The organism is Paenibacillus sp. FSL R7-0313, from assembly GCF_037969885.1.
GTDB lineage: Bacteria > Bacillota > Bacilli > Paenibacillales > Paenibacillaceae > Paenibacillus.
Genome location: NZ_CP150219.1, coordinates 3746677 through 3862019, shown reverse-complemented (window position 1 = coordinate 3862019; position 115343 = coordinate 3746677). Strand labels below are relative to the sequence as shown.

General features: G+C 46.4%; 113 protein-coding genes and 2 other annotated features (2 of these 115 only partly in view). Of the genes, 12 read left to right on the top strand and 101 right to left on the bottom strand.

Annotation, left to right across the window (positions count from 1 at the left end; translation table 11 throughout):
• The 12 genes from NSQ38_RS17040 to leuC all read right to left on the bottom strand — a co-directional run.
• Positions 1–754 carry the 5' end (the start) of an AraC family transcriptional regulator gene (locus NSQ38_RS17040; protein WP_339790576.1) on the bottom strand. 833 nt of this gene lie to the left of the window's left edge, so the window shows 754 of its 1587 coding nt (coding positions 1–754); its start codon is at positions 752–754; its stop codon lies off the left edge, out of view.
• A gap of 260 nt (positions 755–1014) precedes the next feature.
• Positions 1015–2865 carry an ABC transporter ATP-binding protein gene (locus tag NSQ38_RS17035; protein ID WP_091017941.1) on the bottom strand — a complete coding sequence of 617 codons (1851 nt, stop codon included), beginning with the start codon at positions 2863–2865 and terminating at the stop codon, positions 1015–1017.
• Entirely contained in the window at positions 2862–4634 is a 1773-nt protein-coding gene (locus tag NSQ38_RS17030) for an ABC transporter ATP-binding protein (RefSeq protein ID WP_253438429.1), read from the bottom strand. The genes NSQ38_RS17035 and NSQ38_RS17030 overlap by 4 nt, the downstream gene beginning before the upstream one ends.
• 324 nt (positions 4635–4958) lie before the next feature.
• A complete protein-coding gene (locus tag NSQ38_RS17025; protein WP_339783044.1) occupies positions 4959–8645 on the bottom strand; it encodes a dynamin family protein in 3687 nt (1228 codons plus the stop codon).
• A gap of 308 nt (positions 8646–8953) precedes the next feature.
• On the bottom strand, positions 8954–9226 hold the full coding sequence (locus tag NSQ38_RS17020; RefSeq protein WP_017687779.1) for a hypothetical protein: 273 nt from the start codon (positions 9224–9226) through the stop codon (positions 8954–8956).
• A gap of 23 nt (positions 9227–9249) precedes the next feature.
• Entirely contained in the window at positions 9250–9945 is a 696-nt protein-coding gene (gene nth, locus NSQ38_RS17015) for an endonuclease III (protein ID WP_036607558.1), read from the bottom strand.
• Between the two features lie 163 nt (positions 9946–10108).
• On the bottom strand, positions 10109–12847 hold the full coding sequence (locus NSQ38_RS17010) for an S-layer homology domain-containing protein (RefSeq protein WP_339783042.1): 2739 nt from the start codon (positions 12845–12847) through the stop codon (positions 10109–10111).
• 72 nt (positions 12848–12919) lie between these two features.
• Positions 12920–13597 carry a GerMN domain-containing protein gene (locus NSQ38_RS17005; protein ID WP_339783040.1) on the bottom strand — a complete coding sequence of 226 codons (678 nt, stop codon included), beginning with the start codon at positions 13595–13597 and terminating at the stop codon, positions 12920–12922.
• A gap of 35 nt (positions 13598–13632) precedes the next feature.
• Positions 13633–15042: an N-acetylmuramoyl-L-alanine amidase family protein gene (locus tag NSQ38_RS17000; RefSeq protein WP_339783038.1), complete on the bottom strand. Its 1410-nt coding sequence runs from the start codon at positions 15040–15042 to the stop codon at positions 13633–13635.
• 258 nt (positions 15043–15300) lie between these two features.
• Entirely contained in the window at positions 15301–16707 is a 1407-nt protein-coding gene (locus NSQ38_RS16995) for an N-acetylmuramoyl-L-alanine amidase family protein (RefSeq protein ID WP_339783036.1), read from the bottom strand.
• A 598-nt stretch (positions 16708–17305) separates the two neighbouring features.
• Positions 17306–17908: a 3-isopropylmalate dehydratase small subunit gene (leuD, locus tag NSQ38_RS16990; protein WP_091028995.1), complete on the bottom strand. Its 603-nt coding sequence runs from the start codon at positions 17906–17908 to the stop codon at positions 17306–17308.
• Positions 17909–17939: 31 nt separating this feature from the next.
• Positions 17940–19361, bottom strand: a complete 1422-nt coding sequence (gene leuC / locus NSQ38_RS16985) for a 3-isopropylmalate dehydratase large subunit (protein ID WP_249912599.1) — start codon at positions 19359–19361, stop codon at positions 17940–17942.
• Between the two features lie 376 nt (positions 19362–19737).
• Here leuC and NSQ38_RS16980 point away from each other — a divergent pair, with 376 nt between their 5' ends.
• Positions 19738–20658: a LysR family transcriptional regulator gene (locus NSQ38_RS16980; protein ID WP_249912260.1), complete on the top strand. Its 921-nt coding sequence runs from the start codon at positions 19738–19740 to the stop codon at positions 20656–20658.
• 510 nt (positions 20659–21168) lie between these two features.
• Here NSQ38_RS16980 and NSQ38_RS16975 read toward each other — a convergent pair.
• The 3 genes from NSQ38_RS16975 to NSQ38_RS16965 all read right to left on the bottom strand — a co-directional run bounded on the left by NSQ38_RS16975 (position 21169) and on the right by NSQ38_RS16965 (position 24905).
• Positions 21169–21990, bottom strand: a complete 822-nt coding sequence (locus tag NSQ38_RS16975) for a carbon-nitrogen family hydrolase (RefSeq protein WP_249912258.1) — start codon at positions 21988–21990, stop codon at positions 21169–21171.
• 73 nt (positions 21991–22063) lie between these two features.
• The gene (locus NSQ38_RS16970) at positions 22064–23686 is read right to left on the bottom strand and encodes an AraC family transcriptional regulator (RefSeq protein WP_339783034.1); all 1623 of its coding nucleotides are present in this window, start codon (positions 23684–23686) and stop codon (positions 22064–22066) included.
• Between the two features lie 202 nt (positions 23687–23888).
• The gene (locus tag NSQ38_RS16965) at positions 23889–24905 is read right to left on the bottom strand and encodes an ABC transporter substrate-binding protein (RefSeq protein ID WP_339783032.1); all 1017 of its coding nucleotides are present in this window, start codon (positions 24903–24905) and stop codon (positions 23889–23891) included.
• Positions 24906–25167: 262 nt separating this feature from the next.
• Here NSQ38_RS16965 and NSQ38_RS16960 point away from each other — a divergent pair, with 262 nt between their 5' ends.
• The 7 genes from NSQ38_RS16960 to NSQ38_RS16930 all read left to right on the top strand — a co-directional run bounded on the left by NSQ38_RS16960 (position 25168) and on the right by NSQ38_RS16930 (position 32778).
• Positions 25168–26376 (top strand): pyridoxal phosphate-dependent aminotransferase, encoded by a 1209-nt coding sequence (locus NSQ38_RS16960; protein ID WP_339783030.1) that lies wholly within the window; start codon positions 25168–25170, stop codon positions 26374–26376.
• 64 nt (positions 26377–26440) lie between these two features.
• Positions 26441–26655: a binding site (T-box leader), on the top strand.
• An 82-nt stretch (positions 26656–26737) separates the two neighbouring features.
• On the top strand, positions 26738–27841 hold the full coding sequence (gene proB / locus NSQ38_RS16955; protein ID WP_339783028.1) for a glutamate 5-kinase: 1104 nt from the start codon (positions 26738–26740) through the stop codon (positions 27839–27841).
• Positions 27842–28082: 241 nt separating this feature from the next.
• The gene (locus tag NSQ38_RS16950) at positions 28083–29330 is read left to right on the top strand and encodes a glutamate-5-semialdehyde dehydrogenase (RefSeq protein WP_339783025.1); all 1248 of its coding nucleotides are present in this window, start codon (positions 28083–28085) and stop codon (positions 29328–29330) included.
• Positions 29331–29366: 36 nt separating this feature from the next.
• Entirely contained in the window at positions 29367–30227 is an 861-nt protein-coding gene (proC, locus tag NSQ38_RS16945; RefSeq protein ID WP_339783023.1) for a pyrroline-5-carboxylate reductase, read from the top strand.
• Positions 30224–31447 (top strand): 2,3-diketo-5-methylthiopentyl-1-phosphate enolase, encoded by a 1224-nt coding sequence (locus tag NSQ38_RS16940; protein ID WP_339783020.1) that lies wholly within the window; start codon positions 30224–30226, stop codon positions 31445–31447. Before proC ends, NSQ38_RS16940 begins: the two co-directional genes overlap by 4 nt.
• Positions 31444–32121: a 2-hydroxy-3-keto-5-methylthiopentenyl-1-phosphate phosphatase gene (locus tag NSQ38_RS16935; protein ID WP_339783018.1), complete on the top strand. Its 678-nt coding sequence runs from the start codon at positions 31444–31446 to the stop codon at positions 32119–32121. Before NSQ38_RS16940 ends, NSQ38_RS16935 begins: the two co-directional genes overlap by 4 nt.
• A 3-nt stretch (positions 32122–32124) precedes the next feature.
• Positions 32125–32778 (top strand): methylthioribulose 1-phosphate dehydratase, encoded by a 654-nt coding sequence (locus tag NSQ38_RS16930; protein ID WP_264927388.1) that lies wholly within the window; start codon positions 32125–32127, stop codon positions 32776–32778.
• A 164-nt stretch (positions 32779–32942) separates the two neighbouring features.
• On the opposite strand, the gene NSQ38_RS16925 is transcribed toward NSQ38_RS16930, so the two are convergent.
• The 25 genes from NSQ38_RS16925 to NSQ38_RS16805 all read right to left on the bottom strand — a co-directional run bounded on the left by NSQ38_RS16925 (position 32943) and on the right by NSQ38_RS16805 (position 57606).
• On the bottom strand, positions 32943–34241 hold the full coding sequence (locus tag NSQ38_RS16925) for a multi-tm2 domain protein (RefSeq protein WP_339783016.1): 1299 nt from the start codon (positions 34239–34241) through the stop codon (positions 32943–32945).
• A gap of 28 nt (positions 34242–34269) precedes the next feature.
• Positions 34270–34722 (bottom strand): hypothetical protein, encoded by a 453-nt coding sequence (locus tag NSQ38_RS16920; protein ID WP_339783012.1) that lies wholly within the window; start codon positions 34720–34722, stop codon positions 34270–34272.
• The gene (locus NSQ38_RS16915) at positions 34715–35215 is read right to left on the bottom strand and encodes a sigma-70 family RNA polymerase sigma factor (RefSeq protein ID WP_152416945.1); all 501 of its coding nucleotides are present in this window, start codon (positions 35213–35215) and stop codon (positions 34715–34717) included. The genes NSQ38_RS16920 and NSQ38_RS16915 overlap by 8 nt, the downstream gene beginning before the upstream one ends.
• Before the next feature lie 247 nt (positions 35216–35462).
• Positions 35463–36167, bottom strand: coding sequence for a DnaD domain-containing protein (locus NSQ38_RS16910; RefSeq protein WP_339783010.1), 705 nt, complete (start codon positions 36165–36167; stop codon positions 35463–35465).
• Positions 36168–36187: 20 nt separating this feature from the next.
• On the bottom strand, positions 36188–37483 hold the full coding sequence (gene asnS, locus NSQ38_RS16905; RefSeq protein ID WP_017687752.1) for an asparagine--tRNA ligase: 1296 nt from the start codon (positions 37481–37483) through the stop codon (positions 36188–36190).
• 101 nt (positions 37484–37584) lie between these two features.
• Positions 37585–38790 (bottom strand): acetate kinase, encoded by a 1206-nt coding sequence (locus tag NSQ38_RS16900; RefSeq protein ID WP_036671987.1) that lies wholly within the window; start codon positions 38788–38790, stop codon positions 37585–37587.
• On the bottom strand, positions 38787–39659 hold the full coding sequence (locus NSQ38_RS16895) for a 3-hydroxyacyl-CoA dehydrogenase NAD-binding domain-containing protein (protein WP_017687750.1): 873 nt from the start codon (positions 39657–39659) through the stop codon (positions 38787–38789). The genes NSQ38_RS16900 and NSQ38_RS16895 overlap by 4 nt, the downstream gene beginning before the upstream one ends.
• A gap of 133 nt (positions 39660–39792) precedes the next feature.
• Complete coding sequence (locus tag NSQ38_RS16890) at positions 39793–41295, bottom strand: AAA family ATPase (protein WP_338587555.1); 1503 nt, start codon at positions 41293–41295, stop codon at positions 39793–39795.
• Positions 41288–41815 carry a hypothetical protein gene (locus NSQ38_RS16885; protein ID WP_017687748.1) on the bottom strand — a complete coding sequence of 176 codons (528 nt, stop codon included), beginning with the start codon at positions 41813–41815 and terminating at the stop codon, positions 41288–41290. The genes NSQ38_RS16890 and NSQ38_RS16885 overlap by 8 nt, the downstream gene beginning before the upstream one ends.
• A gap of 300 nt (positions 41816–42115) precedes the next feature.
• On the bottom strand, positions 42116–42646 hold the full coding sequence (locus NSQ38_RS16880) for a DUF5590 domain-containing protein (RefSeq protein WP_338587556.1): 531 nt from the start codon (positions 42644–42646) through the stop codon (positions 42116–42118).
• A 39-nt stretch (positions 42647–42685) separates the two neighbouring features.
• Positions 42686–43993: an amidohydrolase gene (locus NSQ38_RS16875; protein ID WP_339783008.1), complete on the bottom strand. Its 1308-nt coding sequence runs from the start codon at positions 43991–43993 to the stop codon at positions 42686–42688.
• Positions 43980–44633 carry a redox-sensing transcriptional repressor Rex gene (locus NSQ38_RS16870; protein WP_062835163.1) on the bottom strand — a complete coding sequence of 218 codons (654 nt, stop codon included), beginning with the start codon at positions 44631–44633 and terminating at the stop codon, positions 43980–43982. Before NSQ38_RS16870 ends, NSQ38_RS16875 begins: the two co-directional genes overlap by 14 nt.
• A 218-nt stretch (positions 44634–44851) precedes the next feature.
• Positions 44852–47713, bottom strand: coding sequence for an ATP-dependent DNA helicase DinG (dinG, locus tag NSQ38_RS16865; protein WP_339783005.1), 2862 nt, complete (start codon positions 47711–47713; stop codon positions 44852–44854).
• Positions 47714–47854: 141 nt separating this feature from the next.
• Positions 47855–48478: a tetratricopeptide repeat protein gene (locus NSQ38_RS16860; RefSeq protein ID WP_339783002.1), complete on the bottom strand. Its 624-nt coding sequence runs from the start codon at positions 48476–48478 to the stop codon at positions 47855–47857.
• Between the two features lie 116 nt (positions 48479–48594).
• Positions 48595–48978 carry an aspartate 1-decarboxylase gene (gene panD / locus NSQ38_RS16855; protein ID WP_017687742.1) on the bottom strand — a complete coding sequence of 128 codons (384 nt, stop codon included), beginning with the start codon at positions 48976–48978 and terminating at the stop codon, positions 48595–48597.
• Entirely contained in the window at positions 48971–49867 is an 897-nt protein-coding gene (gene panC / locus NSQ38_RS16850) for a pantoate--beta-alanine ligase (RefSeq protein WP_338587561.1), read from the bottom strand. Before panC ends, panD begins: the two co-directional genes overlap by 8 nt.
• Positions 49864–50742, bottom strand: coding sequence for a 3-methyl-2-oxobutanoate hydroxymethyltransferase (gene panB, locus NSQ38_RS16845; protein WP_036672039.1), 879 nt, complete (start codon positions 50740–50742; stop codon positions 49864–49866). Before panB ends, panC begins: the two co-directional genes overlap by 4 nt.
• Positions 50743–51085: 343 nt before the next feature.
• The gene (locus NSQ38_RS16840) at positions 51086–52063 is read right to left on the bottom strand and encodes a biotin--[acetyl-CoA-carboxylase] ligase (RefSeq protein WP_339783000.1); all 978 of its coding nucleotides are present in this window, start codon (positions 52061–52063) and stop codon (positions 51086–51088) included.
• Entirely contained in the window at positions 52050–53348 is a 1299-nt protein-coding gene (locus NSQ38_RS16835) for a CCA tRNA nucleotidyltransferase (RefSeq protein WP_339782998.1), read from the bottom strand. Before NSQ38_RS16835 ends, NSQ38_RS16840 begins: the two co-directional genes overlap by 14 nt.
• 63 nt (positions 53349–53411) lie before the next feature.
• Positions 53412–54572 (bottom strand): N-acetyl-alpha-D-glucosaminyl L-malate synthase BshA, encoded by a 1161-nt coding sequence (gene bshA, locus NSQ38_RS16830; protein WP_315936022.1) that lies wholly within the window; start codon positions 54570–54572, stop codon positions 53412–53414.
• Between the two features lie 98 nt (positions 54573–54670).
• Positions 54671–55369 carry a bacillithiol biosynthesis deacetylase BshB1 gene (bshB1, locus tag NSQ38_RS16825; RefSeq protein ID WP_339782995.1) on the bottom strand — a complete coding sequence of 233 codons (699 nt, stop codon included), beginning with the start codon at positions 55367–55369 and terminating at the stop codon, positions 54671–54673.
• A complete protein-coding gene (gene mgsA, locus NSQ38_RS16820; RefSeq protein WP_017687735.1) occupies positions 55366–55806 on the bottom strand; it encodes a methylglyoxal synthase in 441 nt (146 codons plus the stop codon). Before mgsA ends, bshB1 begins: the two co-directional genes overlap by 4 nt.
• An 11-nt stretch (positions 55807–55817) precedes the next feature.
• Positions 55818–56621 (bottom strand): 4-hydroxy-tetrahydrodipicolinate reductase, encoded by an 804-nt coding sequence (gene dapB / locus NSQ38_RS16815; RefSeq protein ID WP_017687734.1) that lies wholly within the window; start codon positions 56619–56621, stop codon positions 55818–55820.
• Positions 56622–56701: 80 nt separating this feature from the next.
• A complete protein-coding gene (locus NSQ38_RS16810; RefSeq protein WP_289389660.1) occupies positions 56702–57226 on the bottom strand; it encodes a tetratricopeptide repeat protein in 525 nt (174 codons plus the stop codon).
• A 50-nt stretch (positions 57227–57276) separates the two neighbouring features.
• On the bottom strand, positions 57277–57606 hold the full coding sequence (locus NSQ38_RS16805) for a nucleotide pyrophosphohydrolase (RefSeq protein WP_017687732.1): 330 nt from the start codon (positions 57604–57606) through the stop codon (positions 57277–57279).
• 172 nt (positions 57607–57778) lie between these two features.
• On the opposite strand from NSQ38_RS16805, the gene NSQ38_RS16800 reads away from it, so the two are divergent.
• Positions 57779–58648: a YitT family protein gene (locus NSQ38_RS16800; protein ID WP_221820340.1), complete on the top strand. Its 870-nt coding sequence runs from the start codon at positions 57779–57781 to the stop codon at positions 58646–58648.
• Between the two features lie 109 nt (positions 58649–58757).
• Here NSQ38_RS16800 and NSQ38_RS16795 read toward each other — a convergent pair whose 3' ends face one another.
• The 34 genes from NSQ38_RS16795 to mtrB all read right to left on the bottom strand — a co-directional run bounded on the left by NSQ38_RS16795 (position 58758) and on the right by mtrB (position 88895).
• A complete protein-coding gene (locus NSQ38_RS16795; protein ID WP_339782993.1) occupies positions 58758–59627 on the bottom strand; it encodes a sporulation protein YpjB in 870 nt (289 codons plus the stop codon).
• Positions 59628–59721: 94 nt separating this feature from the next.
• Complete coding sequence (locus NSQ38_RS16790; protein ID WP_339782991.1) at positions 59722–60417, bottom strand: X2-like carbohydrate binding domain-containing protein; 696 nt, start codon at positions 60415–60417, stop codon at positions 59722–59724.
• Positions 60418–60449: 32 nt separating this feature from the next.
• The gene (locus tag NSQ38_RS16785; protein ID WP_339782989.1) at positions 60450–61466 is read right to left on the bottom strand and encodes a glycoside hydrolase family 5 protein; all 1017 of its coding nucleotides are present in this window, start codon (positions 61464–61466) and stop codon (positions 60450–60452) included.
• A gap of 247 nt (positions 61467–61713) precedes the next feature.
• Positions 61714–62340 (bottom strand): DUF1405 domain-containing protein, encoded by a 627-nt coding sequence (locus tag NSQ38_RS16780; protein WP_339790573.1) that lies wholly within the window; start codon positions 62338–62340, stop codon positions 61714–61716.
• A 111-nt stretch (positions 62341–62451) separates the two neighbouring features.
• Positions 62452–63336, bottom strand: a complete 885-nt coding sequence (locus tag NSQ38_RS16775; RefSeq protein ID WP_091018012.1) for a menaquinol-cytochrome c reductase cytochrome b/c subunit — start codon at positions 63334–63336, stop codon at positions 62452–62454.
• 21 nt (positions 63337–63357) lie between these two features.
• Positions 63358–64029: a cytochrome b6 gene (locus tag NSQ38_RS16770; RefSeq protein ID WP_017687726.1), complete on the bottom strand. Its 672-nt coding sequence runs from the start codon at positions 64027–64029 to the stop codon at positions 63358–63360.
• 15 nt (positions 64030–64044) lie between these two features.
• The gene (locus NSQ38_RS16765; RefSeq protein ID WP_017687725.1) at positions 64045–64587 is read right to left on the bottom strand and encodes a ubiquinol-cytochrome c reductase iron-sulfur subunit; all 543 of its coding nucleotides are present in this window, start codon (positions 64585–64587) and stop codon (positions 64045–64047) included.
• A gap of 192 nt (positions 64588–64779) precedes the next feature.
• Positions 64780–65202 (bottom strand): DUF2487 family protein, encoded by a 423-nt coding sequence (locus tag NSQ38_RS16760; RefSeq protein WP_339782987.1) that lies wholly within the window; start codon positions 65200–65202, stop codon positions 64780–64782.
• 153 nt (positions 65203–65355) lie between these two features.
• Positions 65356–65535, bottom strand: a complete 180-nt coding sequence (locus tag NSQ38_RS16755; RefSeq protein WP_017687723.1) for an IDEAL domain-containing protein — start codon at positions 65533–65535, stop codon at positions 65356–65358.
• 23 nt (positions 65536–65558) lie between these two features.
• Complete coding sequence (locus tag NSQ38_RS16750; RefSeq protein WP_338587578.1) at positions 65559–66065, bottom strand: gamma carbonic anhydrase family protein; 507 nt, start codon at positions 66063–66065, stop codon at positions 65559–65561.
• Positions 66066–66109: 44 nt separating this feature from the next.
• Positions 66110–67228 carry a hypothetical protein gene (locus NSQ38_RS16745; RefSeq protein WP_339782985.1) on the bottom strand — a complete coding sequence of 373 codons (1119 nt, stop codon included), beginning with the start codon at positions 67226–67228 and terminating at the stop codon, positions 66110–66112.
• A gap of 233 nt (positions 67229–67461) precedes the next feature.
• On the bottom strand, positions 67462–68061 hold the full coding sequence (locus tag NSQ38_RS16740; RefSeq protein WP_339782983.1) for a histidine phosphatase family protein: 600 nt from the start codon (positions 68059–68061) through the stop codon (positions 67462–67464).
• A 43-nt stretch (positions 68062–68104) separates the two neighbouring features.
• Positions 68105–68740 (bottom strand): hypothetical protein, encoded by a 636-nt coding sequence (locus NSQ38_RS16735; protein WP_338587582.1) that lies wholly within the window; start codon positions 68738–68740, stop codon positions 68105–68107.
• Positions 68737–69330 (bottom strand): sigma-70 family RNA polymerase sigma factor, encoded by a 594-nt coding sequence (locus tag NSQ38_RS16730; RefSeq protein WP_062835180.1) that lies wholly within the window; start codon positions 69328–69330, stop codon positions 68737–68739. The genes NSQ38_RS16735 and NSQ38_RS16730 overlap by 4 nt, the downstream gene beginning before the upstream one ends.
• Before the next feature lie 726 nt (positions 69331–70056).
• Positions 70057–71151 (bottom strand): prephenate dehydrogenase, encoded by a 1095-nt coding sequence (locus tag NSQ38_RS16725; protein WP_074095636.1) that lies wholly within the window; start codon positions 71149–71151, stop codon positions 70057–70059.
• A 26-nt stretch (positions 71152–71177) separates the two neighbouring features.
• On the bottom strand, positions 71178–72278 hold the full coding sequence (hisC, locus tag NSQ38_RS16720; protein WP_307534835.1) for a histidinol-phosphate transaminase: 1101 nt from the start codon (positions 72276–72278) through the stop codon (positions 71178–71180).
• An 86-nt stretch (positions 72279–72364) separates the two neighbouring features.
• Positions 72365–73171 (bottom strand): tryptophan synthase subunit alpha, encoded by an 807-nt coding sequence (gene trpA / locus NSQ38_RS16715; RefSeq protein ID WP_017687715.1) that lies wholly within the window; start codon positions 73169–73171, stop codon positions 72365–72367.
• Positions 73168–74367 carry a tryptophan synthase subunit beta gene (trpB, locus tag NSQ38_RS16710; protein WP_074095639.1) on the bottom strand — a complete coding sequence of 400 codons (1200 nt, stop codon included), beginning with the start codon at positions 74365–74367 and terminating at the stop codon, positions 73168–73170. The genes trpA and trpB overlap by 4 nt, the downstream gene beginning before the upstream one ends.
• Positions 74364–75065, bottom strand: coding sequence for a phosphoribosylanthranilate isomerase (locus NSQ38_RS16705; protein WP_339790569.1), 702 nt, complete (start codon positions 75063–75065; stop codon positions 74364–74366). Before NSQ38_RS16705 ends, trpB begins: the two co-directional genes overlap by 4 nt.
• A 35-nt stretch (positions 75066–75100) precedes the next feature.
• Positions 75101–75889 (bottom strand): indole-3-glycerol phosphate synthase TrpC, encoded by a 789-nt coding sequence (gene trpC, locus NSQ38_RS16700; RefSeq protein WP_339782982.1) that lies wholly within the window; start codon positions 75887–75889, stop codon positions 75101–75103.
• Complete coding sequence (trpD, locus tag NSQ38_RS16695) at positions 75879–76919, bottom strand: anthranilate phosphoribosyltransferase (RefSeq protein ID WP_253442664.1); 1041 nt, start codon at positions 76917–76919, stop codon at positions 75879–75881. Before trpD ends, trpC begins: the two co-directional genes overlap by 11 nt.
• A gap of 68 nt (positions 76920–76987) precedes the next feature.
• Complete coding sequence (gene trpE, locus NSQ38_RS16690; RefSeq protein WP_338587590.1) at positions 76988–78556, bottom strand: anthranilate synthase component I; 1569 nt, start codon at positions 78554–78556, stop codon at positions 76988–76990.
• A 692-nt stretch (positions 78557–79248) separates the two neighbouring features.
• Complete coding sequence (aroH, locus tag NSQ38_RS16685; protein ID WP_338587591.1) at positions 79249–79626, bottom strand: chorismate mutase; 378 nt, start codon at positions 79624–79626, stop codon at positions 79249–79251.
• A 5-nt stretch (positions 79627–79631) separates the two neighbouring features.
• Positions 79632–80726: a 3-dehydroquinate synthase gene (aroB, locus tag NSQ38_RS16680; RefSeq protein ID WP_036607679.1), complete on the bottom strand. Its 1095-nt coding sequence runs from the start codon at positions 80724–80726 to the stop codon at positions 79632–79634.
• A gap of 1 nt (position 80727) precedes the next feature.
• Entirely contained in the window at positions 80728–81897 is a 1170-nt protein-coding gene (gene aroC, locus NSQ38_RS16675; protein ID WP_017687707.1) for a chorismate synthase, read from the bottom strand.
• Positions 81898–82075: 178 nt separating this feature from the next.
• Positions 82076–82870 (bottom strand): protein-glutamate O-methyltransferase CheR, encoded by a 795-nt coding sequence (locus tag NSQ38_RS16670; RefSeq protein ID WP_339307322.1) that lies wholly within the window; start codon positions 82868–82870, stop codon positions 82076–82078.
• Positions 82871–82895: 25 nt separating this feature from the next.
• Positions 82896–83339, bottom strand: a complete 444-nt coding sequence (gene ndk / locus NSQ38_RS16665; RefSeq protein WP_017687704.1) for a nucleoside-diphosphate kinase — start codon at positions 83337–83339, stop codon at positions 82896–82898.
• 154 nt (positions 83340–83493) lie between these two features.
• Positions 83494–84468 (bottom strand): polyprenyl synthetase family protein, encoded by a 975-nt coding sequence (locus tag NSQ38_RS16660; RefSeq protein ID WP_017687703.1) that lies wholly within the window; start codon positions 84466–84468, stop codon positions 83494–83496.
• Between the two features lie 343 nt (positions 84469–84811).
• A complete protein-coding gene (locus NSQ38_RS16655; RefSeq protein WP_339782981.1) occupies positions 84812–85432 on the bottom strand; it encodes a flavin prenyltransferase UbiX in 621 nt (206 codons plus the stop codon).
• On the bottom strand, positions 85433–86299 hold the full coding sequence (locus NSQ38_RS16650; protein WP_091028934.1) for a UbiA-like polyprenyltransferase: 867 nt from the start codon (positions 86297–86299) through the stop codon (positions 85433–85435). It abuts the gene before it with no gap.
• A complete protein-coding gene (locus NSQ38_RS16645) occupies positions 86292–87020 on the bottom strand; it encodes a demethylmenaquinone methyltransferase (protein WP_036607690.1) in 729 nt (242 codons plus the stop codon). Before NSQ38_RS16645 ends, NSQ38_RS16650 begins: the two co-directional genes overlap by 8 nt.
• A gap of 15 nt (positions 87021–87035) precedes the next feature.
• On the bottom strand, positions 87036–87899 hold the full coding sequence (locus NSQ38_RS16640) for a heptaprenyl diphosphate synthase component 1 (protein WP_338587597.1): 864 nt from the start codon (positions 87897–87899) through the stop codon (positions 87036–87038).
• Between the two features lie 101 nt (positions 87900–88000).
• Entirely contained in the window at positions 88001–88552 is a 552-nt protein-coding gene (locus tag NSQ38_RS16635) for a hypothetical protein (RefSeq protein ID WP_339782980.1), read from the bottom strand.
• A 121-nt stretch (positions 88553–88673) separates the two neighbouring features.
• The gene (mtrB, locus tag NSQ38_RS16630) at positions 88674–88895 is read right to left on the bottom strand and encodes a trp RNA-binding attenuation protein MtrB (protein WP_017687697.1); all 222 of its coding nucleotides are present in this window, start codon (positions 88893–88895) and stop codon (positions 88674–88676) included.
• Between the two features lie 147 nt (positions 88896–89042).
• Between mtrB and NSQ38_RS16625 the strand changes: the two genes are divergently transcribed.
• Entirely contained in the window at positions 89043–89204 is a 162-nt protein-coding gene (locus NSQ38_RS16625) for a hypothetical protein (RefSeq protein WP_338587599.1), read from the top strand.
• A 66-nt stretch (positions 89205–89270) separates the two neighbouring features.
• Here the strand turns inward: NSQ38_RS16625 and NSQ38_RS16620 are convergent, their stop codons facing one another.
• From NSQ38_RS16620 to NSQ38_RS16510, 23 genes are all read right to left on the bottom strand, one after another.
• Positions 89271–89543 carry an HU family DNA-binding protein gene (locus NSQ38_RS16620; RefSeq protein ID WP_024630670.1) on the bottom strand — a complete coding sequence of 91 codons (273 nt, stop codon included), beginning with the start codon at positions 89541–89543 and terminating at the stop codon, positions 89271–89273.
• A gap of 217 nt (positions 89544–89760) precedes the next feature.
• Positions 89761–90747 carry an ABC transporter permease gene (locus tag NSQ38_RS16615; RefSeq protein WP_017687695.1) on the bottom strand — a complete coding sequence of 329 codons (987 nt, stop codon included), beginning with the start codon at positions 90745–90747 and terminating at the stop codon, positions 89761–89763.
• Positions 90744–92261 carry a sugar ABC transporter ATP-binding protein gene (locus NSQ38_RS16610; protein WP_339782978.1) on the bottom strand — a complete coding sequence of 506 codons (1518 nt, stop codon included), beginning with the start codon at positions 92259–92261 and terminating at the stop codon, positions 90744–90746. The genes NSQ38_RS16615 and NSQ38_RS16610 overlap by 4 nt, the downstream gene beginning before the upstream one ends.
• Positions 92262–92374: 113 nt before the next feature.
• The gene (locus tag NSQ38_RS16605) at positions 92375–93472 is read right to left on the bottom strand and encodes a sugar ABC transporter substrate-binding protein (protein WP_036672016.1); all 1098 of its coding nucleotides are present in this window, start codon (positions 93470–93472) and stop codon (positions 92375–92377) included.
• 217 nt (positions 93473–93689) lie between these two features.
• Positions 93690–95168, bottom strand: a complete 1479-nt coding sequence (gene spoIVA, locus NSQ38_RS16600) for a stage IV sporulation protein A (RefSeq protein WP_036607700.1) — start codon at positions 95166–95168, stop codon at positions 93690–93692.
• A gap of 455 nt (positions 95169–95623) precedes the next feature.
• Complete coding sequence (locus NSQ38_RS16595) at positions 95624–96403, bottom strand: hypothetical protein (protein WP_339782977.1); 780 nt, start codon at positions 96401–96403, stop codon at positions 95624–95626.
• Positions 96404–96449: 46 nt separating this feature from the next.
• A complete protein-coding gene (locus NSQ38_RS16590) occupies positions 96450–96800 on the bottom strand; it encodes a 2Fe-2S iron-sulfur cluster-binding protein (RefSeq protein WP_339790567.1) in 351 nt (116 codons plus the stop codon).
• Positions 96801–96817: 17 nt separating this feature from the next.
• A complete protein-coding gene (locus NSQ38_RS16585) occupies positions 96818–97435 on the bottom strand; it encodes a hypothetical protein (RefSeq protein ID WP_338587605.1) in 618 nt (205 codons plus the stop codon).
• Positions 97436–97518: 83 nt separating this feature from the next.
• On the bottom strand, positions 97519–97698 hold the full coding sequence (locus NSQ38_RS16580) for a DUF2768 family protein (protein ID WP_017687688.1): 180 nt from the start codon (positions 97696–97698) through the stop codon (positions 97519–97521).
• A gap of 173 nt (positions 97699–97871) precedes the next feature.
• Positions 97872–98147, bottom strand: coding sequence for a stage VI sporulation protein F (locus tag NSQ38_RS16575; protein ID WP_017687687.1), 276 nt, complete (start codon positions 98145–98147; stop codon positions 97872–97874).
• A gap of 103 nt (positions 98148–98250) precedes the next feature.
• On the bottom strand, positions 98251–99291 hold the full coding sequence (locus tag NSQ38_RS16570; RefSeq protein ID WP_036607707.1) for an NAD(P)H-dependent glycerol-3-phosphate dehydrogenase: 1041 nt from the start codon (positions 99289–99291) through the stop codon (positions 98251–98253).
• A complete protein-coding gene (plsY, locus tag NSQ38_RS16565; protein ID WP_339782976.1) occupies positions 99284–99907 on the bottom strand; it encodes a glycerol-3-phosphate 1-O-acyltransferase PlsY in 624 nt (207 codons plus the stop codon). The genes NSQ38_RS16570 and plsY overlap by 8 nt, the downstream gene beginning before the upstream one ends.
• Before the next feature lie 11 nt (positions 99908–99918).
• Positions 99919–101241, bottom strand: coding sequence for a ribosome biogenesis GTPase Der (der, locus tag NSQ38_RS16560; protein ID WP_076209907.1), 1323 nt, complete (start codon positions 101239–101241; stop codon positions 99919–99921).
• A 185-nt stretch (positions 101242–101426) separates the two neighbouring features.
• Positions 101427–102641, bottom strand: coding sequence for a 30S ribosomal protein S1 (gene rpsA / locus NSQ38_RS16555; protein ID WP_062835205.1), 1215 nt, complete (start codon positions 102639–102641; stop codon positions 101427–101429).
• Between the two features lie 142 nt (positions 102642–102783).
• Positions 102784–103371 (bottom strand): lysophospholipid acyltransferase family protein, encoded by a 588-nt coding sequence (locus NSQ38_RS16550; RefSeq protein ID WP_091018056.1) that lies wholly within the window; start codon positions 103369–103371, stop codon positions 102784–102786.
• Positions 103368–104072 carry a (d)CMP kinase gene (cmk, locus tag NSQ38_RS16545; RefSeq protein ID WP_315936052.1) on the bottom strand — a complete coding sequence of 235 codons (705 nt, stop codon included), beginning with the start codon at positions 104070–104072 and terminating at the stop codon, positions 103368–103370. The genes NSQ38_RS16550 and cmk overlap by 4 nt, the downstream gene beginning before the upstream one ends.
• A 103-nt stretch (positions 104073–104175) precedes the next feature.
• Complete coding sequence (locus NSQ38_RS16540) at positions 104176–104400, bottom strand: hypothetical protein (RefSeq protein ID WP_338587609.1); 225 nt, start codon at positions 104398–104400, stop codon at positions 104176–104178.
• Between the two features lie 63 nt (positions 104401–104463).
• Positions 104464–105117, bottom strand: a complete 654-nt coding sequence (locus NSQ38_RS16535) for a flagellar brake domain-containing protein (protein ID WP_338587610.1) — start codon at positions 105115–105117, stop codon at positions 104464–104466.
• A 148-nt stretch (positions 105118–105265) separates the two neighbouring features.
• Entirely contained in the window at positions 105266–106612 is a 1347-nt protein-coding gene (ypeB, locus tag NSQ38_RS16530) for a germination protein YpeB (protein WP_339782974.1), read from the bottom strand.
• Between the two features lie 120 nt (positions 106613–106732).
• On the bottom strand, positions 106733–106903 hold the full coding sequence (locus tag NSQ38_RS16525) for a hypothetical protein (RefSeq protein ID WP_167350887.1): 171 nt from the start codon (positions 106901–106903) through the stop codon (positions 106733–106735).
• A 114-nt stretch (positions 106904–107017) separates the two neighbouring features.
• Positions 107018–107713: a glutamic-type intramembrane protease PrsW gene (prsW, locus tag NSQ38_RS16520; RefSeq protein ID WP_339782972.1), complete on the bottom strand. Its 696-nt coding sequence runs from the start codon at positions 107711–107713 to the stop codon at positions 107018–107020.
• A 43-nt stretch (positions 107714–107756) separates the two neighbouring features.
• Positions 107757–108371, bottom strand: coding sequence for a genetic competence negative regulator (locus NSQ38_RS16515; protein WP_338587613.1), 615 nt, complete (start codon positions 108369–108371; stop codon positions 107757–107759).
• Positions 108372–108558: 187 nt separating this feature from the next.
• Entirely contained in the window at positions 108559–108912 is a 354-nt protein-coding gene (locus tag NSQ38_RS16510) for a hypothetical protein (protein WP_338587614.1), read from the bottom strand.
• A gap of 94 nt (positions 108913–109006) precedes the next feature.
• Between NSQ38_RS16510 and NSQ38_RS16505 the strand changes: the two genes are divergently transcribed.
• Positions 109007–109903, top strand: coding sequence for a polysaccharide deacetylase family protein (locus tag NSQ38_RS16505; RefSeq protein WP_339782970.1), 897 nt, complete (start codon positions 109007–109009; stop codon positions 109901–109903).
• A 45-nt stretch (positions 109904–109948) separates the two neighbouring features.
• Here the strand turns inward: NSQ38_RS16505 and NSQ38_RS16500 are convergent, their stop codons facing one another.
• From NSQ38_RS16500 to NSQ38_RS16490, 3 genes are all read right to left on the bottom strand, one after another.
• Positions 109949–110695: a metallophosphoesterase gene (locus NSQ38_RS16500; protein WP_339782968.1), complete on the bottom strand. Its 747-nt coding sequence runs from the start codon at positions 110693–110695 to the stop codon at positions 109949–109951.
• A gap of 80 nt (positions 110696–110775) precedes the next feature.
• The gene (locus NSQ38_RS16495; protein ID WP_338587619.1) at positions 110776–111228 is read right to left on the bottom strand and encodes a hypothetical protein; all 453 of its coding nucleotides are present in this window, start codon (positions 111226–111228) and stop codon (positions 110776–110778) included.
• Entirely contained in the window at positions 111225–111818 is a 594-nt protein-coding gene (locus tag NSQ38_RS16490) for a type II CAAX endopeptidase family protein (RefSeq protein WP_338587620.1), read from the bottom strand. Before NSQ38_RS16490 ends, NSQ38_RS16495 begins: the two co-directional genes overlap by 4 nt.
• A 335-nt stretch (positions 111819–112153) precedes the next feature.
• Positions 112154–112384 (top strand) — a binding site (T-box leader).
• A gap of 199 nt (positions 112385–112583) precedes the next feature.
• Between NSQ38_RS16490 and serA the strand changes: the two genes are divergently transcribed.
• Entirely contained in the window at positions 112584–114179 is a 1596-nt protein-coding gene (gene serA / locus NSQ38_RS16485) for a phosphoglycerate dehydrogenase (protein WP_076209897.1), read from the top strand.
• A gap of 194 nt (positions 114180–114373) precedes the next feature.
• On the opposite strand, the gene NSQ38_RS16480 is transcribed toward serA, so the two are convergent.
• Positions 114374–115343 carry the 3' end of a collagen-like repeat preface domain-containing protein gene (locus NSQ38_RS16480; protein ID WP_339782966.1) on the bottom strand. Its footprint extends 3425 nt past the window's final position, so only the last 970 of its 4395 coding nucleotides appear in the window; its start codon lies beyond the right edge, outside the window — the gene reads right to left on this strand; it ends in the stop codon at positions 114374–114376.

Genomic DNA, 115343 nt, shown 5'->3' with positions numbered 1-115343 from the left:
ATTTACGCCGGAAATACGTCTCATCCTGATAACCCACGTACGATGCCACATCCTTGAGTCGATAACTGTGATCATTTCTCATTAAGATCTGGGCTTGTTTAATTCGATATAGCGTTAAATAGTCAACAGGACTGTAACCATACCTTTTCTTGAATAAACGCATGAAATGTCGAGGGCTCATTCGTGCCACATTTGCTAATTCCTCAATGGTTAATCTCTTCGAATAATTCTGCTCCATGTAGCCTTTAACATGTTCAATTGGTGAAGCCAGATCCGTCTTTTCGGCATAGGCCACGTCGTAAAACATGGTATACAACAGTTCCTGAAAACGAATCTGACCATAGTACCTTTGCAAGCCATCCTTCTTCATTGTGTGGTGGTAAATCATCTGACAGATCACGCCAACAGCAACGGGCGAAGTTGAGCTGACCTCTCCATTCACTTCATTACGTAAAAGTTGCTTTATCATATCCAGGGCTGTTCCAGCATCCTGCTCCGGTGCGTACGTGACATCAAAACTCATGTGATACACACCTCGTTCATCCAATGAATGCACATTTGCCTCAACCAGCTGCCCTGGGAAACCTATGTACAGTCCGCCTGCCTTCAATTCGATGAAATTGCCATCTATCTTTAACCAACCTTGGCCACTGGCTACAAATAATAACATGTATGTTTCAATGAAGTGTTTCCTCAGAAGCCACTCCGTCGCAGGATCAGTCGTATAATTCACGTGAATGAGCCTAAAATTCATATGATCCAGGTGATCAAAATGCTTTGAGTCTATTTCGTTGTTGTCCATCTGCATTGATCTCCCTCCAGCCATGAACGATTGTATTGATTTGATTCTTCAAAAATATAACATACCACAATAAGGATTAAAAAAAACACTCCGGCTATCCACCTGTCTTCAATGAATAAGATGCACTCATTATTGAAGGATCAGGCTATAGAACGCCAGAGTGTTATAAGTTTATATGTGTTCAGACGCTTCACAGGCGTCCAAGGAGATTATCACAAAAATCTGTATTGAGCTTCTATTAATCCATTATACACACCTTGTTTTTGGATAAGCTGCTCATGGTTGCCCTCTTCTTTAATTTCACCATGATCCAGGACGATAATGTTATCTGCATTCCGGATGGTGGAGAGACGGTGAGCGACCATAAAGGAGGTTCTTCCCTGCAACAGCACCTTCAGCGCTTCCTGGATTTTAAGCTCCGTCTCGGTATCAATGCTGGCAGTAGCTTCATCCAGAATCAATATACGCGGATCGGCAAGGAGCGCACGGGCAAAGGATAACAATTGCCGTTGTCCCATGGATAATACGTTTCCTCGTTCTTCGACTTCGGTATCATATCCGCCAGGCAGCTTCATGATGAACTCATGTGCATTGACTGCTTTGGCTGCGTCCTCCACCTCTTCATTCGTTGCATCCAGTCGCCCAAATCGAATATTGTCACGAATCGTACCCGAGAAGATGAAGGTATCCTGTAATACAATACTAATCTGGCTGCGCAAACTCTCTACCGTTACATCCCGAACATCCTGTCCGTCAATGGTGAGACGTCCACCGGATATATCATAGAAACGACTGATCAGATTGATGATCGTACTTTTACCTGAACCCGTATGACCAACAAGTGCAATCGATTGTCCCGCAGCCGCCGAGAAGCTGATTCCTTTCAGCGCCTGTCTGCCCTTCTCGTATTCGAACACAACATTTTCGAATGCGATATCCCCTTTAATAGAAGGAAGTGGCTTGGCACCTGGTTTATCCGCAATACTAGGCTTTTCATCCATGAACTCGAAGATGCGCTCCGATGATGCCATCGCAACCAAGAGTTGGTTGTACATCTGTCCGAGACGGTTGATCGGGTCCCAGAAGTTGCCGACATAGTTGGCAAAAGCAACAAGTAATCCCACAGTCAACTGACCTTCCTGAATCAGATAAGCACCAAACCAGAAAAGGATTAATGTACCGAATCCGCCTGTGATCTCAATCAGTGGTCCGAAACCCTGGTTCATCGCTGATGCTCTATCCCATGACTTTTTGCTGGACAGGTTCATGTTGTCAAAATACTTCATATTCTCTTTTTCCTGTGTATAAGCCTGAGTCACTCGAATCCCCTGAATGGATTCATTCAAGTGGGAGTTAATACGAGAGTTCTTCATTCGAACATCCTGCCAGGCACGACGGATCAGCACCCGCAGTTTGGTCGAGATGATAAACATGATTGGCACCGTAATGATTACGGCAAGGCCCAGTTTCCAGTTAATCAACAGCAAGATTACAATGATCCCGAGCAGCTGCACGCAGTCGATCATGACGTTAACTGCACCGTTGGTGAATAGATCCTGAAGGGAGTTAATATCATTCGTCACACGCACCAGAACGGAACCTGCCGGTCTCTTGTCAAAAAAGTTAAAGGACAGCTTCTGGATATGCTTGAACAGATCCGAGCGAAGATCGTAGATAACGCGCTGTCCAATAATGTTCGTCAATTTGATCCGGTACGTATTGGCTGCCCATTGAATGAGATACAACACAAATATGGAGCCTGCGATCAGATAAAGCATCGTCATACTTGGCAGCCCTGTTGCCGGTGCGATGGCCCGGTCAATCGCCAGACTGATCAGAAAAGGTACGGATAATTTCGTAATGGTACCGAGAATCATCATTAGAATAACGAGTGGCAACAGTTGTTTCGCATAAGGTTTCATGTATGCAAATAAACGTCCGAATTCTTTCCAGTTAAACGGTTTTTCAATAATTTCATCATCCTGATACACAAATCGTTCATTCAGTTTCTTCTCGGAGGCCCCTTTGGCCTCGCGCCTGTCTGCTATCGTTTCGGCACTCATGAATTCACCTGCTCCCCAGCCTCCCGCTTACCGCGGGCAATATAATCTGCGTATTGAATTTTATAAACATCCTGGTATGGTCCAGGTACTTCAATAAGTTCGGTATGTTTGCCACGTTGTACCACGCGACCTTCATCCAGCACCAGAATCTCATCTGCATGTCGTAGTGAAGATATCCGATGTGCAATAATAAATGTAGTTCTACCGCGCATTACTTCCTGGAAACCGGATTGAATCTCATGTTCCGTCTCCATATCCACGGCGCTGGTTGCATCATCGAGTACAAGAATTTTTGGATTTTTCAGCAAAGCCCTTGCGATCGCAATCCGCTGTTTCTGTCCACCCGATAATCCCATGCCGCGTTCACCAACCACCGTGTCATATCCGTCCGGGAACTCCATAATGAAGTCATGAGCCTTGGCCAGCTTGGCTGCACGGATAATCTCATCCATAGTGACATTCTTAAGTCCGTAGGAAATATTATTGCGAATGCTGGATGAGAACAGGAATGTTTCCTGGAAAACAGAAGCGATCTGACTCCGCAAACTGCGAATGCCTATATCTTTAATGTTTTTGCCATCCAGCTTGATCGTACCCGAGTTGACGTTATATGCACGCATCAGAAGCTGAATGATGGTCGATTTACCTGACCCTGTTCCCCCGAGGAAACCGATTACAGAACCGGGTGCAGCATCAAAATTAATATCGGTTACCGCTGGCATTTTGTTGCCGTAGGCAAAGGTAACGGATTCAAATGTCACATGACCATTCACTTGGTCTGCTTCCACAATGACCGGATCTTGCGTTTCTTCCACATCCACTGGCGTATTGAGCAGTTCGAGCACCCGTTCACCTGAAGCTTTGGATTGCGTATAGTTGTTGATATGGAACCCCAGATTCCACATTGGACCGATTATGTACCAGATCAAACTGAAAAAGGCAACGAGTTCACCAAGTGTCAGCGTATTCTGTATAACCATTCTTCCACCGATCACCAGCAACAGCACGATGCTCACCGAAGCAAGAATCTCCATGATCGGAAAATAACGACTCCACAATGTTGCGGCATGAATCTGATTCGTCTTGTAACGCTCATTACGTGTGGAGAATTTCTCCACTTCATAAGGCTCACGTGCAAAGGATTTTACCGTACGCACGCCAGTAATATTCTCCTGTACCGCTGTCGTCAGTGAACTGAGCGCCAGCCGCATCTCCTGAAACGCAGGGTGAATTTTGGATTCGAATCTCAGCGCAACGAAGGCAAGTAATGGGATGCATATGAGCGTGAACAGTGTAAGCTGCCAACTCATGGTCATCATCATGATTGCGCCGAATACGACCATCAAAACCATGTTGAGAATCTGGGCGAAACCAAATCCGATAAAGTTACGGATGGCTTCTAAATCTCCCGTGAGGCGGGACATCAGATCACCTGTCTTGGCCGTATCATAATAACGGAAGGATAAAAATTGAAGCTTTTCATAACATGCGTTACGAAGTCTGTACGCCAGGAAGTTACCCAAGCGTCCTCCAAAAAAGCCATGCAAGAACTGCATTCCTGCTTTTAAAATCACTACACCTAACACAGTCAAGGCAATTATGGGAACGTCTTCAAAAGTGCGCGGAACAATAACATCATCAATCAATATCCTCAGCATGTACGGATACACCAACCCAAGTGCGGTCGCTAAGGCGAGGAACAAGATTGATACAAATAAATACGTTCGCTTTTCCCAAAAAAAGATTTGCAGTTGCCTAAGAACATCCATGTTTCTCCTCCTCTTATGTCGTTCAAAAATACTATGAACATTTATGAAGTTTATCACCGTACCCCATTCGCGGCAAAGCGAATAACAGACCATATTCTGCCTGCTTTCAGCTTATTGACGCATTAACGAAGGTAAATACCCACCTTTCAATCAAATGTTTGAATATTCTCTTTATTTCAGGTTGTTCGTACCAAAAAAAGGCTCCCTATATGCCTTTTCGGCAGGGGCCTTTTTGAGGTTAGTTTCGCAACATTTTCAATGTGTTGCTGTATCCATCATTTCTTTTTACAAAGACTTCCAGAGAATACGCGTTATACCGTGATTTTAACGGTATTCAATCTGTTCCAGTTGATTAGACAAGCTTGTCCATTGCTCCGCCGGAATTCCGCTTTCCAGTGTATCTTGAATTCCGCTCACCGCCTCGTCCAGACGTTCTTCCAACTGACGGGATTGGTGTTGCAAGGATTGACATAGCTGGTTGTCATAAAACTGAATCAGTTTGTCTTGCGCAGCAGGAAGAAGTTCAATGATCATCTGTTTGAGGACCGGATCAAGTGCCTCCTGTAAACGCTGACGCCCATCCCCTTCGAAGAACTGTTTCGGATTGCGGAAATAATTCAAATAGCTTTTCCATCCAGACGGTTCTTCCAGACGGACTTCTTCAAGCACAGGTGTGCTCCAGCGTTCGGTCAGTGGCAGTGACACATCCACGCCCCCTGATAACTGTCTCACCTCATCTATACAATCCGTAACTTGCTTCGTCAGCCAAGTCTGACCTGCCTGTTCAAGTCTGAGGGTAGTAGCGAGCAGTTCCTGCTCCAGTTCAATGGCAATCATGCGCAACAGTTCACGTCCACAGGCTGCAAAAGCCGTCTTCAGATTGCCCCGATCCTCCCGAAGTACGGATGGATGGAATGCTTCTGCCATGAATAGGCCAAGGCGGTAGGCAAGTCGCTGCCGCACATGGAAGAGTAGTTCTGCTGTTTCCTGTGACAGTTCTTCCTTCATGGATCGTGCTGCAAGTTGCTGTATGCGCTGGCGTGACTGTCCCTGGATAGTCTCCAGTTCATTCCGCCGCTGCTGCAATGCTTCCTCTCCCTGAGCCGCATCCTCCGCGCGTGTCTTCAGCCGCTGAATGACACGTGCCATCTCTTCTGAAGCTCCGCCTACGGCAAGATCGGCTAATTCTCTGCCTGCAAATTGGTTGAACTCTTCTTCAAAACGGATAAAACCGGATTGCTCAAGCAGCTTCGAATCGCCTGCCATCTTGCCTTCCATCGCCAGTATGCTGGATACCGGGAAGAGTCGTGGTGCCCGAATTCCGTTACTGCGCAGTTGGGTACTCACATGATCGAGAACCTGCTCCAGTTCTTCCTCAGAGGTAGACAGGTCACTGGCGTTCACAACAAAGAACATCTGATCCATGGCAGAACTATCCTTAACACGTCCCAACTGATTCAGGAACTGGCGATCGCCTTGTGAGAAAGCATGGTTGTAATACGTCACAAAAATGAGTGCATCCGCATTCTTCATATAATTGAAGGTTACACCCGTATGACGAGCATTAACGGAATCCGCTCCTGGTGTGTCGACCAGCACAATGCCCTGTTCTGTTACATCGCAACTGTAGTAGAGATCGATACTGTCTACAAAGCAGGACTTCTTCTCGTTTGCGACAAAATTACGGTAACCATCCAGATCCACCAGTACATCCTGACCTAGCTGGTCCGCTGTTTCTTCCCAGCCGGCTGCCGCAGCCTGCAAAAAGCTGTAATGCGGGCGCCCCGCCGGATGCACATCCTGTGGCGTGAGGGATTTCACTCGCTTCTGCCACTCGGTTCCAGGCTCACCCAGTCCAAGTAAACGGAAGGAATAGGCGAGATCTTCCTGGAAGGCTTCCCGGGTCTTCATGCGGACCCGTGCTGTTCCATGCTCCGCGCCCCCGGCAGGAGCCATGATCCGGTTAATCGCCGCTGTTGTTGGATGCGGCGAGACGGGTAGTACAGCTTCGCCCAGCAACGCGTTGGCGAAGGAGGATTTGCCAGCGCTGAACGCTCCGAACAGCGCGAGTGTGAACGTGCCGCCCGCAAGCGAAGCCGCGCGTGCACGCAGATCCCGTACCGCCGACCCCATGGCGGGGTACGGCTCCACCAGCGCAGCAGCGGCTTCGAGCCGTGCCGCTGCTGCGTCCAGGCGTCGGCGGCGTTCAGCGCCAGCCGCCGCCGTTGGCCCTGGCACCGCCGCCGCGACTGCGCGCTGCGCTGGCGGTGCCTCTGACGTCTGTGGCTGCGCAGCCACAGACGTTGACGTGCCCGCATGCGAACCGGGAGCTTCGCCCGGTTCAGGCACCGCGGGCACGTGCGGGCCCTTCACCTCCGGCAACAGCCCGGAGGGGAGGGGGCCCGCATCGGGCAGCAGGCTGCGCAGCCCTGCTGCCTCTGCGGCGGCGCTGCGCTGGAGCGCCGTGTAGCGCGCCGCCGCCGCGGATTGCGCCAGCAGCGCTGCGCGGCTGGCGTCCAGCGCCTGGAGCGCGGCTTCGCCTCGCGCTGCCAGCGCTTCCAGCATGCGGTCGGCCAGCATCATGGCCGACCTGCGATAGCGGGCCTCAATTTCGCCCCGCACATCTTTACTGAACTGAATCACATACTCTGGAGATACCTCTGCACTCGCACTACGTTTCATCTCCAATAGTGCTTCATCTACAGCAGGCAGCTCCGTATTAAGCGCTTGCTCCCACTCCGCTCCCCATAGCTGATGGGATTCACCCAGCTGTCTAAGCATCGTACGAATATGTACCTCCACTTGTCCGGAAGCCTGATCCTGTAACAGTCTTACCAGCTCAGAAACACGGCGTTGTTTCTCCTGCTCGGTTTTACCACCTGAGAATAACAAACCTACCCTGAAACCCGGTTTGCGGCTCTCCAAATAGGCAGCAGCCGACGCACGAATATCCGCAGGAGTAAGATTTGCGTTCGCCAGAAGAGGCTCCAGCTCTGCCCGGAATTTCTCACGCACTCGCGAAGGCCCGGTACGAATGTCTGCTGCTTGTTGATCGAGAAGCTCCAGCTCCCGTTCCAAACGCTCGATTCCTTCCTTGCCACCAATCTCATCCAGCAGAGAATTTTCTTCGTCTTCACGTTTCTCCGCTTCTCGTGTCAGATGTTGCTCCGTTACATGACTGGCCGAACTTGCCAAACTGTGCGTAATTAACGCTTCCTTCTCTTGCATCATATGTCCAATGAGTTCCGGAAGCACGTCCCATTGGTTGTAGCGATGCTCCTTGTCGCGAAGGGAAGTAAACAACAGTCCGTCATATCTGACTTCCCAGGCTGCAAATATAGCTTCGACACCTTCGGTATATTGGTCAAAAGAAAGCTCACGTTCCCGATGCTTGTCGATCTGGTTCACGATCAAAAACAACGGTTTGCCCCAATCCGACAGACTCTTGGCAAATGAAAGGTTTGTCTCGGACTGAACATGATTATAGTCCATGACATAGAACACCACATCCGCCAGATGGAGCGCTGAATGGGTTGCGAGACTATGTCCGCGATCTGTTGAATCCACACCTGGTGTATCCAGCAGGACAGCATCATCTTTCAGCAGCGGAATATCATCCCATACCTCAATTGAGCTGTAAGCTCCACCATTTTTGCAATACGCCTCCAATTCCTCTGGAGAAACTTCAAGTGTTCCTGCTCCATTGTCAGCGCTTACGTTTGGAGTAGTATAAATAAGCGCTCTTGGCTTACCATTACGTATGGATACCACATTTGCACTTGTTGGAACGGGACTGGAAGGCAGCACCCGCTTACCGCATAAACTGTTGATGAGACTCGATTTGCCTGCAGAGAAATGACCACAGAACGCAATCGTCAGATGTTTCATTTCCGCCTTGCTGATTAAATCCGTTATAGCCTGTACAGCCGTATGGTCCCCTGTCTGCTCCATCGCTTCACGCAGCGGAAGCAGAGGTTTGGCCATTTCTTTTGGGTAATCTGTTCTGGACATGACTGGCCTTCCCCCTGGCTCCTCTAATTTGACATCCGTTTCGACGTCTATCTCTTTTACAACATTTATTTTAACATTATCAAGTTTGAATTTGAACGGTTGGAATTGAATATACATAAATGAACGTATAAGTTCTATAATCTAAAAAAAATAAAACCGAACAAGTCGGTTTTATCTGTAATACGTTTTATACTCGGTGTTTAGCAAATGCTTACGCCAAGTGTCTGTTGCATAAATGCGATGCGATCACCTTAACCACAACGATCATCATGACATTAATACAACAGAACCAATAGTGTAATCACTTCTTATGAAACTGCGTTCTCCATGGAAGGCAGCAAGATTTCAAATACTTGTCCATGTTGCAGAATTGTAATGTCTCTGCCTTTGTCTCTCATAACAACTACTTCTGGTTTAACGGACATACGCTCCAGATAATGTTCAGGCACGTCGCCAGAGTGGCTTACTGTGATGCCTTCTACTTCTTTTTCTTCATTTTCAGCCATTTCCTGTTCAACGATTTGTTCAAAGATATCGGAGAAGGCCTCAAAATTGTCAGTGTACACGGAAATGCATTTCATGATTATTCATCCTTTTCTGCTCATTAATTTATTTTTCGTTTTCGGGTGGTGACACGTTCCTTATCTTTCCTGATTTGGGACGTTTTCATACGTTTTTTCCCTTCCCTGCATATGTCCAGCAATGGACAGATATGACACGCAGGGTTCTGTGCCTTACAATGGTAGCGTCCAAAAAATATAAACCGGTGGTGAGTTAAAGTCCACTCGTCCCGGGGTACGCGCTTCATTAGTTTCTTTTCGACTTCAAGTACGGAGTCATCCCAACCTGCAAGCGCCAGCCGCTTGGATACACGTTCCACATGAGTATCTACCGCAATTGCCGGTACTCCAAACGCATTGGAAACAACTACATTCGCGGTTTTCCGCCCGACACCTGGTAGTGTCACAAGCTGATCATGTTCCTGCGGTACATCGCCGCCATACTGCTCTATTAAAATTCGGCACATGTTCTGAATATGCTTGGCCTTGTTCCGGTACAAACCGATTCGCCGAATATCCTGTTCCAACTCTTCGAGAGGAACCGCCAGATAATCTGCTGGGCTTCTGTACTTCTGGAACAAATCTGCAGTTACCTTGTTCACCGTTTCATCGGTGCACTGGGCAGACAAAAGGACAGCTACCGTCAATTCAAATGCATTGCTGTGATTTAATTCGCAATGTGCATCAGGAAACATTGCTTCCATAGTTTCGAGTATATGCCTAACCGTCGCTGCATTCATGAAGAGCTACCTCCCACAAAATGACTCCACGCTGCGGAGCCTTACTTCGAAGCTTCATCCGAGTACTTTGCGGGGACCTCAAAAAGCTTGCAAAAAAAACGTCTTGATGCGGGAAAGATCCCGTATCAAGACGGTCATTCTTTTGATCCTCGAAAAGAAACGATTACTGTTTTTGAATCTCCAGAATAACATTGTTCAGGAGATACAATACAATATTATCATTATCTCTGAGAGATTGCACGCTTAAAGTATTGTCACCCTGGTGAACAAATACACTTGATCCGAGTGCAAAACGATAGTTCGTGTCTGCCGTCGTTTCCCGTTTAACCAAAATCTGGTTACCAACGCCATCATAAGACCAGAATTGTTTGCTCATGACAGTTAATACTCTGAAGCGTGTGGAATTATCCGTATCTTTTGTCATTTCCACACGATCTCCTACCGTAAGACTAGTCAATGAAGTTAATGTGGAGCCAGATTTTACGACTTTAACAGAACCGCTAACAGGCACGGTTTCAGTCTGGCCGTTAAACTGTTTGAGCGTTACAGATGAAGCATCCACTGCTGTAACTTCAGCCAGCGTACGCTTCACGACTTGAACCGCTTTTGGCGTAGCTCCTTCAAACGTTACATTAATCAGGTTACCTGCTGTCAGTTGTGAAGGCGTGATCGTCTGACCACTCTCTCCTGTCAGTACCGCTTGATCCACGTAGAACTGACTTGTCAACAGATCGGATTTTACTCGAATACGACTATTTGCTTCCAAGGCCACCACTTCGAATTGAGCCACAGTGTTCAGTGCAACCTTCTGCACGACATCCTGATTTGCTCCAAGCGTTACGGTAACTTTGTCACCAATCTTCAAATCTCCCAGACTTGCGCCGGATTTGTTATAAATCTCAACTGTAGGAACCGTAGAATAAGGCACTGTAATTGTCTGATTAGCAGACAACAAGCTGATTTTCTTGCCAGAAGTATCAATGTTGCTGATCGTACCTTCATACTTGTAAATCACTTTAACGGACAATGCACGTGTTCCCACATAGGTCAGATCCAATTTGCGACCATCATTTAAGAGTGACTCCAGACCAGCCAGTGTAGGTTTGGTTGTATTATAATCCAGCTTGGTTTTCTCATCCAATGTAAATACAAACGGTTTTTTGTTGTTATCTAACACGGTAAGTAACTTTGTTTTACTGTTGTAAGACACAACCGTTACCCCGTTCATAGGTTCCATTTGACGTCCAATCACCTGAATACGCGTTACCTGGTCGTCAGAGTTCAATGTCAACTCCACCTGATCCCCGTTCGTTGCATCCGTGATGAGATCATTCAGCGTTGCATCCTGAATGCCATTAATAATGACTTCCGGCTTTTCAGTCAGCAGTTTCGCCTCAAGGGAACCCCCTTCACGTTTGAAAGTTAACGTGGATTGGTTACCACCGATCTCAACCAGTGTTCCACGCACAGATTGCTCCACACCTTGAGACAACTCGATCGTTTGCACGATGCTGTCTTTCACGGTATATTTCACGGCACTGCCTGCTTTAAGCTCTGCCAGAGAGAGAATGCGGTCCTGGTAACGAATAATCAGATTGTCATTATACGTATATTGCTCTGTATTGCCCGCTGCATTAACAAGCTTAATTGTTTTGCCAGAGGTAGACACTTCAGCGATTACGCCATTGTCACTCTTGTTAACAATGCCGGATTTCACACGAATAGCGACTGTTTTTTTGTCAGCTGAGAACGTCTCACGCTGAACTTCGATGATACTATCTGCCGTAATATCGGACAGTTTGATTGCATTACCATTCTGATCGATGAATGCAGTTGCCTCATCATAACTGTACGTTTCGTAATTCTCGCCCACAAAGATACCAATTTTATTACCAGACAATGAACGCGCAAACGTACCTTCAACGCTCTCCACCTGCGGTGTAGCATCAACAACTTCCACATAGGAAGCCCCACCTGCCGAACCTACAACCATAACTTTCGTATATAGTTTCACATCTGTGGCGGAAGCACGAGTTTCACTGTCTTTCGTAAAGTAAGGCGTACTGCTGTTCACTGCGAAGTTAACGGCTTTGCCGTCCACAACCAGCGTGATCTGCCCATCTTTCAATCCAGTCACATAACCCGTGGATGTGTTTGGGTACTTTGTATCCGTTAACGATTCACCACGACTGAAGAAGGTAGCCAGTTGAGCACGGGTTACGGATCCGGTTGGATTGAATTTGTTGCCTTCCACACCTTTGGCCAGATCCAGGCTAACAGCCAGATTGACATAACCTTTACCACTTTCGGAAATACTTGCATTATCAGCAAATCCGGTAGATTGATTATTTTGTGCCTTTGCTTCAGCATCCTTGTCCAATGAACGGATTAACAATTTCGTAATCCATTCCCGTGAAGCCGGCTTTTGACCCCAGGAGGTCTTGGATACATCCACTGTTGATTCTTCCGTTTTGTCAATCAGTCCCAGTTGAAGTGCCAGCGCGACATATGGCTTGAAATAATTTCCCACTTCCATGTTTGTCGGTAATGCCGCAGCCGTGTCGGTATTCAACTGGCCTTCTTGATTCATAAAACGGATTGCCATCGTTACAGCTTCTTGCTGTGTTACCGCGTCTCCTGGACGGAACAGGCCGTTGTTACCGAGAAGAATACCTTGATATGCCAGTTTGTACACATGTTTTTCAGCCCAGTATCCGACCTTGATGTCACTGAACAAACCAGTTGGTGCAGCCGTATTTGTTATTGCAGCAGTCTGACCCCGCCCCGTTTCTGTTGATTCTGCTGCCATGGCAGCTCCGCCGGCGCTAAGGGCCATCATGCCTGCAAGCACGGCTGATACTACTTTTTTAGAGTGTGATGGATTGTTATATTTAAAAGTCACCTATGATTCCCCTCTCTCATGTAAAACGACCCATATTCCGTGGATTCACGGTACAACAGCATGCTGTACAGCCTATTCGGATCTTGTCATTGGATGTTCAAGATCCACATGGCCCATCAGACTCTCCGTCTGCTGACCATCCACCAGTAAATCAAGTGATTTTACTTCATCAAACTGGAAGAACGTTTGTTTTAGAGCATCCAGCGCATAAGATTCTCCACCTGCTCCAAGACGCGCCGTATCTGGCATATGAATATCCAGCGTAAGAGCTCCATCCTTGAACTGAACAGACTTCAATTCAATTTCTTTAGACCACAGCGGAACAAGCTTAGCGTCTTTGCTCTGTTGCAGTGATTCAAAGGCAGCTTTATATTTGGCATCATCCGATGCGTATGAAATCTCTGCCGAAGCTTTGTGCAACTCCAGTTCTTCTTCATCCGTATAGAATACAGTGATCGTTTTCTTTTCATTACTTTCGGAAGTTGGCGGCTTCTCCGTAGACGTTTCGCTTGGCGGAGTAGTTGTAGTTGTTTCCTCCGAACTGCCTTCCGTCGATTCTGTAGGTGTTGTGTTCTCTTCAGGTTCAGCAGTTACCGGTTCGGTAATTGTTTCGCCTTCAACCTCGGTCACATTGTTTTCAGTTCCTGCGCCTTGCGTCTGATTCGGAGCAGCTGTTGGCTTGCTTCCACATCCAGCAGCAACTGCCATAACCGTTACCAGCAAGGCTGCAATCCATATTTTCTTGTTCATTCTAACTCCGCCTCCTCAACATAAGGGCTTGTCCCTTATTGAATTCCCAGATACTCCTTGATTCCTGCAACAATGCCTTTGGCAACACTGTTCTGGAAACTCTCAGTGAACAGGGCTGCTTCGTCGCTCTTATTGCTAAGGAATCCACCTTCCAGCAGAACTGCTGGCATTGTCGTTTCACGGGTCACATGGAGACTTGCCGTTTTCACTCCACGATCCTTCAGTCCGGAAGACTGTAAAAGATACTTGTGCATCACTGTAGCAAGTGCTTTGCTGTTGGAGCGTGTATAGAATGTCTCTACACCGTTCGCAGCAGCAGGGCCACTGTTAGCATGAATGGAGATGAAGATATCCGCTTTTATATCTTGTGCAATCTTCACACGTTCTTTCAATGCCAAAAATGTATCATCGCTGCGTGTTAACACAACGTCAATTTTGGATTCTTTTTTCAACAAGGCTTCCACTTTCAGAGCCATTGCCAGATTGAAGTCTTTTTCACGTTTACCAGTTACACCGATTGCCCCAGGATCCTGATCTCCGTGACCTGCATCGATAACGACAACTTTTTTGCCATTATTACCAACTGGAGGTGCAGGTGTACCACTTTGATTGTCGAGGTTAATCATGACCAGTCCGGAATCATTTTGCACACTGTACCCTTTCGAACTGGACAGATCGATTACAAAACGAATTGTAGATGGACTGTTGCTGTATAACGAGTAACGAATCTTCGACACATCCGGATAGCCGCTAACGACGAGTTGTCCATTCTGGTTGCTGTCTAGAGCCTGTCCTTCACTGAATGAATCAGCAAATGCGGTATTCGGCAAGTCTATAACGATTCGATCTGGTCCTGTCATCGTGAAGACGTTCGGCTTCGTACTTCCGCTAGTTGCAATCATGAAGCGGTTGTCGCTGAAGCTGATGCCGTTCACCAGTACAAGACCTTCCTGATCCGATCCTCCGCCATTATTGCCAGAGTTCGGAGGTGTGGTTGTCCCGTTTCCGGAACCTGAATTCTGGGTAACTAATGTTACCGTCTTCGTGGTATTGTTCCAACCCACCTTAAGACCCATTTCCTCACCAATAAATCGGAGAGGTACGAGCGTAGTACCATTTTTCACGAGTGGCGGGGCATCCAGGTTTACGTTACTGCCGTTCACCGTTGCCGTCTTCTGTCCAACAATCATCTGCATGGCAGTGTTGTCTTTGCTAATAGTCACCGTTTGCGTTTGCTGCTTCCACTCCACGCTATATCCAAGATTTTCGGACACAACCCGGATCGGAACCATCACCTTGCTGTTGATAATTTCCGCTTTTGTATCCGATGGCTGTACGATTTCTTTTCCGTCTAGGATAATTTTCGTGTCTGTTGCTGCGTGACTATAGCCCGGGAATACGAGCCCAAAGACAAATAACAGTACCAAAAAACCGAACTTCTTCATCCTTCACCCCTACCATTCTCATATTTTTTTGCCGCATGTTGTCATTTTCCAACTCCGACTGACCGCTTGGGCATTACCAGACACCTATTAGACGCCCCTCGCTCTTAAAAGTTGCGAATTTATTCCAACATAACAGAAAAAAAACGTTGTCAGATCAAGCTTTTTTTACATTTTAATGTCTTATTTTTTCCTTATTTATCAAATATACATCTCTAAACAACGTACTACCCTAACCTTCACATTTGCGCACAATTCAATTTACAGTCCCAAAAATTCAACTATTCCGTCTACAATCGCCTGTGCACATTTGTCCTGGTATTCTTCCGTGAGCATAACTGCTTCATCTATAGGGCTACTTAAAAAACCAAGTTCAAGTAACACAGCAGGCATGGTTGTTTCACGCGTCACATGCAGACTAGCCGTTTTAACCCCACGATCCTTGAGTCCTGTTATCGGCAATACATATTTGTGAAGAGTATCAGCCAATGTCTTGCTTTCTTTACGACTGTAGAGCGTTTCAATGCCGTTTGGTACCTGTGTAGTGAATTTGTTTCCATGAATGGACACAAAAACATCTGCCTGATTCAATTCAGCAATATCCACACGCTGTTTGAGCGAAAGTTCTGTATCATCCTGGCGTGTAATGACTGTTTGAATATTTGGGTATTTTTGAAGGATTGCCTGTACCTTCAGTCCTACAGCCAGATTGAAATCCTTCTCATAAGCTCCTGACAAACTCACTGCACCCGATTGACGACCACCATGTCCCGGATCAATGACCACAATCGTTTTACCATCATTTGTAGGTACTGCCGGTTGGCTTGTCGGTTCTCCACTCGTGGCTGTCAGGTCAACGAGCAAGACATTGTTATCTCCAACAGACCATTTGGCTGTAACCGTCTGATTCAGATCCAGAACGACACGCACGGTAGAAGGCGATTTACTGAACATGGCATACCGGACTTTGGAAACTAATGATGAATCCGTAACGAGAATCTGTCCACTGCCATCCACATTAGATGCTTGTCCCTGAATGAATTCCTGAGAGAATGTCGCCGATGGCAGATCAACAATAATTCGGTCTGGCCCACCAATACTGGATACTTTGGGGCTAATATTACCGTTTGTTGCTACAATCAAGCGATCTCCGCTGAAGCTGATGCCTTGAAGCTCTGTCAGACCATCCGGGCCAGGTGCCTCAACGGGGTCACTGTCGCCTTCCGTTCCAACTACGGGAGGAATACTAAATAGGCTTACTGTCTTGGTTCCATTGTCCCAACCAACACGCAGACCCATGCCTTCCCCGACAAAGCGTAACGGAACAAGCGTCGTTCCCTGTTTGATCAGTGGAGGCGAATCCAGATTCACCACGTTTCCATTCACTGTAGCTGCATCTTTGCCAGCCGTCATTAGAATCGTGCTGTTTCCTTTTTGAACCTGGACTGACTGGGTTGCTTTTTCCCATTTCACCTTATAACCCAGATTCTCGGATACAATTCGAATCGGAACCATAACCGTTTTTCCGATATTTTCAGCAGGTGCACCCGTCTGCTGATTAATGGTTACACCGTCGAGTACAATCGAGGGAGTGGTGTCTGCATGGGCCATGACTGGAAATAAACATAGGAACAGAAGAAAAACAACTGCTGCCGACCATTTTTTCATACCTCATCCACCATTCTTTTTGTCTTTTGAACATCCGACCTGATTCTCTGCACAGCATAACATCAATGAGCCTATGTAACCTTCCATAATCTACTAATCAGTTTATCAGATATTGTCCCTTCATCCGGTTACAACGTTGTCATATTCAGTCGGAAATAAGATAAAAAAGCAGATCACATTTAAGAACATAATCTCTTTTACATGAATGTGTATCGATTTCGTATCAGTGATGTCATAAATTGACGATATTCCATCTATTAATGTAACTTGAAATTATACATATATCGGAATAGGAAGTATTACAAAAAAACGGATCATTAGTTCAACGTACTCTTTAAGATGGAAATGAATACTCACACAAGTGTGCTCAAAGATAGACGCGTTTGGATTATACTCCAATCAAAATTGCTTCCCTAGAACTGAATAATGGCGAAGATTACATGTTGAAATATTCCACCAAGAAGGATCAGGACTTCTATGTATAGCTGACTTATTAAGCTAATTTAGCTTCTGATATTAAAAAAAGCTTCTGTCTCACCGATGGGAACAAGATCCCTTTGGCGAGGCAGAAGCTTTCTGCTATGCGATACTTTAACGATTAACCGAACAGTTTTGCCGCGTGGCGTTGTTCGTAAGCAGCGATTTCATCATCATGTTGAAGAGTCAGACCGATATCGTCCAATCCTTGCAACAAGAATTGGCGACGGTGCTCATCCAGATCAAAATCGATATGCAGTCCGTATGCATCAGTAATCGTTTTGTTTTCCAGATTTACATTCATCTCATAGCCTTCATGTGTCGCTGTACGTTGGAACAAGTCTTCAACTTGCTCTTCTGACAACTTGATTGGCAAGATTCCGTTTTTAAAGCAGTTATTATAGAAAATATCTGCAAAAGATGGAGCGATGACACAACGGAATCCATAGTCCATAATTGCCCATGGCGCATGCTCACGGGAAGATCCACAGCCAAAGTTGGCACGTGAGATAAGGATCGATGCCCCTTCATAACGAGGTTTGTTCATTTCGAAGGAAGCATTGTTGTTCCCCTCTTCATCAAAACGCCATTCATAGAACAAAAATTGTCCAAATCCGGTACGCTCAATCCGTTTCAGAAACTGTTTCGGAATGATTGCGTCTGTATCTACATTGACCCGGTCTACCGGTGCAACGATGCCTTGTAATGTTTTGAATTCTTCCATATTAAACGTTCTCCCTTCTGTCTGTTATAGATTAGATCGCTGCTTCTGTTTTGAAATTCCAGTCCCGTACATCCACAAAGTGACCCTTAACCGCTGCAGCTGCTGCCATTGCCGGAGATACCAGATGCGTACGTCCTCCGCGTCCTTGGCGTCCTTCAAAGTTACGGTTGGACGTCGAAGCACAACGTTGTCCTGGCTTCAATACATCCGGGTTCATCGCCAGACACATACTGCATCCAGCATCCCGCCATTCAAATCCGGCTTCCGTAAAGATTTTATCCAAACCTTCTTGTTCTGCTTGGATTTTAACTCGTCCTGAACCTGGTACAACAATTGCTGTAACCTGACTGGATACCGTGTGACCTTTAGCCACTTTTGCTGCTGCACGCAGATCTTCGATCCGACCATTGGTGCAAGAACCGATAAATACATAATCAATTGGAATCTCGGCGATTGGTGTTCCCGGTGCAAGTCCCATATATTCAAGCGCTTTTTCAGCTGCTTTACGTTCGTTTTCTGTTGGCAATTCAGCCGGAACAGGAACTTTCGAAGAAATATCGGTTCCCATGCCAGGGCTTGTTCCCCAAGTTACTTGCGGAATCAATGTCTCCACATCGATTTCAACCACATGGTCGAACTCGGCACCTTCATCGGTTACAAGCTGTTTCCAACCTTCTACAGCTTCATCGAATTTGGCATCCGCTGGTACGTATTCACGTCCACGCAGATATTCAAATGTTGTTTCATCCGGCGCGATCAATCCTGCTCTTGCTCCACCTTCGATGGACATGTTGCAGACTGTCATACGCTCCTCCATGCTCAACTCACGGATGGATTCGCCTGTGTACTCAATAACATAACCTGTTGCAAAGTCTGTACCGTATTTGGCGATAACTGCGAGGATCATGTCTTTTGCGGTTACACCCGGGTTACGTTTGCCGACAAAACGAACTTCCATCGTTTTAGCTTTTGCTTGTTGCAAACATTGCGTTGCCATAACGTGCTCAACTTCACTTGTTCCGATTCCGAATGCCAGTGCGCCAAACGCACCGTGTGTGGACGTATGACTGTCACCACATACAATAGTTTTACCCGGATGAGTCAGACCCAGTTCAGGTCCCATAACGTGTACAACGCCTTGATCAATGGTGTCCAGATCATACAATTTCACGCCGAAATCACGGCAGTTTTGCGAAAGTGTATCAATTTGTTGTTTGGAGATAGGATCTGTAATGTTGAAACGGTCTTTCGTTGGAACGTTGTGGTCCATTGTTGCAAATGTCAATTCAGGGCGACGAACTTTACGTCCGCTGAGACGAAGACCTTCAAATGCCTGCGGAGAAGTCACTTCGTGCACCAGATGCAGATCGATATACAGAATGCTTGGTTTGCCTTCTTCTTGATGAATTACGTGATTTTCCCAAATTTTCTCAAACATCGTTTTTTTACTCATCATTTTCACCTCATTATAAGTTCGGTCCTTGGAAGAGCCTCTGTTTTCTTTAAAAAGTGAAGCTCTTGAATGACATAAATATATCACCCTGTCCTTCATTGTTCCAAGATATAATATCTATAGATGTAATAGGTTTAACCTATAATGAGAGAAAGACAAATAAACCACTGCTCATCACAGAGGTTTCAATTGATAACAATTATCATTATCATATAAGTCTTATACTACGTTTCCGCTGCTTCGCTGTCAATGCTTTTATACAAAATAAAGAAGCCCTCTCCTGATATTTGAGTTTACCGGTAGTTCCGGCAAAGAGAATGATTTCTTCATCTGTAGTGATATAATGGTGGCATAACGAAAGGAATGACCAATGACAATGGAATTCAGACAACTTCAATATACGTTGCAAATTGCGGCCGAACGCAATTTCTCCCGGGCAGCAGAGAAGCTGCATATTGCCCAGCCGTCATTAAGCCAGCAATTATCCAAATTGGAAAAAGAATTGGGTGTGCTGCTGTTTCAGCGTAATACAAGTACCGTGGAGTTAACCCATGCGGGTGTTACGTTTGTGGAGCAAGCCCAGAAGATCGTAGATGCCGTGGAGCTATTGCGTCAGGAAATGTCCGATATCTCCCAGCTTCGCAAAGGTAAAGTCGTTGTGGGCAGCATGCCGATCACGGGCTCACACTTGCTCCCACATGTGCTTCCTGCGTTCCAACAAGCTTATCCCGAGATTGAGGTTACTTTATTGGAAGACTCCGGGCTTACACTTGAGAAATTGACAGCAAGTGGCAAAGCAGATCTCAGTCTGTTATCTCTTCCTTTACAAGAGCCAAGTCTCGCCTACGTTGCCATTGGAGAGGAAAAAATTGATCTGGCGGTTCCCCCGAATCACCCTTTGGCGCGCAGGGCAGATCCGGAAAATCCGCTTCCGGTGCGAATTGAAGAGCTTCGTGATGAACCCTTTGTTGTATTGAAAAAAGGACAAGGTTTCCGCAAACTTACTTTTGATCTCTGTGAGCAGGCCGGTTTTGACCCCAATGTTGTGTTTGAAAGCACCAATATTGAAACCGTTCAGTCGCTGGTCGCCACTGGTATGGGTATCACTCTGGTTCCACGCTTTATCGCCCGCGCCCCGCGCAGTGAATTCGTGCCTGTGTACGTGCCACTTGCTGAGCCGACACCCAGCAGAACACTTGTTGTGGCTTATCGTCAAGGCAGAGTGCTGTCGAAGGCAGCCGAAGCATTCATCCATACGTTTCAACAAACCGTGGCCGAACTGTCAAAGGGAGACTAAAAAAATTTTTCCTATGGGTATGGGTACATTTCATACTGAACCAAAACAAAGGCTTGACCCATGTGGGCCAAGCCTTTGTTATACTCGTTTCCCGCATCCGCAGGATAAAGTTCTTACATTGCAATCACAGTAACTGGTTACAGTACAATGTTGCTTGTTAAGTTGTTTAGCTACAATGCTAATTTATAATGTTAACGTAGAAACGTACATAAGAAAACTTCATGTTTGGCGGTTTATTTTCGCAAATTACGATCGCTTGTCAGCCTGTTTTGCTGATTCATTACACGGCCTTCGTCCTGAACAGTTGAATCAGGGGGTGATAGCCCTCCTGCTCCATTCTCTAAGAATGCCCTTAAGTGATCTTCCCTTGTGTTATCCTGTTCCAGTCTCCTGAGCGTATCTTTCACATGGTTGTCCATTGATTGATCATCCTCCTTGGTGACGGGATAGTTATCATTACCCGCGTCCTGGAAGAATAAACACTTTTACTGAGGAATTTTATTTCCGTTTTTATTTTCCGCCAAAATAAACGCCAGGTCGACGGTCTTCAAATACGGGAATACGTCCGCGAACCTCATCCACCAGAGATGGACGAATAATTCCGGTCACGATCTCTTCCCCTTCGCCACCTTCAGCCACAATCTCACCCCAAGGATCAATGATGAGGGAATGTCCGAAAAATTCGGTCTCTCCCCCTTTACCTACACGGTTACATGCGATCACATACATCTGGTTCTCAATCGCTCGTGCCGTTAGTAACGTACGCCAGTGGTGCAGACGAGGTTTCGGCCATTCGGCGGGTACAATCAATGCCTTGGCACCATTTAAAGCAAGGGTGCGAGCAAGTTCCGGGAACCGGATATCATAACAGATGGAAGCACCGGCTGTAAGACCATTTTGCAATTCAAAAATTTCAGGTTCTGTACCAGGCTGTAAATATTTCTCTTCGTCCATCAGACGGAACAAATGTAATTTATCGTATCGTGTTACCTGTTTTCCTTCACGATCATAAGCGTACATTGTATTGTATATTTGACCATCCCGTTTCTCGGCAATTGAACCGCCAACGATGGATATTTGATGTTTTTGAGCAAAAGCAGACAGCCATTCCCGAGATTTCTGGCCTTCCGGGTCAGCGAGTTCATGAATTTGAGTCAAAGCGTATCCGGTATTCCACATCTCAGGTAACACAGCCAGCCCCAGATCCGGATATTGTTCTACCGCACGCTCAAGCAACGTCTGCATATGTTTATGATTGGCCTCAGGGTCTCCGAGTTGAATATCGCCCTGAATCAGGGCTACACGCATTTCTCCCTGTTGTTTTTCTGTCATGACAAGCACTCCTCTGAACCGTAATACCTGCTATCATAGCTTGATCCTCCTGAGGACTGCAAGCCTGTTGTTGTTATGAACTTGCACATAACAACTCAGGCAGCAGGGTCAGCAATCGATCACTCGTGAGCGCATCACCCACATTCCAGGTCGACTCCTCCACAGGATACACCCGTCCATTCTGCACAGCCGGAAGGGCCCTCCAACTGGGACTTTTCATCAGCATCTCTGTAGCCTGTCTTGCCACGACTTCCTCAGGCAGCATGACAAATACATGATCTCCTGCATACTGACGTACCGACTCAGCCGAAATTTCCTTATAGGCTCTGCCCGCCGCAAGTGCTTCCTTCACTTTGGTAACTGGCCTGAATCCCATCGGATGATATAACAATGGCGCGAGACCAATATTGCCCATAACAAATAATCGTGCACCCCGATGGTATGTAAATACGGATGCCGTTTCCCCCTCTTCAATCAAAGTATGGATCTTCGCCCACATCTGCTCAGTACGCTCCTCATAGGAGGTTAGCCATTGTTCAGCCTGAGGTTGTCTGCCAAACCAGCTGCCCAATCTGCGCATTCGTTCTTCCAACGTGGCATGTGAATTGTAAGCAAGCGTCGGTGCAATCCGGTAAAGTTGTTCATACTGTTGTTCATTACTGCTATCAAAAATGATCAAATCCGGCTTCATGATAACAGCTGTTTCCACATTAACCGGAGCGACCGCGTCATATGTCCGATCTTCCAACAATTGAATGCCCAGCACCAGCAGATCCCCAGCGGAATCTCCGTAATACATAATTCGCTTCGGGTTTACTGGAATATTCACATCATGACCCAACCAATCTTGTACCAACGTCTGCTGCTGAATCGATCTGTCATATTGACGAGGAGATAATCCGGTCATTTGGCGAAAACGCCTGCTGAAATAATACTCATCTTTAAACCCCACGCGGCTCGCTATATCCCGAAGTGGTTCATCCGATTTGCGAAGCCATTCCTTGGCATGTTTGATGCGTACATGATTCACATAATCGAGTGGCTTGTGACCCGTGAGTTGTCTGAAGAGGGTCGTATATTGTACAGGTCTGATCTCCGCAAGACGTGCCAGTTTCTGTACAGTGATTTCTTCAGCATAATGGTCATCCACATACTGAATCGTACTGTGTAGTCTTGCTTCCATACTCTGCTCCGTCTTTGGAGAAGTGTACCGGGTAATGATCATCTCCATCCATTTTTGGAATTGCGCATTCAAATGACTGTATTCGGCATCTGTTTTATAATTTCGAATGACATACATTTGCTCCAGCAGCCCACTTAACGGAGCATAGGGATAACCATTCAATTGGTTTCTGTGCTCAAATACAGGGCGAGTAAAGAGCTCGGGATCACCCGTCAACACATGAATAACATCAAAAGCCATTACGATATATTTCAATTCCGAGTTATTACGATGTTCAATCTGGTACCCCTCTCCCGGAGAAAGCGGATAGACACATCCCGTAGTAAACGGAAACTGTTCATGTCCAATATATAAACGCCCATCCCCTTCTTCGCAGATCAGGAAGGCATGTTTCTCGCAAGCAACTTCCAGCATCACCTGTTCAGGTGCTTCAATTCGTCGTACCAGATGATCCAGCCGAAACATGAATGCTGAATAGAACAACGCTCCCCCATCGGCATCCAAAGCCTGCATGTCGGTTCACCTCGTTTTTCTAAAATGAGAATAATTATCAATCATTCTGTATGGTCTGATTATAAGTGAGCGATTGTTAATAATCCAGATATGAGTTTATTCAGCAAAAAAGAGCGTTCAACGAAAGGTTGAAGGCTCCTTTTACTTTTATAAAAATGCATTACTCAAAGATGTTAATCCTGCCTTACGAACTCATCACCAATTATTGGATCATCTGTTTTGGCAGTTCTTGTAACAGCCACTCCCTGGAAAGGGCATCACTTGAAGCTTTTGTGATATCAAAGCGATACACTTTTCCTTCTTTTACAGCAGGCAGGTTCTTCCAGATTGAACTATCCAGTAATTCTTTGGTGGATTGTTTTGCATCATCGGTTACAGGATCCAGAATAAATATCCGATCCCCGGCAATTTCAGATAATTTCTCAGTCGAAATCTCTACGAATCCCATGTCTTGATCCAATACTTTCTGAACTTCCGCTGTTGGCTTCAGCCCGTCTTTTCCATATAACAACTGTGGCAATCCTGCACCCGCCATGACAAAAAGACGATTCCCGGGATACATGGTGAACACCGAAGCCGTCTCCCCTTCTTTCAATCCGTTCTCATGGAGTTGCTTCCACATCTCTTCTGTTGCTTTTTGATGATTCGTAATCCAATCCTCCGCTTCTTGCTTTTTGTTCAACAAGTCGCCAAGGATAAGCATACGATCTTCTATTGACCCGAACGAATCAAATGTAACCGTAGGTGCAACTTTTGAGATCTGATCGTATTGTGCCCCATCACTGTTCGAGAAAATGATCAGATCGGGATTCAAGGCTAGAGCTTTTTCCACACTGATCGGAAATCCTACATCCTCTGCCTGAGCAACCTGATCATCGTATACAGTTCCATCCTGACGAAGTATGCCTACAGGAACAACACCAAGCGCGAGCAGATCCCCGGTAACTTCTCCATGATAGATGACTCGTTTCGGATTTACAGGGACCTCTACCTCATGGCCAGTCCAATCTTTGAATACCCGGGTCTCCCCCTCATTTGTCTCTTCCGTTGCGGTCTGTTCCTCATTGGTTGTCTTTCCATCAGCCTGTGTTTCTGTAGCTGCTTTGGAATCATCTGAGCCAGCAGCAGGTGTTGTAGCCTGATTTCCACAAGCCAGTAGCAGAATGGATAACCACGTAATCGTAAATAGTACTGCCGTATTTCGTATGCCCTTTTTCATTGCTATTTCTCCCCCTGTATCATGTGCATTGTGCAATATAATTTAATGATATTGATTATCATTATCGGATATTATCATAAAACAAGGCTTCTCTCAGCTCAATGGACAAAACTATATGGGCACTTTAAGTTTTGTACAATACTCCGCTCTTAGCTCCTATGTACTGTAGATTCAAGTGCATTTCCCTCTATACAGCTCGGGATTGGCGTGATAAATTAATGAGAACTATTTGCCATTTTTAATAACCGGAGTGATGAAGATAATGACCCATTCAGACCATACATCCGCTCGTTCAGCCTTTAAGATACCAACTTCTGATGTGATGACACAGCTGCCAACGCAATTTTTTGCTACCCTTGTTCAAAATGTAAATCGTGAAATCGCAAGTGGACATGACGTGATCAATCTGGGTCAGGGGAACCCGGATACACCTACACCACCCCATATTGTGAAAACACTGCAAGAGTCGGCTGAAAATCCTCTCTACCATAAATACTCCCCTTTTAGAGGGTACTCTTTCCTGAAGGAAGCTGTCGCCAAACGTTATAAGGAAGATTACAACGTTGATCTGGATCCCGAGACTGAAGTAGCCATTCTGTTCGGAGGCAAAACAGGACTGGTTCAGTTACCTCAGATCCTGCTTAACCCCGGTGACACCGTTCTTGTTCCCGATCCAGGCTACCCGGATTACTGGTCTGGTGTTGCACTCGCCAAAGCAAACATGTCATTTATGCCTTTGCTCGAGTCCAATGCATTCCTGCCGGATTACGAAGCCGTTACTGCGGAAGATCGGGAGAAGGCCAAGCTGATGTTCCTGAACTATCCCAACAATCCAACGTCAGCAACGGCTCCACTTTCGTTCTACGAAGATACGGTTGAGTTTGCCATTCAAAATCAAATCGTCGTTGCCAGCGACTTTGCTTACGGTGCGATTGGATTCGACGGACATCGTCCAGTAAGTTTCCTACAAGCCCCTGGTGCCAAAGAAGTGGGCATTGAATTCTATACGTTATCCAAAACGTACAATATGGCTGGATGGCGTGTTGGATTCGCGCTAGGTAACGCAGAGATTGTCTCTAAAATTAATCTGCTTCAGGATCATATCTATGTCAGTCTTTTCGGTGGGATTCAAGCTGCGGCAACGGAAGCACTTACTGGATCTCAGGAATGTGTCACTTCGCTGGTTTCACGTTACGAATCCCGTCGTAATGCATTTTATGACGCTCTTTCCTCGATAGGCTGGCAAGCTTCGAAACCCGCAGGTTCATTCTTCAGCTGGTTGCCTGTACCGGCCGGATATACCTCCGCTTCATTTGCAGACTTGTTACTGCGAGAAGCCAAGGTGGCCGTAGCCCCTGGTATTGGTTTTGGTTCGCATGGTGAAGGCTATGTGCGCGCAGGACTGCTAAGTGATGAAAACCGATTACGCGAAGCTGTGGAGCGGATTGGCAAGCTGAATTTATTCAAGTAATTTACAGGACCATAACCCCTTTGCATATGCCAAGTTTCCATGGTATGTTATAAGAAATATTGAACGAAACGTGATGACGGGACCAGTAAGAGAATATCAGTCGCGCACAGAGAGTAAATTCCACCCTGCTGAAAGAATTTACCGCGGCTCTTCTCTGAAACCTACCCCTGAGCGGCCTGTTACGTACAGGACAGTGCCTTCTGTTACAGGGCATGAAGCCGGATGATCTAATCATCAATAAAGGTGGTACCGCGGAAGTAACAAACTTTCGTCCTTTTTAACTAAAGGGCGGGAGTTTTTTTTGTACCCGCTAAAGCCTGCTCCAGAAGCACTTATTAATCATGTTTAAGGAAGTGAAACCATGACTTCACGTATTGTAGTTAAAATTGGAAGCAGCTCGCTTACAACGGAGGAAGGCGGTCTTGATCGCAGTTCGATCACTTTTTTTGCCGGAGAAATTGCAGCATTGGCTGATCAGGGTCATGAAGTACTTCTGGTCACCTCTGGAGCGGTAGCTGCCGGCTTCCGGGAGATCGGTTACCCTCAGCGCCCCAAACAGTTGCATGAGAAACAAGCTGCAGCGGCTGTTGGGCAGGCGTTACTGATGCAGGCATATCAACAGGCTTTTGCAGCGCACCGCGTTACTACGGCGCAAATTCTGTTAACCCGTACAGACTTTCACAGTCGTAAACGTATGGGTAATGCAGGTATGACCGTGGAGGAACTGCTCAAACAGCGAGTGATTCCGATTTTCAATGAGAATGATACAGTATCGGTGGACGAATTGAAGTTTGGTGATAACGATCTGTTGTCCGCATTGGTTGCAAACCTCGTGAAGGCACAGCATCTGATCATTCTTACGGATACCAATGGACTATACACCGCAGATCCGCGTAAAGATCCTTCTGCCGTACGTTACGACCGTATCCCCGAGATAACGGCGGAGATCTACGCTTTTGCCGGCGGTTCAGGTTCAGCGGTTGGCACAGGCGGCATGCGATCCAAAGTTGATGCAGCCAAGGTTGCTACACGTGGAGGTGTACCCGTTTTTGTGGGAAGTGTGAAAGAACCTGGAGATATGCAACTAGCTGTTGATGGCACGGGTAAAGGCACTTACTTTGAGACACGACTCGCTTCGCTATCCCGTAAAAAGCAGTGGCTCGGCTTCATGTCTACTCCACTGGGTACCGTCGTTGTGGATGATGGCGCTGAAGAGGCCCTTGTCCATGGGGGGCACAGTCTTCTGCCTGTAGGGGTCAAGCGGGTACTGGGAACATTCCATGCGGGAGACGTCGTAGAGGTCATTGGATTGGATGAAACCTTGCTTGGACGCGGTATTGTCAATTATGATGATGACCAGCTTCGACTTATTGCCGGACTTCCCAGTGGCGAAGTGATGAAACAACTCGCTAGCATCCATAGGCTTGAGGTTATTCATAGAGACGAATGGATTACTTTAAAGTAAACAAGAAGTTATATTAAAGTTAAACTAATCATTTACACGTAACGGAGAGGACAGAAAAAACCTGAAAAAGCGGAGCGTTCGCCTTTATCCTCGGATTTTTCCCTTTAGAAAAGGGAATCGAAAAAATCTGGGGATAACAGCGATTGGAAGGTTATTCTGTCATCGTAGTGTCTGTGTGAATAATCTTTAGTTTAACATGTGGTTGGAATACTCAACTTTATATATATGAGGAGGAATTACGATGAGTGAAGTCAGAGAAAAAGCCAGCAAAGCCCAAGCCTCGGTTCCACAGTTGAACCGATTGAATACAGAACAGAAAAATGCGGCCCTGCGTGTCATGGCAGATGCTTTGATTAAGGAGACGGATTCCATCATTACGGCAAACGCCCAAGATCTGGAACGCGGCAGAGAACAAGGCACGCCGGAATCCATGCTGGATCGGCTCGCACTTAATAAGGAGCGCATTGCTGGCATTGCTGAAGGATTACGTCAGATTGCAGATCTGCCTGATCCAGTCGGCGAAGTCCTAGAGACATTCACCCGTCCAAACGGATTACATGTTGAAAAATTAAGAGTGCCGATTGGCCTGATTGGCATCATCTACGAAGCTCGTCCTAATGTAACTGTAGACGCAGCTGGATTATGTCTCAAAACAGGTAATGCGGTGCTTCTGCGCGGCGGCTCCTCTGCCCTGTCCTCCAATCGTAAAATTGTGGAGGTGCTGCATCAGGCACTCACAACGACAGACATGCCTGCTGATGCTTTGCAACTGGTTGAAGATGCAGACCGTGCTTCCGTAGATGAAATGCTCAAGTTGAACGGACTGCTGGACGTCATCATTCCACGTGGAGGGGCTTCCCTCATTCGTAATGTGGTTGCCAATGCAACCGTACCTGTAATTGAAACTGGGGCGGGTATCTGTCATACCTATGTGGATGAATCAGCCGATCCAGTTATGGCTGCCGAAATTGCCATCAATGCCAAGGTACAACGTCCATCCGTATGTAACTCCATGGAAACATTGCTGCTGCATGCAGCATATGCGGAAGAGCATCTGCCTGCTCTTGCCGAGCAATTCCGTGAGGCCAATGTGGTCTTGAAAGGTTGCGACACCGTGCGCCGTCTTGTCCCTTCTGCCCTTGAGGCAACCGAGGAAGACTATGCGACCGAGTACAACGATTATATTTTAAATATCCGTGTTGTCGAGAACCTGGACGAAGCGATGCAGCACATCGCACATTATGGAACCAAACATTCCGAGTGTATCGTAACGCGGGATACAGCCCATGCAGAGCGCTTCATGCATGATGTGGATGCAGCAGCCGTCTATCACAATGCGTCTACACGTTTCACCGACGGATTTGAATTTGGCTATGGAGCCGAAATCGGAATCAGTACCCAGAAACTGCATGCACGTGGACCGATGGGACTGCCAGCACTGACATCAACCAAATATCGTATTACAGGCAATGGGCAGATTCGTCAATAATATCTCAGCACCAGTTATATAGGAGGAACGATAAATATGAGTCAAGAGCAACAGACGTTACTACAACAGAAGATTACTTTCCACGGAGCAGGCGCGATGGCTGAAGCCATCGTGCGCGGACTGATCTCCCGCCTAGTCGTTCGTCCTCAGGATATTACGATGCTGAACCGCAGCAACCAGAAACGTCAGGAGGAGCTTAGCACCCGTTATGCAGTGCATACCGGAACTGCCTCACAATCTCTGGATCATCTTGCCTCCACTCCGGTCATTGTACTCTGTATGAAACCGAAAGATGCTGCCGCAGCGCTACGTGAACTCGGTCCATTGTTATCACCTGATCAATTGATCGTGTCTGTCATTGCCGGATTATCGATCCGCACGATGCAGTCCTTGCTTGGTCGTAAACAACCGATCGCGAGAACCATGCCGAACACATCCAGTACCATTGGACTTGGTGCTACCGGGCTTGCCTTCTCTGCGGAGATTACGGATGAACAGCGCAGTATAGTGATGACTATGTTTGAAGCGGTTGGTATCGTGACCATCGTGCCTGAAGATAAACTCGAAGTGCTCACAGGGATTTCCGGAAGCGGCCCTGCTTATGTATACTATTTAATGGAGGCCATGATTGCCGCAGGTATTCGTGGTGGTTTATCCAGCCAGCAATCTCGTGATCTCACTGTTCAGACGGTGCTGGGCGCGTCACGTATGGTACAACAAACCGGTTTGGAACCGATGAAGCTTCGTAGTGATGTGACATCCCCGGGAGGGGCAACCCAGGCAGCACTGAAAACGCTGGACGAAGGAGATTTCTTTGAAAATGTAATCGCAGCCGTCAACCGCTGTGCAGAGCGCTCACGGGAGATGGGAGCTGCTTTGGAAGGGGATTTAAAATGAATAACATGTGCACAGCCACATATCGTCTGCATGATGATCATGCAGACTTTCGCAAGAAGGCTCAGTCCATCGCGATTGGCATGACCGTTGGTAGCTGGACTGAGTTGCCGCAAGCCCAGCGTGAAGCGATGCAGAAGCATCTGGGTGAAGTAATCAGCGTAGAAGTCCATGAAGCTGAAGGAATGGCTGCAGGTGAGCGTTACGCCGATATTACCATCGGATATCCCGATATTAACTTCAGTCGTGATATCCCTGCCCTGCTCGTGACGGTCTTTGGCAAAATCTCAATGGATGGCCGGATCAAATTGACAAAGCTTGGTTTCTCGGATGGTTTCCTCAGTGCATTCCCGGGACCCAAGTTTGGACTGAATGGTGTTCGTGATCTGCTTGGTGTGCATGATCGTCCACTGTTAATGAGTATCTTCAAGTCAGTTATTGGGCTAAATGCAGATGAACTGCGTGAACAATTTATTCGTCAGGCCCTTGGGGGCGTTGATCTGATCAAGGACGATGAGATTCTGTTCGAGAACAAATTGACACCCATCGAAAAAAGAGTCGAGGTCTGCATGAAAGCTGCCGAACAGGCACGCCAGGAGACTGGCAAGAAACTTATGTATGCAACCAATCTCACAGGGCCTACATCTCGTCTGAAAGAGCAAGCTGAACGTGCCATCGGCGCAGGAGCCAATGCCTTGTTGTTCAACGTATTGTCTTACGGATATGATGTCCTGCATGAACTCAGCAGTGATCCAGATATCAAAGTGCCAATTATGGCTCACCCTGCACTTGCGGGTGCATTGTATCCTTCACCACATTACGGCATCTCGGCTTCGGTTGTACTTGGCCAGTTGATGCGTCTTGCGGGTGCCGATCTGGTGCTCTTCCCTTCTCCTTATGGTTCGGTTACGATGCCGAAGGAAGAAAATATGGCGATCACGGAGCAATTACTGACAGCTGATCTGCCAGTACGAACCAGTATGCCAGTGCCTTCAGCCGGCATCCATCCAGGCCTTGTACCGCTTATTTTGCGCGACTTTGGTACAGATGTCATCGTTAATGCTGGTGGCGGTATTCATGGACATCCTATGGGCACTGAGGCAGGCGGACGTGCATTCCTGCAAGCCATTGAGGCAGCTCAGCGTTCCATTCCACTTGCACAATATGCAACCGAGCATCCGGAACTGAAAAGCGCACTGGATCTGTGGGGTGGCGAACGATGAGAAGTGATAAAAAAACAGTCATTTTCTGTGACTTTGACGGTACGATTACCCTCTCGGACAATATTGTCGCAATCATGAAACATTTCAAGCCTGAGGGCATTGAAGCGATTATGAAAGATACGATTGAGCAGAACATCTCGCTGCGTGAAGGTGTTGGAGCCATGTTTGCTCTGTTGCCCGCATCGCAAAAAGATGAAATTGTGGAATTTGTGCTTGGACAAGCGGGGATCCGTGAAGGATTCAGCGAGTTTCTTGACTACGTTCGCAGCGAAGGGATCGAATTCAATGTGACCAGTGGCGGTATGGACTTTTTTATCGAACCCTTACTCGCGCCATTCGATATCCCTAAGGATCATGTCTATTGCAATGGAGCTGACTTCTCGGGTGAAACCATTAAGATTGAATGGCCGAATCCCTGTCAGCATCCTTGTGAGAATGGCTGCGGCATGTGCAAAACAACCGTGATTCGTACCTTCCCGGAAGAACAATACAATCGAATCCTCATTGGAGACAGTCTGACAGACTTTGAGGGTGCAAAGATTGCCGATCTTGTCTACTCTCGCTCCATTTTGACGGACAAATGTATTGAACTTGGTGTGGACCATGTGCCATTCGCTACCTTTTACGATATCATCGAAGATATGAAACAGAAGCAAACACAAGGAGTGCTGTAAACGATGGGCTTTGAAAAGATTACATTGGAACACAAACGTCAGGTCCTTGAAGAACTGGCTGATATTAAAGCATTGTTCGCAAGTCGTAACTGGTTCCCCGGAACAAGTGGCAATCTGTCGATGCGTGTAGGAGATTTTGACCCGGAGCAATTTTATTTTGCGGTTACCGCCTCAGGCAAAGACAAATCTCTTCGCACACCGGAAGACTTTCTTTTTGTGGACAAACACGGCAAAGCAATTGAAACAACAACGTTGAAACCAAGTGCCGAAACGTTGATTCACTGTGAAATCTATCGTTTGACCGGCTGTGGTGCTGTATTCCACGTGCATACTGTGTTTAACAACCTGATCAGTGAATTCTTTGGAGCAGAGGGTCAGGTGCCGATTCAAGGTATCGAGTTGATCAAGGCTTTCAACATTTGGGAAGAAAATGCGGAGATTCGTGTACCTGTCCTGCCTAACTTTGCAGACATTCCGTCCATTGCTGAATTGGTACCCGATGTACTGGATGCCAAAGTGCCAGGGATCTTGCTTCGGAACCACGGCATATATGCCTGGGGTAAAGATGCTTTTGAAGCGAAACGTCATCTGGAAGCGTTCGAGTTCCTGTTCGAAGTGATGTACCGTCAACTTCTGTTGAAGGGCGCCACGAAATAGCAATCATTTATTCGAAATCAAAGCTGCACAACAAAAAACACGCCAGAGGCTGGTATACATAGCCCTTGGCGTGTTTTTATGTTGTGGGGATAACAGAGATTAGAAGGTTGCTCTGTCATCGTAGTGTCAGTGTAAATAATCTTTAATTCAACTTGGATCGTAGATTACAGTCGATCATCCCGATCCTTGAATAAAAAGAGACTGTCTGCTCCCTCATCATTTCGATGAGCAGCACTTTGGATACCCGTCCCTCGTTGCTTGCCAAACAGCAATTTTAAACCGCCAAAAATGAGCAGCAAGGATACAATGACAGTGTTCAAATAGGAACGAATTTCATATGTCATAAATGCATTAGGGAACAGTTCATTCAGCTGTGGAATAACAAGCCGGATCGTCAAGTAATATAGACCCAGCGCCGCAATCCCGAATCCAATCAGACGCTGATGACGGGCCCAGTCCTTGAAGATCGGCTGATCAATCAATGGCTCGCGTCCATAGCGACTGGAGCACTGTAGTCCGTCAAAGAAGCTGTAGAACCAGATCAGTGGAATCATGAACAGGAACACCGATAAATGAAGCAGGTCCAGAATGTAGATACTGCCGAGAAACAGGAACATGAGTTGCATGCCTCTTTTTTGCAATCCTAGATAGAGATGACCCGCACCTGGAAAAGCGGATAACAGCGTTGCAAGCACTTTGCTACGTCTGCCGGCTACTCTGCCCATCTCCAATTCTTCGAATAATGTCCGATCCTGCAACACCTCACCAGCCTGCTTACGGTGGACATGCTGCACCGCGTCAAACATGCAGTATACCCAAATTACAGGCAATATGAGTAGGAACATTAAAAACACCGATTCATTGGTGATCGAAGCTACAAAAACCATCATGGCAAATGAACCAAAGAACGCCATCAGGAAGGACAACCCACGATGCAACAATCCCAGATGAAGATGTCCCAATCCTGGAACAAATGAGAGTAAAATGGTAAAGAAGCGTTCACCCTCAGTGCCTTTTTGATACATCGGCTGACCATATCCACCCTCGGGCACACCATACACTCCACTATGATGCTGATGTGGCTCCTCCTGATCCATCTGTCCCAGATGCTCTTCCTGGCCAGCATATGCTTTCTGGTAAGCCGCGCCTTGATGGAGACCACCGTAATGTGTCCCATAACCTTGGTAATGAACTTCGTGCAATGAAGGGGCACGGAGTAGAACGATAATCATATCCAGCATGCTGATACACCAGAAGAATATGGCTCCCAGGAACCCAACAACCATCAATTCCTTTTCATCAGTCAACAACGCCAACATGACGAAGCCAATGCCTGTTCCAAAAAAGAGTAATGGATAGACCACAGCTCTGGTAGGCCGCCTCCAATACATAAAACCAAGACCGGGTATCAGGTTTAATAGAAATGCGAGTAGTTTGTTACGATCTGAGTGCACAGTCGTCATCCTTTCTTTTCAGGCAATGCGAAACTATTTATGGTTTAGGCTTGAGGTTATCCAGCCATGAAGTGGCTGCCTCCGTCCATTTCTCGGTAAAAGACCCTCTGTGGTCGCCATCCTGGAACTTGTGATATGGTGCTACCTTGTCAAAAAGTCCAGACGAGAGGAAGATCAATGTCAAACAGGCCGCTACCGCGTAATGGAACACTTTATGATCAAGCCAGCGCCGGTTTCGTCCAGCACGGGATTTGCGTTGTACCTTGGATGATTGAATGCCCTCAATCCGATGCATGACTGAATCCGCAAACCCTGTTGGGTCATGTAGCGGAGGCAGTTCTCCATGGATACCAAGCGCTTCCAGATAGATGTCCATCGCATCCGGATCTTCCATCAGAAGCTGTTCCATTTGGTTCGCTTGAGTTTCACTCATATGACCTTCAATATAATCAGTCCATTGCGCAGCGGTATATTTCTCCTGTTTACTCACGCCATTCATCCTCCTTCCAATGTTTTCGAATCCACTGCCGGGCACGATACAAGCGGGATTCCACGGTCTTCACAGCCACCTGTGCATCACTGGCAATCTGCTCATAATTTTTTTCGCTTAGATAATACGCAGTGATAATATCACGATGCTGAGCAGGCAACTGATTAATTCGTTCGCGAAGTTTATCCTGACGCTCTTCACGAACGAGACGGGTAAGAACGTCTTCATCCCGTCCGGGCATATTGATTATTTTTTCTTCTCCACCCAGATCCTCAGCAGTTCGTCTGCCCAGCTTGCGTTTGGCATCAATCGCTTTGTGAAAGGCAATTCGGGTTAACCACGTTTTGAAACCTTCAGAACGGTAGTCGGGGAGAGATTTATACATCTGTATGAACGCCTCCTGAGCTGCATCCTGTGCTTCCTGATCGTTCCTGAGTACGGAATAGGCCACATGATATACATGCTGGCTATACTTATCAATCAGAGTACGCATCTGGGATGTATCTCCTTGACGGATTTGTTCGATTACGCGCGCTTCATCAATAACTCTCCCCTCCTCTCCAATACAATAGACGACAGCTTGTGCGTTAACCCCTGCGTGATCTATCAAATTTTTGTAAAACAAAATGAAATCATTGCCTGAAAGGTTGATGCTGCTAATCACTCATCCAATCTTTAATCCAAAAAAAACAGGCACAGAATGACTTCTGGCCTGTTTCTTGTCCCTGCCTACGCTGGAATTAACGTCCACCATTACGAAACCGCTGCGTGTACGCCTTCGCGTCTTGAACGGTCTTGACACGATTGCGACTCCACTCAAGCAGTATTCGATCGATATACCGGAAATGTACTTTGCCTGCAAAAACCGCTTCCTTCAGAGCCATTAGAATCAATTCCTCTTGATAACGGTCCTGATCCAACCAGCTGGATATCGTCTCGCACTCCATTGGAGAGAGCGGACGTCCAAATTCTTTTTCAAAGATGGAGAACATATTCCGTTCTTCCTCTTCTTTTTGAACACTGTTCGAATCTTGACGTGCTGTATTGATACTCTGCTGCTCCGCACGGAATGCGGCTACTTCTTCAGCAGTGCACGTTGCAAGCTTGGCATATAATCCATGTAAGTCATATCGCTCGTACTGGATGTCCCGTTCTTCGTCACGGTGCTCGTCAATAGCAATATACCCATCCCTCATCAGACGTTGCAACATTCTGGCAATGCCTTCAGGTGCAAGTCCCATGCGCGCCGCAAGCTCTTCAAGCGTGGGAAACTCGTTGAACTCTGCCTGACGGAACCCTAGCAGTTGAATCAGAAGAAGCACTTCTGCATCTGATAGACCAAGCTGGTGATAAAAACGTAACAAGGCATACGGCAGATGGGCTGTACCCGATGTCATGCCATAAGCTGCTCCATCCAACCAAGCTTTGGATGTGGTGTCTTCCATAGATGCTCCTCGGTTAAGCATTAAGGGTACAGACGATAGAGCATACGTGGGAATGCGATTGTTTCACGTACATGATCCAATCCACAGATCCATGCTACCGTCCGCTCCAATCCCAGACCGAAACCGGAGTGAGGAACCGATCCGTATTTACGCAAATCCAGATACCATTGGTAAGCTTCATCCGAGAGATTGTGCTCCTCAAAACGTTGTTGCATCAATTCCGGATCATCGATACGCTGCGAACCGCCAATAATCTCTCCGTATCCTTCTGGTGCAATCATATCAGCACAGAGAACAACTTCTGGACGATTCGGATCTGGTTTCATGTAGAATGCTTTGATTCCAGCTGGGTAATGCGTGATAAAGACCGGTGTATTGTACTTCTCAGCAATTGCTGTTTCGTGCGGTGCGCCAAAGTCTTCTCCCCAAGGAATATCAAAGCCTTGACCATGCAGGAATTCAATTGCTTCATCATACGTAATACGCGGGAATGGCGCTACGATGCCTTCGAGTTTGGATACGTCACGACCGATAGATTCCAGTTCTGCACGGCAGTTTTTCACCACGGATTGAACGACATGAGCGATAAATTTCTCTTGTACGCGCAGACTTTCCTCGTGATCTACAAATGCCATTTCCGGCTCAATCATCCAGAACTCAATCAAGTGGCGACGTGTTTTGGACTTCTCAGCGCGGAATGTTGGACCGAAGGAATATACCTTGCCCAGCGCCATGGCTGCAGCTTCCATATACAATTGACCACTTTGTGTCAGATAAGCATCTTCATCAAAATATTTGATGTGGAACAGGTTCGTTGTTCCTTCCGCAGACGATGGTGTCAAAATCGGAGGATCAACTTGTGTGAATCCGTTACCATCAAAGAACTGCTGAACAGCGCGAATAATCTCTGCACGAATCACCATAACCGCACGTTGCTTCGTTGAACGAAGCCACAGGTGACGATGGTCCATCAAGAAATCAACACCATGCTCTTTAGGCGTAATTGGATAGTTTTCAGTCAGGTGAATGATCTCAACCCCTGTAACAGTCATCTCGTAACCAGACGCACTGCGAGGTTCTTCACGAATAATACCTGTAACATACAAAGAGCTTTCTTGTGTCAGGCTCTTGGCATTGTTCCAAATCTCTTCACTAACTTCACTTTTCACAACAACCCCTTGGATATATCCGGTTCCATCACGCAGCTGCAAAAACTGAATTTTACCGCTGGAACGTTTGTTGTTAATCCAGGCACCGATTGTTACGGTTTCGCCCACATGCTCGTTCACATTACGAATTACACAATTCGTATTCATGCCCATATCTCCCCTTGGTTCCTGAATTTGAAAATGCAGCGGGCAGGCTTATGCCTGTCCTCTGCACTTCCTTGTCATTCTATATTTACTTTACAGTTAGATTACTGAGAATTCAATACGATTCGGTGTGTATCACGTGCAATTACCAATTCTTCGTTTGTTGGCACAACGAGAACTTCCACTTTGGAATTGGCTGTTGTGATCCGGCGTGGTTCGCCGGAACGAATGGCATTCAGCGCTTCATCCAGTTCAACACCCAGATAAGTGAGCTGCTCACATACTTTTTGGCGAAGTACAACAGAGTTCTCACCTACACCAGCCGTAAAGACGATCACGTCTACACCGTTCATTGCAGCTGCATATGAACCGATGTATTTACGCAGACGGTATTCGTACATTTCAAAAGCAAGCGTGGAGTTGGCATCGCCATTCTCCATACCTTCCGTAATCTCACGCATGTCACTGCTGATTCCGGAGATCGCAAGCAATCCACTGTGTTTGTTCAACATGGAATTCACTTCGCTTACGCTCAGTTCTTCCTTGTTCATTACATAAGGTACGATGGCTGGGTCAAGGTCACCAGAACGCGTTCCCATCATCAGTCCTTCAAGCGGAGTCATACCCATCGAAGTATCCACGGATACGCCACCTTTAACTGCTGTTACACTACCACCGTTACCGACGTGACAAGTGATAATTTTCAAATCTTCCACTGGACGATCCAAGTATTCAGCAGCTGCCTTGCTTACGAAATCATGGGAAGTACCATGTGCGCCGTAGCGACGTACTTTATATTTTTTGTAAAGTACACGCGGAATGGCATACAGGTAAGCTTTTTCAGGCATCGTCTGATGGAATGCTGTATCAAAGACCATTACCTGAGGCACACCTGGCATATTTAATTCAGCCGCACGAATACCCATCATTGCTGCAGGGTTATGAAGTGGAGCCAAGTCGAACAAACGACGAATTTCAGCTTTGGCAGCATCATCTACCAATGCAGATTCTTTAAATGCTTCACCACCGTGAACGACACGGTGTCCAACAGCTTGAATTTCACTTACAGAATCCAGTACACCATTTTCTTTGTGAGTCAAAATATCAATGACTTTACGGATCGCTGTTGTATGCTCCAGAATTTCACTAACTTCTGTAACATCCTCACGGCCTGTCGGTTTATGTGTCAGAATGGAGGAATCCATTCCGATCCGTTCTACCAAACCTTTAGCCAGTACAGATTCGTCAGTCATATTATACAGTTGATATTTGAGCGAGGAACTCCCCGCATTAATTACGAGTACTTTCACAGTCTGTCACCATCCTTGTCGTACTTGAAGAATCCTTCGCCTGTTTTGGCACCCAGGTGTCCTGCACGCACCATTTTCTTCAGGACTGTAGAAGGACGATATTTCAATTCTCCGAATTCACGGAACATTCTTTCGAGTGCAGCTTCAACAGAATCCAATCCAAAACGGTCAGCCATTTCGAGTGGTCCATGCTGGAAGTTGTATCCGATACGCATTGCATCATCGATATCTTCAGCAGATGCAACACCTTCTTGCAATACATGCAACGCTTCGTTAATCAGCAGGCAGATCAGACGGGAAGTTACGAATCCAGGGGATTCATAGATCATGACTCCTTTTTTGTCCGCTACTTCTTCAACAAAACGTCTGGTTTCTTCGAATGTTGTATCCGAAGTTTTCAGTCCACGAATAATCTCTACAAGATCAACCCGGGATACCGGGTGAATAAAGTGCATACCAATAACACGCTCTGGGTATTTGGTCGAGCTTGCAAGCTCGGTCAAACTCAGCGTGGATGTATTACTTGCCAGAATGACATTGCTTGGACAAACTTGGTCCAGTTGGCTGAATACTGCTTTTTTCGCATCCAGATCTTCTGAAATCGTCTCAATGACCATGTCGCAAGTTCCAAGTTCAGCTAAATGAGCTACCTTGGTAATGCGGGAAAGAATTAACTTCTTCTCCGCTTTTGTAATCGCCCATTTCTCCAGTTGTTTATCCAGATTGGTTTCGATCATGTCATATGCATGATCCAGCTTTTGTGTTGTATGCTCCACGAGAAGCACATCAAGTCCTTTGGCTGCGAGCATCTGGGAAATACCTTGCCCCATCGTACCGCCGCCGACAACTCCTATTTTTTTGAAAAACATGGTTCTGCTCCATCCTTTCGGTTCTCTATTTCTCTATTGTACCCTGTTCGCCGAAAATTACAAATTTCGACCCAACATATAATAATATCTTAGCACGAGTGAAATGTAAAAAAAAATAACCAGCATAAATAAATTATGCTGGTAGAAGGGCACTGTCACGAAATTGACAACGAAATTGCTCGCCGGACAAAACTTCCTCACGAATCAGGATGTCGAGTGAATTGTCGAAAATTGTCCGTTGTTCTTCAAGCAACCGCTTTGTCTGTTCCATCAGTTCTTGCAGAATTAATTTATTCTCACGCATGAGTTCCTCGGTTGTGACCATATCCATGTTCACAATCCCAAGTGATGTTAACCCGGAAGCCATCATCGTCTGTACAACATTGGTTGCCTGATCGAAGTCATTGCGTGAACCTGTGGAACGACCACCATAGTACATTTCCTCCGCAGCTGCTCCTCCGAGTGCAATCATGATCTGCTCTTCCAGAAAGCGCTTCGTATAGAGGAACTGTTCCTGTTGAGGGTTATGACGCACATATCCCAGCGCCTGACCACGCGGACTGAGTGCCACCTGGCTTACACTGCCTGGACGAACGAGTTCTGCCATAATGGCATGTCCCAATTCATGAATGGCGACCCTTTTCTTCTCTTCCACACTGGACTCACGGTCTGTCTTCTCACCCATCATGACTTTATCAATAGCCAGAGACAAATGCCGCTGTTCGATATTTAACAGGCCGTCTCGCATGGCGTATATTGCTGCTTCGTTCATCACACTTTCGAGCTGTGCACCGGAGAAACCATACGATTCTTCTGCGGTCTTCTCCAGATTAACTTCCTTCATCAGAGGTTTATTCACCGCATGCAGTTCCAGAATATGCTTTCTGCCCTTCTTATCAGGCAAGTCCACTTGAATGTGGCGGTCAAAACGTCCCGGGCGCGTCAGAGCGCTATCGAGCATCTCTTTGCGGTTTGTTGCAGCGATAACAAGGATTCTCGGCGTATCGGAAGAATAGATTCCATCCATTTCCGTCAAGAGCTGATTGAGGGTCTGATCATATTCACGCTGTTGACCACCCTCACGTTTCCCCCCGATGACATCGATTTCATCGATAAATATAATAGCGTTTTCCTTATTTTCCTTGGTGGCACGAGTTCTCGCGTCCTTGAACAAATCCCGAATTCTGCTGGCACCCACACCAACATACATTTCCACGAACTCACTGCCAGATGCTGCTACAAAAACAGAATCGGTGTAATGGGCAGCAGCCTTGGCCATCAACGTTTTTCCTGTCCCTGGAGGGCCCGTCAGCAAGATCCCTTTTAACGGGCGAATCCCAAACTTCCGAATTTCTTCATGTTTGATGAGAAAGTCAAGTGCTTCACGCAATTCCTGCTTGGCACTGTCCTGTCCGCCAATTTCTTCAAAAGTGAGCTTGGAAGGTCCTTTTTTCTTCCGTTTACGTTCCTGTGCAGCGCCTACTGTAATCCCGCCACGCATTTGCATCATGAACAGCAAAGCTCCGACAAGCACTGCTGCAATCAGAATCGGAACAATATTAACACCAGTAAAAGCAAGAAAAATAATCAATACGGGAAAAAATCCGATGGCAACTTCTTTTGTCCACTTAGGCATTAGGCCACACTCCTATCTGACCGGGCACACGCGGCAGAATAATAAACTTGCTGGCATCTCCGTCTCTGAGACTGACATATACATTGTTGTCATCCATCGCTGTATTAACCTTAATTCCATTGGTCGCCATCTTTGACAACGTTGGTGTAATCTCGGTGTATTGCTTGTTCTCCATCGCCTGAGCTACGGTAAACATCGCATCACCCCACCAACTTTCCAGTGCTTCACTGGAATGATCCACAACGTCCAATTTTAGTGATCGTGTTCCAATCAGGGTCTGTCCTTCTTTGTGAATATATTGTACCAGTCTGCCCAAATCAACATCAGGTTGCAGATCCAGTTTCAATTGTACGTCATTGCGGTTAATAGTTAATTGAACGTCATTAACTCCATCGTACTGGGTAACCATCTTTTCAATCGGATTCTGCACAGCCACCTGACGATATACAAACCAACCTCCAAACAACACAACGGCTGAAATGACGGCAGTTAAAGCAATAGGCAATACTTTTAGTTTCAAGTGAATTACCCCTCCCAGATTTTGGCCCAACCTACTGGCTTATTGGTATATAAGAATATGTGCACATTGACTCCTGCGATAATTTCGACAGGTTTATTTGTTTTGAATGTAACTTTGAGTACATATCTGAGTATATCACATCGTATATACAATTTCGAAGGCGAAAATATGAATAAATTATTAATTTTAACTATTTAAATTATTTAAGTTTACGGGCAACACAAAGAACCGGTTCAGTCGGATATCCGTCTGCCGGTTCTTTTGTTTCATTCATTCTCTAGCTATGTCACTCTATTTGTTCTAGCTGTTCGGGAGTGTGTAGACCAGGTCCACCTGTTCTCCGTTGCTAAAACGATAAAAACGATAGTGGTTATGCGTACCGTCTTTATAATACACTTGCCACACATATATTCCATTCACAACTCCGGGCATGATTCGCTTAATCTCGCCGGCAGGAACTTCAGAACTGAAGCGATTGCGGATCTGCGCTTCGGACATGCCATTCTGCAGCAGCTCACTGTGTACAGCGTTTGCACCCTTAGCCGGTTGATTGTTTGCATCGAATTTAACCCAGACCATAACATCCTGGTTATCCTTGTTTTTGCCGATCAGGGTCCAGTAGATGTTGTCAGAGCCTTCTTTGTCTCCCCAGATGTACTTGCGCAATTCATCATAGGATGTAATGCCCAGTTGCTCCTGTGCTGCCTGTATTGCGAGCGCTTCTTCCTTGCGCTGGTCCTGCGTGACATGGACGTAATAACGCTGAAGTCCAAACAGAATCAGAACCAGTGCAAGCAGCGAAATCCATATCCACTTCTTTTTTTTCTTCAAAAGCCGAACTTCCTTTCCCTATGATGCTCTATCCTGCAATTAACGAGCAAGCAGACCATCAAATGCCAATTGAGACTCACGCAAAATGCGCTCTTCATCCAGCGTCAGACATTCGCCATGTTTCACCACTTGTTTCCCATCCACCCATACGTGCTCAACATCTTTGGCAGAAGCCGAGTAGATCGTATGTGAGATCAGGTCTGTATGTGGATAGAAATGTGCCTGTTCAATGTCCAAGGCGATAAAATCAGCCTTCATGCCGACCTGGAGTGCTCCGGTATTGTTCAAGAAGATTGATTTGGCACCATATGACGTTCCGAGTAGTAACGCTTCGCCTGCTGGCACTGCCGTCGGGTCACCAGATACACCTTTGTGGATCAATGCAGCCAGTCTCATTTCCTCGAACATATCCAGGTTGTTGTTACTTGCTGGTCCGTCAGTTCCGAGTGAAACGGTAACTCCTGCTTTCAGCAACGCAGGTACACGCGCAACACCGGAAGCGAGTTTCAGGTTACTTCCCGGGTTATGGGATACAGCCACATCATGACGGGCCAGAATCTCAATCTCTTCGTCATTCAGATGCACCGCATGTGCAACCAGGGATGGACGGGAGAAAAAGCCCAGTTTCTCCAGATGTGCTACAGGACGCAGTCCATAATCAGCCACGTTCTGCTCGACTTCACGAAGCGTTTCCGACATATGTGTATGAAGAGGAAGGTTTAGGTCGTTCGCGACCTGTACAAGCTTCTCTATGTAGTCAGGAGGGCATGTATATGGTGCGTGTGGCGAGATTACGGTTGTAATGCGACCATCTGCCTGTCCATTCCACTCACGTGCAAACGCTGCCGACTCCTCCAGCTTCCGCAGTTGCTCTTCTTCCGAGCACAGCCCGATTACACCACGTGCCAGTGCTGCTCTAACGCCGGATTGCTCCACAACTTTGGCAACTTGATCCATGTGATCGTACATGTCCAGGAAAGCTGTAGTTCCGCCTTTCAACATTTCAAGCACCGATAGCGAAGTTCCCCAATATACGTCTTCTGAAGTCATTTTCGCTTCCATCGGCCACATTTTTTCCTGCAACCATACTTGCAACGCAAGATCGTCTCCGTGCCCTCTGAGTAACGACATTGCTGCATGACCATGCGTATTGATCAGACCCGGCAGGAAGAACAATCCTTTTCCATCCACTTTGGTACAATTTTCGTCTCCATCCGGCAATGTCTCACCAATATGCACAATCTTGTCATTCTCAACAACCATGTATCCTTGAACAACGTTCCATGTTGTGCCGCCTTCATTAACGGCAAATTTGCCGTTGTGAATTACCCATCTATTTGTTGTCATCTTCCTCGTCGTCCTTTCCAGTCTCCAAGTAATAGGCCAAACTAAGCAGATCCGTTGTAAAGTCAGCATGGTGAATGCGGATATGCGGCGGTGTTTTTAGAATTGTTGGTGCAAAATTAAGGATCGCTTCAATTCCCGATTCAATAAGCTGATCGGCTACATTTTGGGCTTCCGTATCCGGAACCGTAATAATACCGATGCGGATGTTATCCGTTTTAACCGCTTCCGTCAATTCATTCATTGGTTTTACCGTCAAACTGTTGATTTGACTACCAATCTTCGGTCCATATGCATCAAATACAGCAACAATCTTCATGTTGTCTTTCAGATATGCGTTGTAGTTGGACAAGGCCTGTCCGAGGTTACCCGCACCTACCAGAGCTACATTAATTTGCTGATCGATTTTGAGAATGTGACGAATTTTCTCGATCAAATAGGATACATCATACCCGATCCCTTTACGACCAAAATCACCGAAGTAAGCCAGGTCTTTACGAATTTGGGCCGGATTCAGATCCAGCCTTTGTCCAAGCTCTTGAGAAGAAACAGTAGCCACCTCACGCTGGTGCAACTCGCTCAAATAGCGCAAGTATACAGGCAGACGTCGTACCACCGCTTCCGAAATTTTATCCGATTTCATTCTTGCTCCCCCTTACCAAGGCCACGATAAAATAATAGATGAAAAGATGAGCATTCTGTATAAACTCAATGATAGACGTGACATTTTATACAGAATGCTCCTTGTAATTTAGGTTATAAGTTCTTACGTGCAACTGCTTTAATCGGATACGGAAATATCTAATAAAGTTTAACGCCAAACGATAGTGTCATGCAATGATATAACGAACAAAACAACCATTATTCTTGTTCATTAGCAGGTTTTTCCAACCACTCGGTGATTCGTGGAACCATCTGCTCCGTGAGCATATGCTCCATTTTGGGACCTGGTAATGAATATAAAAAGAATTTACCATAGTACGCTTCAATCACACGTGTATCATAAACAATGACAATTCCTCTGTCCTTTGCTGTACGCACCAATCGGCCAAATCCCTGCTTGAAACGAATGACCGCTTGTGGCACGGACAGTTTCATGAACGGATTTTTCTTCTGTTCCTGAAGCAACTCACTCTTGGCTTCCACCAACGGATGATTCGGCGGCTGGAAAGGCAGTCGCACTATAGCGAGACAGGTCAGAGCCTCTCCCGGGATATCTACACCCTCCCAGAAGCTGCTTGTGCCCAGAAGTACTGTTGCTTTGGCATCTTGGAACCTGCGAGTCAATTTGGAACGACTTCCACTATCAACGCCTTGACCAAGCAACGAGATGTCGTTGCCAGACAGCGCCTCTTTCAGTGGATCATAGACCTGTCGCAACATCTTGTATGAAGTAAACAGAACCATCATGCGTCCACGCGTAGCAATTGCCGTCTCTGCGAGTGATTGCACCAGCATATTAACAAAGTGCGCATCACCCACACTGCCCTTCACACTCGGGAAATCACGCGGAATCACCAGAAGTGCCTGATCGCGATAGTTGAAAGGTGATGGCAGCATTGATGTTAACAACCGATTATTCTCGGAAGCTTCCTGCAAGCCAAGCTGCTCAATCATGAACTGGAATGACTTATCTACCGAAAGCGTAGCTGATGTAAGCACAACACTTTTCTTTTTATCAAAAAACAAATCCTTAAGTTGTGCACTGACATCTACAGGTACGGCATACAGCTGGAGAGATTTGCTGCGGAACTGGCCGCTGGCTTCCATCCAGTACACCGTTTTGGCGTCATCCATACGCATGAAGAAACGTAGATTCTCCTTCAATGTGGTCAGATCTTTCAGTAATCCTGTAATGTCCGTGATCAGACTATCCGATTGATAATCATCCTGATCCTCTTTCACTTCAAGCAGCAATTTGTCCCCTTTGCGAACCAAATCGCCCAGAGTCACATAGATCTGGTTCTCCAGATCCTGCAACTCCTGCCATTTTGCAGGTTTCTGAGATGCTTTCAGACGCAGTGAAAATTGCCCCGTCTCGCCCGGTGAAGCATCACTTCGTTCAGGCAACAGACCAAACAAGGCATCGCTCATACGATCCCACAGTTCCTTGACCTCAAGAGCGAGCGGGAACATCTGGTCCACCATGGAGCCCCATTGCACCGAATTTTCATGCCCGGATAACTGCGAACGAAGCATAGGCAGCTGACCATTACGACTGTCTTTAAACAGGCGGGTCAGTGTATGAACCAAAGTGAAATATTTCATATGCATTCCAAGATGTTTACCAGCGACATCCTCCAGATGATGTGCCTCATCGATTACAAGACTCTCATAGGCTGGCAGCAGCTGATGCGCGGCTTTCACATCCGTAAATAATTTGGAGTGATTGGTGATTACGATATCAGACAACCCTGCCTCATGTTTGGCACGATGGTAGAAACATTTACGGAACCATGGACAGGATCTTCCCAGACATGATTCGGATTCGCTCTGTACCGTCTCCCAGAAGTCCCCTCCGCGTCCGCTAAGGTTAAGTTCCTCATCATCTCCGGTTTCAGTCTGCGTAAGCCAGACGATCATCTGAGCGGCTGTGAAATAATCCTCTTTAGGTGTGGCGAATTCACGTTTATTGATTTTGTGTTCAAATTTGCGCAGGCACAGGTAATGTCCACGTCCTTTGAATACAGCAGCCTTAAACGGGAACGGAACCACTTGAGTCAGCATCGGAATGTCCCGCTCTCTCAATTGCTCCTGCAGATTGATCGTATGCGTGCTGACCATAACTTTCTGTTCTTGTTTCACACTTTCGTAAATAGCAGGCAACAGATACCCTAGAGATTTGCCGGTACCCGTTCCAGCTTCGATCAAGAGATGTTTCTCTTCATCCAGGGCTTGCCTTACACTGCTGAACATCTGAGTCTGCGCTTCACGCTCTTCGTAATGATCCAGTGTATCCTTCAGGTTCTCCCGAACCTGGTCCATAAACTGTTCGAAGCTTACACCATCAAGGGGGTTAGCCTCCCGCTCATCGCGTGGTGCACCAATGTCGGTCCAATCACTTACATTAAGAGCAAGCTGACGATAATAGGTATGTCCGTCCAGATCCTGAATCGGCTCTGCTTCCTTCTCACTGCGCATCCCGTCCAAAAACCAGCCCAAGTCACTGTCTTCTGGTGCAAACAGGTCACTGAGGCGCTGAATCGTTATGAGCGGTAATTCCTTTAACTCATCCAGACACTTGAGCAGCACATAGGCTGTCGCCAGTGCATCACTGTCTGCCTGGTGAGGGCGATCATGTTGAAATCCAAATTCGGAAGACACATAACCGAGTTGATAAGAACCCAGTGATGGGAATGTAATCTTCAGAAAATCAATCGTGTCCAGAATACGGCCAGTGAACGGCAAATAACCGCAACGGTCAAGAGCATTCTGCAAAAAGTGAAAATCAAAGGCAACGTTGTGTCCAACAAGCACCACATCATTAAGCAGCGGAACCATCTCCATCATCATCTCTTCGAGTGAAGGAGCGTCCGCTACATCTTCATCGGTAATACCCGTCAACCCCGAAATAAACGGGGGAATCGGCACACCAGGGTTCACATAAGAACTATATATTTGAGTTATGCTGTAGTCATGATCTATGATGGCAAGTCCGGCCTGTATAATCTCACCGTCGGACTGCGTGCCGGTTGTTTCGAAATCCAATACGGCAAATTTCATTGCAATGTACGGTCCCTTCCATTCCAGTCTATGTTACAGCATAGCAAAAAAAAGGGGATTTGAAAATTAACTGACAAAAAAGCGGTGTCCCCGCCGCTATGCCAAAGGAGGGAACACCGTTTTTTGTCGCCGAATTCCCGCTTAATGAAGGGTCGTCAGCTGATTAGCATATTGCAATTTTCCCCTGTTCAACCTGCAAGCTTCCATGTTGTACAGTGGTTCGGTCAATGTCGGGTCATACTGAAGGGCCTGTGCAAAGAGTGAACATGCAGCTTCGGGATTCGCAAGCTTGGCTTGAATACAGCCCAGGGCGTTACATACAAGCCCTTTTAAGCGAGGTGAACCCTTAAGGTACATGATCTGCTGCAAATGTGTCCCGGCTTCCGCCATTTGTTCCAGATTCAGATACGCGAGCGCCAGGTAAAAGCGAGTCAATGCACTCTCCGGATGGTCGGTCACAACCCGGGAGAACTGCGTGATCGCCTGCGGATACATTTGTAGTTTGAAATAGCCCTGACCTCGACTGAAACATTCCAGATGGAGTTCAGGCAGAGCGGTAACAGCTTCCTGTTCCGGTTCAAGGGAAGCAGGCTTATCCATCTCCCGCTCCCTCACCTGGCTCATCTTTTCTTCAAACATCAGCCATTCATCCAGCATTCCGTCACTCATCCGCTTAAGCAAATTCCACTTTTGCAGCAATTCTTGTTTGTTCAGGCCTTCAGCGGAAGGATAGCTCTTGATAATTTCATCTAACATGTCGTTCATTTCTGCGAAAACATGCTGGAACATCGATGCATCCCACCCTTGAAAAAATGGATTAGTGCAGTGACCTGTACTCATTTTTTGCTTCAAGGGCCGATTTCATTCTCCTTACCAGTCGATTACATAATTGTTGCGTGGACTTCCTGTTTCATCGTTTGTACAGGTTTATTCTGTCCATCTACAAATACAACGGTTGGTTTGTGAGTATTTGCCTCTTCTTGCGACATCATGGCATAAGAAATGATAATGACGTTATCTCCAGGCTGCACCAGCCGTGCAGCTGCGCCGTTAAGACATATGACCCCGCTCCCGCGCGGTCCTGGAATCACATAAGTTTCCAGACGTGCACCATTGTTGTTGTTCACAATTTGCACTTTCTCGTTTTCCATCAAGTCGGATGTTTCCATCAAGTCTTCATCTATGGTAATGCTGCCCACATAGTTCAAGTTGGCTTCCGTTACCGTAGCCCGGTGGATTTTGGATTTCATCAGTGTTCTAAACATGGGACAGTACCTCCGATTTTTGCAACCTTATATTGTCAATCAATCTTGTTTTTCCGAATTTCACCGCAAGTGCAATGAGCAGATCATCACGTCCTTGAACTTCCTCCTGATCTGCGAGCGGCTCCAGACTTGGAAAAGCCTGAATCTCGGCGTAGTCGATAACGGCAAGCGGTGAGCTTGCAATCTGCTCGCGCAGAATACGACGGATATCTGCAGCGTTTATAGCTGCACCTGTATCTGCGGCTTCCTGAGCTGCACGCAGTGCCTTCGACAGAACCAATGCCTGTGTACGCTGTTCTGCGCTAAGATAGACATTTCGTGAACTGAGGGCAAGCCCATCCTCTTCGCGAACAATCGGACAGGGTACAATTTCTACAGGCATATTCAAATCATTCACCATCTGTTGAATGACCGCAACCTGCTGAGCGTCTTTCATTCCAAAAAATGCACGCTGTGGCTGTACGATGTTAAACAGTTTGGAGACTACGGTCGTTACCCCGTCAAAATGCCCCGGACGGGAAGCGCCACATAGGCGCTCCGTCAGTTTTGAGACCGATACGGTCGTTTGTGTTGCCTGTGGATACATCTCTTCAACAGAGGGAATAAATACGATATCTACTCCTTGTGAGCGTGCTGTTTCCACATCTCTGGCTTCATCCCGCGGATAGCTGTCAAAATCTTCATTAGGGCCAAATTGAATCGGATTAACAAATATGCTTAATACCACGATATCGCTCTGTTTTCTTGCTGCCTGCATCAAGCTTGCATGACCTTGATGAAGATAACCCATTGTCGGTACCAGACCTACAACGGACGCACTGGACCGAATCGCTTGACGCTTCAAGCTTAGTTCCTGTCTTAACTCTGCGATTGTCCGTAATACTTTCATGAGTTACTCCCCACCTTTTCCTTGCGTTGTCCGCCGTACAGTTGATCCAGAACACCATCCGCAGCATTGAATACATGCTCTTCGGCCGGGAACGAACGATCTTTAACTTCTTTCACGTAAGCTTCGATGCTCGTTCTGATTAATGTACCCACATCTCCATAGGTTTTGACAAACCGTTTGGGTGTATACGGAGAGGCGTATTGAACCACATCGTGGAATACCAGTACCTGACCATCACAGCCTCGTCCTGCTCCAATTCCGATGGTAGGGATGGACAGTTCCTCCGAGATTGCCCGTGCAACTTCTTCCGTAACCAGTTCAAGCACAATGCCAAACGCGCCTGCAGCTTCCAGGGCTTTGGCTTCGTCCATCAGACGTTTCGCGTCCGCTGCATCCTTGCCCTGAATGCGGTAACCACCAATCTGATTAACCGATTGAGGTGTAAGTCCGATATGGCCAAGAACAGGCACGCCTGCTTGCACGACTGCTCTAACGGTGTCTGCTATCTCAACTCCGCCTTCCATTTTAACGGCATGGGCATGCCCCTCTTGCATCAGTCGACGTACACCCTTAAGCGTCTCATCCACGCTGCCATGATAGGTCATAAAAGGCATATCAGCCACAATAAATGTCTTCTCAGCACCGCGCACTACGGAACGTGTGTGGTACACCATATCGTCGATGGTCACCGGAAGCGTCGAGTTATAACCCAGTACTACATTGCCAAGTGAATCACCAACTAGGATCAGATCAATACCTGCTTCCTCTGCTAGGAGAGCTGTCGGATAATCGTAAGCCGTGATCATGGTAAGCGGCACGCCATCCTGCTTATATTTTTTCATTTTCACAATATTCAACGCTTGTTTGTTCGCCATTTTTTTCATGGCTCCTTTCTTCTTTTCAAATAAACGCAACAAAAAAACCTTTTAGTTTTCCACTAAAAAGTCCCGAAAAGTCAAAAAAGAGTCACTTGCGATCGTCCCTTCTGTCTCGGTCCTCTTCGGCTCAGAGCAGAATCCAACAACTCACTTAAACGTATTTCATTCTTGCACTGCGGTCTGCTTATATAAAACACATCAAAGCAGAACAAAGGTTACTGTTACGGGAGTGCAATTCGGTCTGCATTAGCCGATACCGCCTCACGAACACAGTATACCAAAGTTCTGCTCAAACTTCACGTCTTATGTTCATTTTACCAGTGAAAATTCGACAAATTGTTTATGATTTCCAGGAAATCTCACCAGAGATGATTAGTGAATGTTCTCCATCGTGCTTCTCCACGATAAGTGCTCCGGAAGGGTCAAGACCGATTGCCTTTCCTTCAATGACACCATGAGGATTAGTCACTGTAATCTCTCGATTCATCGATACGGACAGGGCCTCCCATAGAGCTGAGATCACGCCGAACCCTTCTTTTTGATACAAAAAATACAATTGTTCAAGCTCCGTCAAAATGGCAGCCGTTAGTTTGGTGCGATCAACGGATTGTCCCGTCTCCATCTTGAGCGAAGTAGCGATTGTGGTCAGATCTTCCGGATAATCCTCGGGATCAAAGTTCACGTCAACACCTATACCTGCAATGCAGTATCTGACTTCATGATCTTCCACCGTAGATTCAAGCAATATGCCACATACCTTACGTCCGTCAATCAACACATCATTTGGCCATTTGATGCCTGCATCAGCTCCTGAACAAGCTCGAACGGCACGACATACAGCCACTCCTGTTAATAAAGTTAGCTGCGGCGTATGCTGAAGTGGTAGATCAGGGCGTAACAGGACACTCATCCAGATTCCTTTACCCGGAGGAGAGAACCACTGTCGACCGAAACGTCCTCTTCCTCCTGTTTGTTCTTCCGCAATGACCACAGCACCTTCTGCCTGCCCTTTCTCAGCTAGCTTGAGAACATCCCCTTGCGTAGACAGGGTCGAAGTCAACAAAACAGCCTTACGGCCAAATAAGGTTGTATCCAGTGCCAATTGGAGGGCAGTAGCGTCAATGCTATCCGGCTTCGTTACCAGACGGTATCCTTTGCGGGATACAGCTTCAAACTCATAACCCATGTCTCGCAACTTGTTCACATGTTTCCACACAGCGGTCCGACTGATGGACAGATTACGACTAATCTCTTCACCCGATACAAATCGTCCTTCTGCATTTAATAACATATGTAACAGATCTTCATGTTTGGTCATCTTGAACCACCCGCTTCACTTCTGCACTTAGTGCTGCATGCTGATTCTCTATCGTTCCAATCGCTGTTTCTCGTAACAAATGTTTCATCAGTTGACCCAGCCAAGGCCCGCCTTTGCGCTGCACCATTTGCAACACTTGTTCCCCTGTGATGTCCAGCTCTTTCAAGTCATGCACAGGAATCGATTGACTCCATTCGGCTGCAAGCTCTTGAACCAAAACAACCTGCATTGCTACCTGTTCGGACTGATTCCGCCATCCTGCTGGCAGTACAGACTGTATTTGAAGCCAATCATCCGCCGCCTGAACACCACAAGCCAGAACAGTAACGATCCAATCGGAACGGAGACTGACCGTATCCTTCTGCTCCTGAACGGAAGTATGAATCAACTGCTCCACCTGAAGGACCCCTGTTATTCGAGAACGATGTTCATTGGAGAATGTCCACTGACGTAATAATACATCTGCTTCATCCTTGCTATAACCGCCAGCAATCAGGATGAGTGACCAGCGGAGCAACACATGCTCACCTGACAGCTGTTCCAGATTGGATAACAACGTCTTGTTGAATCGGGCCGAGCTTACCGGCGCTTTAATATGCGCAAGGGCATCACTTCTGTATAACAGCTCCAACCCTCTTAAAGGATGCGGTCCCGACATCATTTTTACCATTTCGGTGCGTACCCGTTCCATTGCTATATGTTGAAGCAGGTCTTTCTGCCTTACAAGACCTTTCCACGTGTTATGAGCAATTTTGAAATCAAATACGGAAGCAAACCGGACACAGCGGAGCATCCGCAGTGCATCTTCACCAAATCGTTCCATCGCAGAACCCACACATCTGACTCGCTCTTCCTTGATATCTGCCTGTCCACCAAACGGGTCAACGATTGTCCCAGTGACGTCCATAGCAAGAGCGTTCATCGTGAAGTCACGCCGCTGTAAATCTTCCTTGATATCCTGAACAAATTGAACCGCAGCAGGTCTACGGTTATCTTGATATTCGGATTCTGTTCGAAAGGTGGTCACTTCAAAATAATAACCGCCTGAACGAACGGTAACCGTACCGTGTTGCAAACCTGTAGGAATACAATCGTCAAACAGTTCCATGACTTGCTGAGGAGAAGCAGATGTCGTGATATCCATATCGTCTACAACTCGTTCCAGCAATTCGTCACGAACGCAACCACCTACCCAATATGCCTTGTAGCCATGTTTGTTTAATGTTGTGAGTACATTCTCACTTTGAATTGCCATTTCACGATCTACCTGTGTCCATTGAACCACCACATATCACCTCTTCTCTTGCCTGTTGTGGTATGCACAGTATAATTTCGTCAAACCCATTGATTAACCGCAAACCGGCTTCAAGTTCGGAACTTCCCTTCCCAGCACCCGGTAATAAATCTGTTCATATTCATGCCGAATGGCATCATTGCAAAAGTCGTGATGTGCGCGTTGAAGACACGCTTCCCTGAACTCCGCAGCCAAACGATCATCTGTTAACAAACGGATTGTGTTCTCGGCCATGGATTGTGTATCCCCGATCGCGGATAAGAATCCCGTCTTACCGTGTAAGACCAGTTCCGGAATTCCTCCGGCCTGTGAACCGATCGTGGGTACGCCGCAAGCCATTGCTTCGAGCGCCACAAGTCCGAAACTTTCCTTCTCCGATGGAAGCATCAACACGTCAGCCATGGAAATGACTTGAGCAATGTCATCCTGTTTGCCAAGGAAATGAACTTTATCATTCAAGCCGAGATCATTAATCTTCCATTGCATCTTCGGCAAATCAGGCCCTTCACCTACAAATAACAGTTTGGCTGGAACCTGCTCCTGTACTTGACGGAAGACCTCTACCACATCCTGAGTTCTCTTCACCGGTCGGAAGTTGGAAATGTGCATTAATATTTTTTCGTCGGGCGCAGCAAAGTCTCTTCGCAGACTGGCAGCATCCCGCGGATAATATATTCGTTTGTCAATAAAATTATAGGTTAAATCGATTGGACGCTGAATATCCAGCAATTCGACCGTTTCCCGAATCAAATCTTTGGATACTGCAGTGACGGCGTCACTTTCATTAATAGCTAGACGGATCAGATCCTTCAGAGATTCATCCTGAGCCAGAACCGTAATATCCGTTCCATGTAACGTGGTGACCACTTTCAGGCCATCCCCTACCATTTGTTTGGCAAGAAAGGCACATACTGCGTGTGGAACGGCATAGTGAACATGCAGCAGATCGAGCTGCTGTGACTTAGCCACCTGAGCCATCTTTGTTGCCAGTGACAGGTCATACGGAGGGTAACGGAACACATAATAATCATTTACTTCAACTTCATGATAAAAAATATTCTTCTGGAACGTACCCAGTCTGAACGGGATACTGTTGGCAATAAAATGAACCTGATGCCCCTGTTCGGCAAGTAATTTGCCCAGTTCCGTTGCGACAACGCCAGACCCGCCGAGGGACGGATAACAGGTGATGCCGATTTTTAGCTTTTTATCCATCCTGTGGACGCTCCTTTGATCTCCCGCTTAAGCAGGTTGATATAATGCAACGGAATAATGAAACCCTTCGTTTCATTAAACGTAAAATGTGAAATCGTTTATTTGGCACCCGTGCCAAATTGATGAACCACGTAAGGTGTAATTGTAGCAAACCCTTCTGCAAACGGGATGAGACTGCGTTGTCCGAGCAAGGAATCACGGGCTCTTACACGTTCAATATACCCTTGATTCAATGGCGTCGAGACCGCTCCGGCTCCCAGTTCGAATTGGGAACGATAAGAGAGCAATGAGGCTTCTTTTTGCTCATAGTGTTCCGTAATATCGACAATCAAATCCGTAGGCCCGATGTCATTAATAAAGTAAAAATAAAGTTCCTTCACCTGCACGGCAGGCATATCCGGGATGTAGTTGCGAAGCTTGGCGTTAAATACAGCCTCCTGCACAAGCTTACTGCAATTGACATGATCCGGATGACGATCTTCCCAATATGGAGCAAACACCATCCGAGGGGCATGGCGCCGTATCTCAGCCGTTACCGCCTGTACATGTTCAGGCGTAAGATATAAACCACGATCAGGAAGCCCCAGATTCGTTCGACACGAAAGACCGAGGACGCGGGAGGCTTGCTCCGCTTCCTCGGTTCTGCGCTCTACTGTTCCGTTCGAAGACATCTCAGCACGAGTCAGATCACACACGCCTACTTTCAAACCAGCAGCGGTATGTTTGGCAATCGTTCCACCCATCCCAATCTCCGCATCGTCCGCATGTGCTCCAAAGATAAGAATATCCAGGCTCATTCGGAATCACCCGAATTTAATCCAGCCTCCGGCTTGTATTTATGTACCAGCTCTCTCCAGGCAAAATCGCCACGATCCAGAGCCTTAACCAGAATCTCAGCGGTTGCGATATTGGTGGCAAGTGGAATTCCCTGCACATCACAAAGACGCAACAACGCATTAATATCTGGCTCGTGAGGTTGTGCCATCAATGGATCACGCAGGAAAATAATCAGATCCATCTCATTTTGCGCAACCAAAGCTCCAATCTGCTGATCTCCGCCCAATGGGCCTGATTCGAATCGATGAATCTTCAGAGACGTTCCTTCCATAATACGAAGGCCCGTTGTTCCTGTAGAATACAATTGATGGTCCGTAAAAACAGGCTCATATGCCGTCACGAAGTTAACCATCTCTTCTTTTTTACGATCATGGGCGATAAATGCTATTTTCAACATGACAATCTCCTTTAGTCGATAAAGTGGTCAAATCCGTAGATCATTCCTGTATATTCCATAACCTTTTGCACACCAATCTTAACACCAGGCATATAACCTGCGCGCTCGTAGGAGTCATGCCGAATTTTGAGTGACTGTCCATAGTCTCCGAAAACAACTTCCTGCTGCGCGAATACACCAGGCAATCGTACACTGTGAATTCGGAATCCGTTGTAATAACCGCCGCGTGATCCTTCAATGGTTTCTTCCTCATTTGGGTTACCCTGACGAAGTTCTTCCCGATTGGCAGCAATCAGTTCGGCAGTTTTGATCGCTGTTCCGGAAGGAGCATCCAGCTTCTGATCCCCGTGATATTCGATAATCTCCACATTTGGCATATGTTTGGCAGCCTGTGCTGCGAATCGCATCATCAGAATGGCACCGATCGAGAAGTTAGGGGCAATAAGCCCTCCAATTCCTTTGTCCTGGCATTGCTTGTCCAACTGTTCAATCTGCTCCGGCGTAAAGCCGGTAACACCCATGACAGGTCTGACTCCATGACGGATCGCAATCTCGGTATGTGTAAAAGCATATTGAGGCACTGTAAAATCAACCATAACCTGAGGTTTTGTTTCGGCAAAAGCCATTTCGATATCATCAGTCACCAGCACCCCACACTCTGGCAAACCAACAAGGGTTCCTGCATCCGTACCTGCTCCGGAGCGGTTGACAGCCGCTGCAAGCTCCAATTCCGGGTCCTGAAGTACCAATTTCACAACTTCACGGCCCATACGGCCAGCCGCTCCGATCACGGCAACTCTGATTACTTCACTCATATTGACTGCATCTCCTCGCTATGTTGGTTCATATCGTTGAATCCATTTCAACTCAAAAGAAATCTTTGCAAAATGAATTCTTATTGAATGGATTTCATACGTTGCTTGATTTCCTGTAACATCTGATGCAGCTGTCCATTCTGCGGGTCCAGCAAAATTGCCTCACGCAGCGCCTGAATTGCATAGTTAAATTCATTCAAATCACTGTAAGCCAGCGCAAGCATAACATGAGCTTCCACCGAAAGCGGATCAAGTTTGACCGCTTCTTGCAGTAGCGTTGACGCTTCCACATAGCGCTCCTGTGTTGCAATACCCGCCTGCTCCAACAGCAACTTCGCTCTGGAGGTCAATTGTTTTGCTTCCAACGTCTGCAGATGTAAAATATACTCTTCTGTTCCTGGCGACAATTCAACCGCCTTACGCGCATATTCAAGCGCTGGAACGAGATGCTTGCTGCGAGCGTGTGTAATGGAACAGCGATAATATAACTCCGCATGTTTTGGATGAGCGTGAATGGCTGACTCGAACCAACGAATCGCCTGCTCAAAATCATTTTGCAATATACAGCGGTAGGCCTGCTGCATATATTCTTCCGGTTTCATCATTAAGCTGACCCTCCCCGATCGGGTGATGGTACAGCATATGTAATCTACGCCTAATCGGTGTTTTTGGGAGTCCACCGATTGGCATCGCGGGTGTTAAATTTATGCATGACTTTATCGTGCGCCTCAGCCAGATCAATTCCCAGTGAGTTTGCAAAACAAATCGTGATAAATAAAATATCTCCAAGCTCAAGTTCAATGGAATTGGCTGCTTCGGAAGATTTCTTCGGCTTCTCGCCGAATTCATGATTCACTTCTCTGGCGAGCTCTCCAACCTCTTCAGACATCCGGGCCAACATGGCCAGAGGACTGAAATACCCCTCCTTGAACTGGGAGATATACTGATCAACCTCACGCTGCATTTCTGCGATGCTTTTCTCCATGAGAACGGATTCTCCTTTTGAAATGATGTCGTATTTGTTCCTAATAATATCAGTTATTTAGATTCACTTCCACCATCATCAGCGACAAATCATTTTTAAAGAATCAATAAACAGGTATACTAGATGGGAATGATTGCTTCTTCATTCTAATTTATCTACAGCGAGGGATCTTATGAGCACTGCCAAAACCTGGGTTCAAGTTAAACTGGTTCTTCCCATCGTGCTGGGTACAGCCTTATATGCCTTTGGGCTCCTCTATTTTATTATCCCCAACCAGCTTATGGAAGGTGGCCTCACCGGGGTTACGGTGCTGATCAATTACGCTTTTGGCATCTCACCTTCACTTACAACCTTGATTCTGAATGTTCCCCTCTTTCTGATCGGGCTCAAAATTTTGGGCGGCAGACAGATGATCTATACGGGTATCGGAATCGGGGCACTGACTGTTTTTCTGTGGTTGTTTGAGAAGTTGATTCATCTGGGCTGGATTGAACCATTACATACCGAGAATGACTTACTGTTAGCAGCACTATATGCAGGTGTTACCCTCGGAGCCGGCCTTGGTATCGTATTTCGTTGGGGTGGAACGACGGGCGGTTCAGACATTATTGCTCGTATTCTCAACCGCAAGTATGGGTGGAGTATGGGACGAGTATTACTGGGCATCGACTTCGTCATTATCGGGCTCTCTCTCATCTACATCCCCAAAGAAAAAATTCTGTATACGCTTGTAGCTGTATTCATCGCCTCCAAAGTCATCGACTTTATTCAGGAAGGTGCATATTCTGCCCGGGCATTTATGATCATTAGTGACCACGCACCCGAGATTGCGGACCAGATCACACGGGATATGGATCGTGGCGTTACCCTCATTCCAGCCATTGGCGCGTACTCTAAACAGGCCAAACACATGGCCTACTGTGTGATCTCCAGGCAAGAGTTCAGGCGACTGCAGACCATTGTACGTTCCATTGACCCCAGAGCTTTTGTCATCATCAGCGATGTTCACGATGTACATGGCGAAGGTTTCAAAGAAAGCTGATATAACACAGAAACTACAAGAAAACCTCTTTTCCCATGAAGAGCCATTAGCGTGGCTGTTTATGCGGAAAGAGGTCTTTTTTATATACCACGATCAACTTCATATCCGATTAGCGCCGAAAAGGAAAAATCCCCTGCTGCTGCGCACGATATTTACGATATCCGGCGTAACTTAACGTCGCGACAATGACCGAACTAATGAGCAACCCGGCTGCCCTGCGATCAGGACCCTGTACAAACGGTACAAAAGCACTCTCGTCCTTCTCGCGACCAAACAACTGGTTCACCAGTTCCTCCCCATGGCCCACCATGCTCTTTAATTGAGCCAGATCAGGCTGCTTTGCAGCGGTAAGCCCTTTGGTATGAGATAACCAAGCGTCCATCTGAGCAATCTCATACGGTTCACGACGAATCAGTGCAGCAGGACGAATCGTCTCATAATGCTCCTCCAGAACGGTGTAGCGGTTTGCCAGTACAGCCGCAGTTTGGCCTTGATTTGTAGCAGCGGATAAAGCGTCCAGATCGTTTTTCACGATTTTATAATACTGGAGCCATAAAGGCTTGGTTGGATTCGCGAGACTGTCTGCTGCAAGTCTGAGTTTGGCAGAGGACTGCTGAAGAGAAGCATCGTCATTTTTCACCTTCACAACGGCTTGTTTTACTTCAACTACGGTCTCGGACAAGGCGTGAATGCCCTCGACGGTTGTTTGTCCCTCAAAGGAGATATGCTCCAGACTTTTACTGATACGCAGAATGCTGCCTCGCACTTCTTCAATATTGTTCTCGAGCGCCTGACGATACAATATGGCTGCTTCCTCATTAAGCTGTGCAATTGAATTGTTTGTGGACACTTGCTGATCTGAAATCGAATTCAATGCTTCACTTTGTGCGGATACACGATATGCTAAGTTCGTCCAAAGCAGCAGAGCCATGAACGATACCACCAATAAGCCAGTTTTGATCCCAAACGTTCTCTTCATGGACATCCCTCCCACCACCAATGTATGGCGGGGGACAGTTCGTTAGAACAAGCAGAGGACGATTCAGTATCCTACTCGACTTATGACACTTCATTTAGAAAACGATACCTAAACCTGTTACATTATTTCCGCTTTTCTGAATGGAATAGTTCATACTCTGGCCATCGTAAAATTCGATCCTGACCTTCAGTTTTCCATCCGGAACCGAGCTGTCAAACGCATCTTTCAAAAGGGTGAATGTTCCATCCGTATAGTCAGCTGTAAAATCACTGCCAAACTTCATATATGGAAACCAGGAATTGCCGCCTATTCGGTTACCAGATTCATCGAGAAGTGAGGCACGTCTTACGTTGGTCCCGTTATATTGGACCGGAATGACGATTCCTTCGGTTATTGTGCCTGCGGTCATTTCAAACACAGGCATTGAATGTTTGACAATAAGCTGATGCCATTCTGCGCCTTTCGAGAATTCAAAAACCAAATCAGCAATAATGCCGTTTGAAGCCTGATTGAATTTCTCGTTTATAAATTCTTTAGAGATCGTAAGTGTTGAGGTAGCTTCATCCAATGAGTAATATTTTTTATGGACTCCCTTAATGTGCTTAAAGCTGTTTCCATTCAGAGTAAGCGGAATTTGGATATCGTTTGCAGCTTGCTGATTAACATAGATTTCATTTAGACCTGTGGAATAGGAAGAACGCTGTTTCATATTAGCTGCTTGAATGGTAGTTCCATATTCATCATGCCAGTTAAAAGGTGGAACCCTCCAAAACGCACCTGGCCATATCATTGAGCTAACTCCATATTGCGATGCCTTGTAGTTCAGATATTCAAGATATTTCCGTTTTTCACCTGACTGCATTTTCGCCGCGCCATCATCAGGGGATAACAGCCATATTCTCCAATAACAACTCCAATTCCCTTGGAAATTAAGGCATGATTTACTGTGTTAAACATCTGGTCTATATTGCTTCTTGGCGTATCTTGAACTCCATCGTAAAGCTTTTCATCAAAGCCCGTTCTACCCAAGTTGCCGCTGAAGACCCAGTCACTATAAAAATGCACAGTGGCGATCAAGTTTGGATCGTTCAGCCCCGCAATAAAATGATAGGATGCGTTGGCTTTATCCATATCTGCGCTTGTAGAATACGTTGGAATAACAATCATTCTTGTGGCATTATTTCCACCAGAGCTGCGGATAACATCATATGCAGCCTGATTGATCATATCCAATTTATCCTGTTTGGTGATGGTTCCTGTATCATTTTCAAAATAAGGTTCATTCATTGTCTCAAACATGACCTGCTCAGGTTCATTCTTAAAATGATTAGCAAGCTGCCTCCAGAGATCTACATACCTTTTATACTCCTCTGACGCCTTATTTCCATCCCAATTGGAAAGCCATGTCCAGGAATCGTGATGAAGGTTGATCATCACATACAGGTCTGCATCAACGGCCCAATCAACCACTTGCTTATATTTGGCCAACCATTCGGAATGGATCACATAGTGTCCATCTGCACCTAGTGTATACCTTGTATAGGCAGTCATTGGAATCCGAATACTATCAAAGCCTTTTGCTTTGGCTGATAATATTAATTCTTGGGTTACTTGTGGCTGTCCCCAGGAGGTTTCGTCAGACAGGGCGAGATCGTCGGTTCTAAAACTGTCATAGGTGTTGAATACGTTCCAGCCTTTGCCCATTTTCTGTACATATGCCTGAGATGGAGTTTGTGGAGCGGCATTGGCTTGAGAATTCCCATCATCAACTTGATATGAGATGGATAGCGCTATCAAAAATACAATTAATAGTTTTACTATTCTTGTTCTCTTCATCATACATGTCACCTTCCCTCTCCGGATTAACTTACAAAGCTGATCACAACTCGTCACCCCTTTCAATATTGAGTAATTATGGAAAATAATTTCAAAATCCAGTTTCAATTTTATTATAAGATGCAGAATGGAGATATCCTTGATTTTCAAGCCATGAAATAGCACAATATGGACACATTTTGGACACAAAAAAAGCCGCTAAAATAGCGACTCTTCATGAGACGTGTTATTATCTCTCCAAAGTATGAGATCAGGTACGTCTTGCCTGTCTTAAGGCCAGCCACGCGCACAGAATGCTCACCAGTGTCAGTCCAAATGTGAAATTACGCACACCATCTACATGATCATAGAGGGAAGCGGGTAACCAAGGGTAAATATCATATGTATAATCCATCGTATCGTTCAACAGCGTCCAGAGACCTGCAACAACAAGGGCAGCCCAGCGGAAGCCGAAAAAGCGTACATATATAAGAGCTTCAATGGCCATCGCACTATGCGAAGCAATCAACATCCAGTCTTGCCAGTGCTGTGTACCGCCTTGCATCCAGCCAGCGAAAATAATGGATACGGCCCACACGCCATATTTCACAGATGTGACCACGGCAAGCGCCTGAATCACATGTCCGATCCGTTTGATAATGATGGACCGTGGTGGGTACAAGATCCATAACAACGCTAAAGTAAAAAACAAACTCGCTGTTGGACTATCCGGCACAAATACGATCTGCCACACCGGCTGCTCAGCCAGCGTCAATTTCATTTGCTCTCCGTACCAGATGTATCCGTATACCGTTCCTAGCGCATTACACCAAAATAATAGCCACAGGAAATAACGATTGGTCAGAAATTCCCTACTCCAGAAATACGATAAAGCCACATTCCCTGCCCCTTCCTTCATCATGTATTGTGCACGATACAGTGCTGTCCAAAAAACACTTCAAAAAAACCTGACCGCATAAACGATCAGGTTTCATTGGTTATTTTGATTTTACTGTTCTGCTTTCTGTTTCGCAAGCCATTCGGTCAGATGAGTAATCTCTTCATCCGTGACGCCTTGAGCAATCGCTTGATCGTACATCGCAGGCATCTCGTTATAACCTTCTTTGATAATGGTCAGAATCTCTTCCTGGCTGTGCTTGTCACCCACACCCCGAAGTGAAGGTCCACTTGCACCCTTCATATCAGCCGCATGGCAGCCAATACATCCAGCCTTTTTGTACGTTTCCATTGCAGGATCATCCTGTTCCACGATCGCAACTTCCTCTTGCTGTCCAGGTGCATTGGAAACGGGCGGGAGCCCCTGCTCACGCCTCTCCAGCGCTTCTTCTTCACGTTGAATATGTTCAGGCTTCTGTCCACTTGCTTCCAACTCATGCTCGTAGTGCGTCCACGCTACATTCGTCAGGTAAAATACAGAAATGACCGACAAAATCATCAGTGATGAAGCAATTGGGCGTTTATAAAAACGCCGCTCCTTGCCTGTATCCAGGAATGGTGCCAGCAGCAACGCTCCAAAAGCGACTCCGCTGACCCCCAGTACCCCGAGCAAAACGTAATCGCCCGATGCATATGGATACTTCAAGTACTGATACAGAAAAAGGAAGTACCAGTCCGGCATAGGAATTACGGATGCGCTCGGATTGGCCGGATAGCCTAAAGGTGCAGGTTCTGAGATCGTGAGAACCAGAATCCCCACCAATACAACGACACCAACCATCCATTCTTTCAGCAGGAAGTTGGGAATAAAGGCTTCGGATTTGCCGGGATACGCCGTGTAATCAGGAGGGGTAATAAATCCCGCCCCTTTACGGACCCGTGAATCACCGACAAAGATAACCTTTTCCTCATCATCCTTCTTATGTCCGTGAGCCATTGCGATTCCTCCCTTCTCAGTTTATAGTGGTCCCGAAATGCCCTGTCTGCGGATCATGATAAAGTGTCCGACCAGAAGCACCAGAAGCACAGCGGGGAGGAAGAATACATGCAGGGCAAAGAATCGGGTTAGTGTCTGTGCACCGACAATCGTACCGCCTTGCAGGAATTCTTTAATAATCGGTCCCAACCAAGGAACCGTATTGGCAATCTCCAGTGTTACTTTTGTTGCAAAATAGGCTTTGTTATCCCATGGCAACAAGTACCCTGTCAGCCCCAGGCCCAACATGACGAAAAAGATCAGCATGCCGACAACCCAGTTCATTTCACGCGGTGCCTTGTAAGAGCCTGTAAAGAACACACGCATCGTATGTAAGAACATCATTACGATAACCAGACTGGCTCCCCAGTGGTGCATGCCGCGAACAATTTGGCCGAAGGCTACTTTGGTCTGCAGGTACTCCACACTTGCGTAGGCATTGATAATATCAGGTACGTAATACATGGTCAGGAACATGCCTGACAAAATCTGAATAACAGTAATAAAGAACGTCAATCCACCAAAGCAGTACACGAATGCGGAAAAGTGATGAGCCGGATTTACATGCTCTGGAACTTCATGATCCGCAACGTCCCGCCAGATTGGCGTGATGTCAAGACGCTCGTCAATCCAGTCATAGACATTTTTAAACATCTGCGTTCACGCCTCCTAATTCACTCGGGTGTTCGGAACAATGTCGCCCAGATATACCCAACCCTGCTCTTCCTTGACTACGTACTCATCCAGCGGTTTGGGGGCTACGGCAAGATTCTTCCCTTCCTTGTCATAGTGCGCGCCATGGCAGGGGCAATGATACTCGTCAGGGTATTGCTTGTCACTATTCCAGCCTACTGTACATCCCAGATGTTTACAGATAGGTGAGAGTGCATAAATTTTGCCCTGCTCGTCTTTGCGAATCCACGCCACTAACGATGCATTACTCAGATACCAACCATCCTGTTGTTTAAGTTCAAAGGTGAATTCTTGAGGCTCATTCGTAATTTTGCTGATTTCAGCTACTTTGACAGAGGTGCCTTCTCCCTTATGTTGCAAAATCGGGTCCACCGCAAAACGGACCATAGGAAGGATTGCACCGGCGGCCATGTAGGCTGTAGCTCCACCAAGCGTGTACGTCAAAAACTGCCTGCGTGACATCTCCATGCGGCTTGGCAATTTCAATGAAGCTTCGTGGTGGTCATGCTCACTGCTCATACTGTCTCCAACCCCCTTTTTCAGCCAACTCTCTCAAACGTTTTCATTTTCATAAATTCCACGACTTACTAGAACATACATAATCATATAGTAGCCCTAGAACACCGTCAAGAATTTGTCACACATTTTTAAGGTTCAATTGTAAGCGTTATTAAAAAATTGTTGGTAAATTGTCACATTTGTCGTTAAAAACTATTTTTTCCACAACTCTCGTATCTTTTCCCCTATAAATCTCGCAATCCCCTCTTCTCCGACCTCATGAGTTAAGACGGACCGACTCAAAACCAGATCAGCAGCTGGAATGTCCACGCCACCCAAATGACCATCTGATGACATAATAACCACATATTTGAATCCTGAGGATTTAAGCTGTGCAGACAAGGAATTTAATGTCATTGACAATTCCGAATTAGCATAATGAAAGGCTGGATAAGTCATGATTCTCCCTTTGAAAGGAATTTCGACCAGATCCAGAAAATCTCTCAGCCGCTCCAACGCCTCGGTAGCTTCAACTGGCGACTGCTCACCGCTAAGAGCTGTGTATGGAATAAGGCATGTATCCAGATAGAGTTGCAGTTCAGCCCAGCTGTCTTGAGTCATCTCACTGAATTTCAATTCCCTATATCCCCTTTCTATCCATTTTATTCCCATATTATATATGACTATATCTTATAAATCCAGACATTCATTTCGGAATTACACATATCAAAAAAAGGAAACACGCATCTGCGCATTCCCTTTTATCTCAGAAAGGAACTATTTTGCTAATCAGTTTATGGTCCTCAGTTCATCCGTCAGACTCCGGAAAGCTACTTCGTCTCCGGTAGCTAACGCTTTATCGATTTCCAAATAGAGCTTCTCGCTGCGCTGTTTGCGAAGCGCTTCGTCCCACACCATCTCAGCTGCCAGCCCCAACATGACTTCATACGTAACTTTCATTTTATCCAATAGGATGCACCTCCAAAACGGATTTAAGAGCTCCTATATTCTTTTCCTTTGGTAACATAACCCAGTGAAGTTCTGGACATCCGCTCCAGATCGGCATCAGTCAGCTCACGTATCACTTTGGCAGGTGTCCCCAAAGCAAGAGTATAGGGCGGAATTTTACTATTCTCAGTAACAACAGAACCGGCTCCAATCAGCGTATATTCGCCAATATCGGCTCCATTCAGCAGAATGGCTCCCATGCCGATTAATGATCCTGTTCCAATACGACAACCATGAATGATCGCTGTATGTCCTACTGAGACATCATCTTCTACAATCAAAGGTTGATCAGTATTGACATGCCCAACAACGTTATCTTGAATATTACAGCGCTTTCCAATGATAATAGGAGCCAAATCAGCCCGCAGGACTGCATTGAACCAGACGGAAGACTCTTCTCCCATTCTCAAATCACCGATCAGTTTTGCACCTTCAGCCATATATACCGAAGGGTGTAACTGAGGTTGTAGACCTTTGTATGGAATTATCATTATTATCACTCCTTAATTTGGGAGTGATTTTAGCAACTTGTCCTTCACTTGTCAAACATAATAGGCGTAATGTCTCCTGAGATGGAGCGACAGGATGCAGCAAGACGTGTGCCCCAGGCTGTCATTTGTATCGTCCGGCCTTCCTCATGTTCCCCAATACGGACCATGCCAAGATGCAACATCATTTTAACAATTCTGTTATCATAGATGGCCTCAACCGTATCATAATAGAACGGCTGAATGAATGGACCGATCTGACGAAACAGCGATTCGGCGGTTGACCATTCCGAGGCACATTCGCCTGTCCAATACACAATAGAGGACAGATTGGGAATAGCACCTTTATACAATCTTAACCAAAACCTAAATAGCTGTATCATTTCGGCTGTTTTCTCCGCCCCCAGCTTGTCTTCTCCAGCTGGTGATAACTTCAGCATGCCTTGCTCCTCACGAACCAGCCGATGGTGAAATGCATAGTCGTAGAGAAGTGCAAAACGATCCGGGTAATCCTTGAAGGAACGGCCATATCCGAATCTCCATCCACCTTTGCCCACCAATTCCTCACTAATGTGCAGATGCTCCATAATCTGCTGTTGAGAGCGACGGTACATCATGCCTTCAGCGTTAAGGGTAATTTCGTGCTGCTGGACAAACTGCAGGAACAACTTGAGATCATCCGCTAAGAGATGATATTCATCCCGATACATGGGTGGTTCCGTTGTTTTGGTAATGCCTGCTCGCAGATGTGTGGATAACACATCCCTGAATCTTAATTTCAGATCCTGGGGTACCTGATACAAATACCTGGTCTGCTGCGTTGTCCCATTGAACAACCATCCACTCTTATTAAAGCGAACGATGAGATCACGTGGACTCGCGCCAGCCTCACTCTCCTTTTTGTCCATCGATTGACGGGCTATGGCAATGAGTTCTTCCATACCATAATACTGGCGAGGATCAAACAACAAGTTGTTCAAAAAGCGCTGATCTGCTTGATTCAGTTGACGTACCTGCTGCTCAAAAAAGGGTCTGCTGCCCAATGTAGTGAGAATACTCTGGATGAGTTCATGTTTGGAATTGGGCTTGCATTCACATTGGTAATAGTCTGCTATTCGATTAAGCTGGCCAATATCGGCAAAAGTAAGCATATCCGCTAGATTCATGGGTCCATCGCCTCGCCCGTTAACTACTTCGACTGCTGATTCGGAGCCTGAAATAGTTTGGTTTTGTAAACATCGTTGACGGAATTCCCATAATCTAAACCTCTTTTTGGAAATCTTTTATGTTTTAAACCATACTATGCCCCAAGTTGGTCAATCAGAAGAAAAATGAGAGGTTTGAAATCATATAAAGTCTTTATTTCCCCATAAAACGCAAAAAAACAACCCAAGTTAGATTACTCAGGTTGTTTCGCTGTGTCCAAAGACAGATGTCGTGTGCAATTATATAACAGCGGACTCCAGTCATCACGTTCCTTTTCCAGGATCGTCAGTGACAGGTTTCCAATCCGTTCTGTATACCGATCTTTAAACAAGGCTGTTAACAGGTTGGCCAGAAAAGCTCCGTGAGTGACAATGAGCACATTTTGGTCCGGATAGGCAGACCATAGATCTTCCAGAAACGCCAGTGCACGAATCTGGATATCCGCTATCTGCTCCTGTCCCAAGTCCAATGTCTCCCAGGATTTGCCCCAACGGGCAACCCGTTCTTCTGAAGTCAGACCTTCAATCTGACCAAAAGCCCTTTCTTTCAACCGTGCGTCCGGCTCAAGCAAAGGTACATTCAACAGTTTAGAGATAATCTCCCCTGTTTCCTGAGCACGCGATAATCCACTTGTGATGATATAGTCCCATTGGTATTCTTCCGTCATCAGACGTCTTCCCAGGCGCTCTGCCTGTTCACGACCTTCTCCATTCAGAGGAATATCCGTCTGACCCTGTATACGGCCCGCCGCATTCCAGTCTGTAAGACCGTGACGAATAAGCCCGATTCGCACTTACATCCCTCATTTCTCCACACGGCGAACGAAAGGTTATTACCTATGCACTCGCACCTTGTTTGCGTTTATTCGTTGTTCGATGCATACGTCCAAGAGAAAATAACGCCATTCCTATTGCAAGTAAAGAGAGTGCCATCCAATACTGCGGATAAGCAGGTCCCATGCTCACAACAAAAGGTTCCATGATACTTCCTCTGTCCGCTCCAGTCATGTTGTACTGATACATTCCAGAGGACGATGGTCCGCTTCCGGCAACCCCTGTCTCCAGGATACCTGTAGCAACAACCTTGGTTTGCTCAGCTTCTGATACGTCTGGCTTAAACATTGCCATATACAGAAAGCTGCATAAAAAAATAGCCAGGAACGCGGCGATCCACAAAGACATATGCTTACGGATCACAGCAGAGAAACGATTAACCTTTGCCTCTTCCGGCAATAACCATGGAGACTCCGCATAGATCCGGTCCATAACGTTACGGTTCACTCTCTCTGCCTGTTGTTCTGTCACTGGAACCGGGATGCTGTGCAGCAAGATCTGGGCTTCTTCCCAGACCTCAAACTGCTCGGAGCACTCTTCACAACCAGCGAGATGAGCATGAAATGCAATCCGCTGAGGATGATTTTCCGGCAAGTCCCAGACCAGTGCAAACAGTTCCTGGGCTTCATTGCAATTCATCGGTTCTTCATCCCTTCATATGGCTCGTACACCGGTTCGAAGAAATAAGGTTCCAATTGAGTTTTTACGCTTGATCTTGCTCTGAATAATAGCGATTTCACAGAACTGACGCTCTGCCCAAGAATATTCGCAATCTCTTGGTAGTCTAGTTGATCATACTCGCGGAGTATAATCGCAGAACGCTGCTTCTCCGGCAAATTGTTAATCGCATCCCTAACCAGCATCACCCGCTCGCTGCGTAGTACAGCATACTCCGGTGCATTCTCCGAAGGAGCAACGGGGACAATCCCGCTCTCTTCAAGTGGGACATTTCCGCTGCGCTGTTTGCGAAGCTCACTCAGTACCGTATTTCTCGCAATGGTATATAACCAGGTTGAGAATGAGGCATCCACCTCACGGAAAGAGTGCAGACTGCGGAACGCCTTATAGAAAGTCTCAGAACAGAGATCTTCCGCAAGCAGCTCCATATTGGAACTTTTCAACATATGATATACGAAAGCCAGTATTTTACGCTGATAACGACTCATCAGCTCGGAATATAACTCCAGGTTACCTTCCTTGATCTCTCGAATCAACTGGGAATCCGTCATTTGAGTGCGACCCCTCCTCGCCCATCCATGTGCTTCTCCCCGTTCGACTCTATCCATGTATTACCGAACAGGCACAAAAAAGTTGCGGTTCTCACCGCATATAAACAGCGTTCAGCGCCATAACTGGCCTTCCCGCCAAATTCCCCTATGTAATGGCAATTTCCCCAACGTTTCTACATTAACAGTATTTATTGTACAACGGTCTGCATCATCCTGGCAAATCCATTGGTATCCACAGAACCCGACCTGTCATTCATATGCGGTCATTTTCACGTTCATGACTTCATTTTGAGCCTTTTTGGTAACCCTTGCTTATATAGACGGACGACATACCGAAAAGGTTACAAAAATGTGATATTTATTTGATCTAAGGTATCCTAACAGATTAAGGAGGGAGATGTAAATAGAGGATGTAAGTTTAAGTGTAACTATTAACATATCAATGCCTTTCCCATAACTTTTTAAGACAAAAAAAAGACCGCTTACATAAGCGGCCATTGCTCACGTGGAGCAATACAGTTATTGGATAGGAGTGGAGAGAAACCATACTGTACCCTTATTATATGTATACGTTTTCATTTTGTCAACACTTTCAATAAAATTGTTTGAATTAATTATATCTTTCGGTAAATCAGGATAATACATCCTTTTTGTTCGTGACTAAAAATCAAATAACAAATTCAATATAACCTCACAAAAAAGAGGGCTTTCGCCCTCTTTCTCGTCTTATATCCACACTTGATAACCTAAGGAATCCAATAACGTCTTGGCTCGTTCCATATCTTCTTCCTGACGGAAAGACAGACGCATAATGCCCGGCACATCCACCCGGTTCTCGATAATCTCCAAGTTGCTCAAGTTGATGTCATTCGCCCCAAGCTCAGTTGCGATCTTACCGATCATACCCGGTGCATCCTGGACATCAGTATACAGATCAAATAACGGCGAAATCATGCCTTTGCGTCGTTCTGGTAATATACTGCGGAACTCGCGGGCCTGACGGAATGCCTCCTCTATGCCTTCACCGTTCTTATGCTCCAGCATATCCGTAAATGCCGTCATCTGGCTATTCCAGTCCTTAAGCAAGCCCAGCAGTACATCACGGTTGCTAAGCAAGATATCTCTCCACACAATCGCATCACTGGAGGCAATCCGGGTAATATCCCGGAAACCACCTGCAGCCAGCATTTTATACAGTGGATTCGACTCATTATATTCACGCACCTGATTCACCAGCGCAACAGCAATAACATGTGGCAGATGACTAATCGCCCCCACGATGTCATCGTGCAGCAGAGGTTCCACACGCACGATCTGTGCCCGCGTATACGCAAGCAGCTCAGACAGCCTGCTGTAGGCTTCCTCAGGTACATGTTCTGAAGGGGTTAAGACATAGTATGCATTCTCAAACAACACGGCTGAGGCCGCATCTACGCCTGCACGCTCCGACCCTGCCATAGGGTGACCACCAATGAAGTAAGCGTCAGTCAACCGCACATGCTCGGCACAAGCGGCAATGGAAGCTTTAGTGCTTCCTACGTCCGTGATGATACATCCTTTTTTCAATGGCAGCTTGGAGAGCTTTTCGAAATAGGATTCTAGCAAACCTACGGGAACGCACAAAAAAATAAAGTCGGCATCCTCTACCGCTTCTTCCAGAGAGAGCGTAGCATCATCCACTACACCGCTCGCTATGTACTTGTCCTTCAGTTCATCCAAGTGGGCGTAGCCCATCACGGTTACACCTGGCTTGCCTTTGAAGCAGAGCGCAAGTGAACCGCCGATGAGTCCTACACCAATCATTGCAATTTTTAGTTTCATGGGTCCTCACTCTTTCATCGCCAGTATTAAGGGCGTGCTACCGCCTTCTCAGCCAGCGTGTTCTCCAGTGCCGTGACAAATGCACGGTTCTGTTCTGATGTTCCGACGGACACACGAATGTAAGTTGGGTATACGTGGAATCCTGGGCGAACGATAATGCCTTGTTTGAGCAAGGATTGGAACGCAATTGCTGAAGGCATATCCAGATCAACCATAATGAAATTACCCTGTGAAGGGAAATACGACAATCCGAGCCGTGTAAATTCATTTTGCAGGTAATCCCGATCCGTTGCATTCCGCTTCGAGCACTCTTGAACAAAATCCTGATCCAGAAGTGCAGCAGTTGCCGCAACCTGTCCAAAACGGGAGGTGTTAAACGGTTCACGTACACGGTTAATCAAATCAATTATTTCGGGACGTGCAATGCCGTAACCGATCCGGAGCGAAGCCAAACCGTAGATTTTGGAGAATGTCCGCAGTATGACCAAGTTCGGATACCGTTCGATCAATGGTACGCTTTGCGGGTATGCTTCATCGGTTACGAATTCATAATAAGCTTCGTCCAGTATGACCATCACATGAGCAGGCACACGGTCCATAAAGGCTGTAAGTTCCTGCTCGGAGATAATCGTACCTGTCGGATTATTGGGATTACACACCCATACTGCTTTGGTTTTGTCGTTAATTTGCGCGAGCATCGCGCTCAGATCATGCGTGCCATCTTTCAGAGGCACTTCGATGGTCACGGCACCCTCAATATCTGCATTGCTTTTATATACGGAGAATGTCTGATCTGCCATGATGGTCTCGTCGCCCGGCAAGAAGAAAGCTCTTGTGATCAAAGCAATAATCTCATCGGAACCACAACCAAATATTAAGTTGTTCCGTTCAACGCCAAGATGCTTGGCAAGAACTCCCGTCAGCTCAACCGAGCTACCGTCTGGGTATATGCTTATATTAGTCATTTCTCTCGTAATGGCTTCCAGGGCGGCAGGAGAACTGCCGTAAGGGTTTTCGTTGGAGGCCAGCTTGATGACTTGTTCAAGCCCCAGTTCACGTTTCACTTCTTCAATCGGTTTGCCTGGCTGGTACACAGGCAGATTGACAATCTGGGATTTCGGTTTCAACCCGACCGCCTCCTGTTATTGAAATAATGTAAGACACGAATCAGCGTGCACCTTACGTGTCCAAAAGATGTCCTTTCAGGACATCCCTATCCCTTTAATTGTGCCACAAAGTTGCGAATTTGCAACAGTCCCGCTGCACGCGTATCCGGATTTTCAAGCAGAGGAATTGCATCTTCCACCTGACGAACAATGGCACTACCTACAACAACGCCATCGCAGATGCGGGAGAAATGTGCCACCTGCTCATGACTGGAGATACCAAAACCTACCGCTACAGGGAGGTCTGTCAGACTTTTCACCGTCTCAATGAAGCTCTCTACGCCATCAAAGAAAGAAGCTCTCTCTCCGGTTACCCCAAGGGAAGATACACAATAGATAAAACCACTCGCTCCCGTTACAATCCGCTCAATCCGGGCATTAGATGTAGGTGCAACAAGCGGCACCAGATGCACACCAGCACGATTTGCGCGTTCACGCATCTCTTCCGCTTCCTCAATCGGCAGGTCCGGAATGATCATGCCACTAATATCGTGTTTGACCAATTCATCAAAGAATACATCCAGTCCTGTCTGCAATACCGGATTATAATAGGTGAACAGTACAAACGGCAGTTTCACACCTGCCTTACGAGCTTTTGCTGCAGTTTCCATCACAGTACGAATGGTAATCTGGCTTTTCAGCGCACGTTCGGAAGCACGCTGAATGACTGGGCCATCTGCAAGCGGATCGGAATAGGGAACACCCAGTTCCAAAATGTCCGCTCCGGCCTGTTCAAGCTCCTTGATGATATCAATCGTTGTATCCACATCCGGGTCTCCCACGGTTAAAAATGGAATAAGTGCTGTGCGATTCTGTTGCTTCAATTGCTGGAAGGTCTGGTCCATCAGATTCATCCCAAGTCACCTCCCGTGTATTTCATGATCGATTCAACATCCTTGTCTCCACGTCCCGACAGACAAATGACTACAATATCATCTGCTGTAAGTTCAGGCGCCAGTTTGACAACTTGAGCTACCGCATGTGCAGACTCCAGAGCAGGAATGATTCCTTCCGTCCGACACAGGAGTTGCAGGGCATCCAGTGCTTCCTGATCCGTGATCGGTACATATTTTGCCCGTTCAATATCCTTGAGATAGGAATGCTCCGGACCAACACCCGGATAATCAAGTCCGGCCGAGATGGAATGCGCTGGCTGAACCTGTCCATACTCATCCTGCAACAGGTAACTCATAGATCCCTGGAATACACCATGCGTACCTTTGGTCATCGTCGCAGCGTGATACTCGGTTTCGACCCCTTTGCCTGCGGCTTCAACACCAACAAGCTTCACATCCTGATCACCGATAAATGGATAGAACATACCAATCGCATTACTTCCTCCACCAACAGCTGCTACAATTACATCCGGCAGACGTCCTTCGATCTCCTGAATCTGACGACGGGTCTCATCACCAATCACACGTTGGAAATTCCGCACCATCATCGGATATGGATGAGGACCAACCACTGATCCAAGCACATAGAACGTATCCTCCACATTGCTGACCCAGTAGCGAAGCGCTTCATTACCAGCATCCTTCAATGTCCGTGTTCCAGACGTCACAGGAATCACTTCTGCTCCAAGCAGCTTCATCCGAAATACGTTTAACTGCTGACGCTCTGTATCTTCTTCCCCCATAAATACTTTGCATTCCAATCCAAGCAATGCGGCTACGGTAGCCGTTGCAACGCCATGTTGACCTGCACCTGTTTCGGCAATAACTTTCTTTTTGCCCATCCGTTTGGCAAGCAAACCTTGTCCAATGGCGTTATTAATTTTGTGCGCGCCTGTATGATTCAGATCTTCACGTTTCAGATAAATTTTCGGTCCGCCCAATCGGCGTGACAATTGCTCTGCATGATACAATGGCGTTTCACGTCCAGAATACTCGCTTAGCAGATAGTTCAGTTCCTTGTTAAATTCCTCATCTTTAGAGAAGTGGCTATATGCCTCCTCCAACTCTATGAGTGCGTTCATTAGTGTCTCAGGTACAAAGCGGCCTCCGAAGTGACCGAAACGCCCGTGTTGATCCGGCAATTGATGTGTCATGCCTGCTTCACCCTTTCTACGAATGCTGTAATTTTGGCAATATCCTTCACACCTTCAGTCTCCACGCCGCTGGATACATCGACGCCGAAAGGTGCATATGTCTGTATTAGTTGTTGTACATTGTCCGGCTGCAAACCTCCTGCAACGAACAGAGCAATTTCGCGACTTTTCGCCCATTCCGCATAGGCAGGAATTCGCTCCCAGGCAAACGTTTTCCCGGAGCCCCCTCCATATAGAGGATCATGGGTATCAAGCAATATACCATCCACGAATTTATCATAACTATCAAGAGCCCTTATGGCTGCATCATCAGCTTCCGGTCCCGTTTCATCTTTCGGAAAAGAAAAAACTTTGAACACTTTGGCATTCCACCGCTGCTTCACCTGCTGGCAAAATTCCGCAGTCTCCTGTCCATGCAGCTGAATAACATCCAAGTGAGCAATCTCCATAATGTGTTCCAGCTCTTCGATCGTAGGATTCACAAATACACCCGCAAGCTTCGGCCGATCATAGGCAGACCATTCGAACAACACCGTTCTTAATGCAGCAGCCTGCTCGGGTTCGATTCGGCGGCGTGATTTGGCAAAAACAACACCAATGTAATCCACAGGCAAGTTTATCATCGATTTTAGCACTTCAACGTCCTGAAGTCCACATATTTTTACGGCCGTTGGCAGCGGGTTTCTCAGTTCTGACATACTGTCGCCTGTGCCATCTTGTATGGAAGTATTCATCATTTGGGTCCCATTAGATCATATACAGCCGCCTCGACATCATCCTTGCGCATGAGATGCTCACCTACGAGAATACCATGAACACCGGCCTGGATCAGAGGTACGGTTGATTCTGGTCCGTCAATACCACTTTCGCTAATCAAGGTAACGCCACTTGGAATCAATTCCATCAAATCCAGTGTCGTGTTCAGACTGGTTTCGAATGTTTTCAAATTACGATTGTTGATGCCCACAAGAGTTGCCTGTGGAATTTCCAAAACTTGCTCCAGCTCTGTCCGATCATGGACTTCAATCAAGGCATCCAGCCCCAGACTTCTAGCAAATTCCAGATATTGACGAATCTGTTCTGGTGTCAGAATGCTGGCAATTAGCAATACCGCGTCCGCACCCAGTAGTCTTGCCTCGGCAATCTGTCGTTCATCTATAATAAAATCCTTGCGTAACAGCGGAATGTTCACCGCCTGATGAATCGCCTGCAAGTACTCGTTGCTGCCTTGAAAATACGACACATCCGTTAATACGGAGATGCAGTCTGCACCCGCTCGCTCATAAGCAGCAGCAATCTCTACCGGATGAAAATCCGGACGAATTAACCCTTTGGATGGCGAAGCTTTCTTCACTTCAGCAATAAGGCCGAGTTTGCGATTACGTCCGCTAGATAGTGCTTGTTCAAACCCCCGGGTTGCGGGTAGTTTTTCGATTTTTTGAATAGCTTCATCCATGTTAAATGTCTGTGCCAGAACTTCAACTTCTTTATGTTTGGTTGCAACGATTCGATCAAGATACATGACTGTACGCCTCCGTTGTATGAATTAACTGTTCAAGCTTCCCGGCAGCTTTGCCCGAATCTACCGCTTCTGCGGCAAGTGTCACCCCTTCAGCAATGCTATCTGCAAGACCGGATACATAGATGCACGCTCCGGCGTTCAACAGAACGACATCACGGTAGGCACTCTGCTCACCCTGGAAGATCCTCTTAATAATTTCGGCATTCTGTGCCGCATCTCCTCCAAGTACCGCTTCAAGCGGATGCAGAGACAATCCCATGTCACGTGGATCAATATCGTAGGTGTGTACTTCCCCATTGCGAAGTTCAGATACCTGAGTTGGCGCCGAGATGCTGATTTCATCCAGACCATCATGGCTGGCCACGACCAACGCTCTTTTGAGACCAAGACGATTCAGTACTTCAGCAATCATCGGCGTCCGGGAACGATCATACAGACCCAGCAATTGGCGATCTGCTCCCGCAGGATTCGTTAAAGGTCCGAGCATGTTGAAAATAGTCCGAACACCCAGCTCTTTTCTTGGTCCTGCCGCATGTCGCATAGAAGGGTGATATACCTGGGCAAAACAGAAGCAGATTCCGATATCATCCAGACATTGTCTGGCCTGCTCCCCGTTCAGATGGATATTTACACCGAGTGCTTCTAATACATCTGCACTTCCCGCTTTGCCTGAAGCTGAACGGTTGCCATGTTTGGCGACCCGAACCGAGACGGCAGAAGCAATGATTGCGGATGCTGTGGAAATGTTGAATTTGTGAATCCCCGATCCACCTGTTCCACACGTGTCCAGCAAGCCGCTGCCATCCGTTAGAATTCGTCCGCCCTGACCACGCATGGCTTCAGCAAAACCAGTGATCTCATCCACCGTTTCCCCCTTCATCCGCAGCGCCATCAACAAACCTCCGATTTGAGCCGGTGTTGCCTCACCTCTCATAATGGAGTACATCAAATCTCGTGCTTCGGCTTGCTCCAGATGGCTGCCCTCCAAAATCTTCGCCAAACCATTCTTCATGCCATCCTCGCGTGTAATCTCAGCAATCGGAGTTACAGGGTTCTCATTCATTATCGGGTTTATGTTCATCTCCGGTCTCTCCTCTCTCAGTTCTTAGCGGCCGCTGGTGTGACAAAGTAGTCTGCATTCGCCAGTCTCAACGTGCTGTCCTTTTCTTTGGCAGGAAACATGGCTTCTGCTGTTCGAATCGCCTTGAGCAATGCTTTAGCTTTGTTAACCGTTTCCTCATATTCCTTCTCAGGTACAGAATCCCATACGATTCCCGCTCCGGCCTGTACATATGCTTTTCCTTTTTTGAAAATAATCGTACGAATTGTAATACAGGAGTCCATGTTACCCGAGAAACCAAGATATCCGATTGCTCCTGCATAAGCACCCCGTGCCTCTTTCTCCAGTTCTGCGATAATCTCCATTGCTCGCAGTTTCGGTGCACCGGATACGGTACCTGCTGGCAAGCATGAGAGGAACGCATCGAAGAAATCCTTGTCTTCTCTAAGCTCGCCCGTAACGTTGGATACCATGTGCATCACGTGAGAATACCGTTCAATCTCCATGAACATGTCACACTTCACACTGCCGAAGCTGGATACCCGGCCCAGATCGTTACGACCCAGATCAACCAGCATCAGATGCTCCGCGCGTTCTTTCTCATCCTGAAGTAGATCAGCAGCAAGTGCACGATCTTCCGCCTCTGTTGCTCCCCTTGGGCGTGTGCCAGCAATCGGACGTGTCTCCACACGATTCCCGTCCACCTTGACCAGCGCTTCAGGGGAAGTACCCACGATAATCTCATCATCCATTTTGAGATAGTACATATAAGGTGAAGGATTCAGGGTCCGAAGCACACGATACACGTGAAGCGGAGAAACTTCCGTATCAATGTGGAAACGCTGGGACAATACCACTTGAAAAATATCACCTGCGCGAATGTAATCTTTGGCTTGCTCCACATTACCGATAAATTGCTCCTTCGTGAGGTTGGAGCGAATATCCCCCAGTTCCACGTCTCCCGGAATGGAACGCGGATTCAAGTTCTCCCCTGGTCCTTGCTGCTGCAAACGTTCTGCGGCCTGCTCCAGCTTCTCCGAAGTCACTGCATACGCTTGACGTATCTCGTCATCCGTTGCACCGTCCTTGACGTGTACATTACCAACGAGCAGCATCTGCTGCTTCACATGGTCAAACACGATAATCTGGTCACAGAACATAAAACGAATGTCATCCATATTCAGGTCATCCAGCGCGTGAGCTGGAAGTTTCTCATAATAGGAGAGCAGATCATATCCGAAGAAACCAATTGCCCCTCCTGTGAATGGTGGCAGTTCATCATCTTTTGGGCTGCGATACTTACGCAGCAGTGCTTTCAGTTCTTCGATCGGTTTGCCTGGCAATTCACGAGTTTTCCCTGCTTCTTCTACAACAATCCGACCCTTCTTGGCCGAAATCATCAGGAACGGATCTGTACCGATGAACGAGTATCTCGCCCATTGGATCCCCCCCTCTACACTTTCCAACAGGAATGCCCGGTCGTTGTCAGCATAACGGCGGAATATTCGAATCGGAGTCTCCATATCTGCCAGAATCCGTTTGACTACCGGAATCAGATTATACTCATTTGACATTTTCAGTACTTGATTAACGTTTGGCGTTATCATCAGATCACGTCCTTTCAGATTTAGGTAAGTTCAACTAAAGAGGTTTACACTGAGCACTTCGATGACAGAACAACCTTCCGATCACTGTTATCCCCAGATTTTTTTGATTCCCTTTCAAAAGGGAAAATCCGGTGATAAATGTGAACGCTCCGCTTCTTCAGGTTATTTCTGTCCTCTTCGTTTTTGTGTAAAAGTTTAGTTGAACTTATAGGGGTAGAAGAAGCAATTCAATATACGAAAAAAACCTCTACCATCAGGTAGAGGTTTGGTTATAAGCTGTATTCAACAGGGTGATGCTTCATAAATAACAAGTCCCTATACTTCGCTGTCGGATTATTCACAGGTCGCTGAATGGGTGCATCTCACATCATCCAATTCGGGAAAATAAATTCAGTTATAACACTTCAACTACTCATGCCAATATTTTGTGGAATATAGGAGAGTGCATTGATTGTGTTTATACCAAAATATATCAAAACAAAATGTCCTATGACACGTTTGTTTTCCCTGTTCCTGTTACCTATTCCGTAGCACGACGTACCGTGAATCAGTTGACCGGTTTCTGTTGCCCCGGTTACCACCCACTGGACTCTGCTATATACTCCACTAGCTCAGCTGCTCTCAGCTCAATCTCTACTCTACTCAACTGGTTCTCACTATACATCATTATGATCGGTTTGACAACCCACTACTTATGAGCCAGAAGGTGCTGCCAAATCCGGGCGTAATGCCTGTGCTCCGTTCAGATACACATGATTGATTTCATTCTGCGATTTATTCGTATTCACATGAACCATGAAACGAATGCATTGCGCCAAGGCACCTTGAACTGGAACCTCCAGTGCACACATTAGTGGTACCAGTTCCCAGCCATCCAGTTGGCGAATAGCTTTTGCAGGGAAAGCAGCATCCAGATCCCCAGTTAACGTAATCCACACACTGCAGATATCTTCCGGTTGAATCTCATTGCGATCCACGATCTCCTGCAACAATACAGCCGTTTCCTTCAAAATCTGTTCTTCGTTGTTCTGCGTGACTGTTGTAGCCCCGCGAATTCCCCGTGTGACCATTGCTGTTATTCTCCCTTCCTGAGCATTTCAATGACGTCCCGAACTGCCGACACAGGTACGTCCTTCACAATTCTTGCAGCCCCAATCCGATCAGGAATGATGAACACCATATGACCTTCACGGAACTTTTTGTCATGCATCATCGCTTCCATTAATGCATCCGTGTCCAGATGCGCAGGCATCGTTGTCGGAAGGCGAAGTGAACGCAACATGCGGACTGTATCTTCATAGAGACCTGCTGGCGCACCAAGCTTCTCACCAAGCAATGCTGAACCAGCCATACCGATGGAAATCGCTTCTCCGTGTAGGAATTCTCCATAACCGGCAATCGCTTCAATGGCATGACCAATCGTATGTCCCAGGTTCAACAACGCACGTTCTCCATTCTCACGTTCGTCTCTGGATACAATCTCTGCCTTAATACCACACCCACGCTCCAAGCCGTATCCCAGTGCTTCCGGATTAAGCGCAAGCAACTCTTCCGCATGCTCCTCACACCAATGTGCAAAAGCCTCATCACGGATCAGCCCGTGCTTCAACATCTCTGACAAACCTGCCGAAACATCCCGTGGCGGCAAGGATTGAAGTGTGTCCACATCATAGAGTACAAGCTCGGGCTGGTGGAATGCACCGATCATATTTTTGGCCAGCGGATGATTGACAGCCACCTTGCCGCCTACACTGCTGTCATGCGCCAAAATCGTTGTAGGTACTTGAACAAACTTGATTCCACGCATATATGTAGCGGCAACAAAACCAGCCAGATCACCTACGACACCACCACCCAGGGCCAGAATCGCAGAACTCCGATCCAGTTTGCCTTCAATAGCAACGGTCATCATATCCTGGTACACCGAAAGGGATTTCGATGTTTCGCCAGAGGGCACAACCGCCGATACGACTGTATAACCAGCCGTACGCAGCGTTTGTTCCAAACCTGACAAGTATTTGGGAGCCACATTTTCATCTGTAATGATGAGTAACGGACTTTTTTTGGTTAAGCCATATTGCTCAAAATATTGAGGGGCTTGTGCCAATAGGCCGCTACCAATCAGAATCGGATATGAGCGTTCCTCCAACTGTACCGTCAGCTGACGCATATTAGTAATTCTCCAGTTGAGCGTTATAGCTGGCAACATTAGCACGGATCTCTTCCATGGAATCCCCGCCGAATTTCTCCAGGAATGCCTTGGCAATCTCCCACGCTACAACATGCTCCATAACGACACTCGCTGCTGGTACAGCACAAGCGTCCGAGCGCTCAACCTGAGCCGTAAATGCTTCTTTTGTATCAATATCAACACTTTGCAGTGGCTTATACAACGTTGGGATCGGCTTCATCACACCACGTACAACCACTGGCATGCCGTTCGTCATACCACCTTCGAATCCACCCAGACGGTTCGTTGCCCGGTGGTAGCCGCGCTCATCCGTATGCATGATCTCATCATGCACCTGTGATCCGCGAATGACTCCGGCTTCGAATCCGATACCAATCTCCACACCTTTGAATGCATTAATGGACATTACGCCTTGAGCGATTCGTGCATCCAGCTTGCGATCGTATTGGACATAACTACCAAGACCAATAGGTACACCTTCAACGATACATTCCACGATTCCTCCGATGGAATCGCCTTCTTGTTTAATCTGGTCGATGTAGGCTTCCATCTTCTTCTCTGTCTCAGCATCCGTAACACGTACAGAGGAAGCTTCTGTCACAGCGATCAGTTCATCAATCGGAAGGTCCTGATACGGAGCTTCGATCTCTCCAATACGAAGTACACGTCCAGCTACCTTGATTCCGAATTCTGCCAGGAATTGACGTGCAATGGCACCACATGCCACACGGACTGTTGTCTCACGGGCACTGGAGCGCTCCAGTACGTTACGCAAGTCTTTGAGATTATACTTGAGTCCACCGTTCAGGTCAGCGTGTCCAGGACGAGGACGATGAACGCGACGTTTCTCTTCGTCACTGCCTTCGATCGGCTCAATATTCATAATATTCTGCCAATGTTTCCAGTCGTTATTTTGAACAACCAGTGCTACTGGAGCACCTGTTGTATATCCGTGACGGATACCACCAACGAAATTTGCTTGATCCTTCTCGATCTGCATCCGGCGTCCACGGCCATATCCCTTTTGTCGGCGGTGAAGCTGGAAATTCAGTTCTTCAAAATCAATCGTCAAATTACTTGGCAATCCTTCAATAATAGCGGTCAATTGGGGTCCGTGCGTCTCCCCTGCGGTTAAATAGCGTAAACTCATAATACGTTCCCCCTTTAAACTGTTAAACTTCACATTGCTAAAATCCCATAATTTCTTTGCTTATTATAGTATAGCTGACCGGCTTTGACAAGAAAGTCGGCTCTTTCTTGTACTTGGTATACAAATAACCGCCTGAACACATGTACATGTGCTTCAGACGGCTGAACAACCAGTATCGTTATTTTTTCCGATAGAAAAATGTCTCTGCTGTCTCCAGACCATATTGTCCCGGGGAGAAGATCTGCTCCGTACTGCCCACAAACAAAATACCGCCTGGACGCAAACTTGCTGCAAATTTGTGATACAACAGGTTTTTGGCTTCCTCGGTAAAATAGATCATGACATTCCGGCACACAATCAGATCGTACCCATCATCAAAACGGTCCACCAGCAAATTTTGTTTCATGAACTTGATCGAATTTTTGAGTTGCTCATCAATACGGTATACCAAGCCATCCTGCTTGAAGTAACGGTTCGCCGTTTCCTTTGGCACATCCTTAAGTGAGCGTTCCATGTAACGCCCTTCCTTGGCTTTGGCCAATGCACCTTCATCCAGATCACTTGCCGTAATGGAGCTTTCCTTCAAAATGCCCATCGTGTCCAGAATCATGGCGAGTGTGTAAGGTTCTTCACCTGTTGAACAGGCTGCACTCCAGACTTTGACACGACGTTTGGATCCCAGCAGCTCAGGCAGGATCTCGTCCCGCAACACTTCCCAACGATTGGGATTACGCCAGAATTCCGACACGTTAATCGTCATACGGTCAAGGAACTCGTAGAACAATGATTTATCTTTCTGCATAGCATCAAAAAAGTTAGAAAATGTATGAAACCCGTTTTTGTTGCGAAGTGTGGTCAGCCTTCTTTTCATCTGGCCTTCCTTGTATTGAGCAAGATCAATGCCTGTGCTCTCTTTGATTTTACGAATGAATCCGGTGTAATCCGGGTCTAGTAGTTGTTCTTGCTCCAGCATCGTGTATCACCCTTTTGGCTAATAATTACAACCAGGCTGCGATGCTCTTGTCGTATACCACCAGTTCATCTGAAGCAAAGAAATTTGCTGCTTCACGGGAAGCACTTTCCGGTGAATCTGCCCCATGAATCAGATTGTGTGGTGTGTGGCTGGCGAAGTCTCCGCGAATGGTACCCGGAGCTGCTTCCTTCACATTGGTTTTTCCGATGACGATGCGCGCAAGCGCCACAATATCGTCCCCTTCCCACACCATGGCAAATACAGGCCCTGATGTGATAAAACGAACCAAATCATCGAAAAACGGTTTGCCCTCATGTTCAGCATAATGGCGTTTTGCCTGATCCTCAGACATCTGCACCAATTTGCCTGCCACCAACTTAAATCCTTTGTCTTCCAGACGGCTAATAATTCGACCGATCAATCCACGCTGCACACCATCCGGCTTCACCATCAAAAATGTACGATCCATCAGCTCACTCCTCACTCACGGTTCAAAGTTAATCACTATGTAAACGCAATCCCTCTGATTGTAACATACATGTCCAAATCCTCCCAATGAGGAATCTCACAGTTCTGTTCATCTTAGGGTATGAGCAATCCGAGAGTCGAAGGTCATACAAAGTTTAATGCGTACGTTTAACCACAAAATGAGCGATATCACGCAGGTTTTTGGTCGTCTTGATGTTAGGTAGCTGATCGAGAGCATCGAGCGCTTTCTTCATATATCGGTCAGCAAGGGCTTCTGCTTTAGCAATTCCTTGACTTTGGCGAATCATTCCAATTGCATCCGATGCACTTGCCCGTCCTTCTTCATGCTGGACACGGGAAATCTCCTTAAGCAAAGGTTCCCGCAGATCGGATTCTTCCAGAGCATAAAGTACAGGAAGAGTAATATTCCCTTGCTTCATGTCACTGCCAGGTGGCTTGCCAAGTTGTTTCTCGGTACCTACCAGATCAAGTACATCATCTTGAATCTGAAAAGCCATCCCCACATTGTATCCGTACGTATACAGCAGGGAAGATACATGCTCAGGCGCACGTGTAGCCAATGCCCCTAACTGACAGCTAACCGCAATCAGAAGTGCTGTTTTGCGGCGAATCCGCAGTAGATAATTACGAACACTTTGCCCCGTATTGAAAAAGTCCCGAATTTGCTCCATCTCACCAATGGACATCTGTACCATGGCTTTGGCAAGGATACGATGAATAGCTGGATCGGATAATCCGGCAGTCATTTCAAGTGCCTTACCGTAGATATAGTCTCCAGTGTACATGGCAATCCGATTATCCCATTTTGACTTCACCGTAGGTTTACCTCGGCGTGTCTCCGCATTATCAATAACATCATCGTGAACGAGGGATGCCGAATGAATGAGTTCCAGAGGAACCGCAACCAGCTTCAGACGTTCAATGTCGTATGTACCAAATTTCCCACCAAGTAACACAAAAACGGGCCGCAACCGTTTTCCTCCTGCTTTGAGCAAATGAAGTGACGTTTCACTCAGCAGCTTCTGTTCTCCTCGAACACTGCGATACAACTCTTTCTCAATGTAATCCATGTCCTTTTTTAACAACCCGAAAATATCCAATAGTTTCATTCGTTCACCCGTATCAGCGTATTGTCAGTCCATAAATTCATGCTTACCTTCCCCTCCAGCAAGTCGGGCCTGCAGGCATTACGAAAAACCCGGCTTACCGTTCTTGCTTGTGTTTTTCTATAAGGTAATCTAACGTATTTTTCTTCTCCGAATGTCATAGCCGACACCCGAAAATTAAACTCTGCGACTTGTTCTGAAACAATATACAGAAGTTGCCGGAGCATGGGTCAAGACTGTGGTTCATGAAGACTCACCATCAGCACTCACCAATACCCCGGGATTCGGGGGACAAATAAACCGAGCAACACTTTGGCAAAAAACAGCCTTGTATCGAACTCAGTCGTTATCCCCGTTCATCCGGTTCTCCCCATCTTGTAAACAGTTGATGTGGGATGCGCAAGCTATCCAGCACTTTCCCCACCAAAAACAGAATCAACTCATCCATCGTCTGAGGTTTGTAATAAAAAGCAGGCATAGCCGGTATCATTCGTACACCAAGACGAGAAAGCTTCAGCATGTTCTCCAGATGGATTGCATGAAGAGGCGTCTCACGTGGTACGAGGATCAATGTTCTTCCCTCTTTCATCATAACATCAGCTGCGCGAGACATCAGATTATCCGACGATCCCTGCGCGATGGAGGAAAGAGTTCCCATCGAACATGGCATGATAATCATGCCGTCGGCCAGATAAGAACCACTGGCAATGGAGGCCCCTATATCACTCACAGGATGATAGATCAGAGAACCGGCACGGTTGCCGAATTTTTCTTCCAGCACCGCGTCCCGATTCGTCACATCCCAGTCCAATTCTTCTTTCAGTACACGCCACCCTGCATTGGATATGACCAGATGAACGTTATATTCCAAATCAAGCAGCGTTTCAATTAATCGAACGCCATATATGCTGCCACTCGCTCCGGTAATTCCGACAACCAGTCGTTTATTGTCCGGCTGCTGCACCATTTATTTCACCGCCAGATCAATCAGAGTGAACGTAAATACGATTATACTAAGCAAACTGTTCATGGTAAAAAACGCCGTTTGAACACGGCTCATATCATTAGGCGATACGATATAGTGTTGGTAGAACAGAATTCCATACGTCACCAACATACCTGCGCCATACCACCAGCTCAGATCTGTCATCAACAATAACGCAAGAAAACCGATTGCAGTAATCACATGGAAGAACTTAGCGATCTGCAAGGATTTAACTAGGCCAAAACGGGAAGGTATGGAGTGAAGACCTTCTCCTTGATCAAATTCCAGATCCTGACAGGCATAGATAATATCAAAACCCGCTGTCCAGAACACAATCGTAACGTACAGCACAATCGCTGTCCAATCCATCGTTCCTGTTACAGCTACCCAGCCACCAAGTGGTGCCAAACCAATCGTCATCCCAAGAACGACGTGGCATAACCATGTGAATCGTTTGGTGTACGAATACAGTACCAACATAAACACAGCAATAGGCAAAAGCTGCATGGATAATACATTAAGATTGGATGAGGCCCAGAATAACAATATAAATGAGATAATGACAAATATAACAACTTCCCCATTTTTCAACAGTCCTGCCGGGATGGCTCTCATCGCGGTACGCGGGTTTTTGCCATCAATCGCTTGGTCAATAATTCGGTTCAAACCAAAAGCCGCACTACGTGCGCCGACCATCGCAAGCAATACCCACATGATCTGCATCCAGCTTGGGAAGGTATCATTCACTACCATGGAGCCCAGGATGGCCCCCATAAATGCAAAAGGTAAAGCAAAAAGCGTGTGTTCAATCTTGATCATTTCTAAAAAGATGCGAATTTTCCTAAACATGCTGATTCTCCTTGGTTCCAATATGCAGTGCCGCTATACCTCCGGTCAGAGGGTAGGCCTGCACTTGTTGTAATCCAGTTTCTGCAAAAATGTCTGCCAGTTCCTGCCTTCCCGGAAAAATGGCCAGTGAGTCCGGCAGCCATTTGTACTGCTCAAAACTTTTAGCAAACACTTTGGCAAGATTTGGTAAAACCTTCTCAAAATAAAAATAATAAATGCCTTTGAACGGCTGCCATGTTGGCTTGGACAATTCCAGGCACACCACCATACCGCCCGGTTTGACCACACGTTTCATTTCAGACAGCACTTGTCTGAGATCAGGTACATTACGCAGCCCGAATCCGATCGTCACATAATCAAATGAATTGTCTTCAAAAGGAAGTGACATGGCATTTCCCTGTGTCAGGGTAATCTGCTTTTGACGTTGCACCGCATTGATCTTTGTCTGGCCGACCTCCAGCATGTTGCTGCTGAAATCAAGTCCGTGCATGTGCCCCGTTTCACTTGCCTCTGCCATAGCAAGCGTCCAGTCACATGTGCCGCAGCACAAATCAAGACCGGTATCGCCTTTGGACATATTCATCTTTTTCATGGTGAATTTACGCCAAGCCTTATGCCTGCGGAAACTTAGAATATCATTCATGACATCATATTTTCCGGCTATACTCTGAAAAACCGAATGGACATATTCTTCTTTCGGTTTGGTCTCTCCGCTCCCCATTCGTCTGTCTCCCCCTCAATCTTCCCTTACTGCCGCATGTGAAGGCTGCAAATATGCCAAGTAAGGCTCTAGAATTGCATGTATCTCATGCAAGCCCATCCGCCCTTCCTCGTCTTGCAACAACAGTTGAATGCGGTGTGTACACTCGCGAAGCTTGTCCAGCAAAACCTCGCCAACCCTATGCCTCAGCACCATAGCGTTCCATGCACGTGCATCCGGTTCAGACTGACGCAATACACTGCGCTCATCGTCATTACCATGCTCGTATATGTGCCAGTATGCATAGCTGTGAAGATATTGTTTTGCGTCATTCATCCGCTTCAGTTCTTCCACGATCGTTTCGCAGGAGCTGAATTCGGTCAACAGGCTGTTCCATAATGTCTCTTCGTTATGTTGAATCATGCCTGTAAATGAAAGAAACAGCTGCATCCTCAGCTGTACCGTTTCACGCAAGTATTCGTCAGCCGAAACGAGAAGCTTCTTCATCCGTTCATACAGCGTCATCTTGCGTGCGTTCACTCCGGATACAGCACCACTGAGTTTGCCAATCATTTCAATTCTGCCCGCTTGGGCAAGCAATTGATAAAAACGGCTACTTAAATAATCCCCGGCGAGTACATTCAACTGGCGTGAACGCATCTCCTGCTCTCTCCGCTCACCGGAAATGGTATCGATTCGATCATGCGTATCCATGGCCAACTGAACGAGCGAAGTTGCAAGAGCATATAACTCTTGATGCACCTTTTCGTCTGTGCGGCCCACAAATACCTGCAACAGACGTGCCCGGCTATCCGGAAATGATGGGATTTCCGTATGTTGTCGAATCATGTCGTAATCCGTATATTTCTTTGCTAGTTGGGGTACGCGATATGAATTCATTCTCAGCCTCCGAGCCTTAACATTGTTAAACCATTTCTGCACTACAATCTTATATATTATAGCATATGTTGAACGGGCACGCACTGAATCCTGCTATTCTATTAGCCCTGACTTGTCATTTCGAATTGCTTCTTCCAGAGTTCGGTCTCCATCAAATGAAACCAGTCCTTCAATTCATCTGAAAAGGCCGCACTTTTCCAGTTCCGTAATGTTTCAATCGCATACAGAGGCCACTCTCCACGCCGAATATCAGCAGCAAGTAACAGATGTCGTTTATGCATCCATTCATCTTCTGCCATCACACGCAGCAGCACCTGATCCACGTTATCCAGACTCCGAAAGCCCAGATCCGCTACAGCTGCCATATTCTCATAGATTTCAGTGTAACTTGTACTCGTTCCTTTAACTTTGAGGTCCAGTGTCAAAATGGACTGTTTCCACTCCACTCTTGCAATGGGGGTAGATAGTTGCATGGAGCTTAGGACATCAACCAGATTATCATTCGTTAGCTGACCTGGATGATGTGATGCAGAGACAGGTTGTACGTTTTCCCCGCCCCATGTACGCATATGTAAGGTTTGTATCGCAACAAGCAGAAAGACCGCCGCAACCGTTGCCAGGATTGAAGCAGTAACAATCATCCGCGGTTTCATATACGCCTCCCTGCCTTTACCTGTTAGTGTAGTCTGTCCGGTAAAGGCTCATACCTCATTGTACAATGAAAAAAAGCAGGCTATGCCTGCAATCTTCATTTGATTGTATTCAATCTGTCCATTACTCCGATTCAATCTGTCCATGCTTGGTAATCAGCGTGGCTTTGCCCCGGATTTTAATAGCTGAAGTATGGGTAGTAAATTGGGCAAACATTACTTCACCTTTGTCCAATTTCTCGGTGTGGTGAAAACGTGTATCCTGACCTCGGGTTAATCCGATCACCTGGACACCATTTTCCTCTGCCTTAATTACAATATAATCATTGCCGGTTGGATGATCCATCACGCATGTCCCCTTCTTTAGTTCGATAGCGTTAATGATGATTAAGATTGATTCATTTGTCAACCTGCACCTTATACGAATGAACCGCAAGAATCGGCTACCCTCGGGTCATACTAAAGTTGTACAGCCACAGAAAGGAGAATTTGCATGAAGTACACCCCTGCCGCACTTACAGACGAGCATATTCATCAGTTAAAAGAAATCGAACAGCATCTGTCTGCAGCTGCTGGCGAAGAACTGATTCTGGTTGCTTATACCGGGCAACCGGATGATCCTGAGCACCCGCATAACCGCAAGAATCATCGTTAAAGGGCAAAAGAAAAGGCCGTGAACAAGTCACGGTCTTTTTGTCGACATATGGAATATGTAGAAATCTTATTTAATTCCGTCTTTGAGCGCTTTACCTGGTTTGAATGCAGGAATTTTGCTCGCAGGAATTTCGATTTCTTCACCTGTTTGCGGGTTGCGTCCTTTACGTGCAGAGCGCTCGCGAACTTCGAAGTTCCCAAAACCAACCAATTGTACTTTATCTCCGCTTTGAAGAGCCTCAGAGATTGCTTCGAATACGGCATCAACCGCTTTCGTTACATCTTTCTTGGACAATTCAGTCGCTTCGGATACGTGTGTAATCAAGTCTGATTTGTTCATTTGTTTTTCACCTCCTGTATCAATGTCCTGAATGTTATACTGTGTTTCCGTTTTATAGCGAAATATACGTTCATACGCAAAAAATCTACGTACATCTTGAGCGCTGAACACAAATCTCCGCCTGCGGTCAACAGTCATTTTCGGCAGAATGTCGTCTGAAACCACGCGCATTTCAGACGCCGAACAAATTTCATACTAATACAGACAGCCCACAATTTCAAGTCCGGTTGCGGTTTAAGACGTAAAATGTAACCGCCAGGGCAAGCACCAGAACCCCACCTTTTACAATATCATGTGTGAAATACTGTACGTTCATCATCGTTAAACCGTTCACAAGTACACCAATCAGAACCGAACCAATGAAGGTTCCGATGACATTGGGTTTACCCGCACCAAACACAGAGAAGCCAACAAACACTGCAGCTACGGATTCCATTAACAACGGCGATCCCGCATCAATTTGACCAGATCCTACTTTGGAAGCATAGATGATACCCCCGATTGCTGCAAACACTCCAGCGGCTACATAGGCGAGTGTACGCACCTTTTTCACCTTGATTCCGGACAAACGTGCAGCTTCCTCATTACCGCCTGTAATATACATCTGGCGACCATATTTCGTATACGTCAAAAAGATATGCACACCTATTACGGCAATAAGTAGCATGATAACCGATATAGGCATACCAAGCCATTTTCCCTGCCCTATAAGCAGGAATGTCGGGTCCATCTCTCCCGCAGCTTTGCTCCCATCAGGGAACTGCATGTGATTGTAAATGGTATATCCCTGTGCATACGTTTTGTGAATACCTCCGATGATGTACATCGTGGCAAGGGTTGCGAGCAAATCCGGAATACGCAATTTTACAATGAGCAACGCGTTCAGTAAACCAATAACAGCGCCAATGATTAGTGGCACAATAATGACAATTGCCAGTGGTTGTTGATACCAGATCATTAACGAAGCAGTAACGACGGTGGTCAATGAGACAGTCGCCCCTACCGAGAGATCAAATCCATCAACAATGAGAGATAACGTAACACCGATCGCTACAAACGTAACGATAGAGATCGAGCCCAAAATATCGGTTAAGTTACTGTACGTAAAGAAATAAGGCAATTTAATGCCAAAAAATGCGATAACACCTATGATGACTATAATCGCCCCGTAACGGAACGCAAAATCCAGTGATTTATCCTTCATGATTGCACCTCTTGTCCACCGCTTGCATAGTATAGCAGCTGTTCTTGGTTAGTCTCGCCTCGTTTGAACTCTTTTACAATAACACCCTCGCACATGACAGCGATTCGGTCACCAATTCCCATGCCTTCATCCAGTTCACAGGTGAAATAGATTACACCCTTGCCCGCCAAAGCCAGTTCATTGATGATGCGGAAAATGTCACTTTTCGCCCCAATATCTACGCCTTTGGTTGGTTCATCAAATATAAATACATCTGCATCCGCATTAAGCCATTTACCTATGGCTACCTTCTGCTGGTTACCACCGCTTAAATATTTTACTTCCTGCTTCACGGACGAAGTCTTGATTCCGAGCTGTTTCACCAATGACTCCGCATTCTGACGCTCCCGCTTGCGGCTTACGAAACCTAATGTACTGAGACGGCTTAGCAAAGGCAGGCTTAAATTTCGTTCCACGTTCTCCTGGATCAGGATTCCTTGTTTACGTCGCTCCTCCGGTACAGAAACAATCCCCAGCGCCGCCGCATCCGCAGGCTGAGACAGACGGAGATTACGGTTGTTAAGCCGGATCTCGCCTCCCTCCAGCCGATCTGCACCAATCAGCAAACGAGAGCTTTCCGTTTTACCCGCGCCTACCAGACCCACCACAGCGAGGACTTCACCTCGGCGTACAGAGAGGTTAACACCTTTGACCTTCACTCCACGACGAAGCCCACGTGCCTCCAACAGCAGTTCCCCCACGGGTGCTTCCGTCTTTGGAAATTCTTCTTCGAATGGTTTACCTAACATCTGTGTAACCAAATCGTTGATCGTAAGTCCCTTTGCTTCACCAGTAAATACGTGTTGCCCATCTCTCATAACCGTAACGCGATCACAGTGACCCGTCACTTCAGCAAGACGATGGGTAATGAAAATACAAGCTACTCCCCGTTCCTTCAACAGATGTACAATCCGGAAAAATGCATCCGTTTCTTCCTGACTCAGCGGTGCAGTAGGTTCGTCAAAAATGATGACCTTGGCATCCTGAATCAAAATCCGTGCCAGCAGTATCATTTGTTTTTCTGCAAGCGTCAGATCAGCCACTTTTTGGTGAACGGATATGTCCGCCCCTAATTGCTTCAACGCTTCAATCGCGCGCTGTTGCAGTTTTCGTGGACTCTTCCACCAACCTCCAGCAGATGAAGCCAACTGATCCAACATAATGTTCTCCGCAGCCGTCAGCTGTGGCACTAATGCAGCATCCACTTCCTGATAGACACAGTGAATCCCACTTGCCTTCGCGTCTCCCGGAGAACTTAAATGAAGTGCTTGTCCACTCAACTGAATCGTTCCCTGATCCAATGGATAGGCACCGGACAAAATTTTCATTAACGTGCTTTTACCGGCACCATTGGCACCCAGCAGCGCATGAATCTCCCCACCTTTTACAGAGAAATCCACATCCTTCAGTGCAGGAATACCTGAAAACTGCTTGTGGATATGTTCCATTTGAAGCAGTATCGGTGCAGTGCTCATGATGTTAACCTCCATTCGTTCCCTTCCGGGAGCGTCCCTTTTTTCATCCAGACCACACATATCTTCATTATGGTTGAAAAAGCGCGCCTTGCGGCGCGCTTCCGATACGCTGCTTATTTAGCAGTAATTCCGTATTCACTCATCCAGTCCTTGATTCCTTGTGTGCTGCCACCCCAACCTTCAACGAACTCTGACAGCTCCGAAGTGGAGATTTGTTTATCTGGCAGAGCTTCACGTTGAACATAGACCGGGTTAAGAACAACTGCATCTTCTGTCTCGTCCCCGTTCAGTTTCTGATAAGCGTAACGTACTTGGACGCGACCAATATCCGTTGGATCAACAGCCGCAGAAGCAACCCAAGGATTTTTTGGATCCTGAATCATTTGCAGATCCTCGTCACTCATATCAATACCATACACTTTGATCTCATCACGTCCAGCTTGTTGAATCGCACGCGCTGCACCTTTGGCGAACTCATCCCATGCAGTCCATACAGCTGTAATTTCACCTTTTGGATATTGCTTGAGAATAGCTTCCATTTTGGCTTGTGTATCCAGCGCCGGGTTCTGTGCAGAACCGAATGTAGCTATTTCCTTGATGTCCGGATTTGCTTTCATGAATTCACCGTATGCAATCTGACGGCGTTCCATCGGTGCAAAACCAGCTACCCATACTTTGACAATATTACCTTGTCCATTGATATCTTTTTTCATTTGCTCCAGCGTCAGTTCAGCCATCTTCTGGTCATCCTGCGACAGGACTGTAGCTCCTGGAACACTGATAGCTGCGTCAAACACGACCACTGGAATATTCTGTTCTACTGCCTTCTTCACGCCTGGCTCTAATAGGGAATCCCCGTGATCCGTGAGAATGGCATCGAATTTCTGGTTAATTGCGCTATCAAGCAAGGATACCATCTTTGCTTTGTCATTATCGGCAACAAACGTTGTCAGTTCTCCACCGAATTTTTCGATTTCTTCTTTTACACCCTGTACATATTGCTGCGAGAAAGTACCTGTATTAAACTCCATAATAAGTGCAATCCGCTTGCCGCTTAGAGGGCCTGTAACTGCTTCCGTTTTTGGTGTATCATCTGATGCACCCGAAGCCGGAGTTGCTGCCGGTTCTTTTTTGATTCCGCAAGCGGACAGCGCCAATGTAAATACTAATAACACACTCAACCATACCCATTTTGTCTCTTTTCTTTTCATCTCTGTCTCCCCCTGTCCACTCTCTGTGATCTCGATCACAATAGTTGAATATTAATATAACGGCTAATCCCTAGTATGTAAATGGGTTTTAGCAATTTAAAGCTAAAACTCGCTAAGTTTTTTCGAAAGCACTATTCTTCCTATCCATTTCATCCAAAATAAAGAAATCATATAAAAAAGACCGCGAGGGGATGCCCCCTTACGGTCTTTTGATGTCTTACAGAATGATAGCGATCAAGCCGCCCGAACCTTCGTTAATGATTCTTCCCAGCGTCTCTTGCAATTTGTATCTTGCATTATCCGGCATCATGGCAATTTTTCCCTGAATACCTTCTCGCACGATGGAGTGCAACGAACGTCCAAACATGTCTGAATCCCATACCTTGATTGGATCGTTCTCGAAGTCCTGCATCAGATATCTCACCAGTTCCTCACTTTGTTTCTCCGTACCGATGATTGGAGCAAACTCCGATTCCACATCAACCCGGATCATGTGAATGGACGGTGCCGTTGCTTTTAGGCGTACGCCAAATTTGGTGCCCTGACGAATGAGCTCAGGTTCATCCAGAGCCATCTCGGCAAGAGATGGAGCAGCAATGCCGTATCCGGTCGTTTTGACCATCTCCAGCGCTTCTGCGAAGCGGTCATATTCTCTCTTCGCATGCGAGAATTCCTGCATCAATTGCAGCAGATGATCCTTACCGCGAATTTCAATTCCGACCACTTCCACGAGAATCTGATCATACAATTCATCTGGCGCATACAGGTCAATTTCGGCTACACCCTGCCCCATATTCATGCCACTCAGGCCTGCGCGATCAATGAATTCATATTCCATGAACTGAGCAACAACGCGATCCACGTCGCGAAGTCTGCGAATATCCTTGACGGTATCCCGTACGGAATTTTCGTAGTTGCTACGCAGCCAGTGAGTCTCGTTGAGCACCATAACCCAGCTCGGCAAGTTTACATTCACTTCATGCACAGGGAACTCATAGAGCACTTCACGAAGTACACCCGTCACATCATCTTCCGTCATCGTGGCTGCACTGAGTGTCATCACCGGAATGTCGTATTTGGCAGCAAGCTCACTACGCAATTGCAGGGCTTCTTCACTGCGAGGACGAGTGGAGTTGATGACCAGGACAAACGGTTTACCCACTTCTTTCAATTCCGCAATGACCCGTTCTTCGGATTCCACATAGGAGCTTCGTGCAATTTCGGCGATTGTGCCGTCTGTTGTTACCACAACACCCAGTGTAGAATGCTCCTGAATGACTTTGCGAGTACCAATCTCGGCGGCTTCCTGGAACGGAATTGGCTCCTCGAACCAAGGCGTGGAGATCATGCGTGGACCATTCTCATCCTCGTATCCCTTGGCTCCTTCCACCGCGTAACCTACACAATCCACAAGGCGCACATTAACATCGAGTCCTTCTGCCACCTTGATCTGGACTGCGTTATTAGGGACGAATTTCGGTTCGGTAGTCATGATGGTTTTACCCGCTGCGCTCTGTGGAAGTTCATCCACCGCTCGACCACGATCTGCCTCGTTTGTGATGTTTGGCAATACAATGGTTTCCATGAATCGTTTGATAAATGTTGATTTTCCCGTCCGGACTGCGCCGACAACCCCGAGATAAATATCCCCTCCGGTCCGCTCAGCTATGTCCTTAAAAATGTCCACTTTCTCCAATGAAATCCCCTCCCTAAATTACTCCGAAGGAAAAATGCTAAAGAGCATCCGCTTCGTTTTTTCAATCAGAAGACTGAAATCCCTGCAACGGTAGAGCCGCCTTTGTGAGTGCCCGGAAGTCGTCCGCCGCCGAACGTTGCATTCTGATGAAACCGGCGAGAGCGGCGTTAACTCGTACATGCAATTGGACTAGTATCATCTTATGTATCCGTATGCGGCAATATGACGCGTATTTTTGTTTTTTTATCTTATGGTGATGACATTAGGAAAATCCCCCGATCTCGGACTGCGCGTCTTTATTTCAATCTACTTTATGTGATCCGTGAAGCTTTTATGACGGTTATTGCTCATATTGACAAAAGAAAAAAAGAGATATCCCTTATTTGGGATATCTCTTTTTGAACCATTAGAGCCATGGTAGTCATACAACTAGATCAGTTGAATTGCAACCATGCTTATTTTATTGGCTGTGCAACCGGTGCATTGTTTTGCCAAGCGTAGGAAACAGATTTTACAGGTACGAAGTAGGAGTGCTCCAATAGAAAATCCCGAACATCTTCAGTCTCAGCTGGAGACACGTCAGACTTTTCCACTGCCTGCATAATGTCAAAAGCATAATCTACGTAGACTTGACCTTCGTCATCCATCATAAAAGGTAACGCCTGACCCGAATACACACTATTCAACGTTATGGAAGAAGTACCGGCCTGTGCAGCCTGATCCATATCCACAGCATATAACCCCGGATACAGTTCTTCCCCACTTGGCAGCTTATTGTTATGTACGGACTTATATTGATTAACCATTCGCTGAACATCATTCACTTTCTGTACGGTCAGAAGGTCCATCACTTTAACGGTCGGATTCACTTCTTCATCCTGGATAAGGAAGTAAGCGCTACCACCACTTTCAAAAGCGGTTCCCGGTATTTCATCCAGATACCCCAGTTGTTTCAACTTGGGTAGATCCACTCTGAACTTTTCATATTTTGGCGTTTCCATATCTGCATTAATGATTGGCAAAATCCCCTCATCTTGCTGAAATGCCTCGACCGCACTCTGGATACGGCTCACGCTTTCCCGATAGGCTATCTTAGGGTCCGAATTGCTCTGGGATGGATACATACAACCACTTGCTGTAAAAGCAAACAACAGGAATAACAGCAGACCACCCGTCTGATGTTTCAGACGCTGCCGTCCACTTCTTTCCACACATTTTGGCTTGTTCCTAATCATTCGTGTCCTCCTTGAATAACTCATTAGAGAATCAATGTTATAACGCTCAGAACCAGTCGTCTTCCTGTTGTTTACGTTCCAGTTGTTTCCGAATAGCTGCCTTCAGCGGGTCCTCTGGAACATGAACCGATAGAGATCCACACACCTTGGCCTGACAGGACAGTCGTGTACCTGCTTCCAGCAGTGAACCCAGCTTGCGCTTTTCTGCATCTGTTGGTGGATACAGTTCCGCCCGATGTTCTTCATCCACGTTGACTTTGCACATCAGGCAAGCCGCTTTACCATCACATCGGGTCGTAATCTTGACTCCAGCACGTCGTGCTGCATGCAGAAGTGTTGCCCCTGGTTTGAGCGCTATCGATTTGTTCATAGGTAAAAAAGTTATCTTATAGTCCATCATTTTCCTCCCTCAACCTACTGGGGCCATGCAAAGCCAACAAGCTCTTCCACTTCGGCTCTGAAGCGGGCTGTCCATACATTCTGTTGACTTAACAGCATCATTATAGGTTGATGTGCATGTGGTTGCTGACGTATCTGTGTCGCAATGGGTACATAACGATCTTCACGACCTCGCAGCAGATTAAACAACAGCTCATGCGCAAGCGGCATCAGTCGCAGGGTATATGAACCTACTTGTGCTACTGGTGCATGTGGAGCAAGTACATGTTCAATCTCGATACGGTACCAACTTTTGCGAGCCCATATTTCGAAACCACCAACCAATTCCAGCGCACATTCACCCACCTGATAGTGGCTCAGCAAAGAAGCATACGGTCCTGTCTTGTCCACTGTAGGCTCGTCAAGCATTTCCCCCGGAGCGCTACGGTGAAGTTCTTTAGCAGCAGCAACATCCGCATAGATATCTATATCTCTCGGAGCCTGTTGCAACTCCACCCCTTGAAGCAGCAACCCACAACTTCCTCCAAGTAACCATGTCTGCGGCTGCGTGTTCCAGGCTTTGGCCGTTTCCAGCAAAGCCGCGTGTAGTTCCGGATAACGCTCTGTCCGACCCTCCGTATCATGCGGCCCCATAGGCTCACACTCCCCTCATCCGTGTTCATTGTGTCAGTTCTTATGATGTGCTTATGCGGATGTTATCCTTCAGGCATGGGAAATCAGGTCAGAGAAGCGATTCCACCGAAAAAGCCAATCAGCATAATCAAAAATGCAATTAGAGAAAGAATCCCCCGTACAATACCTTTTGTTTTGGCACGAGCAAACGTAATCAGGAATACAGATAATCCCATAATGAGGATGGCCACCAATGACAGCCACATCTTGTCCATTGCGCTCATAATCCAGCAGTCTCCCCTTCAGTCCGATATTCATCACTGACACTGTGACAATTGCAACCATTATAACACGAAATTCAGTTCAACTTTCCAAAAAAAAGACAAAAAAGCAAGCCGGCAGAAGCCGACTCGTCTTTTTGTCTTACTGGATCACCTGCACATGCAGGTGTGATCTATTATTTTTTCATCATCATTTTCATTAACGATTCCATACTGCTCGGATTCAATCCGCTTTTCTTGACCGCACTCACAATATCCTTAACCGTATCCTCAGATACCGGAACTTTCGCCATGGCGGATACTTGTTTGATCAATTGGCGCAACTGAGCTTCATTCTGAATCGTCGTTGGTTTCACCGTGCTTGCCAATTTCTTAACGGCACCTTCCGTTATCGTTTTACCCGTTTTCTTGTTGATTGCATTCAGTGCATCTTTGGAAATGTTGTTACCCATTCGTCTCCCCTCCTCCGGCAATACTCATGTGTATAGTATGAGTCTGCTACAGAAAAGGTGAATAAGCTTCTTATTTCACAAGGTACGTTTAGGCTGATTACAATCAGGAATGCCATTGCTCCCAGGTTTCAAGTTTCATGACTTCCATTTCAGTCTTCGGGTCACGTCCCATCAAGGCTTCAACCGCATCACGCGGCTGTCTCTCCTGGAATAAAACGTGATATAACTGATCCGCAATTGGCATTTGCACACCGTATTTTTGTGAGATGAAATAGGCAGCTTGCGTAGTTCGAATGCCTTCTACCACCATGCCCATGGACTTCAGAACATCATCCAGCTTCTGTCCCTGGCCCAACATGGAACCTGCTCTCCAGTTTCGACTGTGCTGACTTGTAGCCGTTACAACCAGATCCCCGATGCCAGCAAGTCCCGAAAACGTTAGCGGATTTGCTCCCATCTCAACACCAATACGTGTGATCTCTGCCAAACCGCGTGTTAACAACGCGGCTTTGGCATTATCACCAAATTGAAGACCATCCGACATACCTGCACCAAGAGCAATGATATTTTTGAATGCACCCGCCAGCTCAACACCGATCATATCCCGATTCGTGTAAACCCGGAAATAAGCATTCATAAACAAAGCTTGGGCAGACTCGGCAGATGCCTTATCCAGTGAAGCTACAACCACTGTCGTTGGACAACGTTTTACCACTTCTTCCGCATGGCTTGGGCCAGAAAGAACAACCACACGGCCTTCTTCACATTCAAGCTCTTCTGAAATGACTGTGGACATCCGTTTGAGGCTTTCTGTCTCAAAACCTTTGGTTGCATGAATGACTAACATCTCAGGCTTGTAATAAGCCTTAAGCTGGTTCGTAACTGCACGCATGGCTGAAGAAGGCGCAACAATTAACACAGCTATAGCGCCTTCCACCGCAGCTTCCATATCTGTGGTTGCTTGAATCCGTGGTGAAAGCTCCGCATCCGGAAGATAGCGAGTATTGGTGTGCTTGTTATTGATTTCGTTAGCCTGATCTTCACCACGTGTCCACATCATCACATCCAACTGATTGGCGGCGAGTACACTGGCCAGAGCTGTTCCCCAGCTCCCAGCGACCAGAACAGCAACTTTTTTAGACAACTCGTTTACCCCCTCCAGGGTTTTTCGATCCCAATTTATTTTCCTGTCCTTTGGCGAGCTTCGCAATATTGGTACGATGTCTCCAGAACGCAAACAGACAAATAATCAGACTCCCCCAGAAGATATTCATTGAATATCCGGGTAATACCATGATAAAGATGGGTGTAAATGCTACAAAAATCAGAGACCCCAATGAAACATAGCGTGTCAATACAATAGACAGAATGGCGATCACCCCAGCACATAACGCGGGTAGGAAAGCAAGACTCACCAGAACACCAATGGCTGTCGCAATGCCTTTTCCTCCACGAAAATGGAAGTAAAGCGGCCAGTTATGTCCTGCAATGGCTGCTATACCACTGAGTGCAGGAATCCAGGCAGAACCGTCACTCAGCCAGATTCCAATCCATACAGACGCAACACCCTTAAGTACATCAAGTAACAGAACAGCAATTGCCGGTCCTTTACCCAAAATACGCAATGTATTGGTAGCTCCCGCGTTTCCGCTTCCGTGCTGACGAATATCGATCCCCCGTATCGCTTTGGCAAGGAGGACACTAAAGCTGATCGAACCGAGCAGATAACTCAGTACAATCGCTGCGATTTGTAAAATCACACACTTCTCCCCTAACTTTCGTCGGACTTCTTCCGAGTAAATATGCGAATTGGTGTTCCTTCGAAATCAAACGCCGCACGGATTTTATTCTCCAGATAGCGCTCGTAAGAGAAGTGCATCAACTCAGGGTCGTTCACAAAAATAACCATGGTCGGCGGTTTAACTGCAACCTGAGTCACATAGTTAATTCTCATTCTCCGACCTTTATCCGTTGGCGGAGGATTAATCGCAACCGCATCAGACACCACATCGTTAAGCAGATGTGTCTGCACACGTAACGAGTGTTGCTCTGCTACACGTTGCACAACCGGCAACAGTTTTTGTAAGCGTTGTTTTGTGAGGGCTGACAAGAATACAACCGGAGCATAAGTCATAAACAGGAAGTGATCCCGAATTTTTCTCTCAAACTCTTTCATCGTTTTGTCATGCTTCTCTACCACGTCCCATTTGTTCACAACAAACAATGACGCTTTACCAGCTTCAAATGCATATCCTGCAATATGCTTGTCCTGTTCAATAATGCCTTCTTCACCATTAATGACAATCAGAACAACATCTGCACGCTCAATCGCACGCATCGCACGCATTACACTGTATTTCTCAGTTGTTTCATATACTTTACCACGCTTACGCATACCTGCTGTATCAATCAGCACGTAACGTTGGCCGTCTTTTTCAAAAGGTGTATCAATTGCATCCCGAGTCGTTCCAGCCACATCACTTACAATGACACGCTCTTCTCCCAGAATAGCGTTCACCAGTGAAGATTTACCCACATTAGGACGTCCGATCAGAGCCACACGAATAACATCTTCATCGTAAGTCTCTTCCTCAAGTTCTGGCAACTTCTCCACAATTGCATCAAGCAAATCACCTACACCTGTACCGTGACTACCGGATACGCCGATGGGATCACCGAAACCAAATCCATAAAACTCATAAATGAGCTCACTTCGTCCGATATTATCCACTTTGTTAACGGCTACAACAATAGGCTTGCCTGAGCGGTAGAGCATCTCTGCTACCTCTTCATCCGATTGTGTAATACCTGCTTTTGCATCACACATGAATACAATAACATCCGCTTCTTCAATAGCGAGCTCTGCTTGCATCCGAATCGATTTTAAAATTACATCTTCACCATCAATTTCGATACCACCTGTATCAATAATACTAAATGGTTTACCGTTCCATTCACCGATTCCATATATGCGGTCACGGGTAATGCCCGGCTTGTCTTCCACAATGGCCAGTCTGTCGCCGATGATCCGATTGAAAATGGTGGATTTACCCACGTTCGGTCGTCCGACAATTGCCACAACGGGTCTTGCCATACATTCCACTCCTCCTGTCCATACTTACGATACTCATCATAGCAAAAAAGATATGTCTTGGCTAACGTTTCATGCCAAATTACTCGCAATAAAAACAATCGGCGAACCCGCCTGGGGCTCGCCGATCTTGCTTTTGTTATTCAGCAAAATATGCAGTATATAACTTAGAACCATGCATTGTTAACTTATTTGAATTTGCTGAGTTTGTCACCAAACAGTTCGCCGAGCGTAGTGCTCATACCTTGATTGTTCAAGGAAACGTTTGGATTGTTGATTTCTTCACGTGGAGCGTTGTTTCTTGCAGGTCTTTCTGATTTTTGTGGTTGAGCTGGAGCTTCTTCTGTTTCTTTGATGCTCAAGCTTACACGTTGCTCAGAAGGGTTCATGTCCAAGATTTTAACTTGAACTTCCTGTCCTTCTTTCAGCACTTCATGAGGAGTGCCGATGTGTTTGTGGGAGATTTGCGAAATATGCACAAGTCCCTCAACACCAGGAGCGATTTCAACAAATGCACCGAAGTCAACCAGACGTTTTACAACACCTGTTACGATATCGCTGGAATTGAATTTTTCGCTTGCTGTTTCCCAAGGACCTGGTTGAACAGCTTTCATGCTCAGGCTGATTTTGCCTTTTTCAGGGTCAACTTTCAGCACTTTCACACTAACTTTGTCACCTTCAGACAGTACGTCGGATGGTTTTTCAACATGTGTCCAAGCCAGCTCGGATACGTGAACCAAACCGTCAACTCCGCCCACATCAACGAATGCACCGAATTGAGTCAAACGTTGTACTGTACCTTCGATCACTTGACCTTCTTGCAAACCAGCCATTACTGTAGCTTTGTTTGCTTCGAATTCTTGCTCCAGTACGTCTTTTTGGGAAAGGATCACTTTGTTGTTCTCACGGTCGATCTCTTTCACTTTAACACGCAGTGTGCGTCCTTTGTAGTCGCTGAAGTCTTCAACGAAATGGCGTTCAACCATGGAAGCCGGGATAAATCCACGTACGCCCACGTCTGCTACCAGACCGCCTTTAACAACATCACCTACAACAACTTCGAATACGTCTTGGTCTTCAAAATGCTTTTGCAATTGATCCCATGCGTTTTCGCTGTCGATTGCACGTTTGGACAGAACGAGTTTTTCTTTCTCGTCGTCGATGCTAAGAACTTTAGCTTCAACTTCTTGTCCAACTTCTACTGCGTCAGACGCGCTGTCAACATGTAATGAAGACAGTTCACGAATTGGAATGACACCGTCATATTTATATCCAATGCTCACATAGGCTTGGTTATCTTCCAATTTGACGATGGTTCCTTTTACGGTATCTCCTTTTTTCAAGGAAACGAATTGATCCAACTCATCTTGGGTTGCTTCTTGATTTTTCATTTCTTCCGACATGTCAAATACCCTCCTCAATTCAAAAACCCCATTATATTCAAACCTGCCTGTAGCAGAGTTCAAAACACTTTCATCACTGAGTGCTCAAGCTTTAGTCTCCCTCAAAAATATGGAAACATGCACTCAGCTACCGACGAAGCCACTACTTGCTTGGCACGCCCGTTTGCACCATTTCGTTAATCTTGGACATAATCTTTTCAGTCGCCTTCTCCAGAGCTTCTCCAGATGGGTCTTCCTTGAACTCGTCCAAACTTACTGGTGCTCCATATACAACTTTCATCTTACGAAAAACTTTGTAGTTACCGATAATAGCAGTAGGAATAACTGTAGCGCCACTGCGGAGAGCAAAACTCGCTGCCCCTTTTTTGCCGATACCTCCATCATTGTGACGGCTTCCCGAGGGGAAGATTCCAAGCACTTGACCATCACGCAAAATATTGAGTGAGGTTTTGATGGATTCCTTGCTGACACCTCCACGTTTAACGGGGAAAGCGCCCACGGCTTTAATAATTCGGCCTAGTACCGGAATTTCAAACAATTCGCTTTTGGCCATGAAACGCACCTGACGGCGAATTTTGATACCAACGGTTGGAGGATCGAAGTTACTAATATGATTGGAACATAAAAGTACGCCGCCTTCTTTCGGAATATTCTCCCGTCCAACGGCCTCCAAGCGGAAAAGAATGGTATAAATGATCCGCAGTAATGTGCTGCAAAATGTGTAAATCATAGACCGATCTCTCCTCTGACCATTGTGCAATAAGATACGATTTTGTCAACCACTTCATGGATGTTCATCTCCGTTGTATCAAGGACGATAGCATCCTCAGCACAACGCAATGGGGAAATTTCCCGATTCTCATCCAATCTGTCACGGGTGGCAATGTCTCGCTCCAGCTGTTGCAACGTCAGTCCTTCAGAGGGGTCCAGTTCTTTGAAGCGGCGAAGTGCACGCTCTTCGACACTGGCAGTCATGAAGATTTTCACTTCCGCATCGGGCAATACTGTCGTTCCGATATCGCGTCCATCCATGACGACGCCCTTGCGCAAAGCCATTTGCCGCTGAGTATCCACTAATTGCGTACGCAGCCCCTCGATTTGCGCATATCGGGACACGATTCCCGTCACTTCACGGGAGCGGATTTCCGAGGTTACTTCTTCCCCATTACAGAACACTTTCTGTCCGTCGGGATCCGGTTGTAAATCAATGACCAGCTTTTGGGCTTCCTGAAGTACCTGTGTCACTTCTTCCGGCGCAATATCATTCCGAAGCATGTGCAAGGTTACCGCACGGTACATTGCGCCTGTGTCGACGTATACATACGCGAGCGCCTCTGCAACCAATCGGGCCACCGTGCTTTTCCCGGCACCGGCAGGTCCGTCAATTGCAACGTTCATTTTCCCGTTCTCTGATGTGTTCTGGCTTGCCAACGGGGCATTCCTCCTCAAACGATAAACCTCAATAAAAAAACAGGCATTGCCTGCATCGTGAAAATTATACCACACTCTACACATGGATGCAAAAACAGACAAATCAACGACGTTTGTAATCATTCATCGTTTGCACTTCAATTGGAGTTCCTTCCAAGCGGCCAATGGTGGTCAAATTCTTTTTGAAGTCGGGCACCAACAGCAGCAATTGATATACCACAAGCAGGATTAGAAGGGCTGTAATCAGAATCGTAACCTTTCGTTCCATTCGCCTGGAGAAAACATAATAAAGTCGTTCATATCTGCGGGTTGCATGACGATGATTCAAGGCAATACCTCCGTTTTTTTCATTACGGTACCCGCAGTTCCCTCTCTTTATGCCACAACATTCCTATTTCGTGCGATAGTCAAGTTGCCGTTCGAAACAAAACTTGATAATTTTTTGGCGCTCCGAATCTGAAATCTGCACAAATTTCAGCATGCACAGCTGTCTGCCGGTTTCCAGGGTTTTGATCCGCACAACTTCAGCTTCAAAATTCACATGTTCAATGGTTGAATTCCGGTAGGGAACCAGCAACCAGCATTTCAGTTTTTGACCTTCAGCTATTGAAAAACCTGTTTCGCCGTAGATGGACAATCCACCGCCACCAATATCTTCAGTCAATCCGACGGCACGGGTCAGATCTTCACTCTGGATGGCCAATTCGAGGTTTGCATGAACACGAAGAAAGCTGCGCCGTTGTATTTTGGATATATCGCTAGGTAGCGGTTTGCGGATACGGACAAGACGGACCACATCTTCCTCAAATCCCGTGACATAGGTATTAAAATAATGCCGGACCCCATCCTCCGTAATATATGAAATGGACAATTCCTCTCCGAAAAAGAGCCTTTTCAGACGGCTGGTTCCTTGTTGCATCGGGACCTCAATCAGAAAACCGCTGTCATCCATATCTGCAATGCGTGATTTGTACTCTTTGTGTTCCTCTTTTTCATCTGCAGAAGCAATCTGGATGTATAAAATTTCATTTATTTTAGGAAACAAGCTGTTCACCGCCACTTTATGTATTTATCTTCGTATGTACAAGGACTATTATACCATGACCTTTCTCACATTGAACAAGAAAAAAACAGACCACATTGTGGTCTGCCGAAGTTAATCGCTCAACTTCAAATTGAGATTATCCATCTTTTTATGAGGTTGCATTGACCGGTTTGATCTCTTCAACCGCTTCTTCTAATCCTGTATTCGCATTAATGTATATCCGGTAACGGGAACCGTTAATTTTCCCTCCGAATTCATAACACAATACTTCTTTGCTGTAATCATTCTCAATCAGGGATTTGCGAACATAATTTTCTTCGAACTCCGAATTAAGCTTTTTGCGCGCCTGTTGCTCTGTAAGAGTTGCTTTCGGAATTTTGCGCTTGTCATTATGTTCGTAGACAAAGTCACTCGCCTGGAAGCCGGTAACTTCGCCTGTATCCAAACCTACACGAACTGACATTTTCTCGGGATAGATCAACGTGTCCCCTTGCTTGCGCACATAAGTAAGGTTACCCAGGTTACCATATTCATCGTAGTTTACAGCCTTCATATCCTTATAACCTTTGTTCATTAGAAATTGATCTGCTTTAGCCATGGCATTCTGACGAGATACTTTTTTGGTTCCGATTGGACGCGTATCACTGTAAGAGATCAGCATTCCGCCATTACGCGTGAAATCCATCATCAGTTTGCCATTCTTGGCATGATCAATCGTGGCAGTATACGACTCCCAGTCTGTCCCTTTACCGTTCTCCTGCACTTGGATTTTGCTACTATCCGCATCAGAGAATTTTGCAGCCTTGCTCTGAATCTGTTCTTTGGTCACCGGCAAGCCGTCCAGTTTCTTGACTGATCGTTTGGCATAGATATTGGATACGGAAGGACCCCAATCAAGCTCCGGGTATTCCTGTACCTTTTTGTTCACCGTACGAAATCCATCAACGATCGTATTGTCCATGGTTTGCTCTTGCGTTGCCATGGCAGTCTCCGCATCCATCCAGCGCAATCGGTCCGTCAGGACTTTCTGCTGCACATCCTGCAGATTCTTGGTAATCTCGGATGAATTCTGATACAGCTTTTTCAGGTTGCCCATTTCCTTCTCACTTAGCGGTTCGTTCGTCAAGTCACGCATCGACGCCCGGTAGGCAAAGTTGGAAATACGTGAGAGAAACTCCTCTGTCTCGTTAAATGGCAGCATCGTGAGTGGCAGTTGGTTAATCTCATTCTGCGCTTCACTGGTGAGTCGCCATACATTCATCAAACCTTTGCGATGCATCCCCTGTGAAGTAGAGTGAACCGCCAAGGTGTTACCAATCTCCGAATGCAATTTGTCCATATGAAAAGATAAATCGTGAAAGGCACGCTGATATTGGTTCTCTGCCTTGATCAGAATTGCATTCTTCTCCTGATTCTCCTGATAGCCCCACACGAGCGCACCGACCAGCAGAACCGCAAATATCGGAAACATAACTGAGCTTAAACGTTTATACATCGGTAGAGTCTCCTTTCTTCTAAACCACTACCTCTATTGTGGATCGAAGAAAGATCTCTTATGCATGCGATTTCCAGTCCTTACACAAGCAGGCTGCTAAAGTATCGTTTGGTTCTCCTTTTAATTGAGCTGGACCCCAGTTGCCATGCCCTCTTCTTCAATTTCGAACTGGTCTCTGTTATCACAAAGGCACTGCTTGAATCCCGTCTCAATCCGGCCCCGCTCTTTCTTGCCTCGTAATGTAAATCGTTCACCGCATTGTTTGCATCTGATTTTAATTTTAATTCTCATCACAACGATCTCCGTTTCTGTTGGTCATTCCCCGGGAGTTTATCCGTAAAAATAAAAACACACCGGAGCCATAGGCGCAATATGCGCTTTATGTCCACCAGTGTGTCCGTATTTTTATAATTTAACCTCTTCCTCCCGCTTCACAAAACGAAAAGGAGAACGGTTATTAGCTCGTGTGATTTTACCCATTGCCCCATACCACAGGCCCGCCATTAGCGGCGCTATAAACCACAACCAATGATTCACCATGGTGTTCATGATGACATCGTACAATGCATGCCAGAAAAAAGGTAACACCAGAGAAAGAACCAGGTACCACCGCTTTTTCTTACCACCGATAAACTTAGCTTTCCCCATGTAATAACCCATGATTACCGCGAACATAGCGTGCCCTGAAACAGGGAGCAGTGCCCGAAGGAACATGGCTGAGACGGATGCATTCCCCGCAAAGGCATACAACACATTCTCAACAGTGGCAAATCCAAGTGAAACAGCAACTGCATATAAGATCCCATCATACGGTTCATCAAATTCGGTGTGATTATAGATGATATGATAAAGTACGAACCATTTGACGAATTCTTCCACACCACCTGAGATCAGAATGGCCTCAAGATAAGGATTATCCCCGAGCCAAATCATCATGCCACGCTGAATGATCATCACAGGCAGTACCATCAGAATCCCCATGAGGAAAACCCGCAATACCATATGAAGTGGCTCGTAATCATAACGGTCTTTCAGGTAAAAGTATGTTAACAAGGCGAGACCCGGAGCAACTGCTGCCGCTAAGACCGAAAACAAAAGCACCGAAATTCCCTCCTCTGACTAAAGACGCGATTACAACTAGAGATTAATCCTGGCGTTTGAAGTGGGTGCAGATAACATCAATCGCTTGTGCAGGAATAACAACCTTACCATACTCTTCCATAACTGCCGGAGTCATTGAGGAGCCTTCACCAAATTCAGCAAGCAAAGCAATCAATGCCGCATGTTTGGTGGAATCTACCTCATCTGGCTCAAAATGCAAGAACCACTTGTCTTTATAAGAATAAAGTCTCCCAGCATCCGTAACATGCTGACGCAACATATGTGCAGCTTCAATGAGCACTTCAAAGTCCTTGAATGCATAAACGATGGAATCGCTTTGCTCGAGTGTAACTTCCATTTCATATACTTCTTCAGGAAGATCATCTTCATGACCTGAACCATATTGTTGCGGATCATATTTTCCACGTGTGACAATGACAACCATCCCTTGAGCGGGAAGTGCGAATACTTCGACAGCAAGTGGACCTGTGGCATCAAATCCAAGTTCGGAATAGGCCTGGTCCATCATTTCAGTGAACAGTTCATGAACCTTAGGTATTTCCTGCCACATATCTTCTTTTTGTATTCCGCGCTCGCTCAGATCGTCAAAGGTCAGGAAAATCCGTATCTTATCGTGACTTAGTCGTTCTATTTTCATACAGGATCTCCCCTTTATAAGCAAGTCTTATAACAGATTATGAAGCACAAAACAATATGTGCTGAAAATAAATCTATGTAGTTATGTTATCATTTTATACCTCTAAATGCACGAAGTAAAATCGACAAAAAAAGAATCATTCCACAGCCAATCCAGACTGTGGATGATTCTAATTGGAGGTTTTGGTTTATAAACCCGGTACTGTTGTGTTTGTTTGACTTAAAATTTGCTCAACTTCATGCTTCACATCGGGATTGGTGCGAATAAAATCTTTGAGCATGCTCATATTCGCTTCTTTTTCCTGCGGTGTAATTGCTCTTGCGGTCTTTGCTGCCGGATTTTTGTGGGATTCACCATGTTGATTTTGCTTGCTTGTGAACCCGTCCATACCCGGGAAAGTCATTTCCATCATCTTATGTTTTGCCTGATCCATCATATTTCTTGATGAACCCGATGACATCATGGGCAATTTGCCTTTGGACAGCCATGAACTGGCTGCAACACCAATGACAAGACCCCAAAAAAAGGATGACGTCTTCATTACACCAACCTCCTTCAAGTGTTAAAATCATGTTTAGTGTTTGCGGGAGTGAGCTATCTCATTCCGTATAAATACAGGAAAGCGAGTTGAAATCATGTTCAGACATACCGCCGCATTGATCATTGCTGCAAGTTTGCTGCTGTCAGCTTGTGGGACAGCGGAAGAAAAAACATCTGATAATTCCGCACCAGCGGGCGAATCGACTACCACGGTTCAAGAAGAGCAAGGTAACTCTAACCCAACTGAAACAGAAGAACCCGGAACTGGTGTGCCCGAGCCTTCAACGGAAGATTCAACTGCGACAGAAGAAGAACCTGAATCTTCGGAGAAGGTTTCTACAGAAGAGAAAGTGGAAAAGACGTATCATATGAATGAAAATTATTATATTAAACCAAACGATGAAGCGAGCCCAAACAAAGTGGTCTTGTTAACTTTTGATGATGGACCCAAAGAAGAAAAAATGATTACTTCACTGATCGACACTTTAGATAAACATAACGCTAAAGCGATATTTTTCGTCAATGGATATCGGGTAAAAAGCCATCCGGAATTGCTCAAACTCATACATGAACGGGGTCAGATTGTAGGCAATCATGCCTGGGATCACGAGGATCTCCAAAAAATGTCCAACGCTGAGGCGGCAAAACAGGTTACAGATGTCCAAAAAATAGTGAAGGATACCATTGGTGAGGAACCGCAATTCTTCCGTCCACCTTTTGGTTCGGGAAATGATGCACTGAAGGCTGCTGTGAAGAAAAATGGCATGTTGTATATGACTTGGTCTAATGGTTCGCTCGATTGGGATAAAAGCACCAAAGACAAACCGGAAAAAGTCATTCAAAATGTATTGGACCAGTTAAATCCCGGAAGCAATATTTTGATGCACGAGTTGCCATGGACGGTTGAAGCATTGGATGAGTTGCTGACCAAGCTCGAAAAGAAAGGTTATTCCTTTGTTGATCCCCGTGCAATTGAATTGGAAGCTCGTTAAATTGTAATTTTGCACATTAAAATAAAACAGCCTTGATCCAATGGATCAAGGCTGTTTCTCTGTGAGTGCTTTTTCCGCGGGCACTCTTAACGTGATGATATGCATCTCCGCAGGACAACCTAGTCGGAGAGGAAGATGATTTGTACCGTATCCTCTGCTAACAAGCATTTTGCCTTCTTGGTGAACGTCCTCCGGACTTCGCTTCAGGGAGTACCACCCGTTCGATACGGGACGATACGCTTTGCTCAGGAACAAAGGTCCGAAAAATGGTAAAACCAATTGTCCGCCATGTGTATGACCGCTTAAAATAAGATCTGCATTTTCTTCCAAGCGAAGGGCCTGCAAAGGATCATGAACGATAGCAATTTTGCAAAAACGGTTACCGATCTGCTGTAGTAATACATCGCCCTGTTTGGAACGATAGTCTATGCCGATCAGGCTCAATCTGTCGTTGCCCCTTTGTAGATATTCCACATCATCCTGAAGGAGCTTAACGTCCGATTCCCGAAGGATTCGCGCAAGTTGAGCGGTACCTGCCCTCTTGTCATGGTTGCCATACACCGTAAATGAAGGAGCAATGTTCGATAAAATTTTCATGTTATGTCTAACCAAAGACCATGAGATTCCTTTTTCCGCAACATCCCCGCCGATGAGAACCCAGTCCACCTTGTTTTTAACGTTTTCCAGATCCTTCTGCTTCAGTTTGCGCTTGTGCGTGTCGGATACATACAAAATCATAGCCCCGTCAAAGGATGTTGGCAGATGAGGTACTTCAACCTCTTCTTCAATCATTTGATGAATATGGGCTTCACGCCACATATGAAAAAGTAGTAAAACTCCTATCAAAATGATTAAACCTGCGATTAACAGTACTACCACGGCAAAGGAAGGAACGTATTCAGAGGGGGTGCCCCTTCAACCCCCCACCAAACCAGACTAATCGTTAACATGACAAAAATAAAAATGAGTGAATTGACAAACCTTTTGCTCAATTTTAGCCGACGTGAAGGATGTAATTCTGTCCGTGTAGGAAGCGAACCCGCTTCGGGGATCGATTCTTCCGTTGAATTTGGCGTTTTTTTGGAGCGTGATGGTGCCCTTTGAGGAAGTACTGGACTTTCCAGTTTTTCTGTATAAGGCTTGCGCTGTGATCTAGGTAAAGAAACGGAAGTAATTGGTGTGATTCCGCCAACCTCAGCAGCTGCTGCCGTTTCAGCAACGATGCTTACTTGAGAAGCCACCTGACGCTCGGATTTCTCTTTTTTATCCGATTGACGATGGCGCTGACTGCCATATGTCTTCATTCTACTTAATGGCTGATTCATGATCCCCTCCGAAAACGTATCGCTAATCCGGACACCAAATCAATAATAAAGTGACATAGTATAGGCGCCCATAATGTGCCGGACTGCAAGTAAATCCAACCCAATCCATAACTTGAGACAAACACCCAGCCTGTTGGAATCCAGTGTCGCAAATAACGAATATGGATAACTGCAAATAAAATACTTGTCCAGTAAGGACCGATGGCATGCTGGATGGCTCCACGGAATAATAATTCCTCACACACAGCAACAATGGCTGCTATACATACAATGTGCCAGATCGGACGCCCACGGAACAACATCTCGTTAATTCCACCGTCATCCATGCTTTCCTGAGGTATAACATACGACAGTACCAAGTCCATAACAAGCATAACGCCTGCAAGACCAAGACCCCACCATATAAATTGGTAATTGTCAGGCCATGCGAGTACATCTAACAAGTTTCGTTTCTGCAATAAGATCCACACAACTCCGATAATCAGTGTCAGACCTTGTGTAAAGTATAGATTGATTAAAAGCAAACGCTCGGTAAGCTGCTGTGGCTCAGCCTTCTGAATCTTGAACTTGGGAAACTTGAATTTTTTCATCGGATGCGTCTGTCCTCTTGAGTTAAATTTGATGGATAACAATTACGTTGTCCAATCGGATAGTATACTAAATGATAGCCAAAAAACCAAATAGGTTCAAGGCCTGCCCCAAGTCCTGGTTTTGTGTCCGTGTCATTACTTCATTAAAGCAGTAAAATCCGATTCATCAAACAGCACATATTTCATCTTCTTGTAGTATGTTCAGTAACTATTGTATTGCTTATAATGGCTTTGTTTATATATGAACCGCAAGACATCTGCAAAACAATTTAAAACATTTAAGCCTATTGACATGCTCATGTCAGCCATGATACATTATGAAAAAATTAGTCACGTTAAACACGATGATGGAAAAAAGACGTTGCTTCGTCTTACAGAGAGCCGATGGTAGGTGTGAATCGGTGGCAGGCAAATGGTCTTGAGCGCTCCTGAGTTATTGCATTGAAATTGGAGTAGGTGCAATCGGTTTAGACCCGTTATCCTCTTCGGTCTTCATTGACCGCTAAGACTGTCGTTGCGAAACGGCGGTGAATTAGGGTGGTACCACGACAACTCTCGTCCCTTATTGCGCAAGCAGTATGTGGATTGAGAGTTTTTTGATTTATTTTAAAGGATATCTGTGGGATCACTCTATTTGTTTCACCTTCCCCCTCTGTTGCGACACCGCGTTGTTGGGCGGAAGAATCAATCTGGTTTTAAGGAATACCTCTTCGCTGAGGTCAGACCTTGACGATATAGATACACATACCTAAGGAGGAAGAAACCATGTACAAAGTGTTAGTGTCGGACCCAATCAGTGATCTGGGTATCCAGCAACTGGTGGATGCAAATGATGTTGTTGTTGAGAAGAAAACCGGTCTTAGTGAAGATGAACTTGTTGCCATTATTGGTGATTATGATGCCCTCTTGGTTCGCAGCCAGACTCGTGTTACAGATCGTATTATGACGGCTGGTACCAACCTTAAGGTGATCGGACGTGCAGGTGTTGGTGTAGATAACATTGATCTGGAAGCTGCTACACAGCGCGGTATCATCGTTATTAATGCACCTGATGGCAATACCATCACAACCTGTGAGCATACGTTTGCCATGATGATGGCATTGGCACGACACATTCCTCAGGCATATGCCAAGACTATTCAGGGTACGTGGGATCGTAAAACCTTCCTGGGTGTGGAATTAAGAAATAAAACGCTCGGTGTACTGGGTATGGGACGGATCGGTAGTGAAGTTGCCAAGCGCGCCAAAGCATTCGGAATGGACATTCTTGCTTACGACCCGTTCCTCACGGAGGAGCGTGCCGAGAAGCTGCAAGTGAAGTTGGCTAGTGTAGATGATATCATTCGCAATGCGGACTTCATGACCGTGCACACGCCATTAACACCGGAAACACGGCATATGATTTCACGTCCACAATTCGAAGTGATGAAAAAAGGCATGCGTATCATCAACTGTGCTCGTGGTGGAGTTGTAGATGAGATGGCACTTGTCGAAGCCATCGATCAAGGTATTGTTGCTGGTGCAGCATTTGACGTATTCGAAAGCGAGCCGCCAGCCGCTGATCACCCGTTCCTGAATCACCCTAGCATTATCGTTACGCCTCACCTTGGTGCGTCCACAGTAGAAGCACAAGAGAACGTGGCTATCGATGTGTCGGAACAGGTGCTTCACATTTTGCGTAACGAACCGTTTAAAAACGCAGTTAACATGCCGGCTGTTGCACCAACCGTGATGAACAAATTGCAGCCGTACTTCAAACTGGGTGAAACGTTGGGTAGTTTTGCAGCACAGATTACACAAAATGCAGTGCAGGAGATTCGTATCGACTATGCTGGTGAACTTTCTGAAGTAGATACTTCTCCTCTCACACGTTACATTGTGAAAGGGATTCTCGCCAGACATTTGGGTGGGGAAGCCAACATCGTTAACTCCATGCATCTGGCCAAAATCCGTGATCTGAATGTGGTTGTAAGCCAAACCTCAGCAACTAAAGGATTCACTAACCTGATTACCGTAACATTGGTTACAACTCAGGATGCTGAGGAACGTCGTGTAGCAGGTACATTACTTGCAGGTTATGGAGAGCGTATTGTTCGTCTGGACAAATTCCCGGTAGATATCGCACCGGAAAGTCATCAAATTTTGATCTCTCACAACGATAAACCAGGTATTATCGGACGTGTAGGAACCCTGCTTGGACAAAACGATGTCAACATCGCATCCATGCAGGTTGGACGTAAAATTATTGGTGGTGCAGCAATCATGATTCTGACCGTAGATAAGGCTGTTCCAAAAGATGTGCTTGTGCAGCTTGCTGCGCTGCCTGAAATCAATACTGCTGTTGAAATTGTTCTGGAATAATCAAATATATTCCTATATGTAAAAGGAAAGACGGGCCCCTCGTGGTCCCGTCTTTTTTCGTGTACCCGCTGAAATATCGGTGAAGAAGTTTGCAAACAAAATATTTGTGGAATTGAAAAAGGGGTGCCCCTCAACCCCATATGAACTCCGCTTCTTTTGGTCAATGGAAATAGTCTTAATACGTAATCGAACTATTAACTTAACTGAATAATGTTTAGTGTAGACCCCGGAGGAGACAGAACGGCTGCGCCAACAAGCCCGAATAATTGTAACTGTATTGTAGAACCAGCGGTAACGGTAACCATAAAGTCAGACTGCAGCTGGCTGAGAGAAAGTGCTGGAGATACCACACTCGCTGGAATTGCTGCACCGTTAAGTAAAACCCGAGATTGGATAGCAAGCGCAGCTGTCAGATTTATCTTGTATGAGATATAGTAACGACCTGCATTGGTCAGTGTAAAGGTGTCATTTGTCCCATTGACGGTTATACCTGTGCCAATATTTTGGTTATTCGGTAATGGAACGAGTGTACCACCCAATATTACAACAATCGTACCATTAGTGTTCTCAGCAAAAGCCGAGTTAGATGTTACAGATGTTCCGGTTGCACCAGTTGCTCCAGTTATACCTGTCGCTCCGGTTTCACCAGTCGCACCAGTAACTCCAGTACTTCCCGTTACGCCGACTCCTGTGGCTCCTGTTCCCCCAGTTGCACCTGTTGCTCCCGTACTTCCCGTTATGCCGACTCCTGTTGCTCCCGTTATACCTGTGGCTCCGGTTTCCCCCGTCGCACCAGTAACTCCAGTACTTCCCGTTACGCCAACTCCCGTTGCCCCCGTTATACCTGTGGCTCCGGTTATACCTGTGACTCCTGTTCCCCCAGTTGCACCAGTTACTCCAGTACTTCCCGTTACTCCAACTCCCGTGGCTCCTGTTATACCTGTCGCTCCGGTTTCACCCGTCGCACCAGTAACTCCGGTACCTCCTGTTACGCCGACTCCCGTGGCTCCTGTTATACCTGTGGCTCCGGCTTCACCCGTGACACCAGTTACTCCAGTACTTCCCGTTACGCCGACTCCCGTGGCTCCTGTTATACCTGTGGCTCCGGTTTCACCCGTGACACCAGTTACTCCAGTACTTCCTGTTATGCCGACTCCCGTTGCT

Coding starts and splice junctions, on each gene's coding strand:
- aroH (WP_338587591.1), bottom strand. CDS start 79,626: ATGGTCACACGGGGAATTCGCGGGGCTACAACAGTCACGCAGAACAAC.
- NSQ38_RS16725 (WP_074095636.1), bottom strand. CDS start 71,151: ATGAAACTAAAAATTGCAATGATTGGTGTAGGACTCATCGGCGGTTCA.
- NSQ38_RS16490 (WP_338587620.1), bottom strand. CDS start 111,818: ATGAAAAAATTCAAGTTTCCCAAGTTCAAGATTCAGAAGGCTGAGCCA.
- NSQ38_RS16950 (WP_339783025.1), top strand. CDS start 28,083: ATGAGTGAAGTCAGAGAAAAAGCCAGCAAAGCCCAAGCCTCGGTTCCA.
- NSQ38_RS16930 (WP_264927388.1), top strand. CDS start 32,125: ATGGGCTTTGAAAAGATTACATTGGAACACAAACGTCAGGTCCTTGAA.
- NSQ38_RS16970 (WP_339783034.1), bottom strand. CDS start 23,686: ATGCAGGCTTTGGATGCCGATGGGGGAGCGTTGTTCTATTCAGCATTC.
- NSQ38_RS16775 (WP_091018012.1), bottom strand. CDS start 63,336: ATGGCTCACGGACATAAGAAGGATGATGAGGAAAAGGTTATCTTTGTC.
- NSQ38_RS16730 (WP_062835180.1), bottom strand. CDS start 69,330: ATGACGGATTCCCAGTTGATTCGAGAGATCAAGGAAGGTAACCTGGAG.
- NSQ38_RS16980 (WP_249912260.1), top strand. CDS start 19,738: ATGGAATTCAGACAACTTCAATATACGTTGCAAATTGCGGCCGAACGC.
- NSQ38_RS16510 (WP_338587614.1), bottom strand. CDS start 108,912: ATGAAGACGTCATCCTTTTTTTGGGGTCTTGTCATTGGTGTTGCAGCC.
- asnS (WP_017687752.1), bottom strand. CDS start 37,483: ATGAATACGAATTGTGTAATTCGTAATGTGAACGAGCATGTGGGCGAA.
- NSQ38_RS16940 (WP_339783020.1), top strand. CDS start 30,224: ATGAATAACATGTGCACAGCCACATATCGTCTGCATGATGATCATGCA.
- NSQ38_RS16870 (WP_062835163.1), bottom strand. CDS start 44,633: ATGAAATCGGATAAAATTTCGGAAGCGGTGGTACGACGTCTGCCTGTA.
- ndk (WP_017687704.1), bottom strand. CDS start 83,339: ATGGATCGTACATTTTTGATGGTGAAGCCGGATGGTGTGCAGCGTGGA.
- nth (WP_036607558.1), bottom strand. CDS start 9,945: ATGAATGCAGCGACGGTTAGGCATATACTCGAAACTATGGAAGCAATG.
- NSQ38_RS16525 (WP_167350887.1), bottom strand. CDS start 106,903: ATGAGAATTAAAATTAAAATCAGATGCAAACAATGCGGTGAACGATTT.
- NSQ38_RS16595 (WP_339782977.1), bottom strand. CDS start 96,403: ATGATTAGGAACAAGCCAAAATGTGTGGAAAGAAGTGGACGGCAGCGT.
- NSQ38_RS16590 (WP_339790567.1), bottom strand. CDS start 96,800: ATGGACTATAAGATAACTTTTTTACCTATGAACAAATCGATAGCGCTC.
- NSQ38_RS16790 (WP_339782991.1), bottom strand. CDS start 60,417: ATGATATGGCCAGGTGCGTTTTGGAGGGTTCCACCTTTTAACTGGCAT.
- der (WP_076209907.1), bottom strand. CDS start 101,241: ATGGCAAGACCCGTTGTGGCAATTGTCGGACGACCGAACGTGGGTAAA.
- NSQ38_RS16785 (WP_339782989.1), bottom strand. CDS start 61,466: ATGATGAAGAGAACAAGAATAGTAAAACTATTAATTGTATTTTTGATA.
- NSQ38_RS17020 (WP_017687779.1), bottom strand. CDS start 9,226: ATGAAATGCATTTCCGTGTACACTGACAATTTTGAGGCCTTCTCCGAT.
- aroB (WP_036607679.1), bottom strand. CDS start 80,726: ATGCGTCAGCTGACGGTACAGTTGGAGGAACGCTCATATCCGATTCTG.
- NSQ38_RS16495 (WP_338587619.1), bottom strand. CDS start 111,228: ATGAATCAGCCATTAAGTAGAATGAAGACATATGGCAGTCAGCGCCAT.
- trpA (WP_017687715.1), bottom strand. CDS start 73,171: ATGAATCTGATGGACCAGACCTTCCAGCAATTGAAGCAACAGAATCGC.
- dapB (WP_017687734.1), bottom strand. CDS start 56,621: ATGAGTGAAGTAATCAGAGTTGCCGTGATCGGAGCGGCTGGCCGTATG.
- NSQ38_RS16580 (WP_017687688.1), bottom strand. CDS start 97,698: ATGAGCGCAATGGACAAGATGTGGCTGTCATTGGTGGCCATCCTCATT.
- panB (WP_036672039.1), bottom strand. CDS start 50,742: ATGGCGAACAAACAAGCGTTGAATATTGTGAAAATGAAAAAATATAAG.
- NSQ38_RS16660 (WP_017687703.1), bottom strand. CDS start 84,468: ATGAAACTATTGGATATTTTCGGGTTGTTAAAAAAGGACATGGATTAC.
- proC (WP_339783023.1), top strand. CDS start 29,367: ATGAGTCAAGAGCAACAGACGTTACTACAACAGAAGATTACTTTCCAC.
- NSQ38_RS16910 (WP_339783010.1), bottom strand. CDS start 36,167: ATGGAAGACACCACATCCAAAGCTTGGTTGGATGGAGCAGCTTATGGC.
- NSQ38_RS16750 (WP_338587578.1), bottom strand. CDS start 66,065: ATGATAATTCCATACAAAGGTCTACAACCTCAGTTACACCCTTCGGTA.
- ypeB (WP_339782974.1), bottom strand. CDS start 106,612: ATGTATAAACGTTTAAGCTCAGTTATGTTTCCGATATTTGCGGTTCTG.
- NSQ38_RS16935 (WP_339783018.1), top strand. CDS start 31,444: ATGAGAAGTGATAAAAAAACAGTCATTTTCTGTGACTTTGACGGTACG.
- NSQ38_RS16805 (WP_017687732.1), bottom strand. CDS start 57,606: ATGGAGAAAAGCATCGCAGAAATGCAGCGTGAGGTTGATCAGTATATC.
- rpsA (WP_062835205.1), bottom strand. CDS start 102,641: ATGTCGGAAGAAATGAAAAATCAAGAAGCAACCCAAGATGAGTTGGAT.
- panD (WP_017687742.1), bottom strand. CDS start 48,978: ATGTTTAGAACACTGATGAAATCCAAAATCCACCGGGCTACGGTAACG.
- panC (WP_338587561.1), bottom strand. CDS start 49,867: ATGAAAGTATTACGGACAATCGCAGAGTTAAGACAGGAACTAAGCTTG.
- NSQ38_RS16995 (WP_339783036.1), bottom strand. CDS start 16,707: ATGAAAAAATGGTCGGCAGCAGTTGTTTTTCTTCTGTTCCTATGTTTA.
- NSQ38_RS17030 (WP_253438429.1), bottom strand. CDS start 4,634: ATGGATGTTCTTAGGCAACTGCAAATCTTTTTTTGGGAAAAGCGAACG.
- NSQ38_RS16840 (WP_339783000.1), bottom strand. CDS start 52,063: ATGACCAAACATGAAGATCTGTTACATATGTTATTAAATGCAGAAGGA.
- NSQ38_RS16890 (WP_338587555.1), bottom strand. CDS start 41,295: ATGCCTAAGTGGACAAAAGAAGTTGCCATCGGATTTTTTCCCGTATTG.
- NSQ38_RS16620 (WP_024630670.1), bottom strand. CDS start 89,543: ATGAACAAATCAGACTTGATTACACACGTATCCGAAGCGACTGAATTG.
- NSQ38_RS17005 (WP_339783040.1), bottom strand. CDS start 13,597: ATGAACAAGAAAATATGGATTGCAGCCTTGCTGGTAACGGTTATGGCA.
- serA (WP_076209897.1), top strand. CDS start 112,584: ATGTACAAAGTGTTAGTGTCGGACCCAATCAGTGATCTGGGTATCCAG.
- bshB1 (WP_339782995.1), bottom strand. CDS start 55,369: ATGAGCCTGGATATTCTTATCTTTGGAGCACATGCGGACGATGCGGAG.
- NSQ38_RS16615 (WP_017687695.1), bottom strand. CDS start 90,747: ATGAAGGATAAATCACTGGATTTTGCGTTCCGTTACGGGGCGATTATA.
- NSQ38_RS17025 (WP_339783044.1), bottom strand. CDS start 8,645: ATGTCCAGAACAGATTACCCAAAAGAAATGGCCAAACCTCTGCTTCCG.
- NSQ38_RS16610 (WP_339782978.1), bottom strand. CDS start 92,261: ATGAGCACTGCACCGATACTGCTTCAAATGGAACATATCCACAAGCAG.
- NSQ38_RS17035 (WP_091017941.1), bottom strand. CDS start 2,865: ATGAGTGCCGAAACGATAGCAGACAGGCGCGAGGCCAAAGGGGCCTCC.
- NSQ38_RS16895 (WP_017687750.1), bottom strand. CDS start 39,659: ATGTTTTTCAAAAAAATAGGAGTTGTCGGCGGCGGTACGATGGGGCAA.
- NSQ38_RS16645 (WP_036607690.1), bottom strand. CDS start 87,020: ATGGGGAGCGGAGAGACCAAACCGAAAGAAGAATATGTCCATTCGGTT.
- NSQ38_RS16770 (WP_017687726.1), bottom strand. CDS start 64,029: ATGTTTAAAAATGTCTATGACTGGATTGACGAGCGTCTTGACATCACG.
- NSQ38_RS16965 (WP_339783032.1), bottom strand. CDS start 24,905: ATGAAAAAGGGCATACGAAATACGGCAGTACTATTTACGATTACGTGG.
- trpB (WP_074095639.1), bottom strand. CDS start 74,367: ATGACACATCAATTGCCGGATCAACACGGGCGTTTCGGTCACTTCGGA.
- NSQ38_RS16800 (WP_221820340.1), top strand. CDS start 57,779: ATGAGCACTGCCAAAACCTGGGTTCAAGTTAAACTGGTTCTTCCCATC.
- NSQ38_RS16670 (WP_339307322.1), bottom strand. CDS start 82,870: ATGCTGGAGCAAGAACAACTACTAGACCCGGATTACACCGGATTCATT.
- NSQ38_RS16975 (WP_249912258.1), bottom strand. CDS start 21,990: ATGACAGAAAAACAACAGGGAGAAATGCGTGTAGCCCTGATTCAGGGC.
- trpE (WP_338587590.1), bottom strand. CDS start 78,556: ATGATAACGCCAAACGTTAATCAAGTACTGAAAATGTCAAATGAGTAT.
- NSQ38_RS16640 (WP_338587597.1), bottom strand. CDS start 87,899: ATGAATTCATATCGCGTACCCCAACTAGCAAAGAAATATACGGATTAC.
- NSQ38_RS16575 (WP_017687687.1), bottom strand. CDS start 98,147: ATGGGTAACAACATTTCCAAAGATGCACTGAATGCAATCAACAAGAAA.
- NSQ38_RS17000 (WP_339783038.1), bottom strand. CDS start 15,042: ATGAAGAAGTTCGGTTTTTTGGTACTGTTATTTGTCTTTGGGCTCGTA.
- bshA (WP_315936022.1), bottom strand. CDS start 54,572: ATGGATAAAAAGCTAAAAATCGGCATCACCTGTTATCCGTCCCTCGGC.
- NSQ38_RS16795 (WP_339782993.1), bottom strand. CDS start 59,627: ATGAAGAGAACGTTTGGGATCAAAACTGGCTTATTGGTGGTATCGTTC.
- NSQ38_RS16705 (WP_339790569.1), bottom strand. CDS start 75,065: ATGTCAGAACTGAGAAACCCGCTGCCAACGGCCGTAAAAATATGTGGA.
- NSQ38_RS16635 (WP_339782980.1), bottom strand. CDS start 88,552: ATGAAACCGCGGATGATTGTTACTGCTTCAATCCTGGCAACGGTTGCG.
- NSQ38_RS16810 (WP_289389660.1), bottom strand. CDS start 57,226: ATGATGAAACCGGAAGAATATATGCAGCAGGCCTACCGCTGTATATTG.
- NSQ38_RS16515 (WP_338587613.1), bottom strand. CDS start 108,371: ATGAAAATAGAACGACTAAGTCACGATAAGATACGGATTTTCCTGACC.
- NSQ38_RS16960 (WP_339783030.1), top strand. CDS start 25,168: ATGACCCATTCAGACCATACATCCGCTCGTTCAGCCTTTAAGATACCA.
- NSQ38_RS16500 (WP_339782968.1), bottom strand. CDS start 110,695: ATGATTGAAGAAGAGGTTGAAGTACCTCATCTGCCAACATCCTTTGAC.
- NSQ38_RS16765 (WP_017687725.1), bottom strand. CDS start 64,587: ATGAGCAGTGAGCATGACCACCACGAAGCTTCATTGAAATTGCCAAGC.
- NSQ38_RS16915 (WP_152416945.1), bottom strand. CDS start 35,215: ATGCGTACTCTGATTGATAAGTATAGCCAGCATGTATATCATGTGGCC.
- leuD (WP_091028995.1), bottom strand. CDS start 17,908: ATGGAAGAATTCAAAACATTACAAGGCATCGTTGCACCGGTAGACCGG.
- aroC (WP_017687707.1), bottom strand. CDS start 81,897: ATGAGTTTACGCTATTTAACCGCAGGGGAGACGCACGGACCCCAATTG.
- proB (WP_339783028.1), top strand. CDS start 26,738: ATGACTTCACGTATTGTAGTTAAAATTGGAAGCAGCTCGCTTACAACG.
- NSQ38_RS16505 (WP_339782970.1), top strand. CDS start 109,007: ATGTTCAGACATACCGCCGCATTGATCATTGCTGCAAGTTTGCTGCTG.
- NSQ38_RS16650 (WP_091028934.1), bottom strand. CDS start 86,299: ATGTTTAGGAAAATTCGCATCTTTTTAGAAATGATCAAGATTGAACAC.
- trpC (WP_339782982.1), bottom strand. CDS start 75,889: ATGTATCTTGATCGAATCGTTGCAACCAAACATAAAGAAGTTGAAGTT.
- NSQ38_RS16875 (WP_339783008.1), bottom strand. CDS start 43,993: ATGACAACAAATAGATGGGTAATTCACAACGGCAAATTTGCCGTTAAT.
- mgsA (WP_017687735.1), bottom strand. CDS start 55,806: ATGTTGAAAATAGCATTTATCGCCCATGATCGTAAAAAAGAAGAGATG.
- mtrB (WP_017687697.1), bottom strand. CDS start 88,895: ATGGATCATCCAACCGGCAATGATTATATTGTAATTAAGGCAGAGGAA.
- leuC (WP_249912599.1), bottom strand. CDS start 19,361: ATGAGTAAAAAAACGATGTTTGAGAAAATTTGGGAAAATCACGTAATT.
- NSQ38_RS16925 (WP_339783016.1), bottom strand. CDS start 34,241: ATGACGACTGTGCACTCAGATCGTAACAAACTACTCGCATTTCTATTA.
- NSQ38_RS16860 (WP_339783002.1), bottom strand. CDS start 48,478: ATGAACGACATGTTAGATGAAATTATCAAGAGCTATCCTTCCGCTGAA.
- NSQ38_RS16735 (WP_338587582.1), bottom strand. CDS start 68,740: ATGAATTGCAATGAAGCCCAGGAACTGTTTGCACTGGTCTGGGACTTG.
- NSQ38_RS16745 (WP_339782985.1), bottom strand. CDS start 67,228: ATGAATCTAGCGGATATGCTTACTTTTGCCGATATTGGCCAGCTTAAT.
- NSQ38_RS16625 (WP_338587599.1), top strand. CDS start 89,043: ATGAAGTACACCCCTGCCGCACTTACAGACGAGCATATTCATCAGTTA.
- dinG (WP_339783005.1), bottom strand. CDS start 47,713: ATGAAATTTGCCGTATTGGATTTCGAAACAACCGGCACGCAGTCCGAC.
- NSQ38_RS16655 (WP_339782981.1), bottom strand. CDS start 85,432: ATGGTGCAGCAGCCGGACAATAAACGACTGGTTGTCGGAATTACCGGA.
- NSQ38_RS16585 (WP_338587605.1), bottom strand. CDS start 97,435: ATGGGGCCGCATGATACGGAGGGTCGGACAGAGCGTTATCCGGAACTA.
- NSQ38_RS16550 (WP_091018056.1), bottom strand. CDS start 103,371: ATGATTTACACATTTTGCAGCACATTACTGCGGATCATTTATACCATT.
- NSQ38_RS16605 (WP_036672016.1), bottom strand. CDS start 93,472: ATGAAAAGAAAAGAGACAAAATGGGTATGGTTGAGTGTGTTATTAGTA.